The following is an 85,297-nucleotide window of genomic DNA, read 5'->3' on the forward strand; positions in this document are numbered from 1 at the left end:
AGGCGGGCCGCTTCGCGCACCAAAGCGCGTTTGTCGGCCCCAGGCGCATGGCAGGCGCTTTCCAGCGCGTAGACACCGTCGTAAGCGCCGGCGCGCAGGCCGGTGTCCACATAGTCGGCCAGGTGGAAGCGGACCTGGTTGGGCAGGTCCGCGGCCTGGTTGAGTTCGACCCCTTGCACGATTTGCCGCGCCACCAGCGTGACGGCGTCCACGGTGCTGTGCTTGCGGTGTTTGGCGATGGACCTGGCGGTGGCACCGGCGCCGCAACCAAGATCGGCCAGCAGCACGGCGCCGCCGCGCGGCAAGTCCAGCCGGCGCAGCACTTCCAGGTTCATGCGTTCCAGCATGGCTTCGCGGCCCAGGGGGTTGACCTTCCAGGACCAGTAGCCGAAGTGCATGTTCATGCCGGGGCTCCAGGCGCGGTAGTCGTCGGCCACGGCGTTGTAGTAGGACCTGATGTCCGCCAGCCGTGCTTCCTTGCCCGTGGCCGCCGCAGGGGCGGTGTGGTGAACAGCAGGGGTTGTGGTGAGCATTTTTTCCTCCGTCGGTGTTTGCAGTCCTGAATATTTTCGGCGTCCCTCAGCGCGCATCGACTGCGGCAGCCGCAGCCGGCGCCGCGGCACGGGCACTCTGCACATGGGCCGCCAGGTCCCGCGCGGCCACCCATTGCCGCACCTGCGTCCAGACGTTGCGCGAGATGAGGGCCACGGTGAAGAACACGCCGGCCATCACCAGCGACAGCGAGCGCCGCACCGCGTCGATCAGGCTGCTGCGCTCGCTGAACTCGCCGAAGCTCAGCATCAGCAGCAGGGTGCCCGACACGGCCAGCAGGTAGGCGCAGCGTATCCAGAACTCCGCGCCGCCTTCCGCGTCGCACAGCATGCGCATCACCTTGTAGAGGATGGGCTTGAGGTAGCTGATGGCGATGATGGGCCCGGCCAGCGCGATCAGCAGCGAGACAAAAAACAGGTTGGCATCGAGGTTGGCATGCATGATGGTGTTTCCTTTCCTTGTTGAACGTGATGTGTTTAACGGGCGCAGCTGGTGGAATCGCAGCGCGCGGCGGCCGAGCGTTCGGCGGCGCGGCGCACTGCGCCTTCAAACATCAGGCGCACCAGGCCGCGCGGGATGCGGTGCCGGTTGCGGGCCAGCACCGGGTAAGCCCATTCGGCCAGCGGGCGCAGCAGCGGCAAACGCATGGCGCTGCTGACCCAGCCCAGGCCGACGGCTTCGTAGGCCAGCCGGAACACCTCCACGCCCTTGAGGACCCGGCCATCGGCCGTGCGGGCGTGGATCAAGGCCAGCAGGTCCTGCATGCTGGTGCCCGCGGGCAGGTCGGAAAAGTCCGGGGCCGAAACGTCGGCAAAGCGCAAATGGCCTCCGGTGTTGCGCAGCATCAGGTTGCTCATCTCGGCATTGCAGAGCGGGCAGGCTGATTCGTAATACAGCGTCAGCGGGTAGATGGCCGGGTCCATGCCGGCCTTGAAGCTGTCGTAGCGGGTGTTGCCCCTATTGCCCAGGCGGGAGGTGTCGTGGATGGCAGTCATATTTCTCTCCTTTATAAATTTCAGTACAAACAGAAATAAATGGTCAAAAAAAAGCCGACCGGCCTTTTCAGAAGGTGGGCGGCAATAACTCCGAAGGATCCATGGGTTTGGCGTCGCTGTCGCCGCGCACGAACTTCTGCACGCTGGCGCCCATGCGCAACACTTTTTCAAGCGTGGCGGGCGACAGGCGCAGCATTTCGTCGGCCCACAGGCCCAGCGATTCCATCAGCCTCAGGGTTTCGCGCACGCGGTCTTGGGCGTCGGCGGCTTCGGACTCAAAGCCTTCGTCTTTCACGAGTTCGCGCAGCATGCGCACCGTCGGGTCGTATTCGCGCTCCTTGCGTTCGCGCACCACGGTGCGGAACAGCTCCCAGACGTCGAGCGAGGTTTCGTAATAGTCGCGCCTGTCGCCCAGCACGTGGGTGGCGCGTATCAGGTTCCAGTTCAGCAGCTCTTTCAGGCTGTTGCTGACGTTGGAGCGCGCCACGGCCAGCGTGTCGGCGATGTCCTCGGCATGCAGGGGCCGGCCGTGGAAGAAAAGCAGGGCGTGGATTTGCGAGACGGTGCGGTTGACGCCCCAGGCGGTGCCCATTTCTCCCCAGTGGACGACAAATTTGCGGGCGACGGGGCTGAGTTCCATGGCTTTGAATATACGCGGTCTGAAATTTCTGTCAATACAGAAATTGAAGATGGAGAAAGAAACAACAGGACCGGCGCCGGGCTTGCATGAAGGCTTTCTACCGATGCGCCCCGAAACGCGGGCGTTGAAAATACCCGCAATGACAGACATCAAGACCTACGGCATGTCCGAGCGGGCCGACCACCTGGACTTCGATATCCGGTCCCAGCTGGTGCGGCCGCCGCTGGTGCGCCCGCACCGGCACGAATACTTCCAGATCCAGATCAGCCTGCAGGGCGACACCGAGCAGAACGTGGCAGGCACGGTGCGGCCCTTCCGGCGCGGCCACCTGAGTTTTATCCTGCCCTACCGCGTACACGTGATCCCGCACCCCGAGGGTTCGCGCTACGTCATCATCAATATGTCGCAGCAGTTCCTGCGCCCGGGCCTGGACGTGGATCCACTGGACCTGGAGGACGTACCCTTGAGCCGCGCGCCCGAGCTGGCGCCGTTTTTGTTCCAGGAACACACCGATTTTTATTTTTCGGAGGACGAGTTTCCCGAGGTCGAGGCGCTGCTGGAAAAGCTCGCGTTTGAAAACGCGCACCGCCGCTTCGGCTCCATCGAGATGATTCGCGGCCTGATGCTGCAGCTGATCAGCCTGGTCTGCCGCAAGTACGAAGCCGAGCTGCTGCGCTTTTCAGCCAGCCAGGCGCAACAGGGCAGCCGGCGCGCCAGCCTGCAGCGCGCCGTGCGCTACATCCGCGACCACCTGGCCGGCGAGGTCACGCTGGCCGACGCGGCGGCTGCCGCTTTCCTGTCGCCCAACTACCTCGCGCACCTGCTGAAAAAAGAAACGGGCAAAACCTTTACCGACCTGGTGACCGAGCGGCGCCTGGAATTCGCGCAGGAGCAACTGGCGCACAGCGGCCAGCGCATTGCCAGCATCGCCCACGCTTCGGGCTTTGCCGACGAGGCTTACTTCGCGCGGCGCTTTCGCCAGCGCTTCGGCCAGACGCCCAAGGCTTACCGCGACAGCGTGCGGGCGAAGATTTCCGGCACTGCCTGAGGCCTGTTGCGGTGCAGCAGCACTGCATTGAATCGTCCGGTAAATGCGTAATTGCGTCTGCCTGTGCAAGGGCTGCCCGCCCTAAGCTCGATAGTTGGAGAAAAAAACGCTAACAAGCTCCACCTTTATCCATAACCCTCAGGAGACATACACATGACAAAACCAGACATGAGCAAACGCGGAATTCTGCAGACAGGCGCCTTGATGGCGACGGGCGCCATCGTCGGCTGCGCCACGCCCGGCACGGCGGCCAATGCGCCAGCCACGCCCTTCACGGTGGCCGAAACCTACATCCCCATCGCCGGCAGCGCAGAGATGTTCCCGGTGCGCCGCATTTACTGCATAGGCCGCAACTACGCGGCCCATGCGATTGAGATGGGCTCGGACCCGACACGCGAGCCGCCGTTTTTTTTCCAGAAGCCGACCGACGCCATCCAGGTGGTGCCGCCCGGCAAGGTCGCCGACCATCCCTATCCCACGCTGACCAAGAACTACCACTACGAAGTCGAACTCGTGGCGGCGCTCGCCAAAGGCGGGCGCAACATCCCCATGGACAAGGCGCTGGACCTGGTCTACGGCTACGCGCTGGGCCTGGACATGACGCGGCGCGACCTGCAGCGCGGCATGGGCGACCAGAAAAAACCCTGGGAAATCGGCAAGAGCTTTGACATGTCGGCGCCCATAGGCCCCATCCACAAGGTGGCGCAGACCGGCCACTACACCAAGGGCGCGATCTGGCTCAAGGTCAACGGCCAGGTCAAGCAGCAGGCCACGTTGAACCACATGATCTGGTCGGTGGCCGAACAGATTTCCAAGCTGTCCGAGGCGTTTGAGCTGTTCCCGGGCGACATCATTTATTCGGGAACGCCCGAGAACGTCGGCCCGGTGGTCAAGGGCGACGTCATCGAATGCCACATCGACGGCCTGCCGGAACTCAGCGTCAAGATTGTTTGAGGGCCGGGCATTGAGTGGGAGGGGAGGGGCGAGGGCAGGGAAAACACCGTGTCATCGCCCCGCGGTGGCAAGAACTTCCGGGGCCGCATAGACTCCGACAGCTTGCTTCCTTTCGCCTTTCTTACCTCCAACAACTATCTGAGGAAAACCGCCATGCTTGAACACGACCAGAAAAAAGACTTCGACGCACTGCTGCCCGCCGGGCAGTCCACCGAAGCCGGCGCCAGCCGCCGCACCGCGCTCAAAGCGGCCCTGGGCGTCGGCTATGCCGCCACCGCCATGCCCATCATGGCGCAGACCGCCATCAAGACCTCCTCGGAAGGCTTGAAGACCGGCGAGACCACCTATGAAGTCAACGGCTTCAAGGTGCCCGCGTTTTTTGCGGCGCCAGCCGGCAAGACCAATTTGCCTGTGATCCTGGTGATCCAGGAAATTTTCGGCGTGCATGAATACATCGCCGACACCGCGCGGCGCTTCGCCAAGGCCGGTTACCTGGCCATCGCTCCCGAACTCTATGCGCGCCAGGGCGACCCCAGCACTTACAACGAAATGGCCAAGCTGATGGCCGAAGTCGTTTCCAAGGTGCCCGACGAGCAGGTCATGGCCGACCTGGACGGCGCGGTGAAGTGGGCAGCCGCTAACGGCGGAAACACCAAAAAGGTCGGCATCACCGGCTTTTGCTGGGGCGGCCGCATCACCTGGCTGTATGCCGAGCAGAGCAAGAACGTCAAGGCCGGCGTGGCTTGGTACGGCCGCTTTGTGGGCCAGCCCTCGGCGCTCACGCCCAAGCATCCGCTGGACCTGGCCGCCGGCCTCAAGGCGCCGGTGCTGGGTCTGTACGGCGGGCAGGACGGCGGCATCCCGCTGACCACCCTGAACCAGATGAAGGACGCGCTGGCCGAAGCCGGCGCCAAGGGCAACAAGGCGGCCGCCGCCTCCGAGTTTGTGGTCTACCCGCAAGCCCCCCATGCCTTCCATGCCGACTACCGGCCCAGCTACCGCAAGGAAGCGGCTGAGGATGGTTTCAAGCGCGCCCTCGAATGGTTTAAAACCCACGGCGTGGTTTAATTCCCCGCCGGCAGGCTGCAAGCCGCCAGCCCGAAAGGGCCGGCGGCTTTTTTCATCGCCGGACGGGAGTTGGGGCCCTCATTCAAGCCTGAGCCGCGGGACTGGCTTTGCCAGACCGCAGGCGGGCGGCCCCTTTCTCAGTGCAAGGGGCAGGGAGCCGCCGAAGGCTCGAAGTGAGCGACCGTGGGGGTCTATTACTTCCCGGGGGTTTCCCGTCTGTGGTGTAACCTCCGGGGTGCCCCGGCAGGCGTGGGCTAATCATTCTGGGCTAGGCCCAATCAATACGGGCTTATGCAGCTATGACTTTGCTGGCAATCTTGATGGGAACCCTGGCCGCCGGCATCGGCAGCGTATGGCTGGCGGCCTTGCTGAGCTTTGGCTTGCTGGCCCGCTACACCCAGCACATGCTGAGCCTGGCCGCGGGCGCGCTGCTGGCCACGGCCTTTATGCACCTGCTGCCGGAAGCCTTTGAAAGCCAGGCCGGCGCCAAGGAACTGTTCGCCACCTTGCTGGTGGGGCTGGTGTTTTTCTTCCTGCTCGACAAGGCCGAGTTGTGGCACCACGGCCATGAGCACCATGGCGGCGAGCACCACGGCCCCGAAGCGGCGGCGCATGCGCAGCACGACCATACCGGGCACGTCCATGCGGCGCACGACCACCATGGCCACCACGGCCATGGGCATGGCGAGCCCAAAACCGGCGGCTGGGCCGTGCTGGCCGGCGACAGCGTGCATGCCTTCGGCGACGGCATCCTGATCGCCTCGGCCTTTATGGCGGACCTGCGGCTGGGCGTGGTCGCCTCGCTGGCGGTGCTGGTGCACGAGGTGCCCCACCACATGGGCGACCTGGTGGTGCTGCGCCAGACCTCCAACAACCGCCGCGTCGCCCTGGTCAAGGTGTCGCTGGCCGGTGCGGTGACGGCGCTGGGCGGTGTCATCGGTTATGCGCTGGTCGACCAGCTGTACGACTACCTGCCGTTTTTCCTGATCATGGCGTCCAGCAGCTTTATCTACGTCGCGCTGGCCGACTTGATTCCGCAACTGCAAAAGCGCGTGACCGCCCGCGAAACCGTGGCGCAAATCGCCTGGCTGGCCATAGGCATAGGCCTGGTCACGCTGATCAGCGGGCTGGCGCACCACCACTGAGGCGCAGGCGCAGGTTTGTCCAGGATGCTGGACTTTATCAAAATTAGTCAATATAATAACTTTTATAATGGTTAAAAGCTGTTTTATTGATGTCTAAAAAATCGAATTCCTTGTTGGGCCTGCCCCCTGAGGCGTTGGTGGCGCTGGTCCAGCTCGGCCAACGCCTGCGCGCATACCGGCAGCAACAAGAATGGACGATTGAAGAGATGTCCGAACGCCTGTTCTGTTCGCCAACGACTTGTCGCGCGCTTGAGTCCGGCAAACCCGGCACCAGCATGGGCGTGATGGTGCATGCCTTGTGGCTGCTGGGCCAGCTGGACTCCCTCAACAGCGTAGCCGCGCTGTCGGCGGACTTCGCGGCGTCCATCACGGCGGGCCGCAAGGTCCGCAAGCGCGTCGCGGCAAACAGGCCGGGCAGCATCAGCGAGAGCGACCGTGACTTCTGAGAAAAGCCTGTATGTGGGCCTGGCTTTTGAGCCAGCTGCCAGCGTCACGCCGGCCGGTGTGCTCAAGCTCGTGCAGCGCGCGACCGTGATGTCGGGCGAATTTGCCTATGGGCGCCAGTATCTGCGCCGGGCGGATGCCGAGCCCTTCAACCCAAGCCACCTGCCGCTGCAGGAAGCCGTATTCAAATTGCCGGAACGCAGGTTGCGTGATGGCGGCGCCATGCCTTTGACATTCCGCGATGCCTTGCCGGACAGTTGGGGCCGCAAGGTACTCGAGGCCAAACATGGCCACGGCCTGTCGGATGTGGAAGCGCTGCTGTTGACGAATGCCGACCGGGTAGGTGCCATGGTGTTCAGCGCATCCCTGCCCATAGAGCCCGCGCGGCCCGATGCAACCGTGTTCAAGCTTGACGACCTCGCGAACGCCGCACGCCGGCTTGAGATGGGACTGGAGCCTGCCGCCGATCTGAGGCCGCTGCTGCAAGGAGGCACGCTGGGCGGCGCGCGCCCCAAGGCCACTTTTATCCATGAGGGTCGGCGACATATCGCCAAATTTCCCGCGCGCGGCGATACCCATGACGTTGCCGTGCTGGAGGCTGCCACCTTGGGCCTGGCCAGGGCCTGCGGCATCCATGTACCTGAATTCTTTCTGCTGCCCGTGCCCACGGGCCATGCGCTTGTGCTGCGGCGGTTTGACAGGGAAGGACGCATTGATGAGGAGCGGCGGCTTCACTATCTTTCGGCCTCGGCCTTGTTGAACGTCGCTTACGAAGACAACACCGGCGGCAGTTATGTCGAGCTGGCCCAGGCGCTCAGGCGCATTTCGGTGCAACCCGAGGCCGACCTGCAGGAGCTGTACCGCCGCATGGTGTTCAACCTGGTGGTGGGAAACAGTGACGACCACGTGAAAAATCACGGTGTCCTGTTGGCGGGCAATGGGCGTTACCGCCTGGCGCCGGCGTTTGACTTGGTGATGCAACTGAACGGTAATACGGGATACCAGTTGCTGGCCATATTGCCGGGCAAGGCGGAGTCCAGCCTCGGCCTGGCGCGGCAAGCGGCGGCGCAATTTGGCCTGTCCGAAAGCCAGGCGGAGGCGATCATCCAGCATGTCCGCGAGACGGTGCGCAGCCGCAACCAGGCCTTGCTGAAGGAATACGGTGCTGACGCGGCGCTGATACGGCAGGCAGGTGAATTTCTGGAAAAGCAGGATGAGCGGATCCAGGCTGCTTGATGCGGTTTTGACGGCGATGCCGCTGTCAGACGGCGCCTGACAAATACAGGGCTTGGCGACCTATAGGGCGGGGCAGGGCGGGGCGGGAAGATCAGGGCAAGCAGTCCCCAACCCTTACCAACCCCGTTCCACTCTGCAAAGGCAGGCCCGCCATGAACTTCCACTCAGACCCCACCACGGTTTGCAGCGCATTTCGCCCGTCGACCGCGTTCGGCACGGGTGAACCGGTGCAGCACAAGCAGCACACTCGGCAAAAACCGCGAATTGTTCGCCGCCCGCGCGCCGCGGCGTACGTCGCCTTTTTCATCACGGTGTTCGCCAGCATGGCCGCCGCCGCGGCGCTCGTGACGCAGGACATGCCGCTCATGGTGGTGGGACTGTGATGAAGGGCCGCCGCAGCCACTCGCCCGATGGCGGCGTTCCGCTGGGTGCGGGCTCGCCGGACGAGCCGGCGCACACGCTGCCGGCCGAGCCGGCCCAGATCACAAAAGCCCCCGCCGGGAAGCCTGAAGCCACGCACAAGCGCGCGGACAACGAGGAGCCCGAACCGACCCTGGAGGACGACCTGCCGTCCGACGGGCGCGATGAAAAAGGCGAAGCCATGATCCGGGATTTGCCGAACAAATTGCCGCGCAAGGCGGCAAAGAAAGAGAAATAACCATGGCCACCAATCCCAACGTTCCGCCGCCCGAGCCGCTGCCGCCGCTGAACACCCCGCCCGAGCCGGGCGAAGTGCAGACCACGCCCATGCCAATGACGCTGAAATAGGCGGAAAAAGGATAGCCGGCAATGAAGGTAAAACCGGTGTAATGTCGCAAAGCCATCCCACAGGTGGCAGCAGGACATTGCGCGACGTCTCTACACCGCTATTACGAATCTCCTGAAGGGTTTGACTGCATCAAGGAGAACCGACATGCCGATAGACACCAGCCCCGAGGGCGCCGAACTGCTGCACCAGCCGGCCGTAAAACCATTCCCCGAGTTCAGTCCCAAAACGCCTCACCATGCCGACCAGGTGAGTGATGGTCACAACCACGACGCAGGCACGCCGGCCGGCGTGCCTTCAGGCGAAAGCCCGACGCCGGGCCTGATGCCTCCGCCACCACGTTAGCCTTTCACGGCTTGCTCCGGCCGGCAAGCTTGTATAAGGTCGGGGGACTTTTTCGCGAGAGGAGATCCCATGGCCGATGCGTTGAATGTTCGCTGCTGCATTGCCGGCGGCGGCCCTGCCGGCATGATGCTGGGCTTGTTGCTGGCGCGCGCCGGCGTCCAGGTGCTGGTGCTCGAAAAGCATGCCGACTTCCTGCGCGACTTTCGCGGCGACACGGTGCATCCATCCACCCTGGAAGTGATCCATGAACTGGGCTTGCTGGAAAAATTCCTGGCGCGCCCGCATGACGAGGTCAGCGAACTGCGCGCGGTGGTCGGCAACACGGAGCTGGTGTTGGCCAACTTCAAACGCCTGGGTATTCGCTGCAAATTCATCGCGATGATGCCGCAGTGGGAGTTCCTCGATTTCGTGCGCGACGAGGCCGAGCTGTACCCCAATTTCAATTTGATCCAGAACGCCGAGGTGACGGGGGTGACCGGAGAGGGCGGCACCGTAACGGGCGTGCAGGTCACGACGCCCGACGGCCCCTTGCAGGTAAGGGCCGACCTGGTCATAGGCGCGGACGGCCGGCGTTCGACGGTGCGCCGTGCCGCCGGGCTGGTGGTGCGCGACCTGGGCGCGCCCATCGACGTGCTGTGGATGCGCCTGCCCAAGCTGCCGGGCGACCCGTCCACCACGGGCGGTCGCATCACCACCGGCATCTTCCTGGCCATGATTGACCGCGGCAGCTACTGGCAGTGCGCCTATGTAATTCCCAAGGGCGGCATCGAACAGGTGCGCGCGCGCGGGCTGGAGACCTTCAAGGCCGACATGGTGAAAGTGGCGCCGTTGTTCGCGGGCCGCATGGACGCGCTGGCGAGCTGGGACGACGTCAAGCTGCTGAGCGTGACGGTGGACCGGCTGGAGCGCTGGTACAAGCCCGGCCTGCTGTGCATAGGCGACGCGGCCCATGCCATGTCGCCGGTGGGCGGCGTCGGCATCAACCTGGCGGTGCAGGATGCGGTGGCGACGGCCAATGCCCTGGCGAGGCCGCTGGCCGATGCGCGTGTAGGCACGGAGGCCCTCACGCCTTTTCTGGCGCAGGTGGAAAAGCGGCGACTGCTGCCGACCCGCCTCACGCAGGCGGCGCAGGTGGCCATCCAGAACCGCCTGCTCAGCCCGGTACTGGCGGCGCGCGGCACCGATGCCCCGCCCATGGCGCTGCCCTGGCCTCTGAAGCTGATGCGCCGCTGGCCCTTGCTGCAGGCGCTGCCGGCTTACGCGGTGGGCGTTGGTGTGCGGCCCGAGCACGTGCGCTCACCCGCTGCGAAGCCCTTATAGGACTTCGTAGGTCGTCTCCTACGAAATCGACAGGCATTGCCTACACATGCCGGGTGGCGGGGCTCTTAAAGTGATTTAACAAGCATCCCGATGGGATGTGCGGGATCACGCTCCGGTATTTCGTCACCGCAGCCTGCAGGCAAAGGAGGCCTCCATGAAAAGCAACACCACCGTTCACGCCCACAAACCCGAGCCCAGCCCGTCCAAGGGACAGGTCGGCGACAGGCCGGACAACGGCTCCCGTAGCAGCCGCGGCGCCGGCCCCAGCTCTGGCGCGCGGCGCGACAACCCGCACAAGCGCATACGGCTGACGGGCCACGCGCAGGCGCACTGAGTGGCGCAGCTTCAACAGAACCCGTCGAAAAACCCCTACAGGCCTGTGGGACACCGTCTCATGGGGCATACCCGCAATCGCCAACTAAATTGAAGTCTGGCTGGCGTTCAGCCAATTTCATCCAGTTGACCGATCGACTCTCTTCAATTCATAAAAGGAAACAGACATGCACGCATCCAAATTCAAACCCGCTGCCGCAACGGCCGTTGCCCTGGCCGCCTTGCTGGCACTGGGCGCTTGCGGCAAAAAGGTGGAAGACACCGGCGCGACGCCGGCAACCACGCCATCGACTTCTTCAACGCCTTCGACCCCATCCACGCCTTCCAGCGACACCAGCTCCATGGGATCTTCCAGCTCCAGCACCTCCACTGGCACTACCGGCACCACGGGCACCAGCCCCATGCCAACACCAGAATCCAGTGCCGCTGCCGCGAACGCGGGCATGACGCCTGGCGGCACGCCGACCCCTGGCGGCACCAAGTAAGCGCTGCACAGGCTCTGCCAAGGGCCTAAAAAAGCCACCGGGCCTGTAGCCGGTGGCTTTTGTCGTTTTGGAAGAAGAAAGTCAGCCTTGCGCCACCGGGCGTTCCGGGTCGCTGCACCAGTCGCTCCAGCTGCCGGCATACAGGCTGGTTCTTCCGAGGCCGGCGAGCTCCATGGCTACCAGGTTGGGAATGGCGCTGACGCCGCTGCCGCAGTGGTGCACCACGCTGGCCGGGTTGCGCCCCGCCAGCAGGGTTTCAAACTCGGCCTTGAGCTGCTGCGCCGGTTTGAATTTTCCGTCGGGGCCGATGTTCTGGCTGAAAGGCCGGTTCAACGCGCCGGGGATGTGGCCGGCCACCGGGTCCAGCGGCTCCACTTCGCCTTTGAAGCGCGGCGTGGCGCGAGCGTCGATCAAGGTCTGCGCGGGCCGTCCGAGCTGGTCGGCCACGGTCTGCACCGAGACCAGCGTGGCTTTCTCCGGCGCCAGCAGGAAGGTGGCCTGGAAGTGCGCGGGCTCTTCACCGCTGTTCACGGCGCCGCCCGCCGCCTGCCAGGCCTGCAGCCCGCCGTCGAGCATGGCGACGTTCTCATGCCCGGCCCACTTGAGCATCCACCAGAGGCGCCCGCAGTAGTTGGCGCCGTTGCGGTCATAGACGACGGCCTGCATGTCGTTGCCGAAGCCGATGCTGGAAAGCCAGGTGGCGAATTTTTCGCGATTCGGCAGCGGGTGGCGCCCGCCCGATGCCGGCGCGTCGGCGCCGCTGGCCGTGATCACGCCATGCGCGCCCGGCACGCCGTGTTTGGCGCTCAGCGCGGTGTCCAGGTTGGCGTAGACGGCGCCGGGAATGTGCGAGGCGAGGTATTGCTCCTGCCCCGCGTTCGGTTTCATCAAATCAAAAGTGCAGTCGAAGATGCGCAGCGGCTTGGCGGATGCGACCAGGGCTTGCAGCTGTTCGGCGGAAATCAGGGTGGTGTAGCTCATTTCTTGCTCCTTAATGTTCTTCGGCGGGGGCATTCGGCGCGGCGCGGGCGCGTAAAACCGTGGCGGCGATCGCGCTCACGATGATGAGCGCCATGCCGGCCCAGCCGATAAAGGGAATATTGTCGCCAAACAATATCAGGCTGTAGACGGCCGCGAACACGATGCCCGAATACTGCAGGTTGGCCACCATCAGCGTGCCGCCGTGGTTTTCCGACATGGAATACGCCTTGGTCATGGCCAACTGGCCCAGCGACGCCAGGATGCCTATGGGCGGCAGCCACAGCGCGTGCTGCCAGTTCCAGGGCGTGATGCCCATGACCAGCATGCCGAGCGCACCGGCCACCGCCGTGCCCACGGCGAAATAAAACACGGTGCGGGTTTCCGGCTCGCCCATGCGCGCGATCGCCATGACCTGCATGTAGGCAAAGGCGGCGCCCATGCCCGACAGCAGGCCCACCAACCCGGCAAAGGTCTGGTTCTGGTCTATGGCCGGACGCAGCAGCATGACCACGCCGGCAAAGCTCGCCAGGATGGCCAGCACCAGTGGGCCCTGGCTGGGGCCCTTCTGGCCGGCCTTGCCCAGCATGAGCGCGCCGCCGACCAGGAAGGCCGCGATCCACACGCTGCTCATGTAGTTGAGTGTCATGGCAGTCGCCAGCGGCAAGTGGGCGATGGCATAGAACCAGGCCGACAGCGACATCACGCCGATCACGCTGCGCCAGGCGTGCATGGCCGGGTAGCGCGTGGCCAGCGTGATGCCGCGCGCGCGGGCGTAAACGGCCATGAAGGCAATGCCCAGGATGCCGCGGTAGAACACCAGTTCGGCGCTGTTGAAATGTTCCGATGCGTATTTGACGCAAACCCCCATGGTCGCGAACATGAACGAGGAAAAAATCATCCAGACGGCTTGCATGGCGGGTGGTGGGCTTAGGGGGGAGTGAAGAGGGGAAATGAAAAATGGCCGCGGCCCGCAAAAAACGGGACTGCAGCCATCATAAGCACGAGGACAAAGTCAAATCATCTGCGTGGTTTTGCTGGCGCCCATCTCACGGCGGTACCACTCGTGAAAGTGCTGCATGCCGTCTTCCATGGGGCTCTGGTAGGGGCCGAACTCGTTGTCGCCGCGCAGCATCAGGGCCTTGCGGCCGGCGTCCATGCGCAGGGCGATCTCGTCGTCTTCCACGCAGGTCTCCATGTAGGCGGCCTGTTGCGCCTCGATGAACTCGCGCTCGAAGGCGCAGATTTCCTCGGGGTAGAAAAACTCCACCACGTTGAGCGTTTTGTCCGGTCCCCGCGGGTGCAGGGTGCTGACCACCAGCACGTGCGGGTACCACTCGACCATCACGTGCGGGTAATAGGTGAGCCAGATCGCGCCGTATTTGGGCGGCACGCCCTTGCGGTACTGCAGCACCACGTCGTGCCATTTTTTGTAGGTGTCGGTGCCGGGCTTGCCCAGCTTGTCCGACACGCCCACGGTCTGCACCGAATAGTGGGATTCAAGCTGCCAGCGCAGGTCGTCGGTGGTCACGAAGCCGCCCAGCCCGGGGTGGAAGGGCCCGACGTGGTAGTCCTCGAGGTAGACCTCGATGAAGGTCTTCCAGTTGTAGTCGCACTCATGCAGGTGCACCTTGTCGAGCTGGTAGCCGGAAAAGTCGAGGTCGGCGTAGGTGGCCAGCTGCGACATCTCGGCCGCGATGTCGCGGCCGGTGTCCTCGAACACCAGGCCGTTCCAGGTCGTGGTCTTGTAGCGGTTCAGGTTCAGGCAGGGGTCGATCTCGAAGTGCGGCGCGCCTATGAGCTCACCCGAGGTGTTGTAGGTCCAGCGGTGCAGCGGGCAGACGATGTTGCTGCCGGTGTTGCCGCGGCCCTGCAGCATGGTCGACTGGCGATGCCGGCAGACGTTGGAGATCAGCTCTATGCCCGAGGCGTTGCGCACCAGCGCCCGGCCTTCGCCCTCGTGCGGCAGGGCGTAATAGTCGCCCAGGTTGGGCACCGCCAGCTCGTGGCCCAGGTAGCGCGGCCCGCGCGCAAACAGTTTTTGCTGCTCCCGCTGGTACAGGCCCGCATCAAAATAACTGGAAATGGGGAGCTGGCTGGTGGCCTGCAGGAGACGAAGGCTGAGATCAGACATGCAAATTTCGGTGAACATGCCGCCGCGCAAGGCTTGGAGGCAGTTGACAAGCGAGGGAAGCAGGCTGAGCGACAGCCCACGGATGAAAACAAGGCCAGGTATCCCGCAGCGGAGGCTCCGCTGCTATCGAGAACTGTTATCAATTGTACCCGCGCGGGGCAAAAGCAGGGGCGCGGCACGCCGCCACCGGATAATGTGAATATTGCATTTGCAACCTTGGCGCGCCGGGGACTGCAAACCACCCGCAGCGGCCTAAAATCAGGCCTTCATCCAGAGAACCATGGCCAAAAGCTCTTCATCTTCGTCCTCATCCGCAGCCGCTCCCGTCCCGGCATTGCCCGCCAGCTACGAGGCCGCCCTGCAGGAACTCGAAGCGCTGGTGGACAGCCTGGAGTCCGGCCAGTTGCCGCTCGACCAGTTGCTGACCGGCTACCAGCGCGGCGCGCAATTGCTGAAGTTCTGCCGCGACAAGCTCGAAGCCGTGGAAACCCAGATCAAGGTGCTCGAAGGCACGGAACTCAAGCCCTGGGTGCAGGAATAGCCGGCGCGGCAGCCCCGGCGCAACCCTTCTTCATCAATACACCAGAGACACCGATTGAACGCCCCTGAAAAACTGCCCCTGTTCACGTTGAGCGACTGGAGCGCAAGGCAGCTTGCCACCGTCGAACAAGCCCTGTCCCGCTGGGTGGCCTGCCCCACCGATGCGCCCGCGCCCGCCGGCCTGGGCGACGCCATGCGCTATGCCGTGCTCGACGGCGGCAAGCGCCTGCGCCCGCTGCTGGTCATGGCCGCCTGCGAAGCCGTGGGCGGCAACGCCGAAGCGGCCCTGCGCGCAGCCTGCGCGGTCGAACTGATCCACGCTTATTCGCTGGTGCACGACGACATGCCCTGCATGGACAACGACGTGCTGCGCCGCGGCAAGCCCACGGTGCACGTCAAGTTCGGCCAGGCCCAGGCGCTGCTGGCCGGTGACGCGCTGCAGGCGCTGGCCTTTGAGTTCCTCACACCCGAGGGCGGCTCTGTCGATGCCGCCACGCAGGCGCGGCTGTGCCGCATGCTGGCCCAGGCGGCCGGCTTCCAGGGCATGGCCGGCGGCCAGGCGATTGATTTGGCCAGCGTCGGCATGCCGCTGGACTCGCAGCAACTGCACGAAATGCACCGCCTGAAAACCGGCGCGCTGCTGCAGGCCAGCGTGATGATGGGCGCCGCTTGCGGCCCTACCACACCCGCCGTGCAGCAGGCGCTGCGCGACTACGGCGCGGCGGTCGGGCTGGCCTTCCAGGTGGTGGACGACATCCTCGACGTCACCGCCGACTCCGCCACCCTGGGCAAGACCGCCGGCAAGGACGCTGCCCAGGACAAACCCACCTTCGTCTCACTGATGGGGCTGGAGGCTTCCAAGGCCTATGCGCAGCAGTTGCTGGCCAAGGCCCTGGCCGGCCTGGACGCCAGCGGCCTGGCCCGCACCGAAGCCTTGCGCGCGCTGGCCGACATGCTGGTCAACCGCCATCACTGAGCCTTTGACCAGGACTGACCTACAGACAGACAGGGACAGAGGACACGGCCTCGCCATAACAACGACACCACGATGTACCCATTGCTTGACACCATCCACAGCCCCGCCGACCTGCGCAAGCTGCCGCGCACCGGCCTGAAGCCCCTGGCCGACGAGCTGCGCGCCTATGTGCTCGACAGCGTCTCCAAAACCGGCGGGCACCTGAGTTCCAACCTCGGCACCGTGGAGCTCACGGTGGCATTGCATTACGTCTTCAACACACCCGAAGACCGGCTGGTGTGGGATGTGGGTCACCAGACCTATCCGCACAAAATCCTCACCGGCCGGCGCGAGCGCATGGGCAGCCTGCGCCAGTTCGGCGGGCTGTCGGGTTTCCCGCGCCGCGATGAGAGCGACTACGACACCTTCGGCACGGCGCATTCGTCGACCTCGATTTCCGCCGCGCTGGGCATGGCGCTGGCCGCGCAGCAAAAGGGCGAAGACCGCCATGCGGTGGCCATCATCGGCGACGGCGCCATGAGCGCCGGCATGGCGTTTGAAGCGCTGAACAATGCCGGCGTGCACGACCACTGCAAGCTGCTGGTGGTGCTCAACGACAACGACATGAGCATCAGCCCGCCCGTGGGCGCGCTGAACCGCTACCTGGCCCAGCTCATGAGCGGGCGCTTTTACGCGTCGGCCCGGCAGATGGGCAAGCAGGTGTTGCGCGTGGCGCCGCCGCTGCTCGAGCTGGCCAAGCGCCTGGAGTCGCATGCCAAGGGCATGGTGGTGCCGGCTACGCTGTTTGAAAACTTCGGCTTCAACTACATCGGCCCCATTGACGGCCACGACCTCGAGTCGCTGGTGCCCACGCTGGAAAACATCAAGCACCTGATGGACACCCAGGGCGGCCCGCAATTCCTGCACGTGGTCACCAAAAAAGGCCAGGGCTACAAGCTCGCCGAGGCCGATCCCATCGCCTACCACGGCCCCGGCAAGTTCGACCCCGCCATGGGCCTGCAAAAATCGGCCGCGCCGGCCAAACAGACCTTCACCCAGGTCTTCGGCCAGTGGCTGTGCGACATGGCCGAGCACGACAGCCGCCTGGTCGGCATCACCCCGGCCATGCGCGAAGGCTCTGGCATGGTGGAGTTCCACAAACGCTTTCCCGGTCGCTACCACGACGTCGGCATTGCCGAGCAGCATGCGGTGACCTTTGCCGCAGGCATGGCCTGCGAAGGCCTCAAGCCCGTGGTCGCGATCTACTCGACCTTCCTGCAGCGCGGCTACGACCAACTGATCCACGACGTGGCTTTGCAAAACCTGCCCGTCGTGTTCGCACTCGACCGCGCCGGCCTGGTCGGCGCCGACGGCGCCACACATGCCGGCGCCTACGACATTCCCTTCCTGCGCTGCATTCCCAACATGAGCGTGGCCTGTCCCGCCGACGAGAACGAATGCCGCAAGCTGCTGAGCTCGGCCTTTGAACAAGACCACCCGGTCGCCGTGCGCTACCCGCGCGGTGCCGGCGCCGGCATCGCGCCCGACGCCGGGCTTGAAGCGCTGCCCTTCGGCAAAGGCGAAATCCGCCGCGAAGGCGCGGGCATCGCCATCCTGGCTTTCGGCACGCTGCTCTACCCGGCCCTGCAGGCCGCCGAAAAACTCGGCGCCACGGTCGTCAACATGCGCTGGGCCAAGCCGCTCGATACCGAACTGCTGCTCAAGGTCGCGGCCAGCCATGAAGCCCTGGTCACGGTCGAAGAGGGCGCCATCATGGGCGGCGCAGGCAGCGCCGTCAGCGAAGCGCTGCAAGCCGCCGGCGTCGCCAAACAGGTGCTGCAGCTGGGCCTCAAAGACGAGTTCATCGAACACGGCGACCCCGCCAAACTGCTGGCTATGCAAGGGCTGGACGCCGCCGGCATCGAAGCGGCCGTCACCGCGCGTTTCGGCGCGCTGCTCGAGTCCGGCAAGCCCACCAAGCCCACACTCAAGTCCGTCGCCTGAGCCGTTGAAATCGCTCTTAACCCAGCATGAGCCGCGGAACCGGCTTTGCCGGGCCGCAGGCGGGCGGCCCCCTCGGGGGGCAGGGAGTTACACGAAGTGAACGACCGTGGGGGCTCACATAGACAGCTTGCTGTCAGCTCTTCAAGGGTAAACCCGCCCAGCCGCCACCCCCCTGATTTCTAGAATTCCCCAGGACCTGCAAAAGCAGTCTGGCCGGTGCATTCGCCGGCCCCGGGATTTTCATTTTTCACATTTCGGAGTCACCCTGATGGATCGTCGTTCACTCATCAAGCACGCGGGCGTTGCCGGCGTTCTGGCCGCGGGCGTTGCGCCTGCCGTTCACGCGCAGGCCGCCGTTCGCTGGCGCCTGGCGTCCAGCTTTCCCAAATCGCTGGACACGATCTACGGCGGCGCCGAGAGCTTCGCCAAACATGTCCGGGCCATTTCCGGCGGCAAGTTTGAAATCTCCGTGCACCCCGCCGGCGAGTTGATGCCCGCTTTCAGCGTGGTCGACGGCGTGCAGCAGGGCACGATTGAAGCCGCGCACACGGCGCCCTACTATTTCTTCGGCAAGGACGAAACCTTCGCCATCGGCGGTGCGATCCCCTTCGGCCTGAACAGCCGCCAGATGAGCGCCTGGACCTTCGAAGGCAACGGCCTGAAGCTCATGCGCGAGTTCTACGCCAAGTACAACATCATCAGCTTCCCCTGCGGCAACACCGGCGCGCAGATGGGCGGCTGGTTCCGCAAGGAAATCAAGTCGCTGGCCGACATGAAGGGCCTGAAATTCCGCGTCGGCGGCTTTGCCGGCAAGGTCATCGAACGCCTGGGCGGCGTGCCGCAAAACATCCCCGGCGGCGAAATCTACCAGGCGCTGGAAAAAGGCACCATCGATGCGGCCGAATGGATTGGCCCCTACGACGACCAGAAGCTGGGCTTCAACAAAGTGGCGCCCAACTACTACTACCCAGGCTGGTGGGAGGGCGGCCTGCAGCTTGACCTCTACATCAACCAGAAGGCCTACGACGCGCTCTCGCCTGAATACAAGGCTATCGTGGAAGCCGCCAGCGCGGCCGCCCACGTCGATATGCAGGCCAAGTACGACGCCAAGAACCCGACCGCCCTCAAGCAACTGGTGGGCGCCGGCGCCAAGCTGCGTCCCTTCCCCGCCGACGTCATGAACGCGGCCTTCAAGGAATCCATGAAGCTCTACGAAGAGCTGTCGGCCAAGAACGAAAGCTGGCGCAAGGTCTACGCGGACTACTCGAAATTCCGCGGTGACCAGAACCTGTGGTTCCGCTTCACCGAAGCCACCTTCGACCGCTTCATGCAAAGCCAGAAACTGTAATCACGCCGTGCCTGGGCCCGTGCCCGGGCCGCCCCCAAAGCCGCCTTTCCAGGCGGCTTTTTTCATGGGCGATCCACGCCGGCCTCCCGCCGGTCTACGGGTAAGAACGGGGTAGCTTTGCGGAAAAGAGTGACAAAGTGTCCATGCCTTGCCGGCGCGCCCGGAAGTCCTGCAACTATTGCAGTAACTGTGGGCGGGGCGGCGAAGCCTGCGGATAACTTCTTATAACTTCAGGAGAGTTTTATGGATCGTCGCTCACTCATCAAGAATGCCGGCATTGCCGGAGTGCTGGCCGCCGGCGTGGCGCCTGCCGTTCATGCGCAGGCGGCGCTCCGATGGCGATTGGCGTCCAGCTTTCCGAAGTCGCTGGACACCATCTTTGGTGCTGCCGAGGTGTTTGCCAAGGCCGTCAAGGCGATGACCGGGGGAAAGTTTGAAGTCTCGGTTCACCCGGCCGGCGAACTGATGCCGGCCTTCGGCGTGGTTGACGGCGTGCAGCAGGGGACCGTCGAGGTGTGCCACACCGCGCCCTATTACTTTTTCGGCAAGGACGAGACTTTTGCGCTGGGCTGCGCCATTCCCTTCGGCCTGAACAGCCGGCAGATGAGTGCCTGGATGTATGAAGGCAACGGCCTGAAACTGATGCGCGAGTTCTACGCCAAGTACAACATCATCAACTTTCCGGGCGGCAACACCGGCTCGCAAATGGGCGGCTGGTACCGCAAGGAAATCAAGTCGCTCCAGGACATCAAGGGCCTGAAAATGCGCATAGGCGGCTTCGGCGGCAAGGTGCTGGAGCGCATAGGCGGCGTACCGCAGAACATCCCCGGCGGCGAGATCTACCAGGCGCTCGAAAAAGGCACCATCGATGCCGCTGAATGGGTGGGCCCCTACGACGACCTGAAGCTCGGGTTCAACAAGGTCGCGCCCTTTTACTACTACCCCGGCTGGTGGGAGGGCGGCCCGCAACTCGACTTTTTCATCAACAACAAGGCCTTTGACGCGCTCACGCCCGAATACAAGGCCATCGTGGAAGCCGCTGCGGCCCAGGCCCACGGCGAAATGCAGGCCAAATACGACGCGAAGAATCCCGGCGCGCTCAAGCAGCTGGTGGGCGCGGGCACCAAACTGAGGCCTTTCCCCGTCGACGTCATGAACGCCGCCTTCAAGGAATCCATGGCCCTCTACGAAGAACTCAATGCCAGGAATGAGAACTGGAAGAAGGTCTACCCCGATTATTCGAAATTCCGCGCCGAACAGAACCTCTGGTTCCGCTACACCGAGGCCACTTTCGACCGCTTCATGCAAGCCCAGAAGCTTTGAATTTCAGGGCCTCGGGCCCTGTCAGCCTTCAGCAAGCCGCCTCCCGCAGGCGGCTTTTTATTTTTAAGCCACTACGGGTAAAAACGGGGTGGGCGCCGGGTGAAAGCTGACAAAATCTTCCGCTGACCTACGCTTGAGGACGCAGCCTTTACGGGCAGTGCCGGCTCGGGCAGTCCGGCGGGTCCCCAACCAGGGCCCGCACATTCGACAACCTTTCAGGAGACAGTATTTTGGATCGTCGCTCACTTATCAAAAACGCCGGCATCGCCGGTGTGCTGGCTGCCGGTATCGCTCCCGCAGTCCACGCGCAGGCCGCCATCCGCTGGCGCCTGGCTTCCAGCTTCCCCAAGCCGCTGGATACCATTTACGGCGGCGCCGAAGTGTTCGCCAAGAAGGTCAGCGACATGACGGGCGGCAAGTTCCAGATCAGCGTGCATGCGGCCGGCGAACTGATGCCCGCCTTCGGCGTGGTCGACGGCGTGCAGCAGGGAACGGTGGAAATGTGCCACACCGTGCCTTACTACTTTTTCGGCAAGAACGAGGCCTTCGCCATCGGCGCGGCCATTCCCTTCGGCATGAATTCGCGCCAGATGTCGGCATGGATGTACGAAGGCAACGGCCGCAAGCTCATGAACGAGTTCTACGCCAAGTACAACATGGTGAGCTTCCCCGGCGGCAACACCGGCACCCAGATGGGCGGCTGGTTCCGCAAGGAAATCAAGACTGTGGCCGACCTGAAGGGCCTGAAGTTCCGCATCGGCGGCTTTGCCGGCAAGGTGGTCGAGAAGCTCGGCGTGGTTCCGCAAAACCTGCCCGGCGGCGAAATCTACCAGGCGCTTGAAAAAGGCACGCTGGACGCCGCCGAATGGGTCGGCCCCTATGACGACCAGAAGCTCGGTTTTGCCAAAGTGGCGCCGTTCTATTACTACCCCGGCTGGTGGGAAGGCGGCCCCGAGGTTGACTTCTTCATCAACAACAAGGCGCTGGATTCCCTGCCGGCCGAGTACAAAGCCATTGTCGAAGCTGCCGCTTCGCATGCGCACATCGACATGCAGGCCAAGTACGACGCCCGCAACCCCGGCGCGTTGAAGCAGCTGGTGGCCGGCGGCACCAAGGTGCTGCCTTTCCCGGCCACGGTGCTGGAGGCTTCTTTCAAGGCTTCCATGGACGTGTACGAAGAAATCGCTGCCAAGAACCCCGACTGGAAGAAGATCTACGGCGACTACCGCGCTTTCCAGCGCGACCAGATCCTCTGGTTCCGTTTTGCCGAATCGCGCTTCGATACCTTCATGCAAACGCGCAAGATGTAAGAGCCGGATCCATTCCGATCAAAAGCCCCGCTTGGCGGGGCTTTTTTTATGCCCGCTTTTCCTCGCATGGTTTGCCTGCCTGGCATGGTTCCAGCTCCTGCAAGGCAAGCGCGGGAGGAAAAAAAAGCCCCGTGCAAACGGGGCTTTGGTTTAGCTTGAGGAAAGAGGCCTGCGCCTATTTCTTTTTCGCGGCTTCTTCAAGCGCTTTCATGGGGTCGACTTCTGCCGGCGCCGTTTCCGGCGCGGGCACGCCGCCGGTGGCATCCGAAGCCCCCGGCTCGGGCGCGGGCGCGAACGGATCCGTTGCCGGCTCCATGGCCGGCATGTTGTTTTCCATCTCGATGCGTACCTTGTCCAGGTCATAGACCTGCTTCTTGTCCAGGCCGCTGGAGACGATACCGGGGAACGCGATGATCAGCCCGACCATGATGACCTGGATCAGCACGAAAGGCACGGCGCCCCAATAGATCTGCATGGTCGTCACCGGCTCGATCAGCTTCTTGCTGACCTTGTCGGTGTAGGCCTTGATGGGGGCCACGCTGCGCAGGTAGAAGAGCGCGAACCCGAATGGCGGGTGCATGAACGAGGTCTGCATGTTCACGGCCAGCAGCACGCCGAACCAGATCAGGTCGATGCCGAGCTTTTCGGCGACGGGCGCCAGCAGCGGCACCACGATGAAGGACAGCTCGAAGAAGTCCAGGAAGAAGGCCAGGAAGAAGATCAACAGGTTGACCACGATCAGGAAGCCGGTCTGGCCGCCGGGCAGGCCGGTGAGCAGGTGCTCGACCCATTTGGGGCCGTCAACGCCCTGGAAGGTCAGGCTGAAAATCGTGGAGCCGATCAGGATGAACACCACGAAGCAGGACAGCTTGGTGGTGGTGGCCAGGGCCTGCTTGAGCAGCGTGAAGTTGAGCCTGCGCCGCACCATGGCCATGATGAAGGCACCCAGCGCGCCCATGGCGCCGCCTTCGGTCGGGGTGGCGATGCCAAGGAAGATCGTGCCCAGCACCAGGAAAATCAGCAGCAGGGGCGGGATCAGGACAAAGGTGACGCGCTCGGCCATGCGCGACAGCAGCTTCAGCCCCGTGACCTTGTTGATCACGGCGATGACGAATGCCAGCATGACGCCCGCGCACATGGACACGACGATGGTCTCATCCGTCGCCACGGTGGTGACGGTCACGCCCGTCACCCAGCTCTGTACCGCGGCGTAGTGTTCGCCGAAATAAAACGCGATGCCGGTCGAGATCACCGTCAGGACGACCAGCGACAGCAGGCCGCTTTTGCCGCCGTCTTCGCGGATGGTCCGGGCTTCGGCCGGCAGGGCGGGCACCCAGTGCGGCTTGAAGATGGCCAGGCCCACGACATACAGCACATACATGCCCGTGAGCGCGAAGCCCGGGATGAACGCGCCTTTGTACATTTCACCCACGCTGCGGCCCATCTGGTCGGCCAGCACGATCAGCACCAGGGACGGCGGAATGATCTGCGCCAGGGTTCCGGAGGCGGCGATGACGCCGGCGGCGATGCGCCTGTCGTAGCCGTAGCGCAGCATGATGGGCAGCGAGATCAGGCCCATCGAGATGACGGATGCGGCCACCACACCCGTTGTGGCTGCCAGCAGGGCGCCCACAAAGATCACGGCAAGCGCCAGGCCGCCGCGCACCGGGCCGAAGAGCTGGCCTATGGTGTCCAGCAAATCCTCCGCCATGCCGCTTCGTTCAAGAATCAATCCCATCAGGGTAAAGAAGGGAATGGCCAGCAGCGTGTCGTTCTGCATGATGCCGAAAACGCGCAGCGGAAGCGCCTGCAAAAGCGCTTCCGGCAGCACGCCGAGCTCCACACCGATAAAGCCGAAAAACAGGCCGCAGGCGCCCAGGCTGAAAGCGACAGGAAAACCCATCAGCAGGAAAACGATCAGCCCCAGAAACATGATCGGGGCGAGATTTTGAATGAAAAATTCCATGAATGTGTCTCCCGGTCAGCCGGCGTTGGTTTTGGTTTCCGCAAGCCTGCGGATGGCTTCGGCCAGCTCTTCCTCGGCGGTTTTTTCCACCTTCTTGACGGTCGGGTCCTCGATCAGGCCCTTGAGGAATGCGATGCGCTTGATCAGCTCCGACCAGCCCTGCAGCAGCAGCAAGGTGAAGCCGAGCGGGATCATGGCGTAGACAGGCCAGCGGATCAGGCCGCCGGCGTTGCCGGAGACTTCACCGGACTGCAGGCCGCGCAGGAAAAACGGGATACCGTAGTAAAGGAGGGCAACGCACACCGGGGTCAGGAAGAGGGTAAAGCCGATGATGTCCACCCAGATCTGGCCTCGCTTGGAGAGGCGGCTGGAGACCACGTCGATCTTGACGTGCTCGCCCTGCAGCAGCGTGTAGCCGGCCGCGATGAGGAAGGATGCGGCGAACAAATACCACTGGACTTCGAGGTAGGCGTTCGAACTCACGTTGAACACCTTGCGGACGATGGCGTTGATGCCGCTGATCACGGTGGAGGCCAATATCAGCCAGATGACGTGCTTGCCGATCTGTGTGTTGAGCCAGTCCACCGCATTGGAAAATCTCAGTAATGCGCGCATTGTTTGTCTCCAGGGTAAAGGGGATGCGCATAAAAATTCATCCGGAGTCCCGCTTGGGGCGGGGAGTCCGGATGGCTTCTTGCGACGTGGAAATTTTATAAAGAACTATAGAAGGCAAGCTGACAGCATTTTGACGACAGGCCCCCGGAAACATAGGGGTAAACACGTGGTTTGCCTCGATTTGGCGGGCTTTTCACGCCGGGGGGCGTGCGACCCGTCGTTTGCCGGCGCCGGCCTATGGGCTTGCGGCGCAGGGCTTGCGCGCGTATCGCTCAGCGCACGGCCATGCCCGTGCCTGCGGCGACTTCCCCTATCACCGCCGCCTCGCCAAAGCCCTGGGCGTGGAAGATCGCCAGCACCTGGCCGGCGCTGTCCGCGCTGCACGACACCAGCAGTCCGCCCGAGGTCTGCGGGTCGCTCAGCAAGGCCTTGTCCACCTCGGAAAAAGCGGCCGGCAGATGGACTTCACCGCCGTAGCTGGCCCAGTTGCGGCCGGATGCGCCCGTCACGCAGCCTTGCGCCGCGAGTTCGCGCGCGCCGCTGATGACCGGCACGCGCTGCCAGTCAATGCGCAGCTGCAGGCCGGCGCCGCGCGCCAGCTCCAGGCCATGGCCGGCCAGGCCGAAGCCGGTGATGTCGGTCAGCGCATGCACGCCTTCCATGCGCGCCAGTTCAATGCCGGGTTTGTTGAGTTGCGTGGTGAGCGCGATCATGCGGGCGTAGCCCTCGGCGTTGAGCTGTTCTTTTTTCAGCGCCGCCGACAGGATGCCCACGCCCAGCGGCTTGCCCAGCACCAGCACGTCGCCGGCTTTTGCGCCGGAATTTTTCTTGACGCGCGAAGGATGCACCAGCCCCATCACCACCAGGCCGTAAATCGGCTCGACCGAGTCGATGGTGTGGCCGCCCGCGATCGGGATGCCGGCATCGCGGCAGACGTCCTGGCCGCCGCGCAGGATGGCGCCTATGGTCTCCAGCGGCAGCACGTTGACGGGCATGCCCACCAGGCCCAGCGCCATGATGGGCGTGCCGCCCATGGCATAGACGTCGCTGATCGCATTGGTCGCGGCGATGCGCCCGAAATCGTAGGGGTCGTCCACGATGGGCATGAAGAAGTCGGTGGTGGCGATCAGCGCCTGCTCGTCGTTGAGCTGGTAGACGGCCGCGTCGTCGGCGGTCTCTATGCCCACCAGCAACTGCGGCGGGATGTTCAGGCCCGGCAGGTTGCCCGAGTTCTTCAAAATTTCACTGAGCACGCCCGGCGCGATCTTGCAGCCGCAGCCGCCGCCGTGTGAAAGGCTGGTGAGCCGGGGTGCGGCGGTTGGCTTGGACGTGTCTGGTTTGGTCATGGGGCAACTTTCAAATCGGGCCGGGGCGCAGGGAGGCGCATCACATCCGGATGCCGCGCAGGTACGTCAAGTTTATGACAAGGCCATGCGCGCGGACCGGGCGGTTCCTGCATGCGGCGTGGCGTGGACAGTCCCTGCGTTCACATCGCTTTGCAGGCCGCCCCGCAAGGGGCATTTCCACCCGCGCTTTCTGTAATTGCCTGTAATCGCTTTGGCCGTGAGCCTTGCCTAGAGTAGCACCACTGAAGCGGAAAGCCGCCGGCCCCAGCAGACAAGCCACCACAGGGAATCACCATGGATATCAAACTGCGATTCGTCAACAAGTCCAACGACGGCAACAAGTCCGAGGTGGTGGTCTACCAGAAGAGCGTGCTCACCACCATGGCGTCATTGGCGGTGGCCTGGAAGGTGATCCGCTACTGCGGGCGCGACTGCACTCACCCTTTTGTCTATCCCGACAGCTACGAGGTGTCCATCACCGACGAGCACGCCAACTTCACGCCGCGCCTGAAGGCCAAAAACGGCCAGATGCTGAGCCTGGTCACCACCCCCACCGGCAGCCGGCGCCTGCTCTACACGGGGCCGTCCAGCGCGTCGACCGAGCTGGACGTGCTCAACAGCATGAGCCAGGGCGCGGTTGATGTCTGCATCTTCAAGGATGGTCGCCTGATGGGCGTGAAGACCTCGGTATCTCCCGGGCAGAAGGCGATTTTCCAGTACCAGCCGGCGCTGTGGATAGGCGTGACCTCCGAGGTCGTGCAGGGCGAGCCGATCGACTCCGCCGTGATGTCGGACACCAATACCGAGCTCTCGCTGATCGGCATCGCCAGCGCCGACATCGTGATGACGGGCGGTGGTCCGGGCGAGGGTTCAACGCCTTTTTTCTTCAATCTCGAAAACATCGTTCACGCCTGAGGGAAACCGCCAGGCCTGGACACGCAGGGTTCGCCGCCGGGGCAGCAGGGCAACGATGGCAAACGGGCAACGCATGGTGCGCTGCCATCTTTTTATCAACAGGATCAACAGGAGAAAACCATGGATATTGCACTGAACTTCATCAACAACTCGAATGACGCGAACAACTCGGAGATCGTGATCTTCCAGAAGAACGTCGCGACCAATTTCGACGAACTCGCGGTGGCCTGGCAGGTCATCCGCTACTGCGGCCAGGGTGACAACCATCCCTTCACCTTCCCCATGACCATGCAGGTCGGCGCCAGCGACAGCTACGGCAACTACACGCCGCAGCTCGATGCGCAGAACGGCCAGCTGTTCCAGATGGCGCTGACGACCTCCGGCGACCGGCTGGTGCAAGCCGGCAGCGGCACCAGCTCCAAGGAAGTGCAGGTGCTCAACAGCCTGCCCGTGGGCGCCATCAATGCCAGCATCTACAAGGCCGGAAAACTGCTGGCGGTCAAGACCTCGATCGCCCCGCAGCAAAAAGCGGTGTTCGAGTTCAAGCCCACCATCTGGATCGGCGTGGCCTCGCAAATCGTGCAGGGCCAGGTCATGGACTCGGCGATCATTTCCAACATCAACACCGAGCTGTCGCTGCTGGGCATCGCGAGCGCCGACATCGTCATGACCGGCGGCGGCCCAGGCGCCAACTCCACGCCTTTCGCCTTCAACCTCGAAAACATCGTGATGTGCTAAAGCCGCTTCACCGGCGCGCGGCCCCCGGCCGCGCGCCGGCGACGCGGGCCGCATGCCGCCCCCACAGGAGCACCCGAGTGAACGAAATGGTCAAAAGAAGCTGGTCGGCCATGGACGGCTGCCTGGTCTTCGACTTCACCATCAATCGCGAACCGGGCGACGACATTCCGTCCATGGCCGGCGTGTCCTGCAGGTCCGGCCCGGCCGAAAACCAGCTGCTCACCATCACGCGGCTGTGGCCGGCCAAGCCTTTTGAATTCAGGTTCCGCTCGGGCTGCTACGTCTCGGGCTACCTGCAGCAAAAAACGCCGGTGCACATCGACGGCGTGACCAACACCGCCATCTTTGCCGACATCCATTACGGCATGAGAGGGCAGAGCGACGACCACCACTTCGAGGGCATCATGGTGGCCTGCCCCACGCGCGGGCCGCTGCCGCCGCCAGGCCCGCCCTGGCCGCCGGGGCCGCCGCCCATAGAGCCGGACCCTCCCATAGGCCCGGTCGAACCCATTTCCATCGTCACCAGCCATCCCGACGAACTGTTTCCCTATGTCTACGTGCGGCGCTGGCCCAAGGTGAGCGCTGGCGACCTGCTCTACGGCTTCGTCCAGTACGCCGGCGCCAGCCCGCCTTCAAGCGCTTTCTTCGGCGACCTGGTGGATGCGCGCAACCAGCCGCAGGGAGGGCGCGAGGCCGCGCAGGAACTGGCCCTGAATTTCATCGACGGCGATGGTTACCCGGGCGGCTTCGTCGGCGGCATGGACAGCCTTGCCGGTCCCGTCGGCCAGTTTGCGCGGGTTTTCATGCGCCTGCCGAAACCGGACGGCGCGCCGGCGGCCTGGCTGGCCAAGGCCTGCGAACGTGTCACGCGGCTGCTGTCGCGCTACGCGCTGGACTGGCGCTACTTTGATTCCAGTGCCTATGCCGAAGCGCTGGACCGCGTCTGGCAGAGCTACTTTGCCCTGGTGATCACCCTGGGCTACGACACGGCGCTGCTCGATGAGTTGACCCGGGTATTGCTGATGGCGCACCTGGTCGAGGTGGCGCTGCAGCCTTACGCCAGCATCACCGGCGCATCGACTGCCGGACCGATCGAAAGCGCCGAAAGCGCCGAAAGCGCGGGAGTTGCGGCAACGGAACCGGTCGTGGCGGAGCAGTCCCACCTGACCGCGCAGCAGATCACCGAGCTGCTCCATGCCACGCCCGCGCTCAGCGCGCAGGTGTTTCCGCTGCCCGCCGCGCAAGCCCGTGCCCCTGATGCCTCCCCGCCGCCGGGGCCGCCGGGCTGGATAGAGCCCTATGCCATCGGCGACCTGCAGATGGTGCGCCAGCGCCTGCTGCGCTACCAGTGCGGCGAGATCGCGCGCATTGAAAACGTGATGCGCGGCGAACGCCGGGAGGTGACGCACAAGCGCACCCACCGCCAGGTCGATGAGCGGCACCAGAGCACGCAGGAACAGCAGCTGCTGCAGAACGACGCCGCGGACGAACGCAGCAACCTGCAGGAGGAGTCGCGCAAGACCGTGGCCGAGGCCAGCGAAACCAACCAGTACAACAAGTTCACCAGCAGCTACGGCCCGCCCACCCAGGCCACGCTGGACGGCTCCTGGACCAAGACCGTGCAGCCGGGCGCCGCGCCGGGGCTGGACGACACCACCCGCTTCGCGCGCGACATCCTGAACAAGACCGTCAACCGCATCAGCCGCAGCGTGAGCCTCACGCGCTCCAGCAGCACCATGAGCCAGACCGAGGACTCGGTGGTCAGCCTGGTCGACAACACGGGCGGCACGCACGGCATGCGCGGCGTGTTCCGCTGGCTCAACAAGGTGTACGAGGCCTGCGTCGTCAACTACGGCCAGCGCCTCATGATGGAGTTCATGGTGTGCAGGCCCGCTGCGGCGTTCATCGCGGGCGAGCAGGCCCTGGCAGGCCAGGACTTCGTCAAGCCGGTGGCGCCGCTGCGGCTGCACATCGCCACCTTTGAAGACATCAACCCGCGCAACTACGCCCGCCTTGGCGCTTACTACGGCGTGCTGGACCTGGAGCCGCCGCCGCTGGCGCAGCGCTTCGCCTCGGCGACCCTGCGCGACGGGGAAGAAAAACAGATCGCGATTCCCGGCGGCTACTGCGCCGCCAAGGCCTATGTCAGCTACGTCAGCGCGCCCACCGGCGTGCCCGCGCCCGTGGTGCTGGTGGGACGGCAGACGTTCAACCCGCCCGCCGATCCGGACGGGATGACGCTGTTCGGCGAGGACGACAGCGTGCCGGTGTCCGTGCTGGACTACCCGCCCAGCCTGTCGCCGCCCGCCGACCCGCAGGTGCAGGTCAACGTGGAAATCGCCTGCGTCCCTTCGGCGCGCTGCATGGACGAATGGCGCATCCGCATCTACGCCGGCATCATGCGCGCCTACCAGGAGCGGCTGGCCGCCTACCATGCACGCGCCGACGGCGGCCCGCAGGGGCGCATCGCCCCACGCTCGCCGCTGGCGAACCGGCAGATCGAGCAGCGCGAACTCAAGAACGCCTGCCTGCGCCTGCTGCTGGAGCGCCTGCTCGCGCTGACCGGCATGGCCTCCGAGGCCACAGCGCTGTCGCCGCCCGCGGAATTCAGCGTCAACGAGCCGCGCTACCTGCAGTTCTTTGACGAGGTGCTGGAGTGGAACGAGATGGTCTACAGTTTTTACGCCAGCCCCGGCCTGGGCGCCGGCGGGGCCGAACCGGAACTGGGCAGCCTGGCCGCCGACGACGATGCCCTGTTCGCCAGCTTCCTGCAGGCCGACCAGGCGCGTGTGCTGCTGCCGGTGCAGCCCGCGCATGTGATGGCTTTCCTCTACTTCTATTCGGCCGGCATGTTGTGGCCGTCCGGTGACAGCCTGGCGCCCGTCAATCCCGGCGACATTCCCCTGGTCGACGACCTCAAGCATGCCGGGCCTGCGCGCCGTCCCGCGCGGCACGTCGGGCCGTGCTGGGAAGTGGTGGTGCCCACCGCCATGCAGGTGATTGACGAAGCCGGCGCCGTGACGGGCGTGGGCGGGGGCATCGTGCCCGCCGCCGCCATCGGGAGTGCCGCACCATGATGGCGCCGGGCATGAACAACCCCTTCTTCGTGCGCCCGGGCTTTGGCGAGCTGCCGGTCGGCTCCGTCACGGCCTTCGCCGGCACCCTGGGTGCGCCCGACAGCGCCGGCGCGGCCACCACCGTGACGCCGCAGGACTACGTCACCGACCCGGTCGAAGCCTGGGGCTGGATGTTCTGCGACGGCCGCACGCTCACTGCTTGCGACTACCCCGAGCTGTTCGCGGTGCTCGGTTATGTCTACGGCGGCAGCGGCAACCAGTTCCTGATTCCCGATTACCGCGGCTTCTTCCTGCGCGGCAACGGCACGGGCACGCAGAACGACCCCGACATCGCCACGCGCAAAGTGCCGCCGGGCGGCCAGGGGCAAAGCAGCGGCGTGGGCTCGACCCAGCCCTTCGCCGTGGAGACCCACGAGCACACCTACAACAGCGTCCCCGCGCCGGCCATTTCCTCGTCCCCCAGCACGGCCGCCGGTGCGCCCAGCACGACCACCGCGCTGACCACCGGCGGGCCGGTGCCAAGCCAGCCGGTGCCCGGCCAGCCCCCGCCCAGCCCGGTGCTGGTAAGCCAGTACGAAACGCGCCCGATCAACGTCTACGTGAACCACATCATCAAGTTCACCTACGGTCTGGCGCCCTTCATCCGATGACTTCCGACTGACCCACCCAGCATCTTCACAGGAGAAACAGCATGGCTTACAACAACGTCCGCTTCATGGGCTACGTGATCGACACGGCGCCCAAGTTGAACCCCGATGGTTCCAAAACCTACCTCGGGCTGAACAACCCGCAGCAGGACATCGAGGCGCGCTGCGACCTGATGCTGCGCGCCATGAAAACCGCGCGCGATGCGCTGCCGGCGCAGTCCCCGCCGCCGCCGCCCGGCGATACGCTGAACGTCTTCATGGCGCCCGAGTTCTTTTTCCGCGGCGCATCGGGCGCCTACCAGATGGACGACGTGCAACTGGCCATCGCGGCGCTGCAGCGCATCGCCGCCGACGACCAGTGGCTCGACTGGGTATTCGTCTTCGGCACCATCCTGGGTGTGTCCTCGCCTACGCTCAACACGCCGCCTTACGACATCGACCCTCTGGCCAACAAGGAGGTCTATAACTTCGCGCTGGTGCAACTGGGCGGTGTGGCGGTGCAGGGCGACACCGGCGCGCGCGTGGTGATGAAGGAGCTGATGTCCGGCGTGGACTTCATTGCGGCGGCGGCGAATCCCGGTGGCCTGCTGCTGGGCGACGTCGAGCACCTGGCGCCTTCCACCACCGGCGGCCGCGGGCGCGAACAGCAGGTGGTCAACTACGACGGCGCCGGCGTGTTCGAGCTGGCCGGCATCACCTGGGGGCTGGAGGTCTGCCTGGACCACCTCGGCACGGTGCGCCGCCTGCAAAGGTCACCGCAGCTGCCGGGCGAAAACCTGGTCCAGCTGCAGTTGGTGCCTTCCTGCGGCATGGGTGTGCAAGCCCCGAGCGTGATCACCGAGTTCGGCGGCTACGTGTTCAATTGCGACGGCTCGCGGGCCGCCCGCCATTCCACGCTGGCCCAGCAGGTGCCGCCGCTGGTGAATGTGGCGCTTTCCACCAGCACGCCGGTCAGCGGTGACCCGATAGCGCTGCAGAGCACGTCGCCGGTGCTGGACGTGCCCGTCAACTCCCTGTACGCCAGCGGCCCCGGCGTGGTCAACATCTACCCTGCGCGCGCCATACCGGCCCGGCAAACCGTCCCGGGCAGCACCGTGCGGCTCTTCTGGCAGGCCAGCGCCGACTACCAGTTCGTCTTCCTGCTGGTCTACGACGACAACGGCAGCTACGTGACCATGATGTGCGAAGCGCGCAGCAGGAAGACCAACTTCCACGGCAACAACTACTACCTGCCGCTGTCGCTGCAAATGCAGGACTCCCTGAAGCAGGCCGTGAGCATCCAGATGCGCCTGGCCGTGGGCAGCAGCCCCTACGCGGGCGCGGTCTGGTGCAAGATCAGCGTGCCGGGCTTCATTTTCGAGGGCAATGCCTTCGAATTCAGCGCCAACACGTCCGGCCTTCCCCCCTTGACGGTCTGGTAGCCGGCGATGGGACTGCTCGTGCAAGCCAACAGCTTTCATGCCGGCGCGCACGCGGATGCGCAGCACGAACTCAGCGTGTTCGTCCACCGCCGCGCCTTCCGGGTTCGCTCCGGCGATGCGCGCAAGGCTTTCTGGGGCCGCGTGGCAGCCGGCCTGTGGGAGCCGCAGACCTTCGAGGTGTTCCAGCGCTTCCTGCGGCCCGACCGTTCTTACATCGACGTGGGCGCCTGGATAGGGCCCACGGTTCTTTACGGCGCGTTGCTGTCGCGCCGCGTGCATGCCCTGGAGCCGGACCCGGTGGCCTTTGCCGAGCTGGCGGCCAACGTCGATGCCAACCCTGCCCTGCGGCGGAAAATCCACTTGCATCCATGCGGCATCGGCCCCGAAAACGGCCCGCTGCGGCTGTACGCCGGCGGGCTTTACTTCGGCGAGCAAAGCCATTTCGGCGACAGCATGTCGGGCATGCTGGCCGCCCCGGGCGCCGTCGGCCAGCCCTGCCGCGAGGTCCCTGGCATGGACCTGGAGCGCTTCCTGGCGCTCAATGCCATCGATGACTGCAACTTCATCAAGATGGACATCGAGGGCGGCGAGTACGCCGTGATTCCCGGCCTGTGGCGGCGCCTGCCGCAACTGGGCCTGCCCACGCTGTATGTTTCCTTCCACGCTCCCGAGCCGGCGCGCCGCGAAGCGCTGATACGCGCCTGCGCGGAGGAGTTGCTGCTGTGCTACCCGCGCTTTTACAGCGCGGTGGATGCCCGGGGCGTGGCGCTGGCGCAGTTGCTGGATGCGGTGGGCGACTGGGGCGACGAAGCGCCGGGCAGCCCCTGGCGCAAGCTTGAAATGCTGCTGGGCGCGGGCCTGGTGGCCAGCCATGAGGCGTGGTAGATGCCCGCCCCGCAAGACCGCGAGATCCTGATCGGCGTGTATGTGGCCGCGCATGCCGAGGCGCTGGCCGCCACCCTGGCCAGCCTGTTTGAGAATACGCCCATGCCTTTCGGCCTGCGGCTGCTGCCGGACCCGGCCGGCGAGGACCAGGCCCGGGCGCTGCAGGCGCGGTTCGCGGCCCACCCGGGCATCGCGCAGCTGCCCGGGCCCGTGCACGAAGGCGCGGCCGCCTGCTTCAACCGGCTGGTCGGCGTGCCGGCCGACGTCTATGTGTTTCTCGAGAACGGCGCGCGTGTCACGCCGGGCTGGCTGGAGTTGCTGTTGGCCGCGCTGGATGCCGATGCCAGCCACGGCCTGGCCGGCCCTTCGACCAACCGCGGCTGGAACGAGCAGGCCGCGGCACCGGCTTGCGGCGCCACGCAGGAAGCCCTGTGGAACCAGGCCGATGCGCTGGCGGCAAGATTCGGCAACGCGTACACGCCGCTGGAGCCGCTGCACAGCCTGTCCGACTTTTGTTATGTGGTCAGGAACGAGGTGGTGGCCGCCATAGGCGCCGCCGACGCGGCCTACGCCCAGGGGCCGTGCTGGGAGATGGACTACAACATCCGCGCCGCGCGGGCCGGTTTTCGCGGGGTCTGGGCCCAGGGCGCTTTTGTGCACCGGGCGCCGCCGTGCCCGCGGCAGTCGCTGCTGCAGGACGGCCTGCTGGAAACCAGCAAACATCTCTACCAGGACCGCTTTTGCGCCTGGCGCGGCCAGGCGCAGCAGCAGCCCGCGCCTTACCACGCGCATTGCGCCGGCGAGCAGTGCCGCTACTTCGCCATGCCCGAGCGCATGCGCATCTTCGTGCCGTTTGCCGCCGTCCCGGAAGCGATCACCGAGGCCGCGATGCCGGCCACGGCCCCGCCCCTGCTGAGCTGTGTGATGCCCACGCGCGCGCGGCCCGGGTTCGTCGCGCAGTCCATCCGCTACTTCCAGCGCCAGGACTATCCGGCGCTGGAGCTCATCATCGTTTACGAGGACGACGGCGACCTGCCCGCCGACGTCGCAGACGCACGCATCCGCTGCATCCGCATGGCCCCCGGAACCAGCATAGGCGCCAAGCGCAACGAGGCGGTGCGCCTGGCCCGGGGCGAACTGATCGCGCACTGGGACGACGACGACTGGTACGGCGAGCAGCGCCTGAGCCGGCAGGCCGCGCCCATCCTGCACAACATCGCCGACATCACCGGGCTCAACGACATGCTCTTCATGGCGCGGCCGCAGGCCGAGTTCTGGGCCGCCAGCCGGGCCTTGTTTCGCCGCCTGTTTGTCGAGAACGTCAGCGGCGGCACCTTGCTGTACCGGCGCAGCCTGTGGGAGACGCGTGGCCACTACCCGGCCACCTCGCTGCGCGAGGACGCCGACTTCCTGCAGAAAGTCCTGGGCGGCGGCGCGCGCCTGTGCCGTGTCCCGGGGCGCGAGCTGTGCGTCTATGTGCGCCACCACGGCAACACCTGGAAGTTCAAGGAAGGGCACTACCTGCAGCAGGACGCCTGGACGCTGATGCCGCAGCCGGAGTGCCTGTGGCGCGACCGCGATTTCTACTTTTCGCCGGTTGCCGCGGCGCAGGCCGGCGCCGCGCCGGCGCGCCCGATGGTGTCCTGCATCATGCCCACCGCCGACCGGCGCGACTTCGTGCCGCAGGCGATCCGCAACTTCCTGGCGCAGGACTACAGCCCCTGCGAGCTGATCGTGCTGGACGACGGGCGCGACAGCGTGGCCGACCTCATTCCGCAACACGAAAGCATTCGCTACCTGCGGCTGGACCGAAAATGCACCCTGGGCGCCAAGCGCAACATCGCCTGCGAACTGGCCCGCGGCGAGCTGATCGCGCACTGGGACGACGACGACTGGATGGCGCCGGGCTGGCTCAGTTCGCAGGCCAGGGCCTTGCTGGCGCAGGGCGCGGACATCTGCGGGCTGGACAAGGTGTTCTTCTATGCGCCGCAAGGGCGGCGCGCCTGGCAGTATGTGTACGACGGCCGCTCGCCCTGGGTGTGCGGCGGCACCCTCTGCTACCGCAGGGAGTTCTGGCGCGCCGCGCCCTTTGCCGACATCAACGTGGGCGAGGACAACGCTTTCGTCTGGGCGCCGCAGCACAAGCGCATCGTGGTCAACCCCGACCAGCATTTGTACGTGGCCCGCGTGCATGCCCGCAACACCAGCCCCAAGGAGACCCTGAACCGGCGCTGGCGCAGCTGCCCCGTCGAGCAGGTTGAGCAGCTGATGTTGTGAGGCCTCGCGCATGGTTCAGGAAGGGTGGCTTTCCATCAGCCTGAACACCCTGTCTTCCTCCTTGTCTTCCTCTTCATGCCGCGCCGCCGCCGTGCCGGCATAGGCTTCAAAGCGCATGTTGGCCGCCAGCTCGCGGCGGGCATGCTGGCTGGCCACGATGGCGCCCGGCCCGGCCACGCTGTTCAGGTGCAGCGCGACGTTGGCGCCGCGGTTGCGGCTGGAGGCATCGCCGCGCGAGGCCGGCGTCACGCTGTGGATGGCGCCCGATATTTCCAGCCGCACGCCGTGCTGGACCTCCAGCAAGCGGCTGCGGCGCTGCACGCGTGTGCACAGGTCCATGGCGGCGACGGCCGCCTGCCGCAGGTTCTGCTCGCCGCTCGCGCCCTGCTCGAAATGAAACAGCATGCAGTCGCCCAGCACCCCGGCGCTCTGGCCCTGGCCGCCCTGCACGGCGTTGGCGCACCAGCGCATCTGCTGCTCCCGTATCTCCTGCAGGTAGGGTAGGGCCAGCGAGGCGTTCCTCGCCGGGTACAGGCGCAGGCCCACGCACAGGATGCCCAGTGCATGTTCCCCGCTGGAGGGCTGGGCCGCGATGTCCATGCTGTCCAGCGTCAGCTGCTTCACGGCATCCACCGGGGCGGCAGGCGCGAGCTGGCCCTGGCGCGTGCCGCGCAGTTGCGCCAGGCATTGCGCCAGGTCCAGGTAAAGGCCGGCCGCGTCGGCCGTGCGCTGCCGCAGGTCTTTGTGCAAGGCCTGCCGCAGCAGCGGCGCCAGCGGCTGGCCGGCCAGTTCGTCGGGCAGGGCGATGGGCGCCGCGCTCAGCTGGTGATGCAGCACTTCGTTGACGTCCGCACCCTGGACGCAAGGCCTGGCACTCAGGCACTCCAGGAAGATCAGCGCCCAGGCATAGATGTCCGTCGCGGGGACGCAGGCCTCTCCGCGCAACTGCTCCGGCGCGCAATAGGCGGGTGTGCCTTCCGCCCCCGCCATGAAGCGCGGCTCGCCGTGGTGGCTGGCCAGCCCAAAGTCGAGCAGCGTGAGGTGCAGCGCCCTCCCGGTGGAAACGACCATGATGTTTTCGGGCTTGAGGTCGCGGTGCACGACCTGGTGCTGGTGCAAAAAGGTCAGGGCGTCCAGCAGTTGTGCCATCAAGGCCATGGCGTCCGGCAGCGGCAGGCCGCCGTTGCGCTGCAGGAAATCCCTGAGCGTCTCCCCCGGGATGAATTCAAGCACCGCGAAAATCAGCCCGCCCGCCGCCATGCCTTTGTCGATGAGTTTCACCACATGGGCGTGCTGCAGCATCGCCAGCACCCGCGTCTCCTGGTGCAGGCGTTGCTGCACGCGCCGGTTCGCCGCGGGGTCGTGCGCCGAAGCCGGATGGGGAATCTTGATGGCGACAAACTGGCCCGTGCTGCGCTGCCTGGCCTTGAACACCTGGCCTGATGCGCCTTGCCCCAGCAAACCCAGCGGCTGGTAACCCGGCGCGCCCACGGGGAAGCCGTGCGTGGGCACCGGCGTCATGGAGATGGGTGCAGGATCAGGCGGTGAGCGATTCTTGAGGGTAGCTCCGGCCCTCGGCCAGTGGGTCGAAGTCGGCTTCCTGGTCGGCGCCGCGCGTGATCCGGAAACGCAGATTGCCAAAACGCAAGGATCCGCGGCGGCGCTCGATCAGCTCCGGCACATGCGCGCCCTGCGGCAGCGCCAGCGCGAGCTGCTTGCGCATGCGGAAGATCTGGATGTTCAGGTGGCCCGGGTCCAGGCCCAGCATCTTGGCCAGGCGCTCGAGCTCGACCCAGCCCTGGGCGTGGGGCGCCAGCTGGCGCTGCGCATCGGCCAGACGCAAGCGTGCCAGGATCAGCAACGCATAGTGGTGCGAGCGCTCACCGAGGTCCAGGTGAAGGCCGGCGTCGTCCAGTGCCAGCCATGCGTGCTCTTCATCCTGGCTTACCCTGAACGAAAGGGACGGCTGCGATCGCTTCAAGAGTGTTTGGCCGCCGGCCATGCTGTCCATGGTGGAGACCACCTCGGCCACCGGCAGGAAGCACCAGAGCTTGCCGGAAAAACGGACTTCGTCGCCGTCTTCCAGGATCCAGCTGCCCCCGGGGGTCGTGCATACCCACTGGCCTTTTTCGCTGTGGTGAATCGACAGCTCGGCGGCAGGGCCCTGCGGCAGCAGGTTGGAACGGCCCAGCGTGATGTGCGCTTCGTCATGGCCCAGCGGCCACAGCAGGTTGCAGGGCGGCGACAGCTCTTCCACCAGCCAGGCGCTATCTCCGTCATGTCCGAAGGCGATGATGCCGCCCACCCGCAATTCCAGTCCCCTGGTGCTGGGGATCAGGATGCCGTCGAGCAGGGTGCCGTTGCGGCTGTGGTCGCGCAGTTCCCAGGCTTTTCCGGTCCAGCGGATTGACGCGTGCAGTTGCGAGGCATCCAGGTTTTCCAGCAGGGTGTCGGCCGAACGGCCTCGCCCGAAGACGTGGTGTGTCCGCAGGTAAATTTTGCGCTGCGTGGCGCGATTTCTCAGAATAGCCACTCGCCTTCCCCTCTTTCTTGCCATCACCCATCCTGACAAGAACCCTCACTCTGCGGCGCTCAGCATCTTGTCATTGTCGGAAAACCGTATCGGTCGGCCGCAGTATCGCGAGACGCTCCATCGTCGTCAAGCGGCAGGGGCCGGCATTTTTCAGAACAACTCCGTTTGGGCATTAATTGCCGGGATTCACGTTTCACAAGGCATGCGAACTCGCTGAAAATCATCCATGGCCGCTTGTGTTCGTGTGCTCCATTCGAGCCATGCCTTCGCGCACAGCATGGCGCAATTTGAAGCGCTGTTCAAGAGGGTTGCTGCCGGTTTGCGGCAGAACTTTGCGCCTGTTTTTTGCACGGCGCATCGCTGGTAAGTCAAAACGTTGCATGAAGAAATCACGCGCGGGCCGGCTTGAATCTCAAAGTCTTAGCGCGTGCCTTGCGGGCATGCGGCGGCGCAGTCGCCCTGTAATGCCCTGTAATCGCCAGCGCATGGGTCCATGCCGACAATTTGTTCAGCGAGGCGGCGGCCGCCATTCGCAGCGATTCCATTCACGGAGAAGTCCATGCCTTATCTCAGCAACGCCCAACGCAACCTGCTGGCCCCGGCCGGTGAAGACCATCCACGCGACGGCGAGACCGTGCCCACGTCGGACCAGGTGCCTTTTGCCAATGCCGCCTGCTGGGGCTGGGCCTTGACCGGCGAATACGAGAGCGTCGACAACGCCTACACCGCCGCCACCATCTACAACTCCGACGAAGGCGCTTTTGTGTTCGACAACGACCGCGTGCCGACCGGGCTCAATGACGACTTCTTCAACACCACCGACATCATCTTTCCGCAGACGGTGCCCTTTCACCAGGTGCTGACCGACAACTTTGACGCCGCGCTGGACGGCGACGAGGACGCGCAGGACGTCTGCCGCGTGGCGCTGATGTCGATTACCGCGCAGCTCAACGGCCACACGGTGCTGGGCGTCGACGGCCCGGAGGTCTACACCATGGTCATGAAGTCCAGCAGCTGGTACGGCTGGGACCACTGGGGCATAGGCGTGCAGGCCACCGACGGCGTGACCACCACCTGGCAGCAGAAAGTCAGCGGCAGCCAGGCGAACCCGCAAGCCCTGCAATACAACTGCGGCGTGATGTGGGACGAGCACCTGCCTCTGGAAACCGTGCTCAGGCTGGACGGCCTGCTGCGGGCGCAGGTCGACATGCTCAACAACGTCGTCTGAGGGGCCCGCCATGCTGGTTCCAGGCATAGACGTCAGCCACTACCAGGGCGCCATCGACTGGCCCCAGGTAGCCGGCGGTGGCGTGGTTTTTTGCTTCGTCAAGGCCACGGAAGGGATTTACGTCGTGGATCCTTTTTTCAAGGAGAACTGGGCCGGATGCGCGGGCGCCGGCTTGCTGCGGGGCGCTTACCATTTCGGCCGGCCCGGCACCGATGCGCAAACCCAGGCACAGCAATTTTTCTCGACCGTCGGCACGCTGGGGCCGCATGATTTGCCGCCGGTGCTGGACATCGAAACCCTGAATCAGTGCAGTGCTGAGGATGCCCTGCAGTGGGTGCTGGACTTCACCGCCGCCGCCGACACCTTGTTCGGGCGCCGGACCATGGTTTACACCGACGATGGTTTCTGGCAAAACCTGGTTCCCATCCTGGCTCGCGAGCCGGCGGCCGCGCGGTCACTGGCCGCGCGGCCGCTGTGGCTGGCCGACTATGTGGCCGACCCGACCGTCCCTTCGCCGTGGCAGGCATGGTCCTGCTGGCAGTACAGCGACGGCAGCGTCAACGGCGCAACGCCGGTGCCCGGCGTGGCCGGCGATGTGGACCAGAATTGGTTCCAGCAAGCCGACCTTGAATCGCTGACTTCGCCGCTCCCACCACCCCAGGCCCAAGGATCGCCATGAGCAGCTACGTCACCCTCAGCATCGTCAACAACAGCCAGAAGAACGGCAGCGCCTCAGGGCTGGCTGATGACGCGATCTACCTGTTCTTCACCCAGGAAAAAATCAACCTGGCCTGGAGCATGGACCCCGCCACCGGCATCGCCACGCCCATGTCCGCGCCGGGCACCCTGGCGCCCTCGTTCACGCTGGCCGACCTGGCGGCGGCCGGTGGCGCCATCCAGCTGGACGCCGGTGTGCAGGTCGCCTCGGCGCGCCTGTATCTCAGCAGTTCGCCGAATGCGGTGAGCCTGTCGGCGGCCGGCAATGTCAGCGGGCCGACCGCCGGCACGGCCGGTTTCTTTTACGACTTCGTGGAACTCGCGCTCACCTGCACCACCCCCGGCGCGCCGCCCCAAAGCGCACCGGACAATCTCAATGTGGACACCACCCAGGTGGACCAGCTGGGCATTCCGCTCACGCTGCAGGTCACGCCGCCGGATCCCAACTTCAGTGAGGGCTCGGGCGTGGTGCCCACGCTGGACCGGCAGACCCTGGTCGGTAATTTCAAGGCCATGGCGGTGGGTCCGCTCGCGCCTTTTGCCGATTGTGTCTATCCCCAGGGCATCGATGCGTCAGCGCCTTATCGCCTGCTCAATCCCGGCGACGTGATAGGCGGCCAGCTGCTGGCCACCAGCCTGCAGGGAACCCTGGCCGTCTCGGGCGTGTGCGGCGCCTGGCTGGCCACCTTCACCATCACCGGGCCGGGCACGCCGGCGCCGACCAACGGCGGCCTTGGCACGGGCATGCAGGTAAGCGGCCCCTTCATCCCGGCCGGCACCGTCGTGAGCAGCCTGCCGGACGCGCCCGCCGGCAGCACCGTGGTGATGGCCAGCGCGAGCACGGCCGCCGACAATCCCTTCACCGCCAGCACCAGCCCGGTGGAGCTGTTTTTCATCACGCCGCCTGGCACCGCGCTGGCCACGTACTTCGACGCGGCCATCGACAATTTCTTCACCTGGTACAAGAAGAATCCCGGCTTGCTGCAGGTCGAGCAGAACAACAACGGCAACCACATCTATGCCGGCAACGTGGTGCAGGTCGGGGGCATCATCGACATCAACGGCAACAGCAACACCTACACCGTTCTGCAGTTCAGCGGCGGCAACGGCGAGGCCTACAACCTCTACTACCCCTTCTTCAGCACCAATTCCGTTGCCGGCAAGACCACGCCTTTCGGCGCGGCCGTGCCGCCGCCGCCCGCGTGGTGGGCGCCGTCCAAGGGCTTGATGTATTACGCGCCGCCTTCGCTGATGGTGTTCGGCGCCAGCGGCGTGTTCGCCGACAACACCCAGCAGCCGCCGTATGCGCCCAACAACAGCAGCGCGGTGCTGGGCGCGATTGAGAACGTCGTCGTCACCGCGCTGGAGCGCGGCTACGCCAACACCTGGAAATTCCTGCAGGGCGGCATCACCCCCGGCAGCCCCGCCACCACCGCAACCGTCAGCCTGAGCGCCGGCATCACCACGGCCGGCCTGGTGGACGGGATGGACATGGCCTCCTTCCAGATCGCCAACATCCCCATGACGGCGTCCATCCCGGTCGGCGCGCCGGTGAGCAGCTTCAGCGTGACGTCGCCGCTGGACATTTTGCCCACCACCCCGGACCTGCTCACTTTTTCGCAGTTCTATCCCGCCGGCGGCACCTGGAGCGCCTTCGCGAACTTCCTGCACAACCCCGCCGTCATGACAGGCGGCCGCGCCTACGCCTTGCCGTTTGACGACCAGGGAGGGTTCAGTTCAGACCTGAATGCCGCGACCTCGGTGGCCAGCCCGGCCAGCGTCCTGGTGACGCTGGGGCCGTGGACACCGGGCCCCGTCACGCCGCAAGCCGTGGGCGGCGACAGATTGCCGGTCAGGCTCAGCTGGCAGGCCAGTGAAGACTATTTTTTTGTCTTCCTGCTGTACTACGGCGACAACGGTGAGTACGAGAGGATGGAGATCCAGATCAAGAGCGCCGCCGGCCCGTTCAGCGGTGAAGGCTACACCCCGCCGCTGGTGTTGCCGGCCACGCCCTCGGCGGCGCAGCAGGAGACCATTACCATGACCCTGGTGGCTGTCGGCGCGCCCTACAGCTGGGGGCTGTGGTGCGAGATCCGTGTGCCGGGTTTTGAGTTCCAGGGCAATGCCTTCGAGTTCAGCCGCCTGTACAACAACCCGGCGCCCAATACGAGCTGGCTCTAGGCGTCCAGACTGCTAGCCCGCTTCGTGCTCCTTGTCCGCCCTGAGTTCACCCTTGGCGGCATCGTAGACAAACAGCCGTTTGGCCAGCGCGGGCTGGTAGTTGAGCATGTCGATCAGGAAGCTCAGCGCGCCCAGGTTGTTGCCGAGGCGGTCGAAGATGCCGTCCGCGCGGGCCTGCTGCTCGTTGGCGTCCGGCTTGAGCAGGCTTTCGACCAGCTCGCGCATGTGCGTCACCGCCAGCGCCGCCTGGTCCAGCCCCAGCATGGACAGCACGCCCTGCATCTGCGACAGCTGCTTGGGCACCACGGCCAGCAGCTGGGTGTCCTCGGGCGTGCGGAAAAACAGGTCCAGCGATTTTTCCAGCGCGGCGAGGGAGGCGTGCAGCTCGCCCACCACGCTGCCCATGGTCTGCTTGTCGTTGACGCGCTGGTAGAGCTGCTCCATCCACGATTCGAGCGGCTGCGCCTGCCCGCCGCCGCGCACGCTTTCGAGCCGCTCCGCGAGCCGCGCCGTGCGGGCCCACAGCTGGGGGTCGTTGGGGTCGAAATCGTCGAACACGGCTTCGAGGTAGAGCACGGCGGTGGCGAACTCCAGCGCCAGCTCGGGGCGGGGCGCCTGGCCGGCGCTGACGGTGGTTTCGATCACGCGTGTCATGGCGCGCGCCAGCGACTCGCTGGGCGGGTGCAGCTTGACCAGCGAATCCGTCACCAGGCTGAACTGGTCGGTCAGCGTCTTGAATTTATTGAGGTCGCCGGCGGTTGCCGACGACCAGGTTTCCTTGGCCGAGGCGATGCGCTTGCGGGCCTGGGCGATCAGGGCCGGCGCGAAGCGGCCGAACTGCAGCGATTCATAGTCGACCGGCTTGAAGCGCTTCAGGCCGTACGCCGTGCGCACCGCCGACAGCACGGGCGAGTCCGCGGCGCGCTGCACTTTCGCCTGCGAGCACAGGAACAGCAGGTCTTCCGCGAGCCTGGCCGATGCGTCGGTGCCCTTGGCCAGCCACACGTATTGCAGCAGCACACGCAAGGTCGCGCGCTTGACGTAGAGGTCGACGTTGAGCAGGCCCTGCGCCAGCGCCTCGAAAAAGCCGGCGGCGATCTTCCAGAATGTGCGGGGTTCGATGCCGGTCTGCCCCTGCGCGAAACCGAGGCAGATGTCGCTGAGGCTGCGCGCGGCCTCGGGGTCGCCGGTGCGGATCAGGGTCAGCATCAGCTTGTCGAGCAGTTGCCGGGATTCGTCGCCGTATTCCCGGGCCGGGACGGTGATGGGCAGCGTAGGTTCTATCCAGCGCCAGTCAAAGACCCACAGGTCGGCCGGGTGGATGCGGTCCGCGCCGACCAGGCCCTGGATGTCGCGGTACTGGGGAAACAGCGAGACGGCCGATGCCGGCTTGCCCGCCAGCACGTTTTCCAGGTAGTGGATCAGGGAGAAGCCCGCGAGCTCGATCTTGGCCGCGGCGTCCTGCGTGCACAGCACCGGCGACTGGATGAACTTCTGCACCGCCGTTTCCATGGCCCGCAGCACCAGCGCCGGGGCGCTCATGCCCACCATCTCCAGCGCGCCCACGGCCTGGTGCAACTGCTGGCGCGCGGTGCGCAGCTGGGTTGCATCCAGCGCGGCGAGATCGGAGTCGCGCGAAGCCTCGGCTTCGCGCATGAAACGCTTCAGGGCCTTGGACGCGCCTTCCAGTGATTTTCGCAATTCCTCCAGCACCCAGGCCAGGGGGCCGAGGTCCAGCAGGGTCAGGTCGAGTTCGGCGGGCGATGAATTCAGATCATGTAATTGCATAGGTGGCCGGCCGCTGGAGGGCCGAAGTTCAGGGTCATGAAATCAAGGAACCGGAGTCAAACGCTGCACCGCCCGGCGCGCGTCAATCGTGGGGGTGGCTGCCGCAGTCTATCCGCGTCCTCGCCGAATCCGAAGCGGAAAATGGAAATCAGATGCGTAGGGGCGACACTGGCGTGCCGCCGCTGCCCGCCGCTGAGGAACGGCCGATACACGCTATTGACTTATAGCCGTCTGGCCGGCCGGTCTCTGCTATTCTGGTTTCAACGCGTGCGCGGATGTGATGGCGCCTTGACGGCGCCTTGTGGGAGCCCACCCTCACCGTGCCCGCCGGGATGGCTGCTTTGGCTTCAGACGCTACACCTAATTCATTACCCTCTTCATCGCCGGCCGCGGCCGACGCCTTGACACGCTCGCCGGCCATGCGCGGCGCCGGCCGCGAACTCCTGTCGCTGGCCCTGATGGATGCGCGCAACCACACCCTGCACCTGTTCGCGCAATACCAGCAGGCGCTGGAGTCCGGCGGCTTCGCCATGGCGCCATTGGCCACGGTCAACCCGCCGCTGTGGGAACTCGGCCATGCGGGCTGGTTCCAGGAATGGTGGATCGCCCGCAACATGCAGCGCGCCCTCGGCACGCGCTGCGAGCCCGCGCACGCCCGGCTGGCGTCCATTGAGCCCGGCGCGGACCGCTGGTGGGGCGCGCAGGCCGGGCCGCGCGACGCGCGCTGGGCACTGGATTTGCCCGACATGGGCCACTGCCGCGCCTATTTGCTCGACACGCTGGAAGGCACGCTGGACCTGCTCGAAAAAACCGCTCCGGCCAGCCATGGCGGGCACAGAGGCGAGGGCAGCGACGACGCCCTGTACTTCTACCGCCTCTGCCTGTTTTACGAAGACATGCGCGGCGAAGCGCTGGTGCGCAACGCGCAAACCCTGGGCCTGGCGCTCGACAAAGGCCTGCAGGCGGCCTTCACGCCCGCGCCCATGGCGGTGCGCGGGCCGCTGCTGATCCCGGCCACGGTGTGGCAGATGGGCAGCGCGGCCGGTGAGGGCGCGGGCTTTGCTTTTGACAATGAGATCGCGCAGCACGCCGTCAGCGTGCCGGAGTTCGAGATCGACGCCCAGCCCGTCAGCTGGGCGCAGTACGTCGAGTTTGTCGGCGACGGCGGCTACGATCGCGAGGAACTCTGGCAGGCGGACGGCTGGCGCTGGCTGCAGGGCCTGGCCGCGGGCGAGGGCCGGCGCGGCCCGCGTTATGTGGACCAGATCGGCATCGCCAGCGGCGCGGTGATTCAGAACCGCTTCGGCGTGCCGCACCGCATGCAGGCCAGCCAGCCCGCCATGCACCTGAGCTGGTGGGAGGCCGACGCCTGGTGCCGCTGGGCCGGGCGCCGCTTGCCGGCGGAAGTGGAATGGGAAGTGGCCGCGCACGCGGCGGCGCGGCGCGGTTTTCACTGGGGCGACGTCTGGGAGTGGGTCGGCACCACCTTCAGGCCTTATCCGGGTTTTGCGCCCGGTCCCTGGCAGGCTTATTCGCAGCCGCACTTCGGCACGCACAAGGTGTTGCGCGGCGCCTCGTTCGCGACGCGCGCGCGCATGAAAAACCCCAAACACCGCGGCTTTGCCTTGCCGGAGCGGGACGACGTGTTCTGCGGCTTTCGTTCCTGCGCGCCCTGAAAAAAGCGCCTGCGGGCAGCGTCAGGCGCCGGTTTTTTTTCGGGGCCACCAGGGTGGCGTGGCGCGCAGGGACAGCGACTCGCCGCTCTGCGTGCCGCCGCAACCGCCGAAGCAAACCCAACTAGACCACTGGATTGGGTGAAGGAGAAACCACCCCTTTTGCCAGCGCCTTGGCCACACCGGCCCCATAAGCCGGATCCGCCTTGCTGCAATTGGCGATGTGCCGCTCCTGGATGGCTTTGGAGGCGCCGCCCACCGAACGCGCGGTGTTCTCGAACAGTACCTGCTGCTGCGCCGGCGTCATCAGGCGGAACAAGTTGCCGGGCTGCGAATAGTAATCTTCGTCGACGCGGTGGTTCCAGTGGTCGGCCGCGCCTTCGATCGACAGCGGCGGCTCGGCGAAGTCGGGTTGCTCCTGCCAGGAGCCCTTGCTGTTGGGCTCGTAACCGATCTCCGATCCCTTGTTGTCGTCCACCCGCATGCTGCCGTCGCGGTGGTAGCTGTGCACGGGGCATTTGGGCGCGTTCACCGGGATCTGGTGGTGGTTCACGCCCAGGCGGTAGCGCTGCGCGTCGCCGTAGCTGAAGAGGCGCGACTGCAGCATCTTGTCGGGAGAAAAACTGATGCCCGGCACCACGTTGGCCGGCGAGAAGGCCAGCTGCTCGACTTCCGCGAAATAGTTTTCCGGGTTGCGGTTCAGTTCCATCACGCCCACGTCGATCAATGGGTAGTCCTTGTGCGGCCAGACCTTGGTCAGGTCGAAGGGGTTCAGGTGGTAGGTGGCCGCGTCTTTTTCGGGCATGACCTGGATCTTCAGGTTCCAGCGCGGGAAGTCCTGGTTGTCGATGGCGTTCAGTAAATCGGCCTGGGCGCTTTCGCGGTCGCGGCCCACCAGTTCGGTGGCTTCGGCGTCCGTCAGGTTTTCAATGCCCTGCTGCGTGACGAAGTGGAACTTGACCCAGAAGCGCTCGTTCTGCGCATTGAGGAAACTGAAAGTGTGGCTGCCGAAGCCGTGCATGTGGCGGTAGGACTTCGGAAGGCCGCGGTCGCTCATCACGATGGTGACCTGGTGCAGGGCCTCTGGCAGCAGCGTCCAGAAATCCCAGTTGTTTTCGGCGCTGCGCATGTTGGTGCGCGGGTCGCGCTTGACGGCGCGGTTCAGGTCGGGGAACTTCAGCGGGTCGCGCAGGAAGAACACCGGTGTGTTGTTGCCCACCAGGTCCCAGTTGCCTTCCTCGGTGTAGAACTTGACGGCAAAGCCGCGGATGTCGCGCTCGGCATCGGCCGCGCCGCGTTCGCCGGCCACGGTGGAAAAGCGCAGCACCAGATCGGTCTTCTTGCCGACCTGGGAAAAGATTTTGGCTTTGGTGTATTTCGTGATGTCGTGCGTGACGGTGAAGGTGCCGTAGGCGGCCGAGCCCTTGGCATGCATGCGGCGCTCGGGAATCACTTCACGCGCAAAATGCGCCAGCTTTTCCAGGTGCCAGACGTCCTGCAGCAGCACCGGGCCGCGCGGTCCCGCTGTTTGCGTGTTCTGGTTGTCGACGACCGGTGCGCCGGCGGCGGTGGTGAGTTTGCTCATGGCTGGTTCCTTTGGGTCAAAGTGGCTGGAGTGAATCAATCTGGACCGGGCTCGTTGTTCTGGGTTTACCCCCCGGTTGCTTTGCTCAATCAATAGATCGAATCTATTGAAGGTGAATTGATTGTGGCTAAAGACTATCAACGGTGCAAGCGCTTGCCGATAGTAATTTCTCAAAGCACCGATAGGCAAGTGAACTTTGGTGCAGTCTGGCTTTGGCATTTGACGATGGGATGACGACCGGCCCGCTATGCTGGCGGCTTCTATATTCAGGAGCACACAACAATGGATTCCCAATTCGACAAGGGCCTTGCCACCCGCAAGCAGGTAATGGGGGAAGACTTCGTGGCCAATGCCTTCGGCAAGGCGACCGAGTTTTCCATGCCCATCCAGCAGTACATCACCCGCAATGCCTGGGGCGACGTGTGGCAACGGCCCGGGCTGGACCTGAAGACCCGCAGCATGATCACGGTCGCCATGCTGGCCGCCATGGGCAAGCAGCATGAACTCAAAGGCCATGTGCGCGGCGCGCTCAACAACGGCGTGACACCCGCGCAACTGCAGGAGGTGTTGCTGCACGCGAGCATTTACTGCGGATTGCCGGCTTCGGTGGAGGCGTTCCGCACGGCTGCTGAAGTGGTGGATGCGCCCAAGCCATGACGCAAATTCGCATTTGCGAAGAAGCTGATTGGCCCGCCGTCTGGCCGCTGCTGCGCGCTACTTTTGAAGCCGGCGACACCTACGCTTTTTCGCCCCAAAGCACCGAAGCCGACATCCGCGCCGTCTGGATGGAGGCGCCCCGCGCGACTTATGTGATACGCGAAGGCCAAGGGCCGGTGCTCGGCACCTATTTCATCAAACCCAACCAGCCCGGCCTGGGCTCGCATGTCTGCAACTGCGGCTACGTGGTCGCGCCTGAAGCGCAAGGCCGGGGCCTGGCATCGGCGATGTGCGAACACTCACAGCGCGAGGCACTGGCCATGGGATTTCTGGCAATGCAGTTCAATCTCGTGGTGTCGACCAATGAGCGCGCCGTCAGCTTATGGCGTAGATTGGGTTTTGATGTGGTGGCGACTTTACCGGGCGCTTTCCGGCATCAGCGATTGGGGCTGGTGGATGCGTTTGTGATGTTCAAGACCCTGGCAGGGTGAGGCCGGATCAAGGACCTGGCCTCAAGACGGCACATTCACCACGCGTTCATCATCCGGAATCAGCGGTGTTCCCTCATCGGGCTCCACCGGCAGTTCCAGCGCATCGTCGTCATCCGGCGACTCCTCGGGCGGGCCGTTGCGCGGCTGGCCGTTGTCGGCTGCGCCTGTTCGCAGTGCGGGTCTGTTGGCTATCCTGGGCATGGTCTTCTCCTTGTGGCACTGTCTGTTGAACGCTCGAACGAGTAGCCTTGATGATGCATGCGGCGGGCGGCAGGGCCCGCCAAGCCAAGCGGCTGTCTCGTTGTCAGCGCAGGCCGACAAGCTTCGGGCTTTCGCAACCCTCTCTTGTCCTACACCCAGCCTGCCGGGCGACGCACATACCGGCGCCGAAGTGCTGCCTACAGTCGACCAGGACACTCCCCGTTCACCGACACATTCACCGGCAGCGCCTGCCGCTATTTTGTGGAATTTTTTTGAAAGAAGCATCATGGACAAAACCACAGCATCACCTGCCAACGACAACCCACTCCAACGCGGTGTGGAATCCGCCGGCGCCGCGCTCCACAGCGGCATCGACAAAGTGGCCGACCCCGCGCGCAGCGCGGTGGAACGCGCTTCCTCGGCGGCGCACCAGGGCGTGGACAAGCTGGCCGGCACCGCGAGCGGGGTGGCCGACCGTTTTGCCGACCAGACGCGCCGCATCAGCGAAGCACCCGCGCAGGCGCTGGAAGCGTCCAAATCCTGGGTGCAGGAAAAACCGCTGGAAGCCGTGGGCGCAGCCCTGGCCATCGGCTTTATCCTGGGACGGCTGACCGCGCGCTGAACGCAGGTTCAGCGCCCAAGCCAAAGCCGCCTTCGGGCGGCTTTTCTCTGGCCCGCGCGGAAGTTAGGTAAAGTGGCGGCTCTTCCTCGGTGCGCCACAACGACAACACCATGCGCCGGATGCCTTTCCTTCCCTGTCACATCGCCGCAGCCTGGTGCCGCGGCCCTGAAGAAAAAGAACACCTATGGCCAGCAGCCTGCTTGCATTGATTGACGACATCGCCACCGTGCTTGACGACGTGGCGCTGCTTTCCAAAGTGGCGGCCAAAAAAACCGCCGGGGTGCTGGGCGACGACCTGGCGCTCAACGCCCAGCAGGTCTCGGGCGTCAAGGCCGACCGCGAACTGCCGGTGGTCTGGGCCGTGGCCCGGGGCTCCTTCGTCAACAAGGCCATCCTGGTGCCTGCGGCGCTGGCCATCAGCGCCTTCGCGCCATGGGCGGTGACGCCGCTGCTGATGGTGGGCGGCGCTTTCCTCTGCTACGAAGGTTTTGAAAAGCTCGCGCACAAGTTCATGCACAGCGCCCACGAGCAGGCGGCCGAGCACGAGGCGCTGACGGCCGCCTTGTCCAACCCCGCGGTGGACCTGGTCGCGGTGGAAAAAGACAAGATCAAGGGCGCGGTGCGCACGGACTTTATTTTGTCGGCCGAAATCATCGCGATCACGCTGGGCACGGTGCAAGGCAGCCCTTTCGTCACGCAGGTCACCGTGCTGTGCGGCATTGCGCTGCTGATGACGGTGGGTGTGTACGGCCTGGTGGCCGGCATCGTGAAGCTGGACGACGGCGGCCTCTATTTAAGCCAACGCGCGGGCGAGGGGGCCTGGCCGCGCCTGCAGCGCAGCCTGGGGCTGGCCATCCTGTGGGCCGCGCCCTGGCTCATGAAGGGCTTGTCGGTGGCGGGCACGATTGCGATGTTCCTGGTGGGCGGCGGCATCCTCACGCACGGTTTCGGGCCTCTGCACCATTTCATTGAAGTGATCACGCAGCGGGTGGCTGATGGCGCGGGTGCCTTCCTGGCGGCGCTGACGCCGCTGCTGATGGATGCCGTGGTGGGGCTGGTCGCCGGCGCACTGGTGCTGCTGGCTGTCGGCACGGTCAAGCGTTTGCGGCGGCGCGCCTAAGCGCCGGATTTACCGGGGCGAGCAGGTTTGTCCTGCTGCTCTTCGTCCCGGCTTTCTGCTTCGCCGGCGGGCTGGTTGTCCGTCACGGGAAATGGCCAGCGGCCTTTTTGCTGCGGCGCGGCCGGCAAGGCTGCTTCCCGGGCCCGCTGCTCAAGTGCCTTGCGGCTTTCGGCATCGGGCGCGGGTGCTTTCAATCTTGGCATTGAGGGGTCTTTCGCAAATCAAGGCGTTGGCGGATGGTTGTCGACGTACGCGAAAACCCCGCGACCGCCAACAGACCTCCGACCTTAATGCGCGAGAGCTGCACCGGATGTAGGCTGTCGATGACGGCGGCTGTAGGAGAGGCTGGGAAGGCCTGTGGCCGTCGCCACGAACTCCGTCTGCACTGGCCTTGCTCCCTCTCCCTCTGGGAGAGGGCGGGGGTGAGGGCCTGCAGCCTTCACTCAGGCGCAATGCAACATCACACGCCGTCAGCCCTCATCCCAACCTTCTCCCAGAGGGAGAAGGAGTAGTCCGGCGGGCTCTGCGCGCGCTTAATCGACGAGTGCTTCGGCGGCGGCCTGGGCGCGCGTGACGCGGCCGGGCAAGGTGCTCTTGCGCTGGATCAGGTCGTGTTTGGCGAACAGCTCCGCGACCCAGTCGACGAAGACGCGCACCTTGTTGCTCAGGTGGCGGTTCGGCGGATAGACCACGTGGATGGGCTTGGCCTCGGAGCACCAGCCGTTGAACAGCGGCTCCAGCACGCCGCTGCTGATGTGCTGCTGGACCAGGAAGGTGACGGTCTGCAGGATGCCCAGGCCGGCGAGCGCCGCCGCCACGCCGGCGTTCGAGTCGTTGACCGCGAGCTGGTGGTAGCCCTCGACTTCCACGCTTTCGCCGTCCTTGTGCAGCGTCACGCCGTAGAGCTTGCCGTCGCGCGGCGACATGTATCGGATCAGCCTGTGCCCGTGCACGAGTTCCTTCGGATGCTGGGGCGTGCCGTGGCGCTTGAGGTAGGCCGGCGAGGCGCAGGACATCAAATAGAACTCGCCGATGCGGCGCGCCACCAGCGACTGGTCGGTGATTTCGCCGCCGCGTATCACGCAGTCCACGTTTTCGGCCAGGATGTCGACCGGCCGGTCGCTCACGCCCAGCTCCAGCTGGATGTCGGGGTAGCGCGCGTAAAAATCCGGCAGGGCGGGAATGATGACCGCCATGCCCAGGGAGGAAGGAATGTCCACCTTGAGGCGGCCGCGCGGGCTGGCCTTGGCGCGCGACATGCTCGATTCGAGTTCTTCCATCTCGCCGAGCAGGCGGCCGGCGCGCTCGTAATAGGCCGCGCCGTCGGCCGTGACGGTGACCTTGCGTGTGGTGCGGTTGAGCAGCTTGGTGTCCAGCGACAGCTCCAGGGTCTGGATCAGCCGCGTTACGGTCGGCTTGGGCATGCCCATGGAATCGGCGGCCTTGGTGAATGTGCCGGCTTCCACGACCCGTACAAAGGCCTGCATTGCGGAAAACTTGTCCATGAGAAGTCCTGTCCTGGTAAGGGTCTGTCAGTGCGCTTCAAGCCATGCCGGCGGGTGGACCGGCTGCCATACCCCTGGGCGGCGGATGGCCGCAGGGCAACAAGGGGAAAGGAAAAGTCGGGGAAATCCGGCGGCGGGAGGCCACCGGGGGAGCGTCGAGGGGCGATTGTGACGATCATGGCCGCTTCCTGCGGCTGGGGCCCAATAGCCCTTGTGTCCGTCCGGGTTTTCCCTTGGTCTGTGAACCTTACCGGGTACGCAAGGCCCACACTTCGCGCCCGGATGCCCGAAAGCTGGCGTCCAGGCGGGAGGGGCCTTTTTATGGCAAATCGCCTCGTAGATCCCCTGCACAGCGGTATTCATACCCTCATTGTTGCACCGGTGAAATAAAGAATAAACAAAACGGCTATTTATTAAGTGATCCCCGGCGCGTATCTTCTGCTGCATTGCAACAAACCGGAGGCCCTACGCGGTCACGACGATGAAAAGCCAGCAGCCCGCCCTCACCGGCGCCGATAAAACCAGCCCCCCGTGGGTAGACAAACAGATCCAGCTTGCGCTGAAAAAGCCGCTGGATGTGCGTTTCTACGGCCGTCGCAACGGCACGGGCGTGTCGCCGCTGGTGGTGCACTTCCATGCGGGCGCTTTTGTGGGCGGCTCGCTGGAAAGCGGCTCCTGCGTGGCCGGGCTGCTGGCCGACGCGGGTGCGGTGGTGATGTCGCTGGACTATCCGCTGGCGCCAGAACACCCGTTTCCCAGCGCCATTGAAATGGGTTATGCCGCCCTGGAGTGGGCTTTCAAGGCCCGCCACAAGCTGGCCGGCGCCGGTGCGCCGGTGTTTGTGGCCGGCGAGGAAGCCGGCGGCAACATCGCCGCCGCCGTGGCGCTGATGGCGCGCGACCTGCAGCAGCCGGCGCTGGCCGGGCAGATCCTGCTGTCGCCCATGCTGGACCCTTGCCTGGCCACCGCTTCGTTGCGTGACGCCGAAGCCGGCCCGGTGGGCTGCACCTGGGCCGACGGCTGGCACAACTACCTGCCGCGCCTGGAAGACGCCAGCCACCCTTATGCCGCGCCCGGTTCGGCCTTCCGCCTGGCCGGCCTGCCGCCCACCTTGCTGGTCACCGCGCAGGACGACCCGCTGCGCGACGAGACGCTGGCCTATGCCGCGCGCCTGCGCGACGCCGGCCTGGTCGCGCACGACACGGTGTTGCCTGTTCCCACCGGCTGGCCCTGCAGTTACCTGGAGCCGGCGGACAAAAAAAAGGCCTGGGGGCCCATCCTGCACGAGCGCTTCGGCCGTTTCTTTGCCACCGCGCTGGATGCGCGCACGGCCGCGCACAGCACCGTTTCCTGAGTTCACAAATCCAAAACCATTTTTCTTGAGGGAGTTGTCCATGCCATTGATTCATCCGAATACCCAACAGCACCGCGCGGCAGGGCCGCGGCGGGCTGATACCCCTTCCCGCGCATCGTGTTGGGCGCTGAGTGCCTGACCTCAACTTAAGTTGAGGTTTTACAGTCGCCGCTGTTGCCTCATCCGCACCTCCTTCACCCCATCCGTTTTCAGTTTCATTTATCCATCTTCGAGAGAATTCAAAATGCCATCGATCCAACTCCATACCCCCAAGCGCCGCCTTCTGGCCGTAGCCCTCGCCGTGCTGGCCGTCACCGGCATCTCCGCCGCCGTGTTCGGCGTCTCCACCACCAGCGCGCAGTCCACGCCCGCCGAACCGCAAGCCACCCCGGTGTCGGTCGCCACCGTCGTGCAGAGCGACGTCTCCGCCTGGGACGAGTTCTCCGGCCGGCTGGAAGCGGTCGAGCGCGTGGACATCCGTTCGCGCGTGGCCGGCACCATCCAGTCCGTGCACTTCCGTGAAGGCGCGCTCGTCAAGAAGGGCGACCTGCTGCTGACGATAGACCCGGCCCCGTATGCCGCCGACGTGGAACGCGCCGATGCGCAGGTCGCGGCCGCCCAGGCCCGCGTCACCCAGGCCAAAGGCGAGCAGGAACGCTCGCAGCGCCTGTGGGGCGAGCAGGCGATTTCCAAACGTGAGTTCGACGAACGCACCAACGGCAAGGGCGAGGCCGACGCCAACCTGCGCGCCGCGCAGGCCGCGTTGCGGACCGCGCAGCTGAGCCTGGGCTACACCCAGGTGCGCGCGCCGGTCGCCGGCCGCGTCGGCAAGCTCGAAGTGACCGTGGGCAACCTGGTGGCCGCCGGCCCCGGCGCGCCGGTGCTGACCACGCTGGTCTCGGTGAGCCCGATTTATGCGAGCTTTGACGCGGACGAGCAGGTCGTGACCAAGGCGCTGAAAGACGTGGGCGGCAACGGCGGCCCGGCCAGCCGCAACCTGGACCGCATCCCGGTGCAGATGGGCACCGCCGCCAGCACCGACACGCCGTTTGAGGGCAAGCTGCAACTGGTCGACAACCAGGTCGACGCCAAAAGCGGCACCGTGCGCGCCCGCGCCGTGTTCGACAACAAGGACGGCCAGCTGATGCCCGGCCAGTTCGCGCGCATCCGCATGGGCCAGGCCACCAAAGCCACCGCCCTGCTGATCAACGAGCGCGCCGTCGGCACAGACCAGAACAAGAAATTCGTGCTGGTGGTGGGCGCCGACAACAAGGCGGTTTACCGCGAAGTCACGCTGGGCGCCAACATCAACGGCCTGCGCGTGGTCAAGGGCGGCCTCGCCGCCAACGAACGCATCGTCGTCAACGGCCTGCAGCGCATCCGCCCCGGTGCGCTGGTCGCGCCGCAAACGGTGGAAATGTCCGCCAAGGCCGAACTCACCGAAAAAGCCGTGAAGGTCGCGGCCAAGTCCTGAGCCCGCCCCTTGACACCTGACCAAGAAGAATTGCCATGAATCTATCGAAATTTTTTATCGACCGGCCCATCTTTGCCGGCGTGCTGTCCCTGCTGATATTCATCGCCGGGCTGATCGCGCTGCGCTCGATGCCGATTGCCGAGTACCCCGACGTCGTGCCGCCCACCGTGGTGGTGCGCGCCAACTATCCCGGCGCCAACCCCAAGGTGATCGCCGAGACGGTGGCCACGCCGCTCGAAGAATCCATCAACGGTGTCGACGGCATGCTCTACATGAGCAGCCAGGCCACCACCGACGGCATCATGACGCTGAATGTCACCTTCAAGCTCGGCACCGACCCCGACAAGGCCCAGCAACTGGTGCAGAACCGCGTCTCGCAAGCCGAGCCGCGCCTGCCCGAGGAAGTGCGCCGCCTGGGCATCACGACGATCAAGAGCTCGCCCGACCTGACCATGGTGGTGCACCTGCTCTCGCCCAACGACCGCTATGACATGACCTACCTGCGCAACTACGCGGTGCTCAACGTCAAGGACCGCCTGGCGCGCATCAACGGCGTGGGCCAGGTGCAGCTGTTCGGCTCGGGCGACTACTCGATGCGCGTCTGGCTGGACCCGCAGAAGGTGGCCGAACGGGGCCTGTCCGCCGGCGACGTGGTGCGTTCCATCCGCGAGCAGAACATCCAGGCCGCCGCCGGCGTGGTGGGCGCTTCGCCGGGCCTGCCGGGCGTGGACATGCAACTGTCCATCAACGCCCAGGGCCGCCTGCAGAGTGAAGAAGAGTTCGGCGACATCATCGTCAAGACCGACAAGAACGGCGCCGTGACGCGCCTGCGCGACATCTCGCGCCTGGAACTGGGCGCTTCGGACTACGCGCTGCGCTCGCTGCTGGACAACAAGCAGGCGGTCGCCGTGCCGGTGTTCGCCGCACCGGGCTCCAACGCGATCCAGATTTCCGACGACGTGCAGGCCGTGATGAAGGACCTGAAGAAGAACATGCCTGAAGGCGTGGACTATGAAATCGTCTACGACACCACCCAGTTCGTGCGCTCGTCCATCGAGGCCGTGGTGCACACGCTGCTCGAAGCCGTGATGCTGGTGGTGCTGGTCGTGATCATTTTCCTGCAGACCTGGCGCGCTTCCGTCATCCCGCTGCTTGCAGTGCCCATCTCGGTCATCGGCACCTTCGCGGTGATGCACCTGTTCGGTTTTTCGATCAACGCGCTCAGCCTGTTCGGGCTGGTGCTGGCCATCGGCATCGTGGTGGATGACGCCATCGTGGTGGTGGAGAACGTGGAGCGCAACATCGAGGCGGGCCTGAGCCCGCGCGACGCGACCTACCGCGCCATGCGCGAAGTGTCCGGGCCCATCATCGCGATCGCCCTGGTGCTGATCGCCGTGTTCGTGCCGCTGGCTTTCATCTCCGGTTTGTCGGGCACTTTCTACAAGCAGTTCGCGCTGACCATTGCCATCTCGACGGTGATCTCGGCGATCAATTCGCTGACCCTGTCGCCAGCGCTGGCCGCCTTGCTGCTCAAGGGCCACGACGCGCCGAAAGACGCGTTGACCCGCGGCATGGACAAGGTTTTCGGCCGCTTCTTCCGGGCCTTCAACCGGATGTTCAGCCGTGGTTCGGAAAACTACAGCCGCGGCGTCAAGGGCGCGATCTCGCGCAAGGCCGTGATGCTGGTGGTCTATGGCGTGCTGGTGCTGGTCACCGCGGGCCTGTTCAAGGCCGTGCCCGGCGGTTTCGTGCCCGGCCAGGACAAGCAGTACCTGATCGGTTTTGCGCAGCTGCCTGACGGCGCGACGCTGGATCGCACCGAAGACGTGATCCGCCGCATCAGCGACATCGCGATGAAGCAGCCCGGCGTGGAGCACGCGATTGCTTTCCCCGGCCTGTCGATCAACGGCTTCACCAACAGCTCCAATTCGGGCATCGTGTTCGTCGCGCTCAAGCCTTTTGAAGAACGCAAGAGCAAGGACCTGAGCGCGGGCGCCATCGCCGGGCAACTGAACGCCAAGTTCGGCGGCATCCAGGAAGCCTTCATCGCGATGTTCCCGCCGCCGCCCGTGCAGGGCCTGGGCACCACCGGCGGCTTCAAGCTGCAGCTGGAAGACCGCGCCTCGCTCGGTTATGCCGCGCTCGACAAGGCCACCAAGGACTTCATGGCCAAGGCTTACCAGACGCCTGAACTGGCGGGCTTGTTCTCAAGCTTCCAGGTCAACGTGCCGCAGCTTTATGCCGACATCGACCGCACCAAGGCGCGCCAGCTGGGCGTGCCGGTGACCGACGTGTTCGACACCATGCAGATCTACCTGGGCAGCCTCTACGCCAATGACTTCAACAAGTTCGGCCGCACCTATTCCGTGCGGGTCCAGGCCGACGCGCCTTACCGCGCCCGCGCCGAAGACATCGGCCTGCTCAAGGTGCGCTCGACGACCGGCGAGATGGTGCCGCTGTCGGCGCTGATGAAAGTCACGCCGAGCTTCGGCCCGGAACGCGCCATGCGCTACAACGGCTTCCTCTCGGCCGATATCAACGGCGGCGCCGCCCCCGGTTATTCGTCGGGCCAGGCGCAGGATGCGGTCGCCCGCATCGCGGCCGAAACCCTGCCGCCCGGCATCAGCTACGAGTGGACCGACCTGACCTACCAGGAAATCATCGCCGGCAACTCGGCCATGTGGGTGTTCCCGCTGGCGCTGCTGCTGGTCTTCCTGGTGCTGGCCGCGCAGTATGAAAGCCTGACCCTGCCGATTGCCATCGTGCTGATCGTTCCGATGGGCCTGCTGGCCGCCATGCTGGGCGTGAAGCTGACCGGCGGCGACAACAACATCTTCACGCAGATCGGCTTGATCGTGCTGGTGGGGCTGTCGGCGAAGAACGCCATCCTGATCGTGGAGTTCGCGCGCGAACTTGAGTTCGCCGGCCGTACGCCGATACAGGCGGCCATTGAAGCCAGCCGCCTGCGCCTGCGCCCCATCCTGATGACCTCGCTGGCCTTCATCATGGGCGTGCTGCCCCTGGTGCTGTCGACCGGCGCCGGCGCCGAAATGCGCCATGCCATGGGCGTGGCGGTGTTCTCGGGAATGATAGGCGTGACGGCTTTCGGCCTGTTCCTCACGCCGGTGTTCTACGTCGTCCTGCGCCGCCTCACCGGCAACCGTCCGCTCAAGCTGCACGGCGAGGTGCCGCACATCGAGGCCTTCGCGGGCAGCGGCGGTGCGGGCGCGCACGCCCAGCCGGCCGCGCCGGTCAAGCTTCACGAATAACAACAAGCATCAAGTACAGGAGTTCATCATGAACCACACATCGTCAAAACTGCGCACCGCGCTGCTGCCTTTGCTGGCCGCCCTGGTGCTGGCCGGCTGCGCCACCAGCGCATCGGTAGACCCCGCCAGCATTCCCGCCGCGCCCGCGGCTTACAAAGAGAACGCCGGCACGCCCGCCGCCAACGCCACGGTGACTGCCCCGCAATCGCAGGGCACCTGGTGGAAGGTGTTTTCCGACCCGGTGCTCGACCGGCTGGTCGAGCAGGCCGCGGCCAACAACAACAGCGTCAAGGTGGCCGCGGGGCGGCTGGCCCAGGCCCGCGCCATTTTGCGCAACACCGACGCCGATCGCCTGCCGCAAGTGGGCCTGAGCGGCGGCGCCGTGCGCCAGAACAACCTCACGACCAACCGCGTCGCGCAGACCACGGTCACGGCGGCCGCCAATTTGTCGTATGAGGTCGACCTGATCGGCAAGCTCTCGCTGAACTCTGATGCCGCGTCGCTGGACGCCAAATCCCGCGAAGCCCTGCTGCGCAGCACCCAGCTGCTGGTGCAGGCCGACGTGGCACAGACCTACCTCAACCTGCGCGCGCTTGACACAGAACGCACGCTGGTGCGCGACACCCTGAAAGCCTACGGCAACACGCTGCGCCTGACGGAAGTGCGCTTCCGCGAAGGCGACGTGGCCGAACTCGACGTTGCCCGCGTGCGCACCGAGGTCGCGGCCACCGAATCCGAAGCGCTGGCGCTGGACCGCCGGCGTGCCGAACTCGAACACGCGCTGGCCGTGCTGGTCGGCGAGGTGGCATCGAGTTTTGCCGTCGCCCCCACCGAATGGGCTACCGCGCTGCCGGTCATCCCGGCCGGCGTGCCCAGCACGGTGCTGGAGCGCCGTCCCGACGTTTCGGCCGCGCAAACCACCATGCAGGCCGCGCAGGCCCGTGTCGGTGTGGCCAAAGCCGCCTGGTTCCCGACCTTCTCGTTGACGGCCAACGGTGGTTATGCCGCGCCCGAGATCAAGGACCTGTTCAAGGTCTCAACCCAGGCCTGGGGCGTGGGCGCGCTGTTGTCGCTGCCGATTTTTGACGGCGGCCGCCGCGAAGCCGGTGTGCAGAACGCGAATGCCGAACTCGACATCGCGCTGGCCAACTACCGCGAGCAGATCCTCGTTGCCTTCAGGGACGTGGAAGACCAGCTCTCGGCCTTGCGCCTGCTGGCCGAGCAATCGGAAGCACAGTCGCGCTCGGTGGCTTCAGCCACGCGCGCCACGGTGCTGTCGGACTCGCGCTACCGCAACGGCTTTGTCAGCCAGCTTGAATTGCTGGACGCCCAGCGCAGTGAGCTGCGCAACCGCCGCCAGGCGCTGCAGGTCAAGACCGCGCAGTACCTGGCGACTGTGGGATTGATACGGGCTTTGGGGGGCGGCTGGAGCACTTGAACACCCCTATCGGCGCTCACTGCGTGTAGCGCCTTTTCCCCTTGCAGGGGACGGGCGCCTGTGGGCCGGCAAAGCCGGACCCCGGCCCCCACTTGTCAGGGGCGGGGAGCCGGGCGCGCCTCTCCGCCACAGGCCGCCGCTTTTACTGCGGCTTTGCCTCGGGGTTGTTTTCAACCATCTTCTGGATTTTTTCCAGCTCGGTCTGCATATGCACCAGCAGCGCGGCAAAGCCTTCGCGGCCCAGGCGCTGGATGGCTTGGTCGACTTCGTGCTGGCTGCTGGGGCGCGGGCAGGGCACGCCGTCGATTTCATAGACCGAGGTGGCGGGATAGACAAAGCCCATCATGTAAGAGGGATTGGTCGCGACTTCGGTGCCCAGCATCCTGACCAGCTGGCTTTCGTAGAGCACGCCGATGGGCTTGATTTTTAATTCACGGCCCAGGGAATCGGTGAGCACCACGCCCTGGCCGGAAGCCGGGTTGGTGGTGTCGGGCGTGGCCTGGCTTTGGGCGGATGTTTGCGGTTTAGCCATTTGTTTTCTCCATGGATGTAAGCTTGCTGAGTTGGGAATCGCTCAATCTGAAGGCATCGGCGGACAGGGCTCCTGAAATGGCCGCATCCTCGTCGTGGCGGGCGGGCAGGTAAGGCACAAACTGCGCGTTGGGGACGGCGTTGATATTGGGCAGGTTCACGCCGAATTCGGACGACAGGTCGTACTGGCCGTCGAGGAAGATGCCTCCCACCCGCAGTGCCTCCGCAATCTGGCACTTGGCCCTCTCAATCCGGGCGGCCATGCCGGCTGAGGTCGTCACGAAAGCGTAGAGGCCGTCCCCCACGGTGCGGACCAGGGCAAACTCGCCGTTCTGGATGAAAACGTAACTGAAAGCCCAGTCCAGCCGGTCCGCGAGGCTGACCTCGAAAAAAAAGGCGTTCTGGATTCGGTTCACCACCCATCTGCGGCGGCTTAAATCGCACCAGTTCTGCGTGGGATAGATGAAGTTTTTCAGTTGCTCCGCGATTTCCGGTGTGTAGATCGCATCCAGGGTTTCCTGATCAATGGGCTGGATCTCAAATCTCATGGCGCTTCCCCAAAAAAGCCCGGCGGTGGTTCGTTGATTTGTCCGCCCGGCGGTGCTGTGTTGCATCCCAGTTGCCGCACCATAGGTGATTTAGCCGCAGCCATTGGCGTCAATTGTCCGCAGGCAGATAATTGAACGGAGGTTTTTGAAAAAAGATGCGAATTGGGGTGTGAACCCGGGCTGCCGAGGGCGCCTTTCATGCCGTCACAGGCCTGTGTGTCCAGTGACCAGACGGCTTGGGCCGCCATCACTTGCGCAGGGGCGGTGAAACAGCTCGGCCCCGCTTTGACCGGCGCCGGCACCCACATCTGTTAAAACGGTATGTATCCCCCTGGGTTGCACGCCTTCCCGCTCCTGCGACGCTCCCGATTTGCCCATAAAGCCCCTGATGCCCACCAACTTGCCCATTTCTCCCGAGGCTTCCAGCCCTGCACCCCTGATCCACTGGACGGAGGGCGGTGAAGCCCGCTCCGCGCGCTGGCGTTCCGAACGCGGCGCCGCGCCGCCCAAACGTGTGGTCATCGCCGACGACAGCCTGAGCGCCGATGCGGCCTACCGCCTGGCTTGCGAGGGCACGGGCCTGTTGTGGCGGGGCGACTTCCAGAACGCCCGCATGCTGGTGCAGGCCCTGGCGCGCCGTGTCGACAAACCGGCCAAACCCAAGCGCGACAAACGCGTCAAAGCCCAGAAGGCCGGCGAGGCCGCTGAGGCCATTGCCCCGGTTGAAGCATTGGCGCCAGTTTTCCCTGAAGCCTTTCACTTGCACCGCCAGGCGCAGGCGCAGCGCGCCCGTGTGCTGTCCATGGTGCTGATCCCGTTTGACGCGGACTACAGCATTCCTTTGCGCCGCGCGCCGGATGCGAAAAAGGCCTGCGCCGAAGCCTGGGGCCCCGCGAAGGAGGCTAACGGTTCTTCGGTCGCTTCCCTGCGCGAACTGATGGGCTTCATCAGCGCGCATGAATGGCGCCGCAAGGGCGTGCCCATCCCCGCCCTGGGCGAGGACGGCCCGCACAACCGCATTCACCCGCATTACGGCGTGTTCTCGCCGGTGCGCGGCGAATACATTGACCTGGTGGCCCAGGCGCCGGTGCCTGAAGGCACGGCCGACCTGCTCGGTTTTGACATCGGCACCGGCACCGGCGTGCTGGCCGCCGTGCTGGCTTTGCGCAGCGGCGTGCAGCGTGTGATCGCCACCGACCAGGACCCGCGCGCGCTGGCCTGCGCACGCGACAACCTCAAGCGCCTGGGCTTTCCGCAGATCGAGGTGCGCGAGGCCGACCTGTTCCCCGAAGGCCGCGCCCACATCATCGTCTGCAACCCGCCCTGGCTGCCGGCGCGCCCCGGCTCACCGGTCGAACACGCGGTGTATGACGAAGACAGCCGCATGCTGCTGGGCTTTCTCAACGGCCTGGCCGCGCACCTGGAGCCCAAGGGCGAAGGCTGGCTGATCCTGTCGGACTTCGCCGAGCACCTGGGCCTGCGCACGCGCGCCTGGCTGCTGGCCGCCATCGACGCCGCCGGGCTCAAGGTGGTGGACCGGCTTGACGCGCAGCCGCACCATCCCAAGGCTGCGGACGCGAGCGATGCGCTGCATGCGGCGCGCGCGGCGGAAGTCACGTCCCTGTGGCGATTGGCTGCCAAATAATTTTCGGGTGCGATGAAGGCTGAAGCACACGCCACCGTCCTGCTGGCCCCGATGGAAGGCCTGCTGGACTTTGTGCTGCGCGACATCCTCACGCGGGTCGGCGGCATTGACCGCTGCGTCTCCGAATTCATCCGTATCACCGACCAGCTGCTGCCCGAGCGCGTGTTCTACCGCATCGTGCCCGAGCTGCACAACGGCGGCCGCACGCTGGCCGGCGTGCCGGTGCGCGCGCAGCTGCTGGGCTCGGACCCGGGCTGCATGGCCGAGAACGCGGCGCGCCTCGCCGGCCTGGGACCGGACGGCATAGACCTCAACTTCGGCTGCCCGGCCGCCGTCGTCAACCGCCATGGCGGCGGGGCTTCGCTGCTCAGGGAACCCGAAACGCTGACGGCCGTTGTTGGCGCGGTGCGCCGCGCAGTGCCGGCCCACATGCCGGTCTCGGCCAAGATGCGCTTGGGCTACGAAGACGATGCGCGCGCCGTCGAATGCGCGCTGGCGATTGAAGCGGGCGGCGCCGGTGAGCTGGTGGTACACGGCCGCACCAAGGCGCAGGCCTACCGGCCGCCGGCTTACTGGGAACGCATTGCCGACATCCGCGCGGCGGTGAAGATCCCGGTGGTGGCCAACGGTGAGATATGGACGGTGGAGGACGCGCGGCGTTGCCGCGAAGTCTCGGGCTGCGACATCCTGATGATCGGCCGCGGCGCGGTGCGCGACCCGGGCCTGGGTCTGGCGATCAAGGCCGACAGGCGGGGCGCGCAGGCGGCCGTGGGCTGGCCGGCCTTGTTGCCGCTGATCGCCGACTTCTGGCGCATCGTGTGTTCGCGCATTGAACCGCGCGCGCGGGCCGGGCGGCTGAAGCAGTGGCTCAATTTTTTGCGGCGTCGTTTTCCGGAGGCCGAGGCGGCTTACCAGGCGATCAAGACGGTGAATGATCCGGTGCTGGTGGAGGCGTGGCTGGTGCAGGCGTTGCGGGCCGACGTTCCTGAACAAGCTGCCGTGCGCGCACTCCTGCCCGAAACCGTTTGAAGACGGGCGATACCCGCACACATTGCAACCAGGCTTTACACAAACACGCCTTCGGCTTTGCAACCCCTACACGGCAGGGGAACACCATGAAGACTCACCAACCCCAAGGAGTCGACATGAAATCAACAGCCATTGTGTGTGCCATCGCCGCAGCGTCGCTGGGCTTTGCCTCGCTCTCTTTTGCGCAAGGCTATGACGGACGTGGCCCGCGGGGCGAGCCGCCACGCGTCGAGCATCGCGGCCCCGCCGGCCCCGGCCATGGTCCCGTTTACCGGCCTGGGGAACGCCGCGTTGTGGTTGAGCACCGTGATGTCCGCAACGACCGCCACTTCAACGGCCACGGCCGGCAGTTTTACCGCGGCGGCCACATCCCCAACGAGTACCGCGGCCGGCAGTATGTGGTGAACGACTGGCGCGGCCACCATCTGCATGCACCCCCACGCGGCCAGCAATGGGTGCAGGTCGGCACCGACTACGCGTTGATCGCCGTTGCCACCGGCCTGATCGCGCAGCTGGTGCTCAGTAACTGATCACGCTGTGCCAAGCGAGAGCCCGCCCGGTCAAACGGGCGGGCTTTTTTATGGGTATTTCGGCCCGGGCGCAAAATGGCCCTCATGAAAACACCCCAGAGATTGCAGTCCCTGCTCGAAGAAGGCCTGATCGACAGCGTCGTGCGCCAGCTCATGAGCGGCAAGGAGGCCATGGTCTACGTGGTGCGATGCGGCGACGACACGCGCTGCGCCAAGGTCTACAAGGACGCCACCGAGCGCAGCTTCAGGCAGGCGGTGGACTACACCGAAAACCGCAAGGTCAAGAACACACGCCAGGCGCGCGCCATGGCCAAGGGCACGCGCTTCGGCCGGCAAGCGACCGAAGCGGCCTGGCAAAGCGCCGAAGTGGATGCGCTTTACCGCCTGGCCGCAGCCGGCGTGCGTGTTCCCAAACCGCACAACTTTTGCGACGGCGTGCTGCTGATGGAACTGGTGACGGACGAACATGGCGACGCCGCCCCGCGTTTGAACGACGTCGAATTCACACCCGAGGACGCGCGCCTGCACCATGCCACCCTGCTCACGGAAGTGGTGCGCATGCTGTGCGCCGGTGTGGTGCACGGCGACTTGTCGGAGTTCAACATCCTGCTGGGCATGACCGACGGCCAGCCCGGCCCGGTCATCATCGATTTGCCGCAGGCGGTGGACGCCGCCGGCAACAACCACGCGGGCCGCATGCTGCTGCGCGACGTGGCCAACCTGCGCGGCTTTTTCGGCCGCTTCGCGCCCGAGTTGCTGCAGACGGACTACGGCAGCGAAATCTGGGACCTGTACCAGCGCGGCGTGCTGCAACCCGAGACGGCGTTGACGGGCCGTTTCGCGCACAAGACCGGCCCGGTCAACCTGGGCGCGGTGATGGGCGAGATTGACGACGCGCGCGCGGAGGAAGCCGCGCGGCGCCTCCGCATGCAGGTTTAAGGCGCCGCAGCGCGCACGCCACCCAGCGTGCCGCGCGACATCGCATACGCCAGAAGCGCGCAACCCGCAATGCCGGCCACCATGGGCAGGGCCGTGCCGTCGGCAAACACGCCGACCGTCGCCATCACCACCGCGCCGGTGACGAACTGCAAAGTGCCCATCAGCGCCGAGGCCGTGCCGGCGATCGCGCCATGTTCTTCCAGCGCCAGCACCGCGGTGGTCGGCACCACCAGGCCCAGGAAGCCGTAGCCCACCAGCAGCAGGGCGATCATCACGTCCAGCCGTTCAATGCCGGCGAGGTTGACGACCAGCAGCAGGGCCATTACCGCCGCATAGCCGGTGACCGCCACCTTCACGATGGGCACCAGGCCGAAGCGCGCCGCGAGCTTGCCGGTGAATTGCGAGACACCGATAAAGGAGGCGGCGTTGACCGCGAAGGCGATGCTGTACTGGCGCGGCGTGAGGCCGTAGTGGTCTATCAGCACGAAGGATGAATTGGCCAGGTAGGCGAAGAAGCTCGAAATGCCGAAAGCGCCTATGAAGACCAGGCCCATGAAGTGGCGGTCGCGCAGCAGCACGCCGTAGGCCTTGATCGCGCTGCCGAAGCTGCTGTCCACGCGCTGCTCGGGCGGCCGTGTTTCGGGCAGGGTGAAGCCCACCAGCAGCAGCCCGGCGGCAGCGGCCACCGTGACGGCCCAGAACACGCTGCGCCAGCCGAAGGACTCGATCAGGATGCTGCCGGCCAGCGGCGCCAGGATGGGCGAGACGCTGAAGACCAGCATCAGCAAAGACATCAGCCGCGCCGCGTCGGTGCCGGTATGCAGGTCGCGCACGATGGCGCGCGGCACCACCATGCCGGCGCAGGCGCCCAGGCCCTGGATGAAGCGCAGCACCACCAGCGTGTGGATGTCCGGCGCCAGCGCGCAGCCTATGCTGCCGGCGGCAAACAACACAAGGCCGAAGTAGAGCGGCGCCTTGCGGCCGACCATGTCCGACACCGGGCCGTAAATGATCTGGCCTATGCCCAGCGAGATGAAGAAAGCCATCAGGCTGGCCTGCACCGCGCCCATGGAGGCGCCCAGGCTTTGCCCGATGGAGGGCAGGGCGGGCAGGTACATGTCGATGGCGAAGGGGCCGATGGCGGACAGCAAACCCAGCACCAGGGCTGCCCGGAAGAAACTTTTGGTCATGAAATGGAAGTGAATCAGGCCGCTCGTGCACTGCTGACAAAGGGCCTTGGCCCTGCACGAAACCGGTGTTGTGAATGCTGCCAGGGCGCATGCGATGGCGGCAGAAATACTTGCCGCTATTGTCGCCCACCTTACGTCCTTGCGCTGGCACCGCGCAAAAACCTGTCAGGACTGACAGGCCCAAAAGAACCTGAAATGTAAGCGGGGCACTGCGGTGCTTCAAACTGTAAAGAGGCCGTGATACGGGGCTTAACCTGTTTCTTTGAAGTGAAACAGGAGAGGCCTTCCGATGCAAAGACGTGAATTTTCCAAAACCGCCCTGGCCGCCGGCGCGCTGGCGGCGCTCGGCACTTTCGCCGTGAGCCGACAAGCGCAGGCCGCCGCTGCACGCGCAGCCGCGGGAATGCCCGCCATGGGCACCAACCTCTCGGGCATGGAATGGGCCAAACCCGGCCTGCGTGCCAACACCAGTTCCGCGCCCAACCTGCATTTCACCGTGCCGCGCAAGGCCGACGTGGCTTACCTCGCGGCCTGCGGTTTTCTGAAGAATCGCTTGCCCATCCAGTGGGAGCTGCTGCAGCCCATGCTGCACGACACGGCGGCCAATGCGGCCGCGAAGGCGGCCATCGGCAACCCGGGCGCCTTCCATGCGGGCTATGAGGCTTTCATCACCGGCGTGCTCGACGCGCACGCCGCCGCCGGCACGCGCTGCATCATCGACAACCACAATTACGGCCGCTACCAGGATTTCCGCTTTCAGCCCGACGGCTCCGTCATAGGCCTCACGGTGCCGCCCAGCCCCCTGAGGCCTTACACCAACGATGCGGTGCAGATCCAGTCGCGGATTTTTTCACTCGCACCGGGCGCGACGCTCAAGATTGCGCACTTCACCGACTTCTGGACACGCGCGGCCACCAAGTGGAAGAACCACCCGGGCTTCGGCGGCTACGGCCTCATGAACGAACCGCACGACATGCCAAAGCCCGGCGGCGTGATCGCGTCCAACGAAGAAGCGGTGAAGGGCGGCGAAGACCTGACGATCTGGCCCACCTTCGCGCAGGCGGCCATCCAGGCCATACGCGCCGTCGACACGGTCAACCCGATTTATGTGGCGGGCAACCAGTACGACTCGGCCATGGCCATAGGCACAAAGAACCCGGGCTTTCCGCTGGCGGGCGCCAACCTGGTCTACGAAGTGCACATGTACCTGGACGCCTTCAGCAACGGTGCCTTTTTTGACTACGACACCGAGGTCGCGAAAAATTACAGCGCCGGTTTCGGCTCGGGCCCCATCAAGGCCTCGACCGGTGTGGACCGCCTGAAGATCGCGGTGGACTGGGCCAAAGCCAAGGGCGTGAAGCTGGCGCTCACTGAAGTCGGCATGCCGATTGACGACCCGCGCTGGGAGGCCATGTTCACGCAGGCCGCGGCTTATGCCGCGCAGTCGGGCTGCGAGGTCTACACCTGGATGGGCGGCAACCATTGGCCGATACGCAACTACGCCATCAACCATGTGCCGGGCTGGCACCAGAACAAGACGCTGGAGCCGGCGGTGTCCGGCGTGCTCAAGGCCGCGGTCGGCATTGCGCAGGCGACCTTGTTCGACGACGGGCCAGGCTATGCATTGGCCGGAACACCGCTCACCATCACGGTCTATGCACGGGGCAACCTGGCCCAGCCTGTGACGCTCACGGTGGCATCGAACAAAGGCGGCACATTGAGCAAGTCGCGCCTGACTATCCCGGCCGGCGCCAACGGGCAGGACAGCTTCACCTACACGCCTCTTGCCAACCAGGTCGCGACGCTGAGCTATACGGGCGAGGGCCAGGTGCCGCCGTCACGCAAGGTGTTTTCGCTGGCCGACCCCGCAGGCTATGCCGCAACAAATCTTGCCGACGCCGCGCTCGCCATCGTCGCCAAATACGGCGCCTGCAAATGGGAGCTGGCCGACGGCTACACCGACTACCTGCTGGGCGCGCCGGCCGCGGCGGGCCAGGTGGTGCGCGCCGTGTCGGATTCGGGTTATGGGTCCAGCCCGGGCAATGCGATGGAAATGATCAACTGGATCAACAAGGAGAGCGGCGCCACGGGCCCCATGTCGCTGCCCGTGATGCGCGTGACCAACGGCAAGAAAAACTCTGACCACGCCGTGCCCGAATCCTTCGGCTTCTGGTGCAAAAAGTCCGGCCGAGTGGCGGGCGTGCAGCCCAACCCGCGCAACCGCGTGCCCTACAACCTCGAGGACGCGCACTTCGCGATCGCGGCCCTCAGCGTCCCCGCGCAGAACAACACCGGCGTGGTGTTCCAGGCTTCCAGGACCGAAGACCTGCAGGTGTCGGAACTCGGTTTCACCAACGGCCAGCCGCGCGCCAAATGGGTGGATTCAAAAGGCCAGACAGTGCAACTGCTGGCGCCCGCGAAACTCGCGGCCAACACGCCGGCGGTGCTGGCGCTGGTGTCGGTGGCGGGTGCACAAAAGCTGCGCCTGAATTCCGCCGAAGTCGGCAGCAGCGCCGCGACCTTCGCGCCCAGCGCTTTCACCCAGATGCTGATGGGCTGCGGTTATGTGAGCTACTACCCGCGTGAAGGTTTCCGGGGCAACCTGTACGCCGTTGTCGCGGGCAAGGGCGCCCCCACGGCGGCCGAGATGGCGGTGATGGAGCAGTACCTGGCCAGCACGGCCGGCCTGGCGCTCAAGTGAACGCCGGGAGGCTTACCAGGCGGCGATAGAGCCGTCGGTGCGCGGCTCGGTCCCGCCGCAGAGCACGCCGTCGGCATTGCGCCAGATGATTTGCCCGCGGCCGAAGCCTATGCGGTTGGCGGACCACACCACCTCATGGCCCAGGCCCGCAAGGCCATGGAAGAGGTGCTCGGGTGTGGAGCGCTCAATGCTCACGCGTTTGCCGCTTTCCCATTCCCAGCGCGGCGCGTCCAGCGAGGCTTGCGGGTTCAGGCCGAAGTCCACGGTGTTCATCACCATCTGCACATGGCCTTGCGGCTGCATGAAGCCGCCCATCACGCCGAAGGGGCCTACTGCCTTGCCGTCCTTGGTCAGAAAGCCCGGGATGATGGTGTGGTACGGCCGCTTGCCCGGTGCGAGGCAGTTGGGGTGCTTGGCGTCCAGTGAAAAATTGTTGCCGCGGTTGTGCAGCGCGATGCCGGTGCCCGGCACCACCATGCCCGAGCCGAAGCCCATGTAATTGCTCTGGATCAGCGAGACCATATTGCCTTCGCCGTCGGCCGTGCTCAGGTAGACCGTGCCGCCGCGCGAGGGCTCGCCCGGCATGGGCTGCAGGGCGCGCGCGCCTATCAGCGCGCGGCGCTCCGCCGCGTAGGCGTCCGACAGCAGGTCGGCCACCGAAACGCGCATGTGCGCCGGGTCGGCGATGTGCGCCAGGCCGTCGGCAAAGGCCAGCTTCATGGCCTCGATCTGCAGGTGGTGGGTGCGCAGGCTGTCGCGCTCGCTGAATTCATAGCCCTTGAGGATGTTGAGCGCCATCAGTGCCACCAGGCCGTGGCCGTTGGGCGGGATTTCCCAGACGTCATAGCCGCGGTAGTTGGCGCTGATCGGGTCGCACCAGTCGACCTGGAAGGCGGCGAGGTCTTCCTTGGCCAGGTAACCGCCGGCCGACTGCACAAAGGCCGCGATCTTCTCGGCCAGCGGGCCGCGGTAAAAACTTTCGGCGTTTGTCTCTGCAATGGATTGCAGCGTGTCGGCATGCGCGGCGGAGCGCCAGAGTTCGCCCGGCTGCGGCGCGCGTTCGGGGGCAAAGGTATCGAACCAGGACTTGAAGTACGGTTCCTTGAATTTTTCGCGGAACAGCGCAGTGGCCTGCTGCCAGGCGGACGACACCGTGGGAGAGACCGGAAAGCCTTCGCGCGCCAGTTCAATGGAACGCGCCATCGAGGTGGTCAGGGGCAGCTTGCCGAAGCGTTGCGCCAGCGCGGCCCAGGCGGCGGGCGTGCCCGGCACGGTCACGGGCAGCGGGCCGTACTTGGGCACTTCGGCCAGGCCCTGGCTGGTGAGTTTGTCGAGCGTGATGCTTTGCGGCGCCGGACCGCTGGCGTTCAGGCCGTGCAGCTTGCCGCCATGCCAGACCAGTGCAAAGGCATCGCCGCCTATGCCGTTGGCATTGGGCTCGACCACCGTGAGCGCGGCGGCCGTGGCGATGGCTGCGTCAATCGCGTTGCCGCCGGCCTGCAGCACCGCCAGGCCCGCCTGCGCGGCCAGCGGCTGCGAGGTGGCGACCATGCCCTTGCTGGCATAGACCACGTTGCGGCGGGAGGCATAGGGGTAGTGGAGGGCGTCGAAGGTGGGCATGGTGGATGGGGGGATGAAGGAAAAGCGCGCCATACCGGCGCGGGTTCAGGCTCCCGTTGATTGTAAGTGTGCTTACTTGTGCTTGGGGTCCAGCGCGTCGCGCAGCCCGTCGCCCAGCAGGTTGAAAGACAGCACCAGCAAAAAGATCGACAGGCCGGGCCAGACCGCCATCCACGGTGCGTTGTCCACGTAGTTCTTGGCGGTGTTGAGCATGCTGCCCCAGCTGGGCGCCGGCGGCTGCTGGCCCAGGCCGAGGAAGGACAGGCTGGCCTCGGCGATGATGGCCGAGGCAATCGCCAGCGAGGCCTGCACGATCAGCGGCGGCAGCACATTCGGCAGGATGTGGCGCAACGCGATGCGCCAGTGCGGGTTGCCCACGGCGCGCGCCGCTTCGACAAAATCCTCCACCTTCATGGCCAGCACCTGGGCGCGCGTCAGGCGTATGAAGATGGGCGTGGCCGAGACGCCGATGGCGATCATCGCGTTGCTGAGGCTGGGGCCGAGGAAGGCGGCCAGCGCGATGGCCAGGATCAGGAAGGGAACGGCCAGCATGGCGTCGGTAAAGCGCGAAATCAGGCTGTCCGTCCATCCGCCTACGTACGCCGCCAGCAGGCCAATGGGCACACCCAGCGCCATCGAGATGCAGACCGACACCAGGCCCGCCATCAGCGAGGCGCGCGCCCCCCACACCACGCGCGAGAGCACGTCGCGGCCGATTTCGTCGGTGCCGAACAGGTACTGCATGCTGGGCGCCTTGCGCAGCGCGCTCCAGCTGGTGGCAATCGGGTCGTAGGGCGCGATCCATGGCGCGAACAGCGCCAGCACGATAAAAACCAGCACGATGGCCAGGCCCAGCATGGCGCCGCGGCGCCGCACCAGGCGGCGCAGGGCGCGGCGGGCCGGCGTGGCCTCACGCGGGACGATGGCGGGAAGAACAGCGCTCATGCTCAACCCCTCAGCCGTGGGTTGACGACAAAATAAGCCAGGTCGGCCAGCAGGTTCAGCAGGATGTAGACGCTGGAGGTGAACAGCACCACGCCCTGCACAACGGCGTAGTCGCGGTTGAACACCGCGTCCACGATCAGCTTGCCGAAACCGGGGATCGAAAACACCTGCTCGGTCAGCACCGCGCCCGACAGCAGCGTGCCGAACTCCAGCGCGCCCAGCGTGATGATGGGCGTCAGCGCGTTGCGCAGCGCGTGCTTGAGCACCACGCGCCGTTCCGTCAGGCCCTTGGCGCGTGCGGTGCGCACGTAGTCCGCGTTGAGCACCTGCAGCATGGCGCTGCGTGTGTGGCGCATCAGCACGGCGGCAATCGCATTGCCCAGCACAAAGGCCGGCATGATCATGGCCGCCAGGTTGGCCTTGAGGTCGTCAAAGGGGCTGACGTAGCCCGAGGCCGGCAGCCAGCCCAGCTGCACCGAGAACACCAGGATCATCAAGATGCCCAGCCAGAAGTTGGGCGTGGACAGGCCCCATAGAGCGATCACATTGGCCAGGTAGTCCCAGGCCGAGTCCTTGCCCACGGCCGAGACGATGCCGGCCGGGATGCCGATCAGCAGCGCGATGACCATGGCCATGGCCGCCAGCTGCAGCGTGACCGGCAGCTTCTCCTTGAGCAGGTCCAGCACCGGCTGCTGGATGCGCATCGATTCGCCCAGGTCGCCGTGGAACACGCCGGAAATCCAGTAGGCGTAGCGCATCGGCAGCGGCTCGTCGAGGTGCATCTTTTTTTGCAGGTAGGCGATCACCTCGGGGTCCTGGTTCTCCCCGGCCAGGACGGACGCGGCATCGCCGGGCAGCAGTTGTTGCAGCCCGAAGATGATGACCGTGACAAAGAACACGGTCGGGATGATCGCGGCAAGCCGCTTGAGGAAGTACTGGAGCATGTGAGTCGGGCGCGGCCTGCTTTTACATCTTTAAACCCTGGAGGCGGACCAGCCCGTCAGGCACGGTGCGCATGCCGGTGATTTTCTTGTTGTAGGCCCAAAGCCAGTTGCGGTGGTACAGGTAAACAACAGGCTTGACCTTGTCGGCTTCCGCGGCCAGCGTGGCAAACACCTTGATGCGCCCGGCGGTGTCCAGCGTGTTGCGCGAGCGGTTCAGCAATTCGTCCCACTGAGGGCGGCATTCGCCGCTGTAGTTCAGCGGCTGCTTGCAGCCATAGAAGCTGAAAAGGTTGCCGTCCGGGTCGGCGCGGCCGCTCCAGGCCAGCACGTAGGCGTCGAACTGGCCCTTGTCGGCCAGGTTCAGCGAGGTGGCGAATTCCGTGGACTGGATCTTCACGTCAAAGCCGGCTTCCTTGGCCATGGCCTGCACCACCTGGGCCACGCGCTGGGCATCGGAAGTGGTGGGCGTCATCAGCGTGAAGGTCGGGTTGGGAACACCGGCTTCCTTCAGCAGCTGTTTGGCGCGTGCGATGTCGCGCTTGGGAATGGGGACGTTCTTGGCGTAGAAGCTGTTGGCGGGCGGCACCCACTGGTTGCCCGGCGTGGCTTCGCCGTCCATCGCGACCTGCACGATGCCGGCGCGGTCCAGCGAGAGCTCAAAAGCCTCGCGCACGCGCGGGTCGCGGCCCAGCGGATTCTTCTGCGCCTGGTCGCTCTTGCCGGTGTTGATGGTGATGCCCTGGTAGCCCAGCTCGACGATGCGCGAGAAGCCGAGTTTTTTGTCGGCCTTGATGGAGGCGATGTCCGATGGGGCCACGCGCTCGATGAAGTCCAGCTGGCCGGAGCGCAGGTTGGCCAGGCGCACGGTGGCGTCGACGATGGGCAGGAAAACGACCTTGTCGAAGTGGATGTTGGCCTTGTCCCAGTAGCCGGCGTAGCGTTCCAGCACGATGCGGTCCTGCGCCACGCGTTCGGTGAACTTGAAGGGGCCCGAGCACACCGGCCTGGTGCCGAAGTTGGTGGGCGCGGCCAACGCGGCCTTGGGCGACACCATCATGCCGGCGCGGTCGGCCAGTACGCTGAGCAGCGGCGAGAACGGCGCGCTCAGGTTGATCTTGACGGTGAGGTCGTCGATGACGTCGACTGTGGTGACGGGCAACAGCTCGCCGCGCCGGTTGGAGCCGGCCAGGCTTTTGTGGCGGTCGATGTTGAACTTCACGGCGGCCGCGTCGAACTTTTCGCCGTCATGGAAAGTCACGCCGCTGCGCAGCTTCATGGTCAAGGCCTTGTTGTCGGCCGACCAGCTGTAGGAGGTGGCCAGCTGCGGCACGATGTTGAGTTTTTCATCGATGTCGACCAGTTTGTCGCACAGTGAGGAAAACACGATGCGGCTCACGAAGCTGCGCGCCAGCGTCGGGTCCAGCACGTCCGGGTCTTCGGCCAGGCCTATGCGCAGGGTCTGGGCCTGCGTCACGCAGGCGGTGGCGGCCAGCGTCAGGGCCAGCATAAATTTCTTGTTCATGGTTCTTCCTTCACGGTTGTCGATTGCGATGATTGATGGTTTTGATGGTTGGCCTGGCTGCCCTGCGCCGGAAATTCTGCTGAACATGGTGGGTCTCCATCAGGCCGCTTGCGCATGAAAAGCCGCCTGGAGCCGGAGCAGCCTCTCGTTCACGACGGCGCCGCCCGTGATGCCGGCCGGCGCCTTGATCTCTTCCCAGAAGTGGCAGGCCACGGCGTGGCCGCCTTGCGAACGCAGCGCGGGCACTTCCTCGGCGCAGCGATCGCGCGCGTAGGGGCAGCGCGTCCTGAAGCGGCAACCCGAGGGCGGGGTGATGGGGTTGGGCACGTCGCCCTGCAGCAGTGTGCGCTCGCGTTTGAGGCCGGGCTCGGGCACCGGGATCGCCGACAGCAGCGCCTGTGTATACGGGTGGCGCGGCTGTGCGAACAGGCTTTGTTTGTCGGCGTATTCGACGATCTGCCCGAGGTACATCACCGCCACGTGCGAGGCGATGTGCTTGACCACCGCAAGGTCGTGCGCGATGAACACATAGGCCAGGCCCAGGCGCCGCTGCAAATCCTGCAGCAGGTTGACGACCTGCGCCTGGATGGACACGTCCAGTGCCGACACGGCCTCGTCGCAGACGATGAGCCGAGGCTCGACCGCCAGGGCGCGCGCAATGCCGATGCGCTGGCGCTGCCCGCCCGAAAACTCGTGCGGGTAACGCTGCAGGTATTGCGGCGCCAGGCCCACCAGGTCCAGCAGTTCGGCGGCGCGCTCGCGGTGCCGGCCGCGCGCCAGGCCGTGCAGGGCCAGCGGCTCGGTCAGCGCCTGCTCCACCGTCATGCGCGGGTTCAGCGAGGAATACGGGTCCTGGAAAATCATCTGCAGCTCGCGGCGCTTGGCGCGCAGGCGGCCGGCCGGAAGTGTCATCAGGTCCTCGCCGTCGAACCAGACCTGGCCCGAGGTGGCGTCCAGCAGCCGCAGCACGAGGCGGCCCACGGTGGACTTGCCGCAGCCCGACTCACCGACCAGCGCCATGGTCTCACCGGCGTTCAATTCAAAGCTCAGCCCGTCAACCGCGTGCACGACCGCTTTGGAGCGGCTGAACAGGTGCGAGCGAACCGGGAAATGCTTGACCAGGTTTTCAACCTTCAGCAGCGCGCTCACGGCATCACCTCGTTCGATACGGCCGGAGTGCGGCGATGGGTCGCCATGCCGGGATCCAGCGGCGCGCGCCAGCAGGCCGCCTCGTGGCCTTCGCCCATGTCCATCAGCGGCGGCACCTCCTGCCGGCATTTGTCGGCGGCGAAGGGGCAGCGCGGCGCGAAGCGGCAGCCGTCCATGCGTGTCATGGGCGTGGGCACCTGGCCTTCGATGGCGTTGAGCCGGTCCTGCGCCAGGTGCAGCTTGGGGATGGAGCCGAGCAGGCCTATGGTGTAAGGGTGCTGCGGTTCGGCGAAGAGCCGCGCAACCGGCGCGCGCTCCACGACCTTGCCGGAATACATCACGGCCACGTCGTCGGCGAGTTCGGCGATCACGCCCAGGTCGTGCGTGATCAGGATGATGGCGGTGCCGGTTTCCTCGCGCAGCGTGCGCATCAGGTCCAGCACCTGCGCCTGGATGGTGACGTCCAGCGCGGTGGTCGGCTCGTCGGCGATCAGCAACTGCGGCTCGCAGGCCAGCGCCATGGCGATCATCACACGCTGGCGCATGCCGCCCGAAAGCTTGTGCGGGTATTCGTCGATGCGCTGCTCGGGCGAGGGGATGCGCACGCGGCGCAGCATGGCGATGGCATGCTCCCGGGCTTCTGCCGCGCTGATGTCGCGGTGGCAGCGTATGCCTTCAATCAGCTGGTCGCCTATCGTGAAGGCCGGGTTCAGCGAAGTCATGGGCTCCTGGAAGATCATGGCCATGCGGTTGCCGCGCAGCGCGCGCATCGCATCCGGCCCCAGCGTGGCGAGGTCGGTGCCTTCAAAGCGGATGGAGCCGGCCGAGACGCGGCCCTGGCCCTTGGGCAGCAGGCCCATGATGGACAGCGAGGTGACGCTTTTGCCGCAGCCCGATTCGCCGACGATGCCCAGCGTGCGGCCCGAATCCACCGAAAAACTGATGCCGTCCACCGCGGCGAATTCGCCGCCGCCTTCGAGCTTGAAGCTGGTGCGCAGGCCGCTCACTTCCAGCAATGCCGTCATGCGGTGGCTCCGCCGCGCTGGGCGTGAAAGCGTGTGATCCCGGCCTCGATGACCGCACGGTCGGTGACGCCCGCCGGGCTGCGGCGCGAGGGCAGGAAGGCGCTGAAGGGCTGGTAGCGCTCCAGGCTTTTGTCATAAAGGCGGCGCAGTTCCTGGATGGGCTCGGCGTGGTCGTCCACGCGGATGTCCAGTGCGCAGTAGTCTTCTGTCGTGAAGACCAGCAGGGCCGCAGCCTGCTTGCCGCGCTTGTCGCCGCCCGCGGCCTCACCGGCCGCCAGCGCGGTGATCAGGCGTTCGGCAAACGGAAGGCCGGCGTTGGCTTCATAAGCCCGGGCCGTGGCTTCAATCACCTGCGGGCCGGCCAGCATGTTGCCGGCGACGGAATAGCCAGGGCCCGCCGTGTGGCCGCACCAGTCTATGCAGGCGCTGCCGGTGTAGCCGGCAGCTTGGCCGTCCGGGCCTATCAGGTGCAACTGGCGGTGGTCGCGGCCTTCGTCGGCGGCGGTCAAACGTTGGATGATGGCGGCGGGGGACTCGCCTTGGGCCAGGCGGTCAAGGCCAGGCGCGGCATACAGCGGATTCACCAGCGCCTGCGTGGCGAGGGCGCCCACGCCGCTGCGGGCGTGCGGGCACAGGGCGCCCACGGCAAAAAACTTGCTGGCAACCGCCACGCCAAACGCGCCCGATGAATCGCGCGCGATGAGGGACCACGTCATGTAAAACTTTCGTCAGCAGCTGCGCCCTTGGTGAGGCGTCTGGCTTGCTCCCCGGAAACAAAAACCGCCTCGCGGCGATTTCGTCATGGAACGGATGACGCATGAATCATGCCATGCACCGGCGGCCCGCATCGTTGCAGGCCCGCCAGCCAACCGGAGTCTATTCCATCCTGGGGCCGATGGTTTCACACCGTGGTCGGCTATCCACGGGGGTTAACCCGCTGCTTTTTTTGCGGCCGCCTCGCGCTTGCGCACCGTCGTGATGTTCTCACTGGCGACACCCCAGTTGTCGGTCTCGATCTCATCGATGATGACGAAGGTGGTGGCCGGGTTTTTGTTCAGCACGCGGACCAGCAGGTCGGTCGTGCCTTCGATCAGCTGCAGTTTTTGCTCGGGCGTAGCGCCTTCGCGCGTGATGCGGATATTGACGTAAGGCATGGCAGGAACTCCTCAGGGTTTTGGCGTTGTCGCCGTGGTTTGAAAGAAATGCGTCATGAATTACCAGGTGCCGGCCGAGGCGCCGCCGTCCACCGCCAGCACCACGCCGCTGGTGAACTGCGCGTCGGTCAGGTAGAGCACGGCGTCGACGACGTCCTGGGTCGCGCCGATGCGGGCTGCGGGCGACAGGGTCGCGAGGAAAGAGCGCGTGCCTTCGTCGGGGCTGTGCATGGGGGTGGAGATGATGCCGGGCGCGACGGCCGAGACCTTCACGTTGGAAGCAGCCAGCTCAATCGCCAGCGCGCGGGTCGCGTCGTTGAGGCCGCCCTTGATCAGCACGGGCAGCAGCGCCGGCACTTTCATGGTGGGCTGCATCGCGATGCTGGCGGTGATGGTCACGATGTGGCCCTGCTTGTTTTTCGCCATGTGCGTGGCGGCCTGTTGCGAAGGGTAGAAAAAGCCCTTGAGGTTGGTGCCGACTATGGTTTCCAGGTCGTCCTCGGTGTAGTCGCCCACCGGCTTGGCGGTGAAGATGCCGGCGTTGTTGATCAGGATGTCGACCTTGCCGAAAGCGGCAATCGCCTTGGCGAACAGGGCTTTGGCGGTGGCCGGCTGGGCGATGTCGCCCTCGACGCCGACAAAATTGGCGGGGTTGCCGAGTTTGGCGGCGGCCGCCTGCAGGCGCGCGGCGGTGCGGGCATTGCCGACCACGTTGTAGCCGCGTTTCAAATAGGCCTCGGCCAGGGCGAAGCCGATGCCGCTGGATGCGCCGGTGATGACGACGGTTGTGTTGCTGTTGCTCATTTCAAATACTCCTTCAGTGGGTTGGCTGGGCGGCGCGGTTTCTTTTTGAATCCCGCACCGGCCGGAATGTGTTGTTGCTTCCCGGTGAGATGAACTATATTTATGTGGTCGGTGAAGATAAATATGGGTTTTCACAAATTACTTGATACATCGCGTAATGAATAAGGTGAATTAGGAGGCTTTGGTGAAGAGAAACTTCGACGATTTATTGCTGGGCAGCATCGAGCTGTTCTGCCTGGCGGCCGAGTTCAGCAGCTTTACCGCGGCGGCCGCGTCGGCCGGCGTGACGCCGGCGGCCGTCAGCCGTTCCGTGTCGCGGCTGGAGGAGCGCTTGGGCGTGCGCCTTTTTGTGCGCACGACGCGGCAGATCAGGCTGACCGACGCCGGCCGTGTGTATTTCGAGCAGTGCCGCCAGGCCCTGTCGCAGCTGGTCGATGCCGAACGCCTGGTGACCGGCGAGCAGGCCGCGCCGGCTGGGTTGCTGCGCATCAGCATGCCGACGCCTTATGCGCATTACCGCGTGCTGCCGCTGCTGCCGCTGTTTCGCAAGCGCTACCCGCAGGTGCAACTGGACGTGCACCTGAGCAACCGCAACATCGATTTTGCGGACGAGGGCTATGACCTCGCGATACGCGGGCGTGCGCCGGACGACTCCAGCCTGATCGCGCGCAAGCTGGAAGACGCCGAACTGGTGCTGGCGGCTACGCCTTCCTACCTCAAGCGCGCGGGCAAGCCGAAGACGCTGGAGGATTTGCAAGCGCACGAATGCATCCAGTTTGAATTGCCCAGCACGGGCCGCAGGATTCCCTGGACTTTCCGGGTCGACGGCAAGGACCTCGACGTCGCGACACCGGGCAGCTACTGCTGCTCGGAAGACGTGCTGGGCGTCGCCACCCTGGCGCGCAGCGGCGCCGGCCTGGTGCAGACCTACCGCTACATCCTGGAAAAGGAGTTAAAGAGCGGCGAACTGGTGGAGGTGCTGCCGCAGTTCGGCGGCAGCTCGCGGCCCTTCATCCTGCTGTATCCGCACGCGCGCCATCTCTCATTGCGCGTGAGGACCTTTGTGGATTTTCTGGTCGAGCAGTTGGCGACGGCTGCCCGCTGAATCGGGTCTATTCGACCTTGGCGCCGGAAGCCCTCACGACTTCGGCCATGCGCTTGTAGTCGACCGCCAGCAGCTTGGCGAAGTCGGCGTTGTTCATGGCCAGCGGCTCGATGCCTTGCTTGTCCAGGCGCTCCAGCACCACCGGGTCTTTGAGGACCTTGGCCATGGCCGCGTTGACGCGGTTGATCTCGGCCACCGGCGTGGCGGCGGGGCCCAGCAGGCCGAACCATGAATCGAACTGGTAGCCGGGCAGGCCGCTTTCGGCGATGGTCGGCACATCGGGCAGGTATTTGGAACGCTTGGGCGAGGTCACGCCGATCAGGCGTATGCGGCTGTCCTTGGCAAAGGCCAGCGCGCCAATGCTGGCGGCGATCACGGCATGGGCGCGGCCCGAGATCACCTCGTTGATCGCCTCGCCCGTGGCCTTGAGCGGCACATGCACCACATCGATGCCGGCCAGGCCGTTGAAGTAGGCCATGGACAGGTGCGTGGCGCTGCCCACGCCGGCGGTCGCGTAGTTGAGCTTGCCGGGGTTGGCCTTGGCGTAGCGGATGTATTCGGCGGCGGTTTTGGCCGGCACGTCGGGGTGGATCATCAGCACGTAGTCGGCCGTGCCGATGTGCGCCATGGGGGCGAAGTCTTTTTGCGGGTCGTAGCTGAGCTTGGTGTACAGCGTGCCGGCGATGTTGTGGCTGGCCGCGCCCAGCACCATGGCGCCGCTGTCGGCCGCCGACTTGGCGACGTAGCCCGTGCCCACGGTGCCGCCGGCGCCGGGCCGGTTTTCAATGATGACGGTCTGGCCCAGCGCCAGGCCGAGTTCGGTGGACATGGCGCGCGCCAGCAAGTCCTGCACGCCGCCCGGCGCGAAGGGCACCACGATGCGCGCGATCTTGGTGTTGGACTGGGCGAGGGCGCCGCCTGCGGCAAGGGCCAGGCCGGTGCCCAGGAAATCTCGGCGTTGCATCATGGAATGGTTTCTTTCGGGTAAGTGTTGGTTGCGGTTCGGATCAGTTTGTCAGTTCACGCAGATCTCGTCGGCCAGGCGGCGCATGTAGCGCTCGCACCAGGCGAGTTGGTCCAGCGTGACCCATTCGTTGGGCTGGTGTGCCTGCGCGATGTGGCCGGGGCCGCACACGATGGTCGGCACACCGACCTGATGGAACAATGCAGCTTCCGTGCCAAAGGACACTTTGCCGGCGCCCGAGTTGGCATCCACGTCGGCGCACTTGAAGCACAACCGGGCGATCTCGCTGTCGGCTTCCGTCGAAAAACCCGGCAGCACCGAGTTGAGCTTGTGGGTGATGCCGGTATCGGCAGCCACGGCCTGCATGGCCGGGACCAGGCTGTCGGCAAAGGCCTTGGCCTCGTTGAACAGCACGACCGGCGAATTCATGTGGTGGTGGCGTATCTCCCAGGTCACCTCGCAGTCGCGCGGGATGATGTTGAGTGCCGTGCCGCCGGCGATCACGCCGGTGTGTATGGTGGTGTGCGGCACGTCGTAGATGGGGTCGAAGGGGCCTTCGGCCACCAGGCGGCGGTGCATGGATTTGAGCTTGGCGACGAATTCGCAGGCGATCTCCACCGCGTTGACGCCCTGCGGCGTGAGCGAGGAGTGCGCCTCAAAGCCGCGCACCGAAGTCTTGTAAGCGTGTTTTCCCTTGTGCGCGATCACCACCTGCATGCCGGTGGGCTCGCCCACGATGCAGCCGGCGGGCTTGTAGCCCTGGTCCACCATGTCGGCGATCAGGCGGCGCACGCCTATGCAGCCGACTTCCTCGTCGTAGCTGAAGGCCAGGTGCACCGGGCGCTTGAGTTTGCGCTTGAGCAGCTCGGGCACCATCATGAGCGCGGTCGCGCCGTAGCTCTTCATGTCGGTCACGCCGCGGCCGTACAGTTTGTCGCCGATGATCTGCGCCGCGAAAGGGTCGGTGTCCCAGGGCTGGCCGTCCACCGGCACCACGTCGGTGTGGCCCGACAGCACCAGGCCGCCGACTTTGGTTTCGCCGTTTTCCGCGGGCAGCGTGGCCCACAGGTTGGCCTTCTTGCCGCTGTCGTCGTAGCTGCGGCGGCATTCGATGCCCTGGGCTTCCAGCAGCGCCTGCGTCCAGTCGAGCAGGGGCAGGTTGCTGTCGCGCGAGACGGAGGCGAAGGACACCCATTTTTCAATGAAGGGCAGGGCGGCGAGGTCGGCGGCTTGCACGGCCTGGCGTGCGGCGGTGGGGAGGGGGGCGTTCATGGTGGGCCTTTATGGGACGGCGTGCGGGACTGTGAAATTGGTATGACAGCATACTATTTTGCGAAGGGCCGCGCCGCCGCGGCGAGGCCATTGGCGGGCTGCCGGACGCTCCGGCCGCAATCCGGCGAGAATGCGGGGCGCCGCGCGCAGGGTGCGGCCCGCTACCCTATCCCCTCACGAAAGCATTCCATGACCAGCAGCATCTACACCACGTCCATCCCCGTTTTCAAGCAGATGCTGGGCGGCCTGAAGGGCGTCCTGTCCAAGGCTGAGGCCCACGCGGCCGCCAAAAACATCGACCCCAACGCGCTGCTGCAGGCGCGCCTCTACCCCGACATGTTCGCCCTGCTGCGCCAGGTGCAGGTCGCCAGCGACTTCGCCAAGAGCGTGTCGGCCCGGCTGGCCGGCGTGGAAGTGCCCAAGATTGAAGACAAGGAAACCACCTTCGCCGAACTGCAGGCGCGCATAGACACCATCCTGGCCTTCATCGAAGGCCTTGGCACGGAAAAGTTTGACGACGCCGCCACGCGCGAGATCGTCACGCAGGCCGGCACGCCCAAGGAAAAGCGTTTCACGGGCCAGTCTTACCTGCTCAATTACGGCTTGCCGCACTTCTTCTTCCACACCAGCACGGCATACGCCATCCTGCGCCACAACGGCGTGGAAATCGGCAAGAAGGATTACATCGGCAGCTATTAAGCCGGGCCGGGCGCCGGCGCCCTAGTGATGCGCCGGGCTTTGTGCTTGCGCGGGCGTTGCCGCTGCTGCGGGCCGCTGCGCGTTGGATTGCATCCAGAAGCTGGGGTGGGGCAGTTCCTGGTGGGGGCAGCTGTCGCCGCCGTCGAGCTGCCATGAAATGCCGTGCAGCCATTGCGTGGCATGCGGCTCAAAACGCATGATGTCCGCCAGCAAGGCCTTCTGGAAGGCCGCCGCGTAGGTCAGCAGGCGCTGGTCCCAGTGCTTCATGATGATGCGCACGTACATGCCTTCACCCTGGCTGCGGCCGGAGGTCAGCAGCATCTGGCAGTCCAGCCACTGCGGCGGGATGCCCGAGCGCCGCGCGGTGTCCCGCAATAGCACCTGAATGAGCTGCTGCCGCACGGCAATGACGGAGGCCTCTTCGCTGGGGACGGAGCCTTCCGATTCAGGCGGGGAGGGCGGCGTGGTGCTTGCGGCAGGCCTTGTGGGCTGGCTTTTCACGCCAAATAGCTGGTTGATTTTCATGGTGCGCGCGCGTCGGTTTTGCGGCGCCGGCCCTGTCTGGCAAGGTGTCTTCCACACCGGAACCAGGGCAGACGTCGTATGTTACAAAGTGTTAACAATGTCGACGAGCCCGACTTTCAAGTCAACCGGCCGCGGTTTTAAAACCGGAACTTTGTCATGAAAATGCGGACTGAATTTCGCAGCCCATGACTTTTCAGTCGGGAAGCTACAGAGGAGAACCGGCCTTTGTTCACGCCTTTAATCCAATGCGCCGGCCGGGCCAAAGAACTCGTAGCGTGTCTGTGCCGCGGGAACGCCGATCCCCGTTAATTGTTTCTTTATGTAACTCATAAACGGTTTCGGGCCGAGAAAGTAGGCGTCGACGTCGCGTGACTCGGGGAAGCATTGCGCCAGCTGTTCGGTGCTCAGGCGGCCCACGGCATGGGGTTTGCCGGTTTCCTCCGCGTGCTCGTCGTAGATGTAAAAGCGTTTGAGCTGCGCATGCTTCGCCTGGCGCGCGTCGATGGCATCGCGAAAAGCATGCACCGCGCGGTTGCGCGCGAAGTGGATGAAGTGGACAGAGCGGCCGCCTTGCAGCGCGGCATCCAGCATGGCCAGCGTGGGCGTGATGCCGACGCCGCCGCTGATCAGCACCAGCGGCTTGTCGCTGTCGGCCAGCACAAACTCGCCGGCCGGCGGAAACACGTCGAGCAGGCCGCCCTCGTGCAGCGTGTCGTGCAGGTGGTTCGATGCCAGGCCGCCCGCTTCGCGCTTGACGCTGATGCGGTAGCTGCGGCCGTTGGGCGCGGCCGAGAGCGAATAGTTGCGGCGAATCTCTTCACCGCCCACCACCAGGCGCAGGCCCAGGTACTGGCCGGGCAGGAAATCGGCCAGCACGCCGCCGTCCTGCGGCTCCAGGTAGAAAGAGGTGATCTCCGCGCTTTCGGGCACCTTGCGCGCCACGCGGAAAGCCCGCGCGCCGCGCCAGCCGCCGGGTGCGGCGGCGTTGGCGGCGTAGATTTTTTCTTCGGCGCCGATGAGGATGTTGGCCAATTGGCCGTAGGCCGCGCCCCAGGCGGCGATCACCTCGTCGGTCGCGATGTCCGCGCCCAGCACTTCACGGATCGCGCGCAGCAGGCAGCCGCCCACGATGGGGTAGTGCGCCGGCTCGATCTGCAGCGACACGTGCTTGTTGATGATTTGTGAGACCAGTCCGCCCAGCGCCTCAAGCTTGTCGATGTGCCGCGCGTACATCAGCACGCCGTTGGCCAGCGCGCGCGGCTGGTCGCCGCTGGCCTGGTTGGCCTGGTTGAAGAAGGGCCGCACTTCCGGGTGCTCGGCCAGCAGGATTTTGTAGAAGTGGGTGGTCAGCGCCTCGCCGCCGCTTTCGAGCAGGGGAACGGTGGATTTGACGATGGCGCGTTGCGAGTCGGTGAGCATGGCTTTTTCTTTCATGGAAGCAGCGTGAAGCTGGTTAAGTGCCCCGTGAGGGCCGACCTTGTTACTCAAGACCTGTGCCACCCGGAATTTCCATATAAATCAATGGCTTGTGTTTAAATGGAGTCAAAAAGATAACGCTGTGAAAAAGTCAAAAAGATCTTAAAAGAATCAAAATGATTGAAAAATCCATGATGCAGGCCCTGGTGTCCCTGGTCGACGACCTCTCGCGGGAGTTGCCCGACAGCGAACGCTACCGCCGCCTGCTGGACACCATGCGCGCCTTGCTGCCCTGCGACGCGGCGGCGTTGCTGCGGCTGGACGGCGACTGGCTGGTTCCGCTGGCCGTCAACGGCCTGAGCAGCGACGCGCTGGGGCGGCGCTTCAAGGTGGCCGAGCATCCGCGCTTTCGCCTGCTGCTGGCGGCCGACGGGCCCACGCGCTTCCCGCCCGACAGCGAGCTGCCCGACCCCTACGACGGCCTGGTCGACGGCCTGCAGGGGCACCTGGAAGTCCACGACTGCATGGGCTGCCCGGTGCAGCTCGGTGAGAGCCAGGGCAAGCCCTGGGGCGTACTGACGATTGACGCGCTCGACAAAGAACGGTTTTCCACCGTGGACCTGGGCGACCTGCAGGCCTTTGCCAGCCTGGCGGCGGCCACCGTCAGCGTGGCTGAACGCATTCACCGCCTGGCTTCGCGCGTGGAAGATGAACGCCAGCGCGCCGACACCTATCGCGCGCTGGCCGGTGAAAGCGGGCAGCCCACGCTCATGGGGCAAAGCGCCGCGCACAAGCGCCTGGCCGAGGAGATCGCCGTGGTCGGCAACAGCGAACTCACGGTGCTCATCACCGGCGAGACCGGTGTCGGCAAGGAACTGGTGGCGCAGGCCCTGCACGCCGCGTCGCCGCGCGCGTCGCGCCCGCTGATCAGCCTCAATTGCGCGGCATTGCCTGAGACGCTGGTGGAGAGCGAACTTTTCGGCCACGTGCGCGGCGCGTTCTCGGGCGCGGTGGCCGACAGGCGCGGCAAGTTCGAGCTGGCCGACGGCGGCACCCTGTTCCTCGACGAAGTCGGCGAGCTGTCGCTGGCCGTGCAAGCCAAGCTGCTGCGCGTGCTGCAAAACGGCCAGCTGCAGCGGCTGGGATCCGACCGCGAGCACAAGGTCGACGTGCGTGTCATCGCCGCCACCAACCGCGACCTCGCAGCCGAGGTGCGCGCCGGGCGTTACCGCGCCGACTTTTACCACCGCCTCAGCGTCTACCCGCTGGTGGTGCCGCCGCTGCGCGAACGCGGGCACGACGTGCTGCTGCTGGCCGGCTATTTCCTGGAGCAGAACCGTTCACGCCTCGGCCTGGGCAGCTTGCGGCTGGACGCCGGCGCGCAGGCCGCGTTG

The 85,297-nt window shown here is 65.4% G+C and carries 79 protein-coding genes (1 of these 79 running past the window's edge); 45 read left to right on the forward strand and 34 right to left on the reverse strand.

Going from position 1 to position 85,297, the window contains the following annotated elements:
* The 4 genes from ACLV8F_RS01635 to ACLV8F_RS01650 form a co-directional block, all read right to left on the reverse strand.
* Window positions 1-533, reverse strand: the 5' portion of a protein-coding gene (locus ACLV8F_RS01635; protein ID WP_411882502.1) for a methyltransferase domain-containing protein. The gene continues 409 nt to the left of window position 1, outside the view; the window shows 533 of its 942 coding nt (coding positions 1-533); the start codon lies at window positions 531-533; its stop codon lies beyond the left edge, outside the window.
* 46 nt (window positions 534-579) lie between these two features.
* Complete coding sequence (locus tag ACLV8F_RS01640) at window positions 580-993, reverse strand: hypothetical protein (RefSeq protein ID WP_411882503.1); 414 nt, start codon at window positions 991-993, stop codon at window positions 580-582.
* Between the two features lie 35 nt (window positions 994-1,028).
* On the reverse strand, window positions 1,029-1,547 hold the full coding sequence (locus tag ACLV8F_RS01645; protein ID WP_411882504.1) for a thiol-disulfide oxidoreductase DCC family protein: 519 nt from the start codon (window positions 1,545-1,547) through the stop codon (window positions 1,029-1,031).
* Between the two features lie 67 nt (window positions 1,548-1,614).
* A complete protein-coding gene (locus ACLV8F_RS01650; protein ID WP_411882505.1) occupies window positions 1,615-2,187 on the reverse strand; it encodes a GbsR/MarR family transcriptional regulator in 573 nt (190 codons plus the stop codon).
* Window positions 2,188-2,326: 139 nt separating this feature from the next.
* On the opposite strand from ACLV8F_RS01650, the gene ACLV8F_RS01655 reads away from it, so the two are divergent.
* The 12 genes from ACLV8F_RS01655 to ACLV8F_RS01710 all read left to right on the forward strand — a co-directional run bounded on the left by ACLV8F_RS01655 (window position 2,327) and on the right by ACLV8F_RS01710 (window position 11,331).
* The gene (locus ACLV8F_RS01655) at window positions 2,327-3,235 is read left to right on the forward strand and encodes a helix-turn-helix transcriptional regulator (protein WP_411882506.1); all 909 of its coding nucleotides are present in this window, start codon (window positions 2,327-2,329) and stop codon (window positions 3,233-3,235) included.
* Between the two features lie 153 nt (window positions 3,236-3,388).
* Window positions 3,389-4,189 carry a fumarylacetoacetate hydrolase family protein gene (locus tag ACLV8F_RS01660; RefSeq protein WP_411882507.1) on the forward strand — a complete coding sequence of 267 codons (801 nt, stop codon included), beginning with the start codon at window positions 3,389-3,391 and terminating at the stop codon, window positions 4,187-4,189.
* Between the two features lie 153 nt (window positions 4,190-4,342).
* Window positions 4,343-5,257: a dienelactone hydrolase family protein gene (locus ACLV8F_RS01665; RefSeq protein WP_411882508.1), complete on the forward strand. Its 915-nt coding sequence runs from the start codon at window positions 4,343-4,345 to the stop codon at window positions 5,255-5,257.
* Between the two features lie 299 nt (window positions 5,258-5,556).
* Entirely contained in the window at window positions 5,557-6,402 is an 846-nt protein-coding gene (locus tag ACLV8F_RS01670; protein ID WP_411882509.1) for a ZIP family metal transporter, read from the forward strand.
* An 89-nt stretch (window positions 6,403-6,491) separates the two neighbouring features.
* Window positions 6,492-6,848, forward strand: coding sequence for a helix-turn-helix domain-containing protein (locus ACLV8F_RS01675; protein WP_411882510.1), 357 nt, complete (start codon window positions 6,492-6,494; stop codon window positions 6,846-6,848).
* Window positions 6,838-8,082: a type II toxin-antitoxin system HipA family toxin gene (locus tag ACLV8F_RS01680; protein WP_411882511.1), complete on the forward strand. Its 1,245-nt coding sequence runs from the start codon at window positions 6,838-6,840 to the stop codon at window positions 8,080-8,082. Before ACLV8F_RS01675 ends, ACLV8F_RS01680 begins: the two co-directional genes overlap by 11 nt.
* A gap of 152 nt (window positions 8,083-8,234) precedes the next feature.
* Entirely contained in the window at window positions 8,235-8,465 is a 231-nt protein-coding gene (locus ACLV8F_RS01685; protein WP_411882512.1) for a hypothetical protein, read from the forward strand.
* A complete protein-coding gene (locus tag ACLV8F_RS01690; RefSeq protein WP_411882513.1) occupies window positions 8,465-8,740 on the forward strand; it encodes a hypothetical protein in 276 nt (91 codons plus the stop codon). Before ACLV8F_RS01685 ends, ACLV8F_RS01690 begins: the two co-directional genes overlap by 1 nt.
* Window positions 8,741-8,995: 255 nt before the next feature.
* On the forward strand, window positions 8,996-9,193 hold the full coding sequence (locus ACLV8F_RS01695) for a hypothetical protein (RefSeq protein ID WP_411882514.1): 198 nt from the start codon (window positions 8,996-8,998) through the stop codon (window positions 9,191-9,193).
* Window positions 9,194-9,262: 69 nt separating this feature from the next.
* Entirely contained in the window at window positions 9,263-10,513 is a 1,251-nt protein-coding gene (locus ACLV8F_RS01700) for an FAD-dependent oxidoreductase (protein ID WP_411882515.1), read from the forward strand.
* Between the two features lie 154 nt (window positions 10,514-10,667).
* Entirely contained in the window at window positions 10,668-10,847 is a 180-nt protein-coding gene (locus ACLV8F_RS01705) for a hypothetical protein (RefSeq protein WP_411882516.1), read from the forward strand.
* A 166-nt stretch (window positions 10,848-11,013) separates the two neighbouring features.
* Entirely contained in the window at window positions 11,014-11,331 is a 318-nt protein-coding gene (locus ACLV8F_RS01710) for a hypothetical protein (protein ID WP_411882517.1), read from the forward strand.
* Window positions 11,332-11,412: 81 nt separating this feature from the next.
* Here ACLV8F_RS01710 and ACLV8F_RS01715 read toward each other — a convergent pair whose 3' ends face one another.
* From ACLV8F_RS01715 to ACLV8F_RS01725, 3 genes are all read right to left on the reverse strand, one after another.
* Window positions 11,413-12,312, reverse strand: a complete 900-nt coding sequence (locus tag ACLV8F_RS01715) for a sulfurtransferase (protein WP_411882518.1) — start codon at window positions 12,310-12,312, stop codon at window positions 11,413-11,415.
* Between the two features lie 10 nt (window positions 12,313-12,322).
* Window positions 12,323-13,225 carry a DMT family transporter gene (locus ACLV8F_RS01720; RefSeq protein ID WP_411882519.1) on the reverse strand — a complete coding sequence of 301 codons (903 nt, stop codon included), beginning with the start codon at window positions 13,223-13,225 and terminating at the stop codon, window positions 12,323-12,325.
* 99 nt (window positions 13,226-13,324) lie between these two features.
* Window positions 13,325-14,443, reverse strand: coding sequence for an aromatic ring-hydroxylating oxygenase subunit alpha (locus tag ACLV8F_RS01725; protein WP_411882520.1), 1,119 nt, complete (start codon window positions 14,441-14,443; stop codon window positions 13,325-13,327).
* Window positions 14,444-14,723: 280 nt separating this feature from the next.
* On the opposite strand from ACLV8F_RS01725, the gene ACLV8F_RS01730 reads away from it, so the two are divergent.
* The 6 genes from ACLV8F_RS01730 (at window position 14,724) to ACLV8F_RS01755 (ending at window position 21,923) form a co-directional block, all read left to right on the forward strand.
* Window positions 14,724-14,984: an exodeoxyribonuclease VII small subunit gene (locus ACLV8F_RS01730; RefSeq protein WP_411882521.1), complete on the forward strand. Its 261-nt coding sequence runs from the start codon at window positions 14,724-14,726 to the stop codon at window positions 14,982-14,984.
* A 54-nt stretch (window positions 14,985-15,038) separates the two neighbouring features.
* A complete protein-coding gene (locus ACLV8F_RS01735) occupies window positions 15,039-15,959 on the forward strand; it encodes a polyprenyl synthetase family protein (protein ID WP_411882522.1) in 921 nt (306 codons plus the stop codon).
* Window positions 15,960-16,031: 72 nt separating this feature from the next.
* Window positions 16,032-17,942, forward strand: coding sequence for a 1-deoxy-D-xylulose-5-phosphate synthase (dxs, locus tag ACLV8F_RS01740; protein ID WP_411882523.1), 1,911 nt, complete (start codon window positions 16,032-16,034; stop codon window positions 17,940-17,942).
* Window positions 17,943-18,210: 268 nt separating this feature from the next.
* Window positions 18,211-19,290, forward strand: coding sequence for a TRAP transporter substrate-binding protein (locus tag ACLV8F_RS01745; RefSeq protein ID WP_411882524.1), 1,080 nt, complete (start codon window positions 18,211-18,213; stop codon window positions 19,288-19,290).
* A gap of 243 nt (window positions 19,291-19,533) precedes the next feature.
* Window positions 19,534-20,613: a TRAP transporter substrate-binding protein gene (locus ACLV8F_RS01750; protein ID WP_411882525.1), complete on the forward strand. Its 1,080-nt coding sequence runs from the start codon at window positions 19,534-19,536 to the stop codon at window positions 20,611-20,613.
* A gap of 230 nt (window positions 20,614-20,843) precedes the next feature.
* On the forward strand, window positions 20,844-21,923 hold the full coding sequence (locus tag ACLV8F_RS01755) for a TRAP transporter substrate-binding protein (protein ID WP_411882526.1): 1,080 nt from the start codon (window positions 20,844-20,846) through the stop codon (window positions 21,921-21,923).
* Between the two features lie 175 nt (window positions 21,924-22,098).
* Here the strand turns inward: ACLV8F_RS01755 and ACLV8F_RS01760 are convergent, their stop codons facing one another.
* The 3 genes from ACLV8F_RS01760 to selD form a co-directional block, all read right to left on the reverse strand.
* Window positions 22,099-23,889 (reverse strand): TRAP transporter large permease, encoded by a 1,791-nt coding sequence (locus ACLV8F_RS01760; protein ID WP_411882527.1) that lies wholly within the window; start codon window positions 23,887-23,889, stop codon window positions 22,099-22,101.
* A gap of 15 nt (window positions 23,890-23,904) precedes the next feature.
* Window positions 23,905-24,504: a TRAP transporter small permease subunit gene (locus tag ACLV8F_RS01765; protein ID WP_411882528.1), complete on the reverse strand. Its 600-nt coding sequence runs from the start codon at window positions 24,502-24,504 to the stop codon at window positions 23,905-23,907.
* Between the two features lie 272 nt (window positions 24,505-24,776).
* A complete protein-coding gene (gene selD / locus ACLV8F_RS01770; RefSeq protein WP_411882529.1) occupies window positions 24,777-25,850 on the reverse strand; it encodes a selenide, water dikinase SelD in 1,074 nt (357 codons plus the stop codon).
* Window positions 25,851-26,144: 294 nt separating this feature from the next.
* Between selD and ACLV8F_RS01775 the strand changes: the two genes are divergently transcribed.
* The 7 genes from ACLV8F_RS01775 to ACLV8F_RS01805 all read left to right on the forward strand — a co-directional run bounded on the left by ACLV8F_RS01775 (window position 26,145) and on the right by ACLV8F_RS01805 (window position 35,810).
* Complete coding sequence (locus ACLV8F_RS01775; RefSeq protein WP_411882530.1) at window positions 26,145-26,765, forward strand: hypothetical protein; 621 nt, start codon at window positions 26,145-26,147, stop codon at window positions 26,763-26,765.
* Between the two features lie 120 nt (window positions 26,766-26,885).
* Complete coding sequence (locus ACLV8F_RS01780; protein ID WP_411878058.1) at window positions 26,886-27,503, forward strand: hypothetical protein; 618 nt, start codon at window positions 26,886-26,888, stop codon at window positions 27,501-27,503.
* An 86-nt stretch (window positions 27,504-27,589) separates the two neighbouring features.
* Complete coding sequence (locus ACLV8F_RS01785; protein WP_411882578.1) at window positions 27,590-30,580, forward strand: hypothetical protein; 2,991 nt, start codon at window positions 27,590-27,592, stop codon at window positions 30,578-30,580.
* Window positions 30,581-30,591: 11 nt separating this feature from the next.
* A complete protein-coding gene (locus ACLV8F_RS01790) occupies window positions 30,592-31,230 on the forward strand; it encodes a phage tail protein (protein ID WP_411882531.1) in 639 nt (212 codons plus the stop codon).
* A 41-nt stretch (window positions 31,231-31,271) separates the two neighbouring features.
* Complete coding sequence (locus ACLV8F_RS01795) at window positions 31,272-32,648, forward strand: hypothetical protein (protein WP_411882532.1); 1,377 nt, start codon at window positions 31,272-31,274, stop codon at window positions 32,646-32,648.
* 6 nt (window positions 32,649-32,654) lie between these two features.
* Window positions 32,655-33,533, forward strand: coding sequence for an FkbM family methyltransferase (locus ACLV8F_RS01800; protein WP_411882533.1), 879 nt, complete (start codon window positions 32,655-32,657; stop codon window positions 33,531-33,533).
* Window positions 33,534-35,810, forward strand: coding sequence for a glycosyltransferase family 2 protein (locus ACLV8F_RS01805; protein WP_411882534.1), 2,277 nt, complete (start codon window positions 33,534-33,536; stop codon window positions 35,808-35,810).
* A 15-nt stretch (window positions 35,811-35,825) separates the two neighbouring features.
* On the opposite strand, the gene ACLV8F_RS01810 is transcribed toward ACLV8F_RS01805, so the two are convergent.
* The 3 genes from ACLV8F_RS01810 to ACLV8F_RS01820 form a co-directional block, all read right to left on the reverse strand.
* A complete protein-coding gene (locus ACLV8F_RS01810; RefSeq protein WP_411882535.1) occupies window positions 35,826-37,331 on the reverse strand; it encodes a protein kinase domain-containing protein in 1,506 nt (501 codons plus the stop codon).
* 16 nt (window positions 37,332-37,347) lie between these two features.
* Window positions 37,348-38,343: an FHA domain-containing protein gene (locus tag ACLV8F_RS01815; protein WP_411882536.1), complete on the reverse strand. Its 996-nt coding sequence runs from the start codon at window positions 38,341-38,343 to the stop codon at window positions 37,348-37,350.
* Window positions 38,344-38,563: 220 nt separating this feature from the next.
* Window positions 38,564-38,725, reverse strand: coding sequence for a hypothetical protein (locus ACLV8F_RS01820; protein WP_411882537.1), 162 nt, complete (start codon window positions 38,723-38,725; stop codon window positions 38,564-38,566).
* A 177-nt stretch (window positions 38,726-38,902) separates the two neighbouring features.
* Here ACLV8F_RS01820 and ACLV8F_RS01825 point away from each other — a divergent pair, with 177 nt between their 5' ends.
* From ACLV8F_RS01825 to ACLV8F_RS01835, 3 genes are read left to right on the forward strand one after another with little or no spacing between them, the layout of a single operon-like run.
* Window positions 38,903-39,571 (forward strand): hypothetical protein, encoded by a 669-nt coding sequence (locus tag ACLV8F_RS01825; protein WP_411882538.1) that lies wholly within the window; start codon window positions 38,903-38,905, stop codon window positions 39,569-39,571.
* Between the two features lie 10 nt (window positions 39,572-39,581).
* A complete protein-coding gene (locus ACLV8F_RS01830) occupies window positions 39,582-40,250 on the forward strand; it encodes a glycoside hydrolase family 25 protein (RefSeq protein ID WP_411882539.1) in 669 nt (222 codons plus the stop codon).
* Complete coding sequence (locus ACLV8F_RS01835) at window positions 40,247-42,469, forward strand: hypothetical protein (RefSeq protein ID WP_411882540.1); 2,223 nt, start codon at window positions 40,247-40,249, stop codon at window positions 42,467-42,469. Before ACLV8F_RS01830 ends, ACLV8F_RS01835 begins: the two co-directional genes overlap by 4 nt.
* 12 nt (window positions 42,470-42,481) lie before the next feature.
* Here the strand turns inward: ACLV8F_RS01835 and ACLV8F_RS01840 are convergent, their stop codons facing one another.
* Window positions 42,482-44,257 carry a hypothetical protein gene (locus tag ACLV8F_RS01840; RefSeq protein ID WP_411882541.1) on the reverse strand — a complete coding sequence of 592 codons (1,776 nt, stop codon included), beginning with the start codon at window positions 44,255-44,257 and terminating at the stop codon, window positions 42,482-42,484.
* 419 nt (window positions 44,258-44,676) lie between these two features.
* On the opposite strand from ACLV8F_RS01840, the gene senA reads away from it, so the two are divergent.
* Complete coding sequence (gene senA, locus ACLV8F_RS01845; RefSeq protein WP_411882579.1) at window positions 44,677-45,933, forward strand: selenoneine synthase SenA; 1,257 nt, start codon at window positions 44,677-44,679, stop codon at window positions 45,931-45,933.
* 121 nt (window positions 45,934-46,054) lie between these two features.
* Here the strand turns inward: senA and ACLV8F_RS01850 are convergent, their stop codons facing one another.
* Complete coding sequence (locus ACLV8F_RS01850) at window positions 46,055-47,515, reverse strand: catalase (protein WP_411882542.1); 1,461 nt, start codon at window positions 47,513-47,515, stop codon at window positions 46,055-46,057.
* 282 nt (window positions 47,516-47,797) lie between these two features.
* Between ACLV8F_RS01850 and ACLV8F_RS01855 the strand changes: the two genes are divergently transcribed.
* Both ACLV8F_RS01855 and ACLV8F_RS01860 read left to right on the forward strand, forming a co-directional pair.
* Window positions 47,798-48,172, forward strand: coding sequence for a carboxymuconolactone decarboxylase family protein (locus ACLV8F_RS01855; RefSeq protein WP_411882543.1), 375 nt, complete (start codon window positions 47,798-47,800; stop codon window positions 48,170-48,172).
* Window positions 48,169-48,663 (forward strand): N-acetyltransferase family protein, encoded by a 495-nt coding sequence (locus ACLV8F_RS01860; RefSeq protein WP_411882544.1) that lies wholly within the window; start codon window positions 48,169-48,171, stop codon window positions 48,661-48,663. Before ACLV8F_RS01855 ends, ACLV8F_RS01860 begins: the two co-directional genes overlap by 4 nt.
* A gap of 21 nt (window positions 48,664-48,684) precedes the next feature.
* Here ACLV8F_RS01860 and ACLV8F_RS01865 read toward each other — a convergent pair whose 3' ends face one another.
* Window positions 48,685-48,864: a hypothetical protein gene (locus ACLV8F_RS01865; RefSeq protein WP_411882545.1), complete on the reverse strand. Its 180-nt coding sequence runs from the start codon at window positions 48,862-48,864 to the stop codon at window positions 48,685-48,687.
* A gap of 286 nt (window positions 48,865-49,150) precedes the next feature.
* Here ACLV8F_RS01865 and ACLV8F_RS01870 point away from each other — a divergent pair, with 286 nt between their 5' ends.
* Window positions 49,151-49,486 carry a YqjD family protein gene (locus tag ACLV8F_RS01870; protein ID WP_411882546.1) on the forward strand — a complete coding sequence of 112 codons (336 nt, stop codon included), beginning with the start codon at window positions 49,151-49,153 and terminating at the stop codon, window positions 49,484-49,486.
* A gap of 184 nt (window positions 49,487-49,670) precedes the next feature.
* Window positions 49,671-50,606 (forward strand): DUF808 domain-containing protein, encoded by a 936-nt coding sequence (locus ACLV8F_RS01875; RefSeq protein WP_411882547.1) that lies wholly within the window; start codon window positions 49,671-49,673, stop codon window positions 50,604-50,606.
* On the opposite strand, the gene ACLV8F_RS01880 is transcribed toward ACLV8F_RS01875, so the two are convergent.
* Both ACLV8F_RS01880 and ACLV8F_RS01885 read right to left on the reverse strand, forming a co-directional pair.
* Complete coding sequence (locus ACLV8F_RS01880) at window positions 50,603-50,809, reverse strand: hypothetical protein (RefSeq protein ID WP_411882548.1); 207 nt, start codon at window positions 50,807-50,809, stop codon at window positions 50,603-50,605. The two genes, ACLV8F_RS01875 and ACLV8F_RS01880, sit on opposite strands and share 4 nt — an antisense overlap.
* Window positions 50,810-51,139: 330 nt before the next feature.
* Complete coding sequence (locus ACLV8F_RS01885) at window positions 51,140-52,111, reverse strand: LysR substrate-binding domain-containing protein (protein WP_411882549.1); 972 nt, start codon at window positions 52,109-52,111, stop codon at window positions 51,140-51,142.
* Window positions 52,112-52,592: 481 nt separating this feature from the next.
* Here ACLV8F_RS01885 and ACLV8F_RS01890 point away from each other — a divergent pair, with 481 nt between their 5' ends.
* The 4 genes from ACLV8F_RS01890 (at window position 52,593) to ACLV8F_RS01905 (ending at window position 59,646) form a co-directional block, all read left to right on the forward strand.
* Window positions 52,593-53,465 (forward strand): alpha/beta hydrolase, encoded by an 873-nt coding sequence (locus ACLV8F_RS01890; protein ID WP_411882550.1) that lies wholly within the window; start codon window positions 52,593-52,595, stop codon window positions 53,463-53,465.
* Window positions 53,466-53,709: 244 nt separating this feature from the next.
* Window positions 53,710-54,939, forward strand: coding sequence for an efflux RND transporter periplasmic adaptor subunit (locus ACLV8F_RS01895; protein WP_411882551.1), 1,230 nt, complete (start codon window positions 53,710-53,712; stop codon window positions 54,937-54,939).
* Between the two features lie 35 nt (window positions 54,940-54,974).
* Complete coding sequence (locus ACLV8F_RS01900; RefSeq protein WP_411882552.1) at window positions 54,975-58,208, forward strand: efflux RND transporter permease subunit; 3,234 nt, start codon at window positions 54,975-54,977, stop codon at window positions 58,206-58,208.
* 28 nt (window positions 58,209-58,236) lie between these two features.
* On the forward strand, window positions 58,237-59,646 hold the full coding sequence (locus ACLV8F_RS01905; protein ID WP_411882553.1) for an efflux transporter outer membrane subunit: 1,410 nt from the start codon (window positions 58,237-58,239) through the stop codon (window positions 59,644-59,646).
* A 142-nt stretch (window positions 59,647-59,788) separates the two neighbouring features.
* On the opposite strand, the gene ACLV8F_RS01910 is transcribed toward ACLV8F_RS01905, so the two are convergent.
* Both ACLV8F_RS01910 and ACLV8F_RS01915 read right to left on the reverse strand, forming a co-directional pair.
* Entirely contained in the window at window positions 59,789-60,178 is a 390-nt protein-coding gene (locus ACLV8F_RS01910) for a hypothetical protein (protein ID WP_411882554.1), read from the reverse strand.
* The gene (locus ACLV8F_RS01915) at window positions 60,171-60,791 is read right to left on the reverse strand and encodes a hypothetical protein (RefSeq protein WP_411882555.1); all 621 of its coding nucleotides are present in this window, start codon (window positions 60,789-60,791) and stop codon (window positions 60,171-60,173) included. The genes ACLV8F_RS01910 and ACLV8F_RS01915 overlap by 8 nt, the downstream gene beginning before the upstream one ends.
* Before the next feature lie 322 nt (window positions 60,792-61,113).
* On the opposite strand from ACLV8F_RS01915, the gene ACLV8F_RS01920 reads away from it, so the two are divergent.
* From ACLV8F_RS01920 to ACLV8F_RS01935, 4 genes are all read left to right on the forward strand, one after another.
* Complete coding sequence (locus ACLV8F_RS01920) at window positions 61,114-62,370, forward strand: methyltransferase (RefSeq protein WP_411882556.1); 1,257 nt, start codon at window positions 61,114-61,116, stop codon at window positions 62,368-62,370.
* 12 nt (window positions 62,371-62,382) lie between these two features.
* On the forward strand, window positions 62,383-63,399 hold the full coding sequence (locus ACLV8F_RS01925) for a tRNA dihydrouridine synthase (RefSeq protein ID WP_411882557.1): 1,017 nt from the start codon (window positions 62,383-62,385) through the stop codon (window positions 63,397-63,399).
* 116 nt (window positions 63,400-63,515) lie between these two features.
* Window positions 63,516-63,929 carry an RcnB family protein gene (locus tag ACLV8F_RS01930; RefSeq protein WP_411882558.1) on the forward strand — a complete coding sequence of 138 codons (414 nt, stop codon included), beginning with the start codon at window positions 63,516-63,518 and terminating at the stop codon, window positions 63,927-63,929.
* 84 nt (window positions 63,930-64,013) lie between these two features.
* Window positions 64,014-64,868 (forward strand): PA4780 family RIO1-like protein kinase, encoded by an 855-nt coding sequence (locus ACLV8F_RS01935; RefSeq protein WP_411882559.1) that lies wholly within the window; start codon window positions 64,014-64,016, stop codon window positions 64,866-64,868.
* Here ACLV8F_RS01935 and ACLV8F_RS01940 read toward each other — a convergent pair.
* On the reverse strand, window positions 64,865-66,058 hold the full coding sequence (locus ACLV8F_RS01940) for a multidrug effflux MFS transporter (protein ID WP_411882560.1): 1,194 nt from the start codon (window positions 66,056-66,058) through the stop codon (window positions 64,865-64,867). The two genes, ACLV8F_RS01935 and ACLV8F_RS01940, sit on opposite strands and share 4 nt — an antisense overlap.
* Before the next feature lie 289 nt (window positions 66,059-66,347).
* On the opposite strand from ACLV8F_RS01940, the gene ACLV8F_RS01945 reads away from it, so the two are divergent.
* Entirely contained in the window at window positions 66,348-68,759 is a 2,412-nt protein-coding gene (locus ACLV8F_RS01945; protein WP_411882561.1) for a glycoside hydrolase family 5 protein, read from the forward strand.
* A 12-nt stretch (window positions 68,760-68,771) separates the two neighbouring features.
* On the opposite strand, the gene ACLV8F_RS01950 is transcribed toward ACLV8F_RS01945, so the two are convergent.
* The 9 genes from ACLV8F_RS01950 to ACLV8F_RS01990 all read right to left on the reverse strand — a co-directional run bounded on the left by ACLV8F_RS01950 (window position 68,772) and on the right by ACLV8F_RS01990 (window position 77,922).
* Window positions 68,772-70,379, reverse strand: a complete 1,608-nt coding sequence (locus ACLV8F_RS01950; RefSeq protein WP_411882562.1) for a gamma-glutamyltransferase family protein — start codon at window positions 70,377-70,379, stop codon at window positions 68,772-68,774.
* A gap of 72 nt (window positions 70,380-70,451) precedes the next feature.
* Entirely contained in the window at window positions 70,452-71,324 is an 873-nt protein-coding gene (locus tag ACLV8F_RS01955) for an ABC transporter permease (RefSeq protein ID WP_411882563.1), read from the reverse strand.
* Between the two features lie 2 nt (window positions 71,325-71,326).
* Window positions 71,327-72,268 carry an ABC transporter permease gene (locus ACLV8F_RS01960; RefSeq protein ID WP_411882564.1) on the reverse strand — a complete coding sequence of 314 codons (942 nt, stop codon included), beginning with the start codon at window positions 72,266-72,268 and terminating at the stop codon, window positions 71,327-71,329.
* Between the two features lie 22 nt (window positions 72,269-72,290).
* Complete coding sequence (locus ACLV8F_RS01965; protein WP_411882565.1) at window positions 72,291-73,790, reverse strand: ABC transporter substrate-binding protein; 1,500 nt, start codon at window positions 73,788-73,790, stop codon at window positions 72,291-72,293.
* Between the two features lie 99 nt (window positions 73,791-73,889).
* Window positions 73,890-74,939 (reverse strand): ABC transporter ATP-binding protein, encoded by a 1,050-nt coding sequence (locus ACLV8F_RS01970; protein ID WP_411882566.1) that lies wholly within the window; start codon window positions 74,937-74,939, stop codon window positions 73,890-73,892.
* The gene (locus ACLV8F_RS01975) at window positions 74,936-75,964 is read right to left on the reverse strand and encodes an ABC transporter ATP-binding protein (protein WP_411882567.1); all 1,029 of its coding nucleotides are present in this window, start codon (window positions 75,962-75,964) and stop codon (window positions 74,936-74,938) included. The genes ACLV8F_RS01970 and ACLV8F_RS01975 overlap by 4 nt, the downstream gene beginning before the upstream one ends.
* The gene (locus tag ACLV8F_RS01980; RefSeq protein ID WP_411882568.1) at window positions 75,961-76,680 is read right to left on the reverse strand and encodes a DUF1028 domain-containing protein; all 720 of its coding nucleotides are present in this window, start codon (window positions 76,678-76,680) and stop codon (window positions 75,961-75,963) included. Before ACLV8F_RS01980 ends, ACLV8F_RS01975 begins: the two co-directional genes overlap by 4 nt.
* 213 nt (window positions 76,681-76,893) lie before the next feature.
* Window positions 76,894-77,118 carry a 2-hydroxymuconate tautomerase family protein gene (locus ACLV8F_RS01985; protein ID WP_411882569.1) on the reverse strand — a complete coding sequence of 75 codons (225 nt, stop codon included), beginning with the start codon at window positions 77,116-77,118 and terminating at the stop codon, window positions 76,894-76,896.
* A 60-nt stretch (window positions 77,119-77,178) separates the two neighbouring features.
* Entirely contained in the window at window positions 77,179-77,922 is a 744-nt protein-coding gene (locus ACLV8F_RS01990) for an SDR family NAD(P)-dependent oxidoreductase (protein ID WP_411882570.1), read from the reverse strand.
* Window positions 77,923-78,106: 184 nt separating this feature from the next.
* Here ACLV8F_RS01990 and ACLV8F_RS01995 point away from each other — a divergent pair, with 184 nt between their 5' ends.
* A complete protein-coding gene (locus ACLV8F_RS01995) occupies window positions 78,107-79,027 on the forward strand; it encodes a LysR substrate-binding domain-containing protein (RefSeq protein WP_411882571.1) in 921 nt (306 codons plus the stop codon).
* A gap of 7 nt (window positions 79,028-79,034) precedes the next feature.
* Here the strand turns inward: ACLV8F_RS01995 and ACLV8F_RS02000 are convergent, their stop codons facing one another.
* Window positions 79,035-79,994, reverse strand: coding sequence for a tripartite tricarboxylate transporter substrate binding protein (locus tag ACLV8F_RS02000; protein WP_411882572.1), 960 nt, complete (start codon window positions 79,992-79,994; stop codon window positions 79,035-79,037).
* 48 nt (window positions 79,995-80,042) lie between these two features.
* Window positions 80,043-81,263: an acetylornithine deacetylase gene (gene argE, locus ACLV8F_RS02005; protein ID WP_411882573.1), complete on the reverse strand. Its 1,221-nt coding sequence runs from the start codon at window positions 81,261-81,263 to the stop codon at window positions 80,043-80,045.
* Window positions 81,264-81,452: 189 nt separating this feature from the next.
* Between argE and ACLV8F_RS02010 the strand changes: the two genes are divergently transcribed.
* Window positions 81,453-81,962 (forward strand): DUF1993 family protein, encoded by a 510-nt coding sequence (locus ACLV8F_RS02010; protein WP_411882574.1) that lies wholly within the window; start codon window positions 81,453-81,455, stop codon window positions 81,960-81,962.
* A gap of 21 nt (window positions 81,963-81,983) precedes the next feature.
* On the opposite strand, the gene ACLV8F_RS02015 is transcribed toward ACLV8F_RS02010, so the two are convergent.
* Window positions 81,984-82,487 carry a hypothetical protein gene (locus ACLV8F_RS02015; protein WP_411882575.1) on the reverse strand — a complete coding sequence of 168 codons (504 nt, stop codon included), beginning with the start codon at window positions 82,485-82,487 and terminating at the stop codon, window positions 81,984-81,986.
* A gap of 237 nt (window positions 82,488-82,724) precedes the next feature.
* Window positions 82,725-83,906, reverse strand: a complete 1,182-nt coding sequence (gene hmpA, locus ACLV8F_RS02020) for an NO-inducible flavohemoprotein (RefSeq protein ID WP_411882580.1) — start codon at window positions 83,904-83,906, stop codon at window positions 82,725-82,727.
* A gap of 173 nt (window positions 83,907-84,079) precedes the next feature.
* Between hmpA and norR the strand changes: the two genes are divergently transcribed.
* Window positions 84,080-85,297, forward strand: a 1,218-nt coding sequence (gene norR, locus ACLV8F_RS02025) for a nitric oxide reductase transcriptional regulator NorR (protein ID WP_411882576.1), incomplete at its 3' end; no start/stop codon positions are given.

The sequence above is a fragment of the Polaromonas sp. YR568 genome (assembly GCF_943369675.1).
Lineage (GTDB): Bacteria > Pseudomonadota > Gammaproteobacteria > Burkholderiales > Burkholderiaceae_C > Polaromonas.

Coding starts and splice junctions, on each gene's coding strand:
- ACLV8F_RS01795 (WP_411882532.1), top strand. CDS start 31,272: ATGGCTTACAACAACGTCCGCTTCATGGGCTACGTGATCGACACGGCG.
- ACLV8F_RS01940 (WP_411882560.1), bottom strand. CDS start 66,058: ATGACCAAAAGTTTCTTCCGGGCAGCCCTGGTGCTGGGTTTGCTGTCC.
- ACLV8F_RS01925 (WP_411882557.1), top strand. CDS start 62,383: ATGAAGGCTGAAGCACACGCCACCGTCCTGCTGGCCCCGATGGAAGGC.
- ACLV8F_RS01720 (WP_411882519.1), bottom strand. CDS start 13,225: ATGCAAGCCGTCTGGATGATTTTTTCCTCGTTCATGTTCGCGACCATG.
- ACLV8F_RS01725 (WP_411882520.1), bottom strand. CDS start 14,443: ATGTCTGATCTCAGCCTTCGTCTCCTGCAGGCCACCAGCCAGCTCCCC.
- selD (WP_411882529.1), bottom strand. CDS start 25,850: ATGACCAAACCAGACACGTCCAAGCCAACCGCCGCACCCCGGCTCACC.
- ACLV8F_RS01850 (WP_411882542.1), bottom strand. CDS start 47,515: ATGAGCAAACTCACCACCGCCGCCGGCGCACCGGTCGTCGACAACCAG.
- ACLV8F_RS01920 (WP_411882556.1), top strand. CDS start 61,114: ATGCCCACCAACTTGCCCATTTCTCCCGAGGCTTCCAGCCCTGCACCC.
- ACLV8F_RS01855 (WP_411882543.1), top strand. CDS start 47,798: ATGGATTCCCAATTCGACAAGGGCCTTGCCACCCGCAAGCAGGTAATG.
- ACLV8F_RS01715 (WP_411882518.1), bottom strand. CDS start 12,312: ATGAGCTACACCACCCTGATTTCCGCCGAACAGCTGCAAGCCCTGGTC.
- ACLV8F_RS01890 (WP_411882550.1), top strand. CDS start 52,593: ATGAAAAGCCAGCAGCCCGCCCTCACCGGCGCCGATAAAACCAGCCCC.
- ACLV8F_RS01765 (WP_411882528.1), bottom strand. CDS start 24,504: ATGCGCGCATTACTGAGATTTTCCAATGCGGTGGACTGGCTCAACACA.
- argE (WP_411882573.1), bottom strand. CDS start 81,263: ATGAACGCCCCCCTCCCCACCGCCGCACGCCAGGCCGTGCAAGCCGCC.
- ACLV8F_RS01780 (WP_411878058.1), top strand. CDS start 26,886: ATGGATATTGCACTGAACTTCATCAACAACTCGAATGACGCGAACAAC.
- ACLV8F_RS01900 (WP_411882552.1), top strand. CDS start 54,975: ATGAATCTATCGAAATTTTTTATCGACCGGCCCATCTTTGCCGGCGTG.
- ACLV8F_RS01675 (WP_411882510.1), top strand. CDS start 6,492: ATGTCTAAAAAATCGAATTCCTTGTTGGGCCTGCCCCCTGAGGCGTTG.
- ACLV8F_RS01965 (WP_411882565.1), bottom strand. CDS start 73,790: ATGAACAAGAAATTTATGCTGGCCCTGACGCTGGCCGCCACCGCCTGC.
- ACLV8F_RS01695 (WP_411882514.1), top strand. CDS start 8,996: ATGCCGATAGACACCAGCCCCGAGGGCGCCGAACTGCTGCACCAGCCG.
- ACLV8F_RS01790 (WP_411882531.1), top strand. CDS start 30,592: ATGAACAACCCCTTCTTCGTGCGCCCGGGCTTTGGCGAGCTGCCGGTC.
- ACLV8F_RS01830 (WP_411882539.1), top strand. CDS start 39,582: ATGCTGGTTCCAGGCATAGACGTCAGCCACTACCAGGGCGCCATCGAC.
- ACLV8F_RS01745 (WP_411882524.1), top strand. CDS start 18,211: ATGGATCGTCGTTCACTCATCAAGCACGCGGGCGTTGCCGGCGTTCTG.
- ACLV8F_RS01785 (WP_411882578.1), top strand. CDS start 27,590: ATGGTCAAAAGAAGCTGGTCGGCCATGGACGGCTGCCTGGTCTTCGAC.
- ACLV8F_RS01825 (WP_411882538.1), top strand. CDS start 38,903: ATGCCTTATCTCAGCAACGCCCAACGCAACCTGCTGGCCCCGGCCGGT.
- ACLV8F_RS01700 (WP_411882515.1), top strand. CDS start 9,263: ATGGCCGATGCGTTGAATGTTCGCTGCTGCATTGCCGGCGGCGGCCCT.
- ACLV8F_RS01705 (WP_411882516.1), top strand. CDS start 10,668: ATGAAAAGCAACACCACCGTTCACGCCCACAAACCCGAGCCCAGCCCG.
- ACLV8F_RS01835 (WP_411882540.1), top strand. CDS start 40,247: ATGAGCAGCTACGTCACCCTCAGCATCGTCAACAACAGCCAGAAGAAC.
- ACLV8F_RS01750 (WP_411882525.1), top strand. CDS start 19,534: ATGGATCGTCGCTCACTCATCAAGAATGCCGGCATTGCCGGAGTGCTG.
- ACLV8F_RS01840 (WP_411882541.1), bottom strand. CDS start 44,257: ATGCAATTACATGATCTGAATTCATCGCCCGCCGAACTCGACCTGACC.
- ACLV8F_RS01640 (WP_411882503.1), bottom strand. CDS start 993: ATGCATGCCAACCTCGATGCCAACCTGTTTTTTGTCTCGCTGCTGATC.
- ACLV8F_RS01660 (WP_411882507.1), top strand. CDS start 3,389: ATGACAAAACCAGACATGAGCAAACGCGGAATTCTGCAGACAGGCGCC.
- ACLV8F_RS01885 (WP_411882549.1), bottom strand. CDS start 52,111: ATGGACAAGTTTTCCGCAATGCAGGCCTTTGTACGGGTCGTGGAAGCC.
- ACLV8F_RS01730 (WP_411882521.1), top strand. CDS start 14,724: ATGGCCAAAAGCTCTTCATCTTCGTCCTCATCCGCAGCCGCTCCCGTC.
- hmpA (WP_411882580.1), bottom strand. CDS start 83,906: ATGCTCACCGACTCGCAACGCGCCATCGTCAAATCCACCGTTCCCCTG.
- ACLV8F_RS01975 (WP_411882567.1), bottom strand. CDS start 75,964: ATGACGGCATTGCTGGAAGTGAGCGGCCTGCGCACCAGCTTCAAGCTC.
- ACLV8F_RS01945 (WP_411882561.1), top strand. CDS start 66,348: ATGCAAAGACGTGAATTTTCCAAAACCGCCCTGGCCGCCGGCGCGCTG.
- ACLV8F_RS01775 (WP_411882530.1), top strand. CDS start 26,145: ATGGATATCAAACTGCGATTCGTCAACAAGTCCAACGACGGCAACAAG.
- ACLV8F_RS01985 (WP_411882569.1), bottom strand. CDS start 77,118: ATGCCTTACGTCAATATCCGCATCACGCGCGAAGGCGCTACGCCCGAG.
- ACLV8F_RS01895 (WP_411882551.1), top strand. CDS start 53,710: ATGCCATCGATCCAACTCCATACCCCCAAGCGCCGCCTTCTGGCCGTA.
- ACLV8F_RS01685 (WP_411882512.1), top strand. CDS start 8,235: ATGAACTTCCACTCAGACCCCACCACGGTTTGCAGCGCATTTCGCCCG.
- ACLV8F_RS01820 (WP_411882537.1), bottom strand. CDS start 38,725: ATGCAACGTTTTGACTTACCAGCGATGCGCCGTGCAAAAAACAGGCGC.
- ACLV8F_RS01810 (WP_411882535.1), bottom strand. CDS start 37,331: ATGACGCCGGTGCCCACGCACGGCTTCCCCGTGGGCGCGCCGGGTTAC.
- ACLV8F_RS02015 (WP_411882575.1), bottom strand. CDS start 82,487: ATGAAAATCAACCAGCTATTTGGCGTGAAAAGCCAGCCCACAAGGCCT.
- ACLV8F_RS01915 (WP_411882555.1), bottom strand. CDS start 60,791: ATGCAACACAGCACCGCCGGGCGGACAAATCAACGAACCACCGCCGGG.
- senA (WP_411882579.1), top strand. CDS start 44,677: ATGCGCGGCGCCGGCCGCGAACTCCTGTCGCTGGCCCTGATGGATGCG.
- ACLV8F_RS01800 (WP_411882533.1), top strand. CDS start 32,655: ATGGGACTGCTCGTGCAAGCCAACAGCTTTCATGCCGGCGCGCACGCG.
- ACLV8F_RS01960 (WP_411882564.1), bottom strand. CDS start 72,268: ATGCTCCAGTACTTCCTCAAGCGGCTTGCCGCGATCATCCCGACCGTG.
- ACLV8F_RS01710 (WP_411882517.1), top strand. CDS start 11,014: ATGCACGCATCCAAATTCAAACCCGCTGCCGCAACGGCCGTTGCCCTG.
- ACLV8F_RS01990 (WP_411882570.1), bottom strand. CDS start 77,922: ATGAGCAACAGCAACACAACCGTCGTCATCACCGGCGCATCCAGCGGC.
- ACLV8F_RS01690 (WP_411882513.1), top strand. CDS start 8,465: ATGAAGGGCCGCCGCAGCCACTCGCCCGATGGCGGCGTTCCGCTGGGT.
- ACLV8F_RS01950 (WP_411882562.1), bottom strand. CDS start 70,379: ATGCCCACCTTCGACGCCCTCCACTACCCCTATGCCTCCCGCCGCAAC.
- ACLV8F_RS02000 (WP_411882572.1), bottom strand. CDS start 79,994: ATGATGCAACGCCGAGATTTCCTGGGCACCGGCCTGGCCCTTGCCGCA.
- ACLV8F_RS01875 (WP_411882547.1), top strand. CDS start 49,671: ATGGCCAGCAGCCTGCTTGCATTGATTGACGACATCGCCACCGTGCTT.
- ACLV8F_RS01760 (WP_411882527.1), bottom strand. CDS start 23,889: ATGGAATTTTTCATTCAAAATCTCGCCCCGATCATGTTTCTGGGGCTG.
- ACLV8F_RS02010 (WP_411882574.1), top strand. CDS start 81,453: ATGACCAGCAGCATCTACACCACGTCCATCCCCGTTTTCAAGCAGATG.
- ACLV8F_RS01910 (WP_411882554.1), bottom strand. CDS start 60,178: ATGGCTAAACCGCAAACATCCGCCCAAAGCCAGGCCACGCCCGACACC.
- dxs (WP_411882523.1), top strand. CDS start 16,032: ATGTACCCATTGCTTGACACCATCCACAGCCCCGCCGACCTGCGCAAG.
- ACLV8F_RS01860 (WP_411882544.1), top strand. CDS start 48,169: ATGACGCAAATTCGCATTTGCGAAGAAGCTGATTGGCCCGCCGTCTGG.
- ACLV8F_RS01650 (WP_411882505.1), bottom strand. CDS start 2,187: ATGGAACTCAGCCCCGTCGCCCGCAAATTTGTCGTCCACTGGGGAGAA.
- ACLV8F_RS01935 (WP_411882559.1), top strand. CDS start 64,014: ATGAAAACACCCCAGAGATTGCAGTCCCTGCTCGAAGAAGGCCTGATC.
- ACLV8F_RS01930 (WP_411882558.1), top strand. CDS start 63,516: ATGAAATCAACAGCCATTGTGTGTGCCATCGCCGCAGCGTCGCTGGGC.
- ACLV8F_RS01665 (WP_411882508.1), top strand. CDS start 4,343: ATGCTTGAACACGACCAGAAAAAAGACTTCGACGCACTGCTGCCCGCC.
- ACLV8F_RS01955 (WP_411882563.1), bottom strand. CDS start 71,324: ATGAGCGCTGTTCTTCCCGCCATCGTCCCGCGTGAGGCCACGCCGGCC.
- ACLV8F_RS01645 (WP_411882504.1), bottom strand. CDS start 1,547: ATGACTGCCATCCACGACACCTCCCGCCTGGGCAATAGGGGCAACACC.
- ACLV8F_RS01980 (WP_411882568.1), bottom strand. CDS start 76,680: ATGACGTGGTCCCTCATCGCGCGCGATTCATCGGGCGCGTTTGGCGTG.
- ACLV8F_RS01805 (WP_411882534.1), top strand. CDS start 33,534: ATGCCCGCCCCGCAAGACCGCGAGATCCTGATCGGCGTGTATGTGGCC.
- ACLV8F_RS01670 (WP_411882509.1), top strand. CDS start 5,557: ATGACTTTGCTGGCAATCTTGATGGGAACCCTGGCCGCCGGCATCGGC.
- ACLV8F_RS01870 (WP_411882546.1), top strand. CDS start 49,151: ATGGACAAAACCACAGCATCACCTGCCAACGACAACCCACTCCAACGC.
- ACLV8F_RS01880 (WP_411882548.1), bottom strand. CDS start 50,809: ATGCCAAGATTGAAAGCACCCGCGCCCGATGCCGAAAGCCGCAAGGCA.
- ACLV8F_RS01655 (WP_411882506.1), top strand. CDS start 2,327: ATGACAGACATCAAGACCTACGGCATGTCCGAGCGGGCCGACCACCTG.
- ACLV8F_RS01905 (WP_411882553.1), top strand. CDS start 58,237: ATGAACCACACATCGTCAAAACTGCGCACCGCGCTGCTGCCTTTGCTG.
- ACLV8F_RS01865 (WP_411882545.1), bottom strand. CDS start 48,864: ATGCCCAGGATAGCCAACAGACCCGCACTGCGAACAGGCGCAGCCGAC.